The organism is Prochlorococcus marinus XMU1412 (assembly GCF_017696315.1).
Classification (GTDB): Bacteria; Cyanobacteriota; Cyanobacteriia; order PCC-6307; family Cyanobiaceae; genus Prochlorococcus_A; species Prochlorococcus_A marinus_AF.
The window spans coordinates 333,267-448,609 of record NZ_JAAORJ010000002.1 but is presented as its reverse complement, the minus strand read 5'-3'; the positions used below and the strand labels follow the sequence as shown (position 1 = coordinate 448,609).

Below are 115,343 nucleotides of genomic sequence, written 5' to 3'. Positions count from 1 at the left end.
ATGTTAGCTGTTTGGAAAGAATGGAATTTAAATAAAATTTTGCGAAATGCTTATGAAAAAGGAATTGTAATGAGTGGTGTAAGTGCTGGGGCTATTTGTTGGTTTGATAAAGGTATAACTGATTCTTATGCTAAAGAATTAGCCATAATTGATTGCTTAGGCATTGTTAAAGGTATTGCTTGCCCGCATTTCGATGAAGAGAAAGAGAGGGAACCTTACGTTAATGATATTATTAAGAGAGAAATTATTGATTCTTGTATATGTATTGAGGGCAATTGTGCCTTGCATATTAAAAATGATTTTGACTATTCCTCAATTGATTTTGGTAATGGTAGAAACTGTTTTAGAGTCACCAGGGAAAATAATATTGTAAAGAAAGAAATTCTTTGAAAAAAAAATTTTTTCTTGTATATTTTAGATCTCATCATTCTTCGAGATAGAAGTAAATTCAATCCCTTTGTACTTTACAAATGATGCAGTCCATACTTCTTTTGAAAGATTGCCAAGATATTTTAGAAACTGTTGTGTATCTCCATCTCTTATCCATTCAGATTTAATGAATGGAAGCTCTTTCTGCATTCTTTTAGGATGCATATGAACTAGGAGCAAACCCTTTTCTTCAGAAACCCTTTTTAAAGAACCCTCATCACTTCTTTGAAACACTCTCATTAGAAGATTTAAGATCACCTCTTCTCCAAGTTTCTTGAAATTTTCTGATTCCTCTAAATTATCTTTAATTTCTTTACCTCCAAGAGGCATTGCTCTAACTAAGTTTTGCTCTATTAAAGCTATTGCAATTAGATAATCTTGGCTAGCCATATTCTAAAATAATACTTTTTTGATATTCTAACCTCTCGAGTTCATGAAAATCTTTCATGGATGAAATATTTGCGGTAAGAAGAAAGTAAATAATTTATTAATTATTTTCCAATACAATTGAACTATTGTTTTAATTTTAATTAGTAAAATTAAAAATTTTATTTGTTATGAGGTTTTTTTTATTTTTATTTTCCGGGATTTTTGTAGGTCTATATTTATCATGGCCAGGTTTAGTAATACCAGAAAATTGGAAATGTTTTAATCATATTATTGCAAAATCTGCCGAAGATAAAATTTCTTTAAAAGCTGTATTAGAGATTTCCCCTAGTTATTTTCTAAAGGCTAAGAATAAAAAGACGACTTCCAAAATAAGAATCGTAGCTGATGCGTGTTTTCGTTAATATGTTGTGTGATTAAATATGACTATTAAATAATGAATAATAATATAAGATTTGAATTATCATTTAAAAATATTCCTCAGTTAGATAATAAACTTAATTTCTGCAAATTAAATAATATAAAAAATATCAATATTCCATGCAAAGGACTTCTAAAGAAGGATTTATTTAATTCAACTATTAAATATATATCTAAAAACTATAATGAATTTAATGTGACCTATCACTATAGTCTTTATCATCAATATTCAAAAAATAAAGAAAAATCGTATAAGGATTTTTTAGATTTTCTTAAAAATTCTGCCATTAATAGAAATTATGAAATTCTGCTTGTGTCTGGATCAAAGAAGAAAAAAAACTTTGACTCAGTTGATGTATTAGCTTATTTAAAAAAAGAAAAAAATTTAAAAGTTAAATTAGGTATAGCTTACAATCCATACTTGAAAAAATATTATAATGTTTATTCAGAAAGAGAAAGGTTTGAAAGAAAATTTTCGACTGGATTAATAAATTCAATTTGGTTTCAATATGGTACAGATATTAAAGTTCTTCAGAATGAGGTGAATTATCTCAAGAACATAGCAATAGATGAAAAATTAAATCTATTTGGAAGTTTATTTATTCCTTCTAAACAATTTATAGCGCGGTTTAAATTTCGTCCTTGGAAAGAGGTATACATATCAGAAAAGTGTTTATATTCCTTAGATAATTTTTTTGATTTCACAAGCGATTTAGTTAGTTTTTATAAAATTAATAATATTACTCCTGTAATTGAATCTGATTTTTCAACACCTAAGAAACTTAATTCTGTTTATAGTTTTTTAGAAAATGAATGATAATTTCTGTCAATATTAAACCTATGAAAAGTAATTCTAGATATGACTTATTAATAATAGGTGGAGGTATATCTGCCTGTGTTTTTGCTTCTAAGTATCTGAAAAATAATATTGCAAAAAAAGTTGCATTAATTGAAATTGGTCGTGGACTTGGAGGGAGATCAAGTACAAGAATAAGCAAAAGATTTAAAGGGTGGAAACTAAATCATGGTTCTCCAAATTTTAATATATCTAACAGTAAAAATAATCTTCTATTAAAAAGTTATATTGATGAATTATTGGAAAATAAATATATAAAAATTGACGACTCAGACATATTTTTTCTTAATGAGGATTCTAATTTAAAAACCATAAAAAAATCTGAATTTTCTTGCGGGGTTAATTATCTACCTTTAGATTCTATGAGTGAATTATCGAAAAAGATAATTGAGTCAAATAATTTAACAGGGAAAATTGATTTTTTCTTTGAAACTTTAATAGTTGATTTGAAGTTTGTTGATAAGGAATGGGTACTTACATCAAAAAATGGCGATAAATTCAAATCTAAATATCTTATTTGTTCAACTAATTTGTTGTTACATAAAAGATCATTGAAAATATTAAACTCAAATCAAATTCCATTAAGAAAAGCTATTCCTATAAATTATGATAAGAAAATAGATTTACTATTAAAATTTTTAGAAGAACAAAAATTTATTCCTAGGTTAACTTTTTTAATTTATACAAATCAAAATTATAGTTATAAAGATTTTTATTCTAAAAAACAAAGGTATTTTTATTTAAACAAAAATTTAGAAAAAAAATATAGATTTGAAAGAATTATTTTTCAACTGCAAGATAATAATAAGTTAGGAATTGTAGTACATTCAAAAAATATAGAGTTAATTAATTCTTATCTAAATACAAAAGATGAAGAGGTTTTTAAACAAATAATAATTACAAATTTCAATAAACTGTTTAAAGATAATTCTCTAGTAAATAGATTAACATTTGATGAAAAAATATCTATTATGAAATGGAGAGCTTCACAACCTTCTGGAGTTGCCGTTCCATTATCTTTACAATTTAGTAGAAAATATAGAATTGGATTTTGTGGAGATTGGTTTCAAGGAGAGGGATTTGGCAGGATTGAAGGCTCAATTTTAAGTGCTTTAATATTAGAGAAAAAAATAAATGATTTATTTAAATAATTTTTTCATAATTTTATCTATATCAGTTTTTTTTCTAATAATGAATTTATTTGTATTATTTTTTATGCTGTCAGGTTTTAATTTTGCGTAATAAATTTCCCATGATTTTAAGAAATCATTCTCAGCTTGTTTTTTATCCTTCCCCCTTTCCTTTATATCTCTTTGGACAACTCTTTTCATGCACTCATTTTTTTTAGTTTTTATTTCTAAAAAAATATAATCTTTATTATTTAAAGTGTTTGAGAATTCTTTAGCAAATATACCCTCAACAATTAAAAAACTAATATTATTTGTTTCGTTTAAGATATTTTGAATTGTTTTCTTTTCGAAATTATAATAACGATCAATGATTGAATTTCCATTCTTATAGATAAATTCAAAATCTTTTTTTAATAGTTTGTTATTAAAACTAATACTTCTATCAAAAAAACCTTCCACAAATTTTGATAGTAATTTACTAATCAACCCTGTTTTATAGTAATTGTCGGTACTTAACACAATACCATCTTTATTTTTTTTTATTATTTGATTTGATAAAGTTGTTTTCCCACTTCCAGAAGGTCCACTTATAAAAATAAGCTTCATTTTTATAATCTGTTCTTTAATAAGATTTTAACTTTTCTATTATTAAATACCTTGAATTTTTGAAAGCACATTTTTTCTTTTTATTAGTTTTTAGAATAATTTTGAATACCTTGCAAAAGCTCGTAAGCTTGCATAAATATTAAATGTGTGTATTTATGTAATTGTAAATAAATTATTTCTATTCAATTAGCTATTGTCTTGTTATTAATTCATCTAGAATTTGATAGTATTAAATTGATGAGCTAATTTTATTACTTATATATTGCAATGATTTCTAAATTTCTCAGCAAACTAAAATCAATTTTATTCCAAAGTGCAGTATCTCCTGAAACTCCTTTAAAGAAAGAAAAAAAAGCAGCAAAGCCTGTAAAAACAAAAACAAAAACAAAAACAAAAACCAAAGTAGTTAATTCTAAGAAAAATATTGAAACTTTAACTACACTTCCAGGTGTTGGAGCAAAAAGTGCAAAAGCTTTGTATGAGGCTGGATTTAAAACAACAAAAGCAGTTATTGCTGCTGATGAAAAAGATCTTCTTGCTGTATCAGGAGTTGGAATAAATCTTGTTAAGAAGCTTAAAAAGCTTAAGTAGTTAAATTTTTATTTTTAAACCTTCTAAAAAAATTTATAATATCAGAGATATTCAAAAACTTTATGAGAATTAACAGATTATCTTCTTCTTGCTTTTCTTCTCTGTTGTAACTTTCTTTTATATTTTTCAATAGGTGTTTCGTGATGTCTAAGTCTTTTTAAATCTGCAAAGATTCCCGACTTAGATACTTGTCTCTTAAATCTTCTAAGGGCAGACTCAATTCCCTCGTTCTCTCCAACTGTAACTTGTGTCAAAATTTTCTAAATAAATCCTATTCTAGCATCTCAACAGATTTATTTAAACTTAAAACTTCTACTTGAGGGTTAATGGTTTATTTGGCTAATTTTTTGTCCACTCAATAAATCTTTTTTTATCACTTTTTATATCTTGTAATGATTCAAAATAAAATTTTTCCCAATTATCTTTAGGCAGCCCAAGAAATAACATTAGATTTAATGGGTATTGATCGCTATCAGAACAATTTCTAAAGTCATCCCTGAATAAAAAGATTTCCTTTTTTAGAGCAATTGCGATACCCAATTCAATCATTACACCTTCATCAGGTGGATTTCCATTTACAATCGCAAAAATACAATCACATTCTTTTAAATCATGGAAATTACTTCTTGCAACGTCATATGCCCATTGACTTTCTTGTTTTATTAATGTTTTTGCTCTCTCAAAAGGTTCAAATACTTCTACATCTAAATCATTGAAGATTTTAATAAATTCATGTAAGAGAATTTTAGTTTGTTTTGAAAATCCATATGGATTTGCCAAATATAATTTCTTTCTCAACTTAAACCTCTTTTTTTGAGGTACTCTTCACGGTCCCTTTTTGAATTTAAAGTATTTTCCCAGGGGAAAACTATCCATTGGCTTTTTTTAGATATAAATAATGTATTCCACCATGCAGGTTTTATTTTACTAAATAATACAAAAAACATTGCTCCTTCAATATCCTTGAAGGTCGATAAGGTAAGACCTGTTTCATAAACATCATCTACTATTAGTGAATTTTTTATTGGTTCTGAAATTAATTCGAGTTTTAATTTATGGCTTAGTGCTACAGCAAGACATAATCCACCACGAGGAACCCCATATATTCCAGAAAAATCCCTAAATCTACATTTATTAGCTATTTGTTCTACGCTTTTATCAAATTCGCCCCAAGTAAAATAACTTATCATCTTAATTTTCGCTGTTTTCTTTTGTAATAGCATAATTTGAAGCAATTACACTTAAAAGTGCTACTACTTGCTCATTTGGACAATTAGTATTTTGTTTTAAATTTTCACATTCATTAATTATCTTGGCGTATGTATCCTCGACAATCCCATTCATTTGATCGATATTAAAAGAATAAGGTTTATTCATTTTTTAATTATTAGTTATTTTATTTTTACCCAAGTATCCAACGAAGTAAATATTTTGAGTATTAAAAGATAAAATTATTCCCACATGGGGTCATTTAATTTATCAATTCTAAGTGAACAAGGGACATAAGTATGTAAAGTTTCAATTTTTGTAGCCCATTTTTTAGAGTTACCCTTTAAACTTTCACTTTCAATTAGGTTTCTTAGGGAAATCCTTTTTCTAACTTTAAGAAGACCTAGACAAGCTTCCCAGTCTTCTTGATTTTTATAAATATCTAACCAAAAATCAAAAATATTTTCCAAAATTTCTAAAGGGATATCAAATGAAATACCTATTGAAGGACTTCCTATTAAATAATTTTTGTTTCTTAGTTCATTTAATAAATTATTTACGTTTAAATTAATAGCTAAAAGAATATCTTTTGCTGATTCATTACCTATTAATTCCTTCCTATGGCAATCTAAAAGAATTTCATCCTCAAGGATATTTTCATCGCAATTTTTTATTCCCACAATCCAAAAACCTTCTCCATTATTTACTCCGCTAGCAAGAAATAGATATTGGGGTGAATTCTCCAAGATTTCAAATCATTTTTTCCATTTTTAACATTTTTTAGATGATATGAAAATAATTTTGCAGTTCGTTTAACAATATAACTCCTCGTTAAAAAAAAAATGTTAGTATGTAGTTTTTAGAAAATGTTTGATTTAAAAGAGCTAAAAATTATGTTTTTTGATCCTACGGATTTGATCATTAATAATATAAATAAATACCTTTATAGTAATAAAATTGTTAAATTTATTTTTTCTTAGGAAATAATTTTCCTATTTTCTCTTTTTGCAAGTACTCCTTTTTAGTTCTTATTTTTTTATCTTCTAGAGATTCTTTATTAGTACTTACTGCATAAATAATATAAAAAATCATACCAGTAAATATTAATCCTAAAAAAATAATCAATATTCCTATAGGTTCACTGGGGCTAAAAATTTTGAGATCTAAAGCAGTATTTAGGGAAATTATCATCAATTAAGTAATTCCTTAAAATTTATGGAAATCTAATTGATTTCTTCGTATCCAAAAAATGTAGTATTGCCTGAGTTTTTATACCCATTAGCTGCTTCCTGCGGGTTCTGACTATCAATTTTTCTTGCTTTAGCATGAATCATGTTGAATGGGAAAATTATAGCTCCTACGAAAAAATGGAGGATTAAAAAGTCTGAAGGCAGTCCATTTGTCCAGTCAGGAAAAAATAGTAATGTCATCAATGATTCGTACATATAAGTAGTCAAATAAACACCTGACTATTATTGCTTAACTTATCGCAATACTTCTAATTTTTAATAAATTGAAATTTATTTTGATGTTAATAATTATCAGATAAAATTTAAAAGACAATCAGAAAAAACTAATATATTATTTATAAGGATTGATAAATAGCTATTGTTAAAATTCATTTTTGGTTTTCTTTTATTCATATTTTATTTAGTAAAACCTTCAATAGGTTTAGCTTTTAATACGTCAGACCCTAGTGTTAGTTTGCTACAAAATAGGATCTCTAATAATTTCTCCAGGGAATATTGCAAGGCTATTCAAAATGGTTTTTCTAAAGATGAAGCAATGAAGTCTGCTATTGTAAAAACTGAAAACATTATATCTTTTTCTTATAATCCACAGAAAAAATGGATTGAGAAAAGTGACTTGGCTAATCAAATTTCATTACAATTAGTAAATGATTGTGGAGAGTCAATTGGATTGATTGGAAAGGAGGGAGTTGATTATTTTAAATCATATTTTCTTGAAATTTATGAAAAAACCACTCCTGACAAAAATTTTTCTAGATAAATAAGGTTTATGAACAATATTTCAGACAAATTAGTAATGTCAATCATTTTAATTACTATTCTTTTTGTATTTGGATTGATTTTTTCAGTAAAGTCGCCAGAGAGAAAGGTTTTAGATTCCCCAATAATGTGGAAGGATGACTTTTCTAATATTGCTCTTGAAAAGAGTAATAAAATAAACTTAGAAATAAAAAGAATAATTTAAATAAAAATTAATTATTTTCAAGAATAGGAAGATCTTATTCAACCATATTCAAAAATAGTTTTTTATCACAATCAATTTATTGTTCATTTTAGTTTAGATAGTTCAAAAGCACTGAAGCTAGTTTTAATTCGTCATTAAACCATGCGCGTATCGCCATAGCTCTTCGAGGATCATAAAAACTTTGTTTTCTGTACCAACTAAGAACTTCTGAATCTGATTTCTTTCCATTACATGACAAACAACATGGCACGCAATTACTTGTACTACTAATCCCCCCTTTTGACATTGGGTGAAGGTGGTCAAGCGATTCTGATGGTTTGCCGCAATAAATACATTTATACTTAGTAAGTTTATTAAGTGACTCTCTCCAATTTTTATTACTTATCTTGGGACAAAACTGATCAAGGTAAATTGCATCTTGTTTATGCATAATATTCTTGATAATTTTTTTGATAATAACAGTTTTTATTAAACTATGATTGAAAAAGGATAAAATCAGACCAAAAAGTTATTTGCCTCTTATGAAAATAATTATATTTCCTGATTACTAGCAATTTATAGTCAATGCTTTATCTATTAACAGTATTATTAGGAAGTTTTGATCATTCTTTAGTTAAAAGTATTTATATCTTTTTGATATCCTTTTTTTCTAATACGTTCTCAGCAATTTCTGGAGGAGGAGCAGGATTACTACAATTGCCAGCATTGATTTTATCTGGTGTTCCTTATTATCAGGCTTTGGCTAGCCATAAATTAGCAACAGTAGCACTAGGAATAGGAGGTTCTTTAAGAAATTACAAATCTTTAGGTAATGATATAAGTGTTGCTTGGCAAATTTTAATTTTTGGATTGCCAGGGGTGATTTTAGGGTCTTTTATAGTTGAATTTATATCAGAAGAGTTTCTGTACTTAATTTTAGGAATAATTTCTATATTATTGGCTTTTTACTCATTCCTTAAACCAGATTTGGGTTTATCATCAGGTAATAATAAGCTTAATTTATTTCATAAAATTAGATTTTTAATTTTTATTTTCCTTATAGGGATCTTGAATGGTTCTATTTCTTCAGGAACTGGATTGCTTGTAACAATACTTTTAATAAAAACTTTTGAAATGGATTTTCTTCGAGCTATAAGTATGACATTCTTCACTGTTGGGATTTTTTGGAATTTTGTTGGAGCAGTTTTTTTGGCAAGAATAGGATCGCTTCCTTCAAATATATTGATAGTATTAATAATTGGTTCCTTTACAGGAGGATATTTCGGAGCTCATCTGTCAAAATTAAATGGTAATATTCTAATTAAGAAAACTTTCATAACAGTTTGTGTTTTGGTTGGTATCAGCTTATTATTTAAATCCATAAAAAGTTTTTTATAAATTAGTTGAAAATAGCAGTACCATTTTGTTGAAAAGTCTATAGCAGTTTTATTAGTTAAAAAAGTAAATTAACTATAATTTTTATTTATTATCAAAGCAGTTAATGAATAACTCGTTTTATAAAATAATACTTTTAGATAGATCCTATTTTAAAAACAATAAAAAAGGCCTCACATATGTGGGGCCGGGTGATGGGGAACCTTATTTTTAAACCAATTTCTTAAAAAATGCAACCCCCTATCTGTAGCGCAGACCTGATATTGTTCAAACACTACAGATAGTGCTTTAATTTTTTTCTTAAATGTATATTTAAAAATTCTGAAATAATTTTGTTATTTTAAAGGTTATGAGTAAAAATCTTATTTTATGATTTCAAATGTTTTTGGTAATTTTACTTGTTAAAAAAGTCCTGCACAGTATCATTCGTAAGAACTTTGCTAGTAAAAAGCTTTAATGATTGAATTAACTTTATTAACTCTTTTGAATTATGTTGGGGATAATTTCTGTGAGTATAGAAATCTAGGTCATGATAACTATAAATCTTTACTTCTTTCCTACAGTGATGCAAGTAATAAATTTGGTCCATTAGAGGTTAAAAAGGTTATTGAGAAGTCAGAAAATTTTAAAGTTACTGCTGTTGCCATCGCTGCAATTAAGTGCCCACAGCATATTGTTAAGTAATGAAGTTTGAATTAAAAACTGAAAAAGAAAATTATTCAAAATCATTTTCACAATTTTTCGTTATAGTTTTTTTTCTCACTTTAATAATTATCCTTTGTAATGTTGTCCTCAAATTAGGTATCATTTCTAGAAATTATAAAATTGAATACAACTGTAGGCTTTTGTCTGTTGAAAAATCTAAACTTCATTTTAAGAAATTATCTAGGCTTTCTAATCTGAAAAGTAAACAGCAAATTTGGGAATTTTGCAGAGAGGTTATTAAATAATAGTTAGCTAGATGCTGATGAATAGTATTTTAATGCAAATAACCAGAACTTCCTTGAAGTTATAAGAAATACTGTGGCGACAATAACTTCAAGTAATATTTTCCACATTTGAGAAAGTCCTAGAAAAACTTCAGAAGGAATTGTAGTTATAAAAGCTATAGGAATGAAAACACTAAAAAATATTCTTAAAGAAAATGAAAATGAATTTAGAGGAAATCTTCCAATATATAGGAATGATCTTAATACTTCTATTGCATTCCAAGTTTTAACAAACCAAATAGTAGTAGTAGATATAAAAAACCAAAGGCTATATAAAATACAAATCGAGCAGCTTATCGTAACCAAGGATAAGGTTAGAAAACTTATATTTAAATTTATTTGATTTATTCTTATGCAGAAGAACAACAAGAATAATCCAAGCATTATTTCTAAAAATCCAGATGGATTTATTTTTTTTAATGAAATAAAAAATTGACTATCAATAGGTTTTAAAAGTACGAAGTCTAATGTTCCTTCTCTTATATGTTTAACTATTTCTGTAAGATTTGGATTGAACCATGTATTTGTTATTCCATTCAAAATTGTATAAATACCTTGAATTATTAATGCCTGTTCAAATTTCCACCCTCCAATATATCCATTATTTTGAAAGAAAATAGATAATAAAAAAATACTCCCTATTAAACTTAAAATTGCAGTAATTAAATCAACTAATATATTTGTCTTATACTCCAATTCAGAAGCCAAAGAGGTATGTAAGAATTTATTATAAACTTTGAGATATTTTCTTAAATTCATGATCCCATAGCCGTATATTTTTTTGTTCCTTCAGACCAGATTTTCTTAAATAATGGTAAAAGTAAAAAAATCCATAGAATTTGCATACTTAAGCCTCCACTAATATTTGTTTCATTCCCTGATAGTAGGTTCGCAGGAAAATCAATTAGATATGGAAAAGGTGTTAAATAAATCCAAGATTTAACATATGCGGGAAATGAAACTACTGGGGCTAAAAGACCTGAGAGAAATAAAGTTGGAATAAATAACAATCTTTCTATGGATGATGCTTTCTCTGTCCAGAAACATAGACATGCAATTATTGACTGAATTAAAAATTGAATCAAGAAGGAAAAGAAAGTTGATACTATCGATAAAAGTAAAATACCTAAATTTGGAATCCAAATACTTTCTGGATTAAAAATAAAAAAGAAAAATGCAATTATTAGTGCGAAAGGAAATCTTGTTATTTGTTCAGCAATATGTTGTGCAAAATATCTGAAAAATGGATTTAAAGGTTGGATTAAATACGGAGATACTTTCCCCATAAGAGAATCCTCTTCAAAACTAAATACAACCCAAACTACAGAAAACTGTCTTACAAAAAAAGCACATAAGAAATACCTAGATAGCATAACATCACTTATGTTTATGGATTCATTTAGATTATTATTTGTCCAAATGTTTAACATGAAAAAAGGAATAATCCCTGAAATTGCCCATAATGCAATTTCAACTCTATATTCCAACATGTTTGAATATTGGACTTTTAATAAGGTGATTATTTTACGGTTAATCAAATTAGATATCATAATCTTTTTTGATTAATACCTTCCCAATAATTTCATCTATAGGTGGTTCATTTATAAAGAGGTCTTCAATATCAAAATTATTTAGGATAGTCTTTAGTGAAGAGGTAATAGAATTGTTTTCAATTTTTATAGTGATTTCATTCTTGATTTTATTTTTAACAGTAAAACCGGAACTTTCTAATTTAGTTGCATCTTTTTCTGAACGACAAACTATTAATATTTCTTTCACAGGAGATAGTCTTTTTAATAAAAGGTTAAGTTTTCCATCATATGATATCTCCCCTTCGTGCACACATATAACTCTCTTGCATAGCGATGTAATATCTTTCATGTAATGACTAGTAAGGCATATCGTTGCATTAGTTTCCTTATTATATTTTTGAAGGAATTTTCTTAAATTTCTCTGTGCATTAATATCTAATCCAAGTGTAGGCTCGTCTAAAAATAGAATATTTGGTTGATGTATCAAAGCTGCTAGTAATTCTGACTTCATACGCTGACCTAGTGAAAGTTTTCTAACAGGTATGAACAGCTCTTCATCAATTTCAAGCATTTCCGATAGTTTTTTTATTCTCTTTTTAGCTTCGAACTTATCTATGTCATATATTGATGCATTCAAATAGAATGATTCAATTGGCGGAAGATCCCAAATAAGTTGTTGCTTTTGTCCCATTATTAAGGTGATATTCTTTAAGAAATTTTCTTTTCTCCTGAAAGGTAAATGGCCTGAAACCAAAATCGAACCTTCACTTGGATAAATTAATCCACATAGCATTTTTAAAATTGTTGTTTTCCCAGCTCCATTAGCACCTAGAAACCCTACTATTTCTCCTTCTTTAATTTCAAAACTTATATCTTTTATAACTTTTAAACTTTTTGTTTGTCTTCTAAAAAAATGTTTAAGAGTTCCTTTTACTCCAGGTTCTTTGGTAGAGATGTCGAATGACTTAGATAAATTTTTTACATCGATAATATTTTGTACCATTTCAATTATTAAATTTTTATTTTATTTACTCATAAATCTCCTCTATATTAGAAAATTTTTTAACGAATTAAAAAATATCTTTGAACGACATAATTATCCAGATAAAAAAGTTAATTGGATTAAGTAACTCGCTTACCTTATTTTTATTTTCATAATTTAATCCTCTTAATAAATCTAATATAAAATTACTATTCTCTTTTTTATAATTATTTTTTTTAATCACATTACCATTTTCGTCAAGAAGATCAATTTCATCTTCAAAAAACCATTGCTCTTTTCCATTGGATAATTGCAAAATAACTCCAATACCTTTCCCGTCAGTTATTCTGAAATCACTTATCTTAGCGATCGAAGAAACATTAATAGCATCAATAGTTTCTTTGGTAAGTCTATCCTTAGATAGTTCTAGATTAACTTGAACAGAATTCCCTATCTTAACCTTATCTAAAATTGACATTTTTAGGTTATTATACCTAGTCATGAAAGATTTATGTGATTAATTCAGAATTATTGATTTATTTCAATAATTACGATTTTTTGAAAACAGTTTCAAGGATTCTCTTAATTGAAATTGTTAATACTCTCAAAAATACAAAAAACAGACCTAACCATCCTAATATGACAGCTATTGATAACATGCTTGAACCTAAATCACGCTGTAGCAAATTCTGCATATAAATTTCTAAATTAGATAAATTTTACTCTACTTTATTAAATAACTTATTAAATTTTTAAATATTCAAAATTCAGATTTTTTAAAATTCTTTTTTTTATCGGCGTATTTAATAGATATGATTTGTGAGTTAAAATTTAGTTATAAATTAATTTAATATTTTGGACCTATCATTGAATTCATACATTGGTATACTTTTTATCATTACGGGACTAATAGTTAGAGTTGACTTGAAATTTTCTATTCAAAAAGATCTCAAATAATTTTTAATAAGCTCTTTTTAGTTAGGACTTTATAATCTTTATTTTTATAATTGCTGTAACTGCTGCTAATACTAAAAAAGCAGCTGTGAAGCTGCTTCTAAATGGTGGCGGGGGGGAGATTTGAACTTCCGACCTTCGGGTTATGAGCCCGACGAGCTACCAGACTGCTCTACCCCGCGACATATACATAGCATACATCTGAAAGGGTTATTTTTCCTGTTTTTTAGGATTCTTGGAATTTTACTTTACCTTTAACTTCAAGTCGCACTCCTTCAGGAAAATTAAACACCTTTTCTTGGATGTCTTGAATTCTTAAGTCAGAGATCCATTCTAACTGTTTAAGCAAGTGAAGACTAACAGCATGCTTTGCTCTTTTTGAACCGTCTTCTACTTTTAAAGCTAACCCTATCCCTTCATTTACTTTACATAGACACTGTATTCCCTCTGCTCCACCTTTACCTATAACGTTCCCATGAGAAGCTTTAATTATTTCTGTATCAAATTTATTATTATCACTTATCATTGTTGGATTTATTGTCATGGCTCTACTGATTTGTTCTAATTCAGCATTTTCGGAACTGCTTAGAATTGAATATAACCTCGATATTTCTAATAGTTTTAAATAAAGAGTTGGTGCACCACAATCATCACGTTCTGGGTTTATTTCAGATGAGGGGATTTCGAGTAATTCAGAAACAATTCTGAATATTTCTATTTGAAGAGGATGATCTCCCCTTAAGTAAGTATCTAATGGCCAATTCATTTTTTTGCATGTAGCTAAAAAAGCAGCATGTTTACCGGAACAATTATGTTCTAGTGGACTTGTCTTAGATTTTGGACATTTAAGATTATTAATGTCAATGTCATATTCCCATAAAATTTTGAATGCTTCCCTTGAATGAAGTTTTGATCCACTATGTGAGCCGCATGCTAAAGCAATTGATTTTGATTCATTATTTATTTTTGATGCAGCTCCACTACTAACGAAAGGTATTGCTTGAAAAGGTTTTAGTGCTGACCTTATGAAACTTTTATATTCTGGATTTCCTGCGCACATTAAAACCCTCCCTTTTTTATCAGTAATAACAGCATGAATTTTATGGACCGACTCAATATTTGATCCTCTCATTAAGTATGCTTGTAAGGGAGGATTGTTAGAAGTATAAAGGTTTTTGAAATTAGAACTCATTTAGAAATTGTTATATTGAAAAATCAAAATACCAGATAAAGCTAAGAATGAAATAATAGAAAAAATTTGAATTAAATTTTTTAATATAGGCTTTACCTCAATTAAAGCAATAAGTGATTCTTTCTCTTTCAAAACTAATGGCTTTTCCCATACTTGACCGTCATACCAACCGGATTCTTCGTATTCAACTTTTTCAGATATTAATCTATTAAATATATGTTTCCAACCTAAATATAACCTTATTGAAATTAAAAGAGGTATTGATAAGCTGCTAAAAAAGCTTAATAAAATATATCTTAAAGGGAATGTTTTAAAATATACGCTTCCTGAAGAAATGACAAGAAATAAAACAAAAGCTCCTACCCAGAATTTTATCAAAATAAGAATTAGTGACTTTTTTGTTTTTGGCCAAGAAAAAATTTTAGATTTTGATAATTCTATGAATTCATTTGTGGGTTGTTGCTCTCTAGGGACAGGACACTTAGATTCGTTCATAAAATGTTTTATGGAAATATAAGATTATCTCCATTACTCCAAAACGATTCAAGGTCATAATATTTTCTTATTTCGGGTTGAAAAATATTTACTATCAAATCACCATAATCAAGTAAAGCCCATTTTGCTTCGGTAACCCCTTCTTTTCGTATCGGTTCAATTTTTGCCTTCTCTCTAAGTTCTCCCTCCACAGAGTTAGTTATCGATCTGACCTGTACATCAGATAAACCTTCTGCAATCAAAATCCATTCGCTTATATAAGATACTTTATCAATTTTTATAAGTTTTATGTCTTTTGCCTTTTTTTCATCACACGCTTTAGCTGCCATTAAAATCAAACTTTTATTGTCCATAAACATTTTCGCTTGAAACTGATTTTTCTGAGCCTTCTTGTTGAGATAATTCTGATCTTGCTTTCTCTGCACTTTTTCTTAAGGCATCTAATCTATCTTCAAAAAAACTTCTTTTTTTCTTTTTTCGTGTCTTTTCTATTAACTCCTTTAATGCTCCTCCGAGACTTTTATAAGCATTTGGAATGCTGTATCCAAATCTACAAGCAAGATCTATAGCTCTTTCATCTGCATAAATAGCATCTTGAAGTTTTTTTTCAGAATTATTTTTTAAATATAATCTATAGCCTGCAAAACTTGACAAACCAAGAGCAAGTAATAAAAGTAAACCATCTTGTACCCACAACTCTCCAATAGCACCTCCAAGACCTATTGCGAGAGCAGCCATTTCCCATCCATCTCTGGGAATTGTGTCATTTTGAATTTTCCCAACCTCGTGCCAAAATAATAGATTTCTGTGATCAATAGCAAAGTTATCCCATTCATCTAAATCTATTTGAATTTCTACTTCGTCACGACCGATTTCCTCAAGTGTTATTAAAGGTGGGTCTATAGCGGCAGCAGCTTCAACAAATACCCAACTTTCATTCTCTGGAGGCAACAAATTTTTAAGTCGCTGAAGTTCGCTCATAAATTATTAATTTCTTTCAATACTATAGAAACAAATGTTTCTTTTCAAGTAAGTTGATTAACATCTGAAGATTTATAAGTAGCATAAGATAAATGAAGGGTTTAAATTATGCCTCAAAGAGGTGATCTAAAAAAAATTCTTATTCTAGGTTCGGGACCGATTGTTATAGGACAAGCATGCGAATTTGATTACTCTGGCACTCAAGCTTGCAAAGCTTTAAGAAATTCTGGTTATGAAATCGTCTTAATAAATTCAAATCCAGCATCAATAATGACTGATCCTGAGATCGCAAACAAAACATATATTGAGCCATTGACTCCTGAAATTGTTTCTCAGATCATTTTAAGAGAAAAACCCGATGCGATTCTACCTACTATGGGAGGTCAAACCGCTTTGAATCTTGCGGTTAAATTATCAGAATCAAATTTTTTAAAGCAAAATAATATTGAATTAATTGGTGCTGATTTAAAAGCTATTAATAAAGCTGAAGATAGAAAATTATTTAAAGAATCAATGGAGAAAATAAATGTAAATGTTTGTCCTTCTGGTATCGCATCTAATCTGGAGGAAGCTAAAGAGGTAGCCAAAAAAATTAATTCTTATCCTCTTATTATAAGGCCTGCTTTTACATTAGGTGGAGTAGGTGGTGGAATTGCTTTTAACCTTGAAGAATTTTTTGAGTTGTGTAAATCAGGTTTAGAGGAAAGTCCAAGTAATCAAATATTGATTGAAAAATCACTTATTGGATGGAAAGAATTTGAACTTGAGGTAATGAGAGACACTGCTGACAATGTAGTAATAGTTTGCAGCATTGAAAATTTAGACCCAATGGGTGTTCACACTGGAGATTCGATTACTGTAGCACCTGCACAGACTTTAACAGATAAGGAGTATCAGAGATTAAGGGATTTGTCATTGAAAATCATTAAAGAAGTAGGAGTTGAAACAGGAGGAAGTAATATTCAATTTGCAATAAATCCATCTAATGGAGAAGTAATTGTTATAGAAATGAATCCCCGCGTTAGTAGATCCTCTGCTTTAGCAAGTAAAGCAACTGGATTCCCCATAGCTAAGATTGCAGCTTTATTATCGGTGGGCTTTACACTTGATGAGATTATTAATGACATTACAAAAAAAACACCTGCATGTTTTGAGCCATCAATTGATTATGTAGTTACTAAGATCCCAAGATTTGCCTTTGAAAAGTTTAAAGGCTCTTCAAATACTTTAAGCACTGCCATGAAATCTGTGGGTGAGTCAATGGCAATAGGCCGTTCTTTTGAAGAATCATTTCAGAAAGCATTAAGGTCTTTAGAAGTAGGTGTTTTTGGATGGGAATGTGATTCACAAGATGAATTAAAAAATGAGAGTCAAATTGAAAATATTTTAAGAAACCCTACATCTGAAAGAATTCTCCTAATTAAAAAAGCTATGCAGCTTGGTAAAACTAATACTTATATTCAAGAAGTTACAAATATAGATTTATGGTTTATCGAAAAATTACGTAATATCTTTAATTTTGAAAATGATTTTTTGAAAGATAAGGAACTTTATACTCTTGATAGGGATTTGATGTTACATGCTAAACAATTAGGGTTTTCAGATCAACAGATAGCTAAGTTAACTAACTCTGAGTTTTTTGAAGTAAGAAGATATAGAAAAAAACTTGATATAATTCCAATCTATAAAACTGTTGATACTTGTTCAGCAGAATTCTCATCATCAACTCCCTATCATTATTCAACTTACGAAGAATCTTTCATTAATTTTAATTCTCAAATTTTTGATAACGAGATTTCAGAAAATAGTAAATCAGAAAAAATTATGATTTTAGGAGGAGGTCCTAACAGAATTGGTCAGGGAATAGAATTTGATTATTGTTGTTGTCATGCATCATATCAAGCTTCTACAAATGGTTATAAAACAATAATGGTTAATAGTAACCCTGAAACTGTATCAACAGATTATGATACTAGCGATATTTTATATTTTGAGCCTGTAACTTTGGAGGATGTGCTCAACATAATAGAAGCTGAAAATCCTTATGGTTTGATTGTTCAATTTGGAGGTCAAACTCCACTGAAATTATCATTACCTTTATTTGAATGGCTTAAATCTAAGGATGGGGTCAGAACTGGATCAAAAATTCTTGGTACTTCTCCCATATCTATCGATTTAGCAGAAGATAGAGAGGAATTTACAAAAATTCTTGAAGAATTAAGTATCAGACAACCTTTAAACGGTATTGCACGTAATCAAAATGAAGCAGAAATAGTAGCAAAAAATATAGGATTTCCTTTGGTTGTAAGACCTTCTTATGTTTTAGGTGGAAGGGCAATGGAAATTGTTAATGATCAGAATGAATTATCGAGATATATTTCTGAAGCAGTTAAGGTATCACCTGATCATCCAATCCTTCTTGATCAATATTTGAATAATGCAATTGAGATAGATGTTGATGCTTTATGCGATTCAGAGGGGTCGGTTGTAATTGCTGGCCTAATGGAACATGTGGAACCTGCAGGAATTCATTCAGGAGATTCAGCTTGTTGCTTACCGTCCATTTCTCTCTCATCATCCACAATAGAAAATGTAAGGAACTGGACTAAATTAATTGCACAAAGATTAAATGTTGTTGGTTTAATTAATTTGCAATTTGCAGTAATAAATACAAATAATAAAAAAAATAAACTATTTATTCTTGAAGCAAATCCAAGAGCATCCAGGACAGTTCCATTTGTTTCAAAAGCCATAGGTAAACCAGTTGCAAAATTAGCTACTCAGTTAATGCAAGGCTTTACATTAGAAGATCTTAATTTTACAGAAGAATTTTCCCCAAAATATCAGGCAGTAAAAGAAGCCGTTTTACCTTTTAAAAGATTTCCTGGATCTGATACATTACTTGGTCCTGAAATGAGATCTACTGGAGAAGTAATGGGTTTAGCTAAAGATTTTGGAATTGCTTATGCCAAGTCGGAATTGGCAGCAGGTAATGGTGTTCCTTCAGAAGGAGTAGCTTTTCTATCTACAAATGATTTGGATAAAAAAAATCTTGAGGAAGTTGCTAGAGAACTTTTGATTTTAGGATTTAAATTAATCGCAACAAAAGGTACAGCTGCGTATTTGGTGAATTTAGGAATTCAAGTTGGAGAAGTGCTAAAAGTTCATGAAGGAAGACCTAATATTGAGGACCTAATACGTTCGGGACTTGTTCAATTAATAATTAATACTCCAATTGACTCACAGGCTATTCATGATGATGCTTATTTAAGACGTGCTGCTTTAGAATATAATATTCCAACTTTTACAACTATTCGTGGAGCAAAGGCAGCGATTAAGGCGATCAAAGCTCTGCAATATAAAAAGATTAATACTTACTCTCTACAAGAAATCCATAATTATTAAAATTTTATTCTAAGTTTTTCAGTTGTTCTCTTAATTGATTAACTAAAGTGTTTCGACTAATTGAAAGTAATTTGAGAGTATCTTGATGCATCTTAAGTTGTGTCTCTGCTATTTGTAGTACTTTTATAGATTCTTTTATTTCATTAGAAAGTTCATTTATTAAATATTTTTTGCCTTCAAAGGTTAGAACTGGATTTGCAGAATCATTTGTGTTTTCGCTCATGGATTTACTTTTTTAATAAATAAAATAGAGCTATTATTTTTTAATCAATTGTTTTTCACATAATTCTTTATAAATTCCAGGTTTATTTATTAAATCGATATGTTTCCCAACTTCAATAATTTCACCTTTATCGAAAACTACTATTTTATTGGCCTCTTGAGTAGTGGCTAATCTATGAGCAATTACAATAACTGTTCTATCTTTCATAGCTCTATTAAGTCCTTTTTGTACCTCAGATTCTGATTCTGCATCTAATGCACTTGTGGCCTCATCTAAAAGAAGAATTGAGGGGTTCCCAAGTATTGCTCTAGCAATTGCTATCCTCTGGATCTGACCACCTGAGAAATTTGATCCTCTTTCAGTTATCTCAGTTTCATATTTTTCAGGAAGCTTTTGAATGAATTTGTGAGCGTTTGCTTTTCTTGCTGATTCTATTACTTCTTCTTTGGTGAAATTTCTGCCCATTCTTATTACATCAATAATTGTTCCTGAAAACAAAAAAGGCTGTTGTTGTACTAATGCAATGTTTTTTCTAATATCTTTTGTATTTAATATTTTTAGATTTTTATCATCTATAAAAATGTCTCCATTATTTGGAGTTATAAACTTTAATATCAAAGCCAACATTGTACTTTTACCAGCTCCAGAAGCTCCAACAAATGCTGTGACTTCCCCTCTATTAATTTCTAAATTGATATTTTTAAGTACTTGATTATCTTTTTTGTAAGCGAAATTTACTTTCTTGAAACTTATCTTGCCTTCAAAATTGGATATCCTTCGTAAATTTTCTTTATCATCTTCCAAAGGTTCTTGATTTATGTTTTTCAACCTTTTTATTGAGGCTTCTGTCTGTTTATAGTCATTAAAATTTGTACTTATATGGCTTATTGGATCAATAAGCATTAATATTGCTGCAAAAAAACTACTAAATTCTTCGCTTGTTAGTAGGCCTAGATTGATTCTTGCGGCTCCTAAACCTAATATTGCTAATATTCCAAATGCTTCGACAAATCCTACAACTGGATGTTGAAATGCAAGTAGTTTTAATGTTTTATATTTTGCTTTTTTATTTGTACTTAATCTCTTATGAAATCTTTTCTCAATCCAATTTTCTGCAGCAAAAGATCTTATCGTGGACATTCCATTTATAGATTCACCTATTAAACCTGCTAAATTACTTGTTGATTCTTGACTTTTTTCGGATGCTATTAAAACTCTTCTTCCAAAACTGTTAACTGAAAGAATAATCAATGGTGCTAAAACGAATGTAGATACTGTTAGTGACCAGTCTAAATAAAACATATAGATTATTACCGCTAACAACTGTAAAGTGCATGGAATAGTATCTTGAGCTGTTTTATATATAACTTCGCTTACCCTGTCTGCATCTTCTGTAAGTCTATATGTGATGTCCCCGGCTGAAATATTTTCAACAGAATTCATCTTTATTTTTTGAATTCTGCTAAATAAATTTCCTCTCATCACTTCACTAATTTCTAAAGATGGTTTTGCTATGTATACATCCTGTCCAAATTGAGCAGTTTTCTGAACTAAAAATACTAATAAAGACTTAATTATTATGCTAGAAACTTTTGAGAGATCACCTGATCCAATTGCTGGGATTAAGTTTCCAGCGAAATAAGCTAATAAAGGCCAACAAGCTACGTAAACAAGCATGCATATAAAACCCTTGATAAACCTATTTGAATATGGTCTGACTGGTGGTATTAGTCTCAAGATATTATATATTTAATTGTTTATCCTACTTTATCAATATCTTTGGGTATAAAAAACAATGAAATTGGATCAATTCTTAAAATGGAAAAATTTGGTATCCTCTGGTGGCGAAGCAAAAATTTTTATTAAATCCGGTTCTGTTAAGGTTAATGGTGTAATTGAGACTAGGAGAGGTAGGAAGTTAAACAAGGGAGATAAAGTAATATTTCTAAAAAATGAATTAATTTTTGAATAATTAGCTTATTCAACTCACTTTGTATTAATATATTTTTCTTGGAGATAGTATTTTGAGAAAATCTGTAATTGCTGGTAATTGGAAAATGCACATGACTTGTGCTGAAGCTAAATCCTATTTAGAAGAGTTTATTCCTTTAATAAAAAACATAAAAGATGATCGTAAAGTTGTTATTGCTCCACCTTTTACAGCTATTTCAACCTTTTCTGATCATTCTGATTTTGATTATTTAGATATTTCTAGTCAAAATATTCATTGGGAAGAGCAAGGAGCATTTACTGCAGAAATATCTCCAAAAATGCTTCTTGAACATCGTGTCTCATATGCAATCGTTGGACATAGTGAACCAAGGAAATATTTTAGTGAAAGTGATGAACAAATTAATAAAAGAGCAGTTTTTGCTCAATCTAGCGGACTTACTCCAATAGTTTGTGTTGGAGAAACATTAGAACAAAGAGAGAGAGGAGAAGCTGATAGAGTTATTACTAGACAGGTTGAACAAGGATTAGAAAATACCGATCCATCTAATTTAATTGTTGCCTATGAACCAATATGGGCTATTGGCACTGGGAAAACATGTGAGGCAGAAGACGCTAATAAGATATGTTCTTTGATTCGGAAATTAATAGGTTTTAATGATGTAATTATTCAATATGGAGGATCTGTTAAACCTAATAATATTGACGAAATCATGTCAATGAGCGATATTGATGGGGTGTTAGTTGGAGGGGCTTCATTAGATCCGAATAGTTTTGCGAGAATTGCAAATTATCAATAAGAAAAATCCATGGCCAAAAGGCTGGGGCCAAAAAACTTCAATTATGGGAGTTATTAATTTAACTCCTGATTCATTTAGTGATGGTGGGGAATTAAACTCTTCAAAAAAAGTTTTAGATCAAGTAAATCACTTCTTGAGCAATGGTGTTGATGTTATTGATCTTGGTGCTCAAAGTACGAGACCAGGGGCTGAGGAAGTTGGATCTAATATAGAAATAAAAAGATTGATCCCATATCTAAAATTAATAAAATTTGAATTTCCAGATGTTTTAATTTCTATTGATACTTTTAATTCTGAAGTGGCTTACGAAGCTCTTTTAAATGGTGCTAATTGGATAAATGATATTACGGGAGGAAGAAGAGATATAAAAATTTTGGATGTTGTATCAAAATTCAACTGTCCATTCGTCATAACTCATAGTCGTGGTAATAGTAAAAATATGAATCAACTCTCTAATTACCAGAATGTAGTGGGTGATGTTAAGTGCTCGCTTGATAATTTAATCAAGAATGCTTTAGAAAAAAACATATCTGAAAGAAATATAATAGTGGATCCTGGAATTGGTTTTTCAAAGGATATCATTCATAATTTGGAAATCTTGAGAAACTTAGATGTATTTAAAAAATGGAATTTGCCAATTTTGATAGGTGCATCTAGGAAAAGATTTATAGGAGAAATTTTGAATGAGAAAAATCCAAAAGAAAGGGATGTAGGAACACTTGCAATAAGTTGTCTTTGTTCTCAATTTAATATTGACATTGTGAGAGTTCACAACGTGAGACTAAATTATCAAATCCTGAAAGTAGCTGATAGGATTTACAGAAAATAATAAGTTTATTATTCTTTAACTCCTTCTATTTTATCCTCTACCTCTTGGTATAGTTCTTTCAACTGTTCTATATTCTCATCTGAAGTTTCCCAGTATCCCCTACCATTGACTTCTAGCAATGTACCAACAATTCTTCTGAAACTATTGGGATTAAGATCCATTAATCTTTTCCTCATCTCTTCATCATTTATAAATGTTTCATTAGTTTCTTCATATACAAAATTATCTACTTGACCGCTTGTAGCACTCCAACCAAGAGTGTAATTAAGTCTGTTAGAAAGTTCTCTAACTCCTTCGTAGCCAGATTTGAGCATACCTTCGTACCATTTAGGATTTAAAAGTTTTGTTCTTGAGTCTAATCTGATAGTTTCTCCAAGTGTTCTAACTTGAGCATTAGAAGTGGTTGTATCTGCTATGTAGCTACTTGGTTCTTTTCCGTCATCTCTTAATGTCTTTATCAATTTAGTTGGATCAGAATCAAAATAATGACTTACATCTGTTAATGAAATCTCAGAAGAATCAAGGTTTTGAAATGTAACATCTGCTGTTTTCATTACTGACTCAAATACCTCTCTTTTCTGATTCATCTCACCTGGATTATCGGCATTAAAAGCATATGTTTTGCGTGATAAATACATTTCTTGTAATTCATTTTCTTCCTCCCATGTTGAATTTTCTACGGCTAAATTAACATTTGAGCTGTAACTTCCACTTGCATTAGAGAATACTCTAGCTGAAGCATCTCTGATAGAAGTGCCTTCTTTTTCCGCTTGTTCTAGTGAATGTTTCCTTACAAAATTAGATTCCAATGGTTCATCAGCTTCAGCTGCTAATTTGACTGCCTGATCTATTAATGCCATTTGATTGATAAATAGATCTCTAAATACTCCTGAACAGTTAACTACTACATCTATTCTTGGCCTACCTAATTCTTCTAAAGGGATTAATTCTAGTTTGTTAATTCTTCCAACTGAATCTGGTTTAGGTTTTACCCCAACAAACCATAAGATTTGTGCCAGTGATTCTCCATAAGTTTTGATGTTATCAGTACCCCATAAAACACAAGCTATTGTTTCAGGCCAAGTCCCTTGTTCTTCCTTTTGTCTTTCAATTAATTTGTCAACAACAGACTTCGCTGCAGCTACTGCTGCTGTAGTTGGGATTGATTGAGGATCAAGTGCATGAATATTTTTACCACTGGGCAAAACACCTGGATTTCTTATGGGATCTCCACCTGGTCCAGGTAAAACATAATTTCCATCTAGTGCTTTAATGAGGCTATCCATTTCTTTGTCTGCGCAGACCTGCTCCAGACAGAAAAGTAAGTAATCAAATAATTTATTTAATTCCTTCTGATTAATTTCGTTAAATCCATTTAATCTGGAAACTCTTAACCAAGGGGTAGGTAGATTTAGACCAAAAACTTTAAGTAAATCGAAAAGTTTGGAAAGAAGTGATTTTTCTAAATATACTCTGCCATCAACAATTTTTAAAGAGTTGACCATCGCAAAAATCGACTCTCTTGCTGTCTTAATGATTTTTTCATTTAACTCTACAAATTTAAGTTCACCTTTGTTATTACCATCATAAATTTGTTCAATAGTTAGGCCGATGGATTCTGCGAGTAATCCAGGAAGTGATCTTAATCCTTCTTGTTCTCTCTCTAAAGATGCAATATTTACGAGTGTTGCAACAGCTTCTTCTGCTGTTGGAGCTTCTCCAATAGTATGAAGACCGCAAGGTAACAACCTACTTTCAATTTCCATCAACTGTTTATAGACATTACCTACAAATAAATCTCTTTCATCTATTGAGAGTTCTTCTACATCTGTTGAAGGAAGCTCAACATCTTTGTCAAGGTTACATTGTTTAGAGGTCTCAACTATTGCATTAACAATTTGAATACCCCTGCTATTTTCTCTTAATTGTTGATAAGAACCAACAAGTTCACTTAGTTCTTTAAGTCCTTTATAGAGCCCAGCATTTTCCGCTGGAGGAGTCAGATAACTAATAGTTGAAGCATATCCTCTTCTCTTTGCAATTGTTGCTTCAGATGGATTATTAGCAGCATAGTAATACAAATTGGGCAATGATCCAATTAGAGAATCAGGATAGCAGGTATCACTCATGCCCATCTGCTTACCAGGCATAAATTCAAGTGAGCCATGAGTTCCAAAATGAAGAACAGCATCAGCACCCCAAATTTTTTCTACATAGGTGTAATAAGCAGCAAAACCATGATGAGGACTAGCACTTCTTGAATAGAGCAATCTCATAGGATCACCTTCATAACCGAATGTAGGTTGAACTCCTATAAAAACATTTCCAAAATGTTTTCCATAGATAAGAAGGTTTTGTCCGTCACTATTAAGATTCCCAGGAGGTTTGCCCCAATTCTCTTCAAGTCTTTGTGAATATGGTGTGAACTCTTCGTATTCTTTTACTGACATCTTATGAGCAATATTTAACTCTGGAGAGCCATCCATCGCTTCAGGATTGTTAATTACTTTTTCCATTAATTCTTTAGAATTACTTGGAAGTTCATCTATTTGATATCCTTTCGATTTCATTTCAAGCAGTACTCTATATATTGAACCAAAAACATTTAGGTATGCTGCCGTACCAACATTTCCTTTGTCAGGTGGAAAACTAAATACTGTGATGGCTAATTTTTTATCCTTTCTTTGTTTAACTCTTAAAGTTGACCATTTTATCGCTCTTTCAGCTATTACATCAACTCGATCTTGGAGCGTATGTGCCTTACCTGTAGCATCATCACGACCTGAGAGAATAATAGGTTCAATAGCACCATCAAGTTCTGGAATTGCAATTTGAAGTGCTACCTGAACAGGGTGTAAACCTAGATCACTATCTTCCCATTCTTGTGTGGTTTGGAAGACTAATGGAAGTGCAACCATATAGGGTCTGTTTAACCTTTTTAGGGCTTCAATAGCTTTAGGATGATCTTGTCTTGCTGGCCCACCAACTAGTGCAAATCCTGTTAGAGATACAACTCCATCTACTATAGGTTGATCCTTGTTTATGGAATCATAATAAAATTCATTAACTGGTTTTGAAAAATCTAAACCTCCACAGAAGATAGGTAGTACTCTCGCACCTCTGTATTCCAATTCTTGAATAACAGCAACGTAATGAGCATCATCTCCCGTAACAATATGACTCCTTTGAAGCACTAAGCCTATTGTTGGAGTTTTGTCATCTTTAGGGTTTATATCTTTCCTGTTATTTTCCCAATTTTGATATTCTTTAAGACTTTCAAACATGCAAGGAGCAAGAGGATGCCAAATTCCCAAATCTGGGAATGTTTCAGGGTCTTGAATTTTGAATTCTTCTATTTGATCTTTTATGGTTTCTGAAACAGCATACTTTTCAGAAATCATTAACAAGAAGTTTTTTAAGTTTTCAGTTGTACCACCTAACCAGTACTGAAAACTCAGAATAAATGTTCTAGCATCTTGTGCTTTTTCTACTGGTAGATATTTAAGTATTGAAGGTAGTGTATTTAATAACTTCAACATTGAATCTTGGAAACTTGCTCCATCAGATTCTTTTTTCTTTTTTATTAAATCTCCAATAATACTTTTAGATTGACCAAGTTGGGCCATACTAAATGAACCCAACTTATTTAATCTCATTACCTCTGGCATGGAGGGGAAAACAATTGATGCTTTAAGTTTGTCTTTAAATGGAGATACTGCATCAACCACTTTTTGAGCAAGGTCTTCAATGAAAATTAGAGAAGCAATGAATATATCTGCATTAGCTATATCTTCTTTAAAATCTTCAAAATTACTATCATTCCTAAGCTCTTCGATAAGATAGCCGCTAAGATCTATACCTATTGGTCCATTCATCTTATTTATTGACTTTGCAGCTTCCGTTAAGGAATTTTGGTATTGTGGCTCAAGGACAACATAAACTGCTTTTATTACAACTTTGTGTTTGTTATCCTCAACAGGAGATACTCTGCGGTTTGCTGAGCGGACCTGCGTAAACATTGATTTTCTTTAAGTATTTCTACCAGCCTACGAATGAAAAGACGTTATTGTGTGCAATATAAATAGCGTGTAACAACCTTTAAAAAAAAAATTTTTAAAAAAATGATTGAAAATTCAAAAAAAACCATACCAGTACTAGTTTCCGGAGCTTTAGGCAGAATGGGTAGCGAAGTTGTTAATACTGTATTAAATTCTACAGATTGTGAACTTGTTGCAGCAATCGATATAAACGAAAAGAACAATGGCTCAAATATTTCTGAATTATTGAAGGTGAAAAATTGTGATGTTTATGTTTCAAATGATTTTGAAGGAACTTTATGTTCTGTTAGTCAAAATTATAGAAATGAAAAAATCAAACCTGTGCTGGTTGATTTTACTCATCCTAATTCTGTTTATGAAAATACCAGATCAGCTATTGCATATGGTGTATCCCCAGTAGTAGGAACTACAGGTCTAAGCCCTTCGCAAATACAAGATTTGTCTGTTTTTGCTCAGAAAGCATCTGTTGGTTGTGCAATAATTCCTAATTTTTCAGTAGGTATGGTTCTTCTTCAGCAGGCGGCATCGGTAGCTGCAAGGTTTTATGACAATATTGAATTAATAGAGATGCATCATAATCAAAAAGCTGATTCACCTAGTGGGACGTGTATAAAAACTGCAGAAATGATTGAAGAATATCCAAAGCAATTTAATCAGAATTTAGTAAAAGAGTCAGAATCATTGAAAGGTGTACGAGGCGGGCTCAGAGATTCAGGAATTAATATTCATTCTGTACGATTACCAGGATTACTCGCTCATCAGTTGGTAATTATGGGTTCTCCAGGTGAAACTTACACAATTAAGCATGACACTATCGATAGAAAGGCATACATGCCAGGAGTTTTACAGGCTATTAAAAAAATTGGTAATTATGAAACTTTAGTTTATGGACTTGAAAAATTGATTTTTTAAAATGTTAATTCCAATTAATTCAAGTCAAGTTTCAAAACTTATACCTGCGGTTGGTACAGGAAGTCAATTTAAGTACGCGTTGGGGAATCCGAGAAAAATACTTCAAAGAGTAATAGTTTCTTCAATTGGCGGATTTATCTCATTAATTATTAGTTCGACTGGGGATCAAACTAATAATTTCTGGTTATTCCTATGTGTAGGTTTCTTTTTGTATATCATCTGGGGCCCAATTCTTGAATCAAGTAGAAAAAATTTGCAATTAAGAAAATATAAATTTTTTTCTATATTTGATGGCTACATATCAGATATCTATAAAACAGAAAAGATTGAAAGTTCAAGAGAACAATCTAATAGGCAAGGTCGATTAGAAGTTATTGAAAACAAAAGGACTTGGTTAGTTCTTGAATTAGAAGATGAAGATGGTTATTTGGAAAAATTAAGTTTTCCTATGGAAAATAAGCACAGTCAAATTAGGGTCGGTTCGAGTATTAGATGTTTAGTAACATCTAATAACCGAAATTTTGAAAGAGATTTTTATTTAACCGATGCTTGGCTTCCTGAAATTAACTTATGGGTTGGTGAGTACCCCTATTTATTAAGACCAGCATTTGAAGAAATTTGCTATATTTATCTGAATAGATAGTTGATGATTATAATCTGATGAAAAATAAATTCAATTTTAAAATTGTTGGTTCAGGTCCCACAGGATTATTACTTTCAATTGCACTTTCAAAATTTGATTGCAATATTTTTTTAACTGATTTGTTAACAAAAGATAGATTAATTGATAAAGATAAAACTTATGCAATTACTCACTCAACAAGAAAAATCTTATCTAAATTCAGACTTTGGGAAAAATTAGAACCATTTTTATTTGGCTTTGATACCCTTTCAATTTCAGATAGCGTAACTTCTGCTTTTACCAATTTATCAACTTCTGACTTAGATGATGATATAAGATCTGCTGAAAATATTGGCTGGGTAGTAAAACATTCGGATTTAATGAAAGTATTTTTTCAAGAGATTGATAATTATGAAAATATTTTTTTTATGACACCAAAGAGATTGTTACGTAAAAAAATATTATTTGATTATCAATTCTTTTCAACAGGAGCAAACTCACTTGATAAAAAATTCTTAAATTTTGTTGATATAAAAAAATCTTATAGTCAGTCTTGTTTAACTTTTAAGGTTTCTCTTAGAGGTCATTATGAAAAGCGTGCTTATGAAATTTTTAGAAAAGAAGGCCCACTTGCATTATTACCTTTAGAAAAAAACTTATATCAAGTTATTTGGACTTCCAGTACATTAAAGGCAATTGAAAGGTTAAATTCTGACAAGAATTTTTTAATGGATAATTTATCAACAATCTTGCCAGATGAATTTAAGTTGGACCAAATAATTGGCGAATTCAATATTTTTCCTGTTTCATTATCCTTAAATTTACCAGTGTTAAATTTTAAAAGATTAGTTTTTGTAGGAGATGCATTTCATACATTTCATCCTGTTGGTGGTCAAGGCCTAAATACTTGTTGGAGAGATGTTAATACTATTTATGATCTTTTTAATAAAAATACTGATATTACTAAAATGCAATTGATATTATTTAAATTCAAGTATTTTTCAAGCAGGATTTTAGATATTATCTTCACTTTTTTTATAACTGACTCATTGATATTAATTTTTGCTAATAGAAATCTTTTTTTATTTCCAATAAGGAAGTTTTCATTTTTACTTTTAAATAATTTTCTTTTTATAAGAAAATTAGTCCTCAATCAAATGACTAAATCTCTAATTTACTCAAGTATTAATTAGAACTCATGAATAATTATGTAACTAGAGAAATGATAATTTATTTATTTAATGTAGTAGGTTTAGATGAGTCTTCTATTGAACTTGGTATAAAATTATCTATAAAAAATAAAACTCCATTACCAATATTATTATGGAGTTATGGAATGCTAACTATTGAAGAACTGGATAAGTTATATTCATTTTTATTTCAAAAAATGGATTAATAATTCTGTTATAATTAGTGCATATTCTAATAAAGAACAATTACAGTTTTAACTAGAGGAAATCAAGTATCAAGAAAATCTATAGAGAAGCTTGATTTATTATTATTAATACTAGAAACTATTGACTTGAATGGCATACAGTCCTTTTACGCCTTATCAAATAAACTTAATTTAAATAATGTTCTACCAAATAAAGTTACTATTTGGAAATTAAGAAACAATAATCCATTGAGAAAATCTTATGTTGGCAACAATATTAAACTTAACGAATTTGATGCCTTAATTAAAATTACAGTAGAAATGGCTAAATATTTATATCCTTACATCAGAGAGATATTGAAATCTAAAGAAGATCTTGAAGAGAATTCAATTATTTGGAATGATTTTAATAAGAGATTTATTGAGTTAGTTAAAGAGAGATTTAATATGGATAGTATGAGAGTGAAAAAGCTTTTAAATCAAGCTGAGAATGATGAAATTATAATAAAATCATTGCTTACTTTATCATTTTGCATTTCAAATCAAGGTCATCAAAAGTTGGAGAATTATTTATACGATTTTTAATATTATGCAAAATAAATTGTCATTTCATCAATCTTCAGTAACCCTTGAAATAATCGGATTGCCAGATTATTCCAATAATGAAAATAAAGATCAAATATCTATAATTTCTCAATGGAAATTGATCATAATTAATAAACCACTTATTGAAGGTAAAATTGAGCATTTGGGGCCAATTATGAATGCTTTTTATATTTATTCAAATCTTTTAATAAAAAACGAAATACCATTATTTGAGTCTAAATTAATTAATATCAAAGCTGACAATCTTCACATACATAATATTGTTCTCAAGAGCTCTAAACCAAAAGTAAAGCCTTTAATTTTAAAGATTGGTAATTCATTGCTTGCAGATACCATAAATTGTTTTGATCAGTTAAATGAATCTCCAAAAGTAAGAATAAAAAAACCTGATCTATCTAATAACTTTCCTAAAAAAATAAAATATGGTTTAAATAAAAAAGTTAAATTTGTCAATTTCTTTATTCCACCATTTATTGCAATTTGCTCTTTAATTCTATTCTCTTATTCTTTTATTTATTTTCATAATCCTTTTGAAAATATAGAAAAAAAAGAACAAATAAATCTTGAATAAAGAGCAATTAGCATCTTAAATAAAAGCACGATACTATAGGTTAATTTCTTTTCAGAGTTATTCAAATTTATTCTTTGAGCTTTGATTTATGGCAGATTTAAACATACCCAATTTGAATATTAAATCTGATAAATATATTTTTAAAAAAAAATTAAATTTAAGAAGAAAATCTAAAAGAAAGCTATTTATAGAATCTTTCTTTTTGTTTATTTTGAGTGTTTTATTAGTTTATATAAATTATTTAATTCCTAATAAAAATTTGCTCTTACAAAATTTACCATCTACACTTAATAAATCTTTTTATTTATTAATTGATCTCTTTTCATACCTCTATGAAATATTTTTGTTGATTTTTATTTTTGCCTCTTCTTTTATTGCTCTTATTTTAATGATGGGTTCTTTTTATAGGTTGTTTAAAGTTTCAAAGAGAAAGTCAAAACAAATTATTTATAAATAATTTTAAATAGGCTGCATTAGACCACCGCTTCCTGAATCAGAATCATCATCATCATTTTCTGTTTCTTCTCCAAATAATGCAAATATACCAAGTACAATTGATGAAAGTATGATAGTTAAGGGTAAAATCGGTGTTTGGATTCCGACGTCTATATATTCACCCATAAAATAAATAAATTTTTATAAAGCTAACCGAAATCAAACAAATTCGCGGATTTTAAAGAATTATTTAATAATTTATTCTCTTTTCAAAAGTTCTTTATCGAAATTCTTTATTTCTTTTTCAAAAGACAGGAACCATAACATTAGTTGATCAATTTGATTTTGAATTTCAGTTGCACCTAAACCCCTTATAGTAATGATGGATAATTGTTCGCCTTCATTAAAAATAAATTTATTTTGAACACTACTTGCCAATGAATTTTTAAGAATTTTAAAAGTAGAATTTTTTAATTTTGTCTCTATCACGATGTTTGGCTTTTTTAGCTTTATCTTATTAAAACCACATTTTTTAGCTAGTAATTTTAGTCTCATTATCATAATTAAGGACTCAACAGGTTTGGGCAAATTTCCATATCTATTCACCCAGTCCGTAGCTAATTCAGTTAATTCATCATTATTTGAACATTCAGTAGCAGATTTGTAAGCCTCAAGCTTCTCTTCTCTGTTTAATATCCATGTTGCAGGTATGAATGCATTTATAGGCAGATCAATTTGAGTGTCGTTAACCTCGGGTATTTCTTGCCCACTTATTTCTGAAATAGCCTCATGGAGCATTTCTATATATAAATCATATCCAATAGCATTAACCTTTCCACTTTGTTCTTCTCCTAGTAAGCTGCCAACACCTCTTATTTCCATATCTTTCATTGCAAGTTGGTATCCACTTCCTAGTTCTGAAAAGTCTTTTATCGCTTTCAATCTTTGTTTTGCTGCGTCATTGATTTTATTTATATTTGGATAAAATAGCCAAGCATGTGCTTGTACACCGCTTCTACCAACTCTTCCTCTAAGTTGATAAAGTTGTGAAAGGCCAAATTTGTGAGAATCTTCAATAATGATTGTATTAACTTTAGGGATGTCTAATCCACTTTCAATTATCGTTGTGCATATCATTAAATCTACTTCTCCATTATTAAAAGCAATCATTGCATTCTCAAGATCTGTTTCGTTCATTTGTCCATGTGCAACAATAAATTTTAAGCTGGGAAACATATTTTTTAATTTGTTTACAGCTTGATCAATATCAGAAATTCTTGGAAGAACATAAAAAATTTGACCTCCCCTATCAAGTTCTTGATTAATTGCAGTTCTTATAACATCCATATCTATTTCAGATAAATATGTTTTTATTGATCTTCTTGATGGAGGAGGAGTATTTAGTAAACTCATTTGTCTTAGGCCAGATAAGCTCATATAAAGTGTTCTTGGAATTGGAGTTGCCGAGAGAGTTAAAACGTCTATGTTGGTTTTGATTTTTTTAATTTTCTCCTTTTGCTTTACTCCAAATCTTTGTTCTTCATCAATAACAAGTAATCCTAGGTTTTTGGTTTCTATCTCTTTTCCTAATATTTGGTGTGTTGCTACAACTAAGTCAATTTTATTATTTTTCAAACCTGCATAGATTTCTTTTCTTTCACTAACGGTTTTGAATCTATTGAGTAATGATACTTTTATTGGGTAAGGTGAAAATCTATTGTTTATTGTTCTCCAATGTTGCTGTGCAAGGATCGTTGTGGGTGCTAGTAATATTACCTGTTTGCCTGATGTAATAGCCTTAAAAATAGCCCTAACAGCGACTTCTGTTTTGCCAAATCCTACATCTCCACAAACTAGCCTGTCCATTGGCTTATCGCTTTCCATATCAGATTTTATTTCTTCTACAGCAGTAATCTGATCAGGTGTTGGTTGATAAGGGAATGATTCCTCTAATTCATCTTGCCAAGGACCATCTTCTGGGTAAATGTACCCCTTTAATTTTTCTCTCTTTGCATAAAGTTTTAAAATATCTACAGCAACTTTTTTGATTTGTTTCTTATTTTTATCTTTTATTCTTTCCCATTCTGTCCCTCCTAATTTATTTATTTTTGGCTTTATTTTTCCGCTTGATCTATATCTGTTAACACTACCAAGTTGATCAGCTGAAACACTTATCTTCCCATCCTGATACTGAATGACTAAATAATCTCTTGCATCTCCAGTTATATTTATTTTTTCTATTTTCAAAAATTTTCCTATTCCATGATTTTTATGAACTATAAAATCACCAGGACTAATCTTATTTACATTTATATTTGAATTGACACTTCTTTTTTTTCTTCTTATGAATACATTATTAAAAAGAGATTGTTGTGAAAATAATTCTTTATCTGTTATGAGGACAACTTTCCATATCGGGAGATAAAAACCCTCGATTTCATAATTGTTCTTATTTTTTAAAATCATAGGAGTTGAACTATTAATTGACTTAAATGCTTCATCAATATCATTAGGATTTTTTAAAAAGTTTGTATTACATTCGTGCTCAAAAAGTAAAGTCCTAGTTCTCAATGGCTGTGCTGATAATATCCATACTTTTTCATTATTTTTTATATTTTTATTTATATCATTAGATAATTTTCCTATATTTTTAGAGTATGAATTTAATCTTTTATCGTTTAACAAAAACTTATTATCATTATTGACTTTAGATTCAAATTCATAAAATTTTATTAAATTAAACTTTTCTAGTGAATTTAATATTGCATCAAACTTTAAATGCAAATTAGGTTTAGCCTCTAAATTAATGTCATTATTTTTAAGGTTCTCATTTAATTCATACGCACAACTATCAAAATTACTTTCTGAATCTAGATACCAATTATTTGCAAATTTTTTACAATCTTCTAATTCATCAATTACAAGAATTGTTTCACTATTTATAAAATCTATTATATTTGAGGGTTCTTTTTCAATTATTCCTAAATAACGATCAAGATTATTATTATTATTTATATCTTCTGAATTAAAAATACTGTTCTTAGATAAATTATTTAACTTATCTTTTATTAGCAAATCAAATCCAGCCTGTATTATTTCAATATTATTGATACTTTCTAATGTTTTCTGTGTATGGGGATCATATTCTCTTATTTTCTCAATTACATTATCAAAAAATTCTAATCTTATAGGAAACTCATTATTTACAGGATAAATATCTATTATTTCTCCTCTCCTACTCCAGAAACCTTCTGTTGAAGTTGCATTATCCTTCGTATAACCCAATAAAGTAAGTTTATTTGCTAATTCTTGAATCTCGATTTGAATCCCTTTTTGCAATTCTAACTTGTTTTCAATTAATAAGTTTTTATTAATTAGATGAGGTTGTAGTGATCTCTCTGTTGATATAACAATATTTAGTTCTTTTTTCTCTTCATTTAATAATTTAGATAAAACAGTAAGCTGAGTAAATTCAATCTCTTTGGATTTATTAATTGATGCATATGGTAGATGTTCCGTTGGTGGATAATATAAAACTGCTTTATCATTTATACTTTCAAAATAACCAATCCATTTGTAGGCAATTTCTTCATTAGGACAAATTAATAATATATTTTTTTTCTCTTTTTTTGCGATGCCATCTAAGATTATTGATTTTGCATATCTACTTGAACCAACAATATTTAATTCATTATTTTTTGATATTCTTTTTATTAATTCAGAAGTAATTTGTGAGTTAGAAATATAATCAACTAAGGTATTTAAACTCATTTATAGTTATCAATCTTGATTACAAATATCGGATACATTATATTAGATTTTATAATGATTGTGAATAATATTTGATGGATTCAGTCGCAATAAATTCTTTTATACCCACACTAGATCAAGTAGACAGTTGGTACGAAATCTTTACACTTTTACCAATATTAATTGCTCTAGAATTATTATTATCTGCAGATAATGCTGTCGCACTAGCTTCTCTTACTAAATCCCTCGACAGTTCAGAATTAAGGTCAAGAGCCTTAAATATTGGTATAACAATATCTTTATTATTTAGAATTATTCTCATCATATTATCTAATGTTCTTTTAAAGTTTATTCTTATTAGAGTTTTTGCTGGTTTTTATTTAATATACTTATTTTTCTCTAATGTTTTTTTAAATTCAGATATAGAAAACGATGAAAATGGGACAGATAATAATAGAAATAATTTTAGGTTCTTAAGGGTCGTAGCGCTTCTGTCAATTACTGATTTTGCTTTTTCCATAGACAGTATCACTACTGCAGTAGCTATCAGCGATCAATACATATTAATAATATTTGGAGCAGTGATTGGCGTATTAGCCTTAAGATTTACATCGGGGATTTTTCTAAAACTTCTGGATATATTTTCTAGATTAGAAACAGCCGGTTACGTAGCAATTTTAATTGTTGGGATTAAACTTTTACTAAATACGTTAATTAAAGAATCAATTCTTCCAGACTATTATTTTTATTTTTTGATTCTTTTTGCCTTCACTTGGGGATTCTCTAAAAAAGAATCTAAAAATTAATATTAGAGATATTCACCTACCGATGGCTTTAACTGTTGTATCAATTGCTTTTTGCTAGAAATATTTTTGCCTTCAAGTTTTGCTTCTAACAAAATAATCGGATCAGTTTTAGTTGAAATTATTATTCCTTCATTTTCTATTACAGCAAGAATAATACCTGGTCTTGAACAATTGTTAGTGAAAATGTTTTTATTATTTTTAATTTCATCACTACTCAAAACTTTGATTTTAAGTATTTTTAGGTTCTTACCTCTAAAAGTTGTATTTGCTCGTGGATATAATCCTTTTATTTTTTGAGAAATTTTAATTGCCTCATTACCCCAATCAACTCTAAAGTCTGATTTTTCAATCATTCTTGCATAAGTAATTTCTCTTCCAAGAGTATTTTGTGTTGTTAAATGAGAATTAGTATTTTTATAAATATTATCTTCGAGTAGTGATGTGGCATTTAAAAATAATTTTGCAGATAAAATACTAAGTTTTTCCGATAGTGTATTTAAATTATCGTCATTATCAATTTTAATTTTTTCTTCTAATAATAAGTCGCCAGTATCTAGTCCCTCATTCATTTTCATAATTCCTACACCAGTAAATTCATCGCCTTTTATTAGGGACCATTGGATTGGGGCTGCACCTCGCCATCTTGGAAGTAATGAAGCATGAGCGTTCCAACATCCAAATTTTGGGATTTCCAATATCTCTTTGGGTAATATTTTCCCGTAAGCTATAACAATAAATAAATCACAAGAAAGTGATTTTAGTTCATTTATAAAATGTATATTATCTCTGATTTTTGCTGGAGTATAAATTTTTATAGATTCTTTCTCGGCAAAGCTTTTAACTGGTGAGGATATTAATTTATTTCCCCTAGATCTTTTCTTATCTGGTTGGCTAACTACTCCAATTACTTCGTGCTTAGATTTAATAAAAATATCAAGGCTCGCAATTGAATATTCAGGTGTTCCCCAGAATATAATTCTCACGCGTCACCAGTTATTGATAATTTATCTACCCATATATGTGGAGAAATTCCACTTGTTGTTACTTCTTGGATTGATTCAATATTTACTATATGTTTCAAAAGATATTTGATATCCCCTGCTACAGTTGCAGATTCTATTGAGATTTTTTTACCGTTTTTATAGAGCCATCCATCAAATGGAAGAGAGAATGAACCTTGACTTGCTCTAACACCTGCATGGATTGCATTTAATTCTTCAATATAAACAAATTCTCCTTCATAAGTAGAGTGATCTAATGATGTTTTTAGATCTGAGTTTTCCTCTGATTTCTCAACTACTATCCAATCTGGAGATACTGAGACTTTTGATCCTAGTCCAGCGTGGCCTGTAGGGGTTGTTTTAAATATTCGTGCAGTTGATTCAGAATGTATAAAATTTTCTAGTCTCCCTTTGTTAATTAAACATAGTCTTTTGGTAGGAGTTCCCTCTCCATCAAATGGTGATGAAGAAATATTCTTATCGTGAAGACCATCATCATAAATATTAAGTGCTTCTGTAGATAGTTTCTCTCCAATAGAATTTTTATTAGATAAGCTGACTCCATCTAAAATGCTTCTAGCATTAAACATTGAACTAAAGGCATTAATGATAGTTAAAAAAGATTCTGGGGAAAAACATATTGAATATTTGTCAGTTTTAATAGGTGAATAATTTAGATGAGAAATTGTTTTATTAGAAGCGTCTTTAATACAGGACTCTATATCTATATCTTCGACTCCATATCCAAGTTTTACAGATCCTGAGCTACGAGGTTTTTTATTTTTCTCTTCTGCTCTTGCATATAAATAAAGTGCAGCTTGACTTTTGGTATAACTCCGAAAGGCACCATCACTATTTGCATAAACTCTCTCATAAAAACTCTCTGATAGACCATTATATGGAACAGATTTTATGGATGCATGACTTTTTAATAGTTTTACTTCTGCTTCTCTTAAAAGCGTTAGTAATTTCTTTATTCCAACAGGATTTCTTTTTTTTGAGTCCTTAAATCTAATAGGTTCCTTGGCTAGTGGTGAGAATTCTGTTCTTTCATTCTTGTTGCCAAAATCAGATGCAATATTTGCTTGATTTAGAGCTTTTTTAATACCAGATTCACTAATATCACTAGTTGTTGTAATACCAACTAAATTAGATTCGTTCCAAACTCTTATAGTTAAAATTTGCTTTTGTGATGCCTTAAGTTGTTTAGCCTCTCCTTTATCTACTTGCACAGAATAATCATTAGAAAAGCTTGCACCATAATCCCATTTTTTAAGTTTTAGAGAATCTGCAGCTTCAGAGATTTGAGTTGTTATTTCTTTTGAATTCATATCCTATCTTCCGCCAACAGTGATTGAATCAACCTTAATATGAGGTTGGCCAACAGTTACGTTAACACTCCCACTGATGGATCCACAGAATCCAGGAGCTAATTCGAGGTCATTCCCGCACATTGATATTTTTGGCATAACTTCTTTAGCCTCGCCAATCAAAGTTGCTCCTTTTACTGGATTAGTTAATTTTCCATTTTTAATAAGATATCCTTCTTCTACCGCAAAATTAAATTGTCCAGTAGCACCTACACTGCCACCACCCATTGATTTGCAGTAAAGTCCATCACTAATACTATTGATTAAATCCTCTTTCGAGTGCTCACCTTTAGCTATATATGTATTTCTCATTCGTGAAGCTGCAGCAAAAGAATAATTTTGTCTTCTTCCACTTCCTGTTCTTTTATGGCCAGTTCTTAATTCACCTGCCCTGTCGGATATGAATTTTTTTAAAATTCCATCTTTTATAAGAACTGATTTTTCGGGTTCCATACCTTCATCATCTACTGATAATGAACCAAAGGATCCTTCTGAAATTCCTTCATCTATAGCTGTTACAGATTCATGTGCAATTTTTTCATTCAATTTATTTTCAAATGGTGTTGTTCCTCTCTCTATTTGAGTAGTTTCAAGTAAATGACCGCAGGCTTCGTGGAATATAACGCCACCAAATTTATTAGCTAATACAACAGGCATTTGTCCCGCATCAACATAATCTGCATATAACATCTTCATTGAGCTTTCAAACACCTCATTAGCTGCATTTTCATGATCCCATAATCTGAATTCATTAGGTAATCCTGATGATCCAAATCTTCTACTTCCACTAGATCTATATTGGGCATCACTAGCAATTACGTTGAGTCCAACTGTTTGATGCAACCTAATATCTGAGACATAGGTTCCGTCGCTGGAGGCTATAATTACTTCTTGCAGATTTCTTGAGTAACTACCTTTTCTAGTTATTATTTTATTATTTTTTTTTAGAGACTTTGTGCTGACTAATAGTTTTTCACTTATCTCATGAATCGATGGAACTTCATTTATCCATTTTTTCTTGTTTAAACTATAGTCCCTATGTTTATTTAAACCATTAAATACTTCTTTTTTTTTGTTATCTACTATATCTAACATCTCAATAGCCTGAGTTACCGATCTCATCAAGCCATGCTTTGTTAAATCATTTGTACTTACAAATCCATCCTTTTTTTCTTTGAAGATTCTAATACCAGCACCCTTTCCAAATGAAGGACTTACACTTGTAATAAAATCTTCTTCCGCTAACACACTTGAGTTGTCAGTATTCTCTATAAATATTTCTACAAAATCAGCACCAAGTCCAATGCCGTAGAAAATAATTTCTTCTAATAAATCTTTATTGCAACTACCAAAAACGATTTCATTTGATTTGATTTGTGACGAAAGCATATGAGTCTATAAATCTTCTCTGTATTAAAGATTATCTAATCGAAGGTTGGAAATCTTTACTATCAAGAGGTTTTAATAAGTATAGTCTTAATAACTGGTAACCGTTTGATAAATATTTAGGTAATTTTTTAAAAGTTTTAGATACTTTATTTCCATCACTGTTTGCAATATCGGAAAGAACCTTATTATTCTCTACTATTTTATCTAATCTTCCATAAAAAGATTTATCATAAACGTCCATTACTACAGGGAAAACTCTAGCTGCAGTTTCATTTGTTTTATTAATAACAAACTGGTCGTAATCTCTGGCATCTAAACCTAAAGAACTGTAGAAATCTTTTTTAATTCCCAAATCCCTTGCATACATAGTTGCAAATACAGCTAATAGAAAGAACCTAGACCATAACTTGGATGTTAATGGAAGATTATTCAAAAAATATCTAAACCTATGGAAGTAGTCAAATAATGGGTGTGTAAAAGTAGAGCCGCCAATTGTAATTTTTTGGCTTAAAGATTTAACAGTACGTGGCTGTGCTTTCATTAATGCGTCAAAGAAATCCCCATGTCTATTCTCATCTTGACACCAATTTTCAAAGTAATTAAATAGTGGGAAAATTTTGCTATCAGGGTTCTTTTCGAGATGCCTATAAATTGCTATGTATCTCCAATAACCTATTTTTTCGGATAAATAAGTAGCGTAAAAAATACTTCTTGGAGGGAAATAAGTGTAGTCTTTATTGGCTGTTAAAAAACCTAAGTCTAACTGAAGTCCAAAGTCACTCATTGATTTATTTAAAAAACCTGCATGTCTTGCTTCATCTCTGGCCATATGAGCAAAACATTCAGCAAGTAGAGGGTTTTTGACTTTAATTCTCTTACTAAGTTCCTTATAAAGTAAAAAACCTGAAAATTCTGATGTACAACTTCCCTCGAGAAAATCAACAAAAAGCTCTCTTGTCTCAGGATCTAATTTTTCTGCAGCACCTTCAAATTCACTATTTCTTACAAAATGATGTCTATTGTAATCTTTTCTAAATTCTTCACATATAGCTTCCAATTCCTCCTCGTTTATTGATAAATCCATATTTTCCATAGCCTCAAAATCTGTGGTATAGAATCTTGGGGACAAAATTGTTTCTTTAGCTGGTATCTTTCCATTATTAATATCTTTTTTATTTTTTGATTCAACAGTTGATTGAGCCATTTTTTATTCGGTTTATTAATACTATTATTTACTATTTTTTGTATTTTCGAGGGAAAAGTTAACTTGGTGTTATTGTTTTTCTAATTAACTCCTATTAACTTTTGCCCATTCAATCTTTGAAGTACTCTTGAAATTATTAATTTTAGGGTAATTCTTTTTTCGTCAATCAGAAAGGATTCAATAATACTTGGTTGTTGATTAGGTTTTGATAAAGAAATACTTTTTAATGAACTAATGTCATCCTTCTCAAAGGATAACCAAAAGTTACATGTATCTTTAATTTCACAATTTATTACCCAACATTTATCTCCAGCAATAGGTCTATTTGTATTAGTGAGGTTAATATTGTTTATTTCTAATCCTCTTTGATTAATTTCTTCAGTAAGTGAAGGAATTAAGTGAATGTTAATAAACTCTTGGAAAGGCTTTTTCTCTACTGGGAGTTCTTTTTTTGGTTTTGTTATAGGTTTTTCGGGAGTATTAATTTCATTTTTTATAACAACTTTAGTAGCAGGATCACCATTATTTATATCCATATTGATAACTTTTTCTGATTTAGGTCCTTTAATTTCCTCAGAGTTTGATTTAGTAGTGTTGTCAGATATTTCTTTATTTACTTCATTATTTTTGGCTAAATTTTCTTCCATAAAAAAAACTATTTACTCCATTATAAATTAAAAAAACATTTTTAATTAATTTATTTTTCTACCAATCATTATCAGCATTATCCCAGTCATCTTTAATATCTTGATTTGAATAACTTCGATCTTTATTTAAATTATTATCATCCATATTTTTGACTACTCTATAATTAACAGAAATTGTTGGTTGAGTTTCTCTGATGTCTCTTTGTGGCGGCATATCAACATTTGATTCCATATCTTCCTCATTATTATCAAATACGAAATCATCTTCCACATTTTCGAATGTTTTTTTTCTGAAACTAGTATTATTAATTGTTTTATTCAATAAAGTGCTTACAAATAAACCAGAAAAAAATGAAATACTTATTAACTTACCTATACTCACTTCTTGGAGAGTCCATTTAAAGTATCTAAATGAAGTTTTCTGATTATTATTTGTATATAAAAAAATTTGAAAAATTATTATTAAAAAAAGAGTTAATAATAAATATTTTTTCTTAAACATAATTTTAAAAATATATCTTAAATTTTTTTTGTTAATATTTCCATAATATATTTTGTGAGAATTGATTTATGTTAATTCTAAATCAATTTGATATTTTAGAATATCGACTTTTATGATTTTTACTTCTATTGCATCTCCAACTTTATATGATTTTTTAGATTTTCTTCCAATCAATAGATTTTGCCTTGATCTATATTCATACCAATCATTATTAAGAGTGCTGACGTGTACTAAACCCTCTACATTTAGTTCTGATATCTCAACAAAGAAACCATATGTTTGCACTGATAAAATAAACCCACTATAAATATTACCTAGTAATTTTTCTGCTTTTCTTACTTTTTTTATACTTATCATATTAGATTTATATTGGTTAACTTTGTACTTGAATTCGTTAAGTTTATCTATTACAAACTTATTAAATAATGTTTCTAGATTCTTTGAAATTGATGAATTAAATATTTCCCAATTTACTAAGTCTAATGAATTACTTTCCGATATATTGATTGGATTAATATTATTTTTCTTTGATTTCTTACCATTTACTATCATATTAAAAATACAGTACTGGTTAATAAGATTAGTAATGTCAAATCCAGGAATTGTCCATGGAGAAATAAATAATTTTTCTGATTCATCATTATCAAGATCTTTAGATATCAACCTTATTTCATTGTCCTTGAATTCATTAATTAGAAGTTTATGTAAGATTCTTTTTTTATTATCATCGTCACATAATTTAATTACTTGACTAAATGTCAAATTGCCATCTTCATTAAGCTCTATATCATTATCAATAAATTCTGAATATTTGATTATTTCATTTGCATTAACATAATCTATTGCGTTTGAGAGATGTCCGGCGCTTTTTAAGCTATATTGATTTGAATGTTTGAACCATATTAAATTAGCTTCATATAGTATTGGTGAAAGGTAAGTTTGGCAATCTTCTTTGTTTAATGATTCAAAATATCCTTTTGAATATTCAGCTGGATTGTGAATAAAAAATTCTTCAAGTGACTCAATTTTATTAAGTGGTGCAGGAAATTCAACCTTACCCTCCAAAAGATGTTTTTGTCTGAATGAGCATGAAATTTCAAGAATTTTATCTAAATCGTCGATATATTCCTTTATAGGTTTTAATACACGTGAGGTGATTCTTGATTTACTTTTTCTAGATAGGAGCGCCTCAGTATGATCACTTCCGACGATAAGAGTGCATTTTACTAAAGTAAGATGGAATGACCAATCAATTATTTCATTATCACTATTTAAATGCATGCAGAGGCTTATCGCTTCATTCTTTTCACCAAATTTAAATTCAGAATCATTTCTTATGGTTTCACTAAGGTAGTTTTGCCAATCATTTAATAAGGGTAATGATTCAAAGCCTTTGAATAATATTTCTAGAGATTTTTTACTATTTAGATCTACTCTTTCTGCAAGATTATTTGTATGTATCCATAATTTAGTATTTTTATTTTTTCCCTGCTCTATTTGAATCATTGGGAGCATTGGAGAATTATTAGAATTCCAACTTTTGAATAAATAAGAGTTTTTATCTGTAAGGTCTATCCTCTCCCTTTGTTCAATTTTTTTTGATTCAATATGATTTAAATCGTATGATTTAACGATATTGCTTTTAGATAAAACAAAGTCTGTATCATATTCTTCATTATTGTTTAGTTTTAGTTCTTGTATCACATGACCTAGTCCTTCTTCTTGACCTATGGGGAATCTATCAATCTCTACTTTTACTATATTCTTATTGTCTGGATTGAAAGTGTATTTTTCATTCTCTTTTGGAAGTCTTATTTTAGAAAGGATCCTATCGTCTATTGGGATTGCATATACATCATTGTTTATTATTTCTACTTTAGAAAGAAGGATTTGATTTGATCTTTCAAGAATACAATCAACTATGCCTTCAGGTGATCTTCTTCTATATCCCTCTTTTATTATCCTTACTAAAACTTTATCTCCATTCCATGCATAGTTAAGTAGATTTTCTTTAATATAGATATCTTCTTTATCTTTTCCTCTTACAGCAAAGCAATAGCCTTTGCTACTACATCTTATTTTGGCGACAAGATGAACATCATCTTTTATGCAAGTATATTCATCATTTTCATTTTTATTAATTATTTCAAGTTTTTCTAGAGCTGTTAAAGCAATATCTAATTTATCTTTATCAGATTTCTTTGTTATTTTTAATAATCTGCATAATTTTTTATATTCTAACCCTTCTGACTGATTAAGATTATCAATTATTGAAGATGATGTGAACATGATCTAAATGAAATTATAAATTAATTTAGGGGTATACACTTCATTATTACACCTTATTATCCAAGCTTAAAACTAATTATTTTCTTTCTCTTCTTTTTCTTCTTTTTCGATGGTTAAAGAGTTGATAAAAAGCCTTAGACCAATGATGAAAAATGTAATGGACGCTATTGACTTAAGAACTACTTCGGGTAAAAAACTTGATATGGAACCACCTGTTAAAGCTCCTAGTAAACTTGCAAAAACAAGTGCTGAAGAGGATCCTAGAAAAACTGCTAATGGTTTATTTGAAGTGCCGCTTATAGTTAAAGTAGCTAGTTGAGTTTTGTCACCTAATTCAGCTATGAAAACGGTTAGAAATGTTGATAGTAATAAACTTAAAACCATTTATAAATAATTTCTGAATGTTTCATAAGCCAAAAATATACTTATCAATATCATTAAAGTACCAGTAGATAAAGCAAATTTGCTAGGAGATATTTTTTTTGATACCCACTTACCAATAAGAACTCCTACTATGCTAGAGCTTATTAATGCAAGAGAACTTCCAATAAAAACTACTATTGGCCTGCCCGATTCAGCAGAAAGCATTAATGTGGCTATCTGAGTTTTATCGCCAAGTTCAGCAATAAAAATTGTTGTAAATGTCGTTATAAATATTGAAAAAAAACTTTTTTCTAGATTGTTTTCTTTTTTTTCTAATTTACTATTCATTTTTCTGAAATAGCAATTCTATAAGTTTTCATTTCTTTACTTTTGTATCCATAATTTGATGAAATATGTTGTTTACAGCAATCTATTAAAAATTTATCACCAGATTTCAAATATCCTTTAAATGAAGTTGAAAATTCACTTACCCTGCAAAAATGTGGTCTGGTTTCATAAATTAAGCATTTTTTATTTTCTCTGTCCAAATTTTTACACCAACCGTCTTCAGCCGTCATCGAATTTATCAAAGCTATATCTTCGTTGTTAAGTTTGTTAGCCAAATCGCTTCTTTCATTCAAGTCGAATTTACAACAAGCTCCACAATTTTCTATACATGTCCATGATTTCATAATTTAATTCAATCTTGTAACGTATCAGTACAGTTTCGTCATTTATTTGTAAAAATAGTATCACAAAACATATACATTAATCATGGCAACACTTATTCCTTTGGCTGTAGTTGCGTTAGCAGGACCAGCAATAATTGCTCTAGTATTTTACCGTAAATAAAAGAAATTCTTTTTGGTGACCTATCTTGAGGGTGTTTATTGGGATTTAGATGGTACTATCGCAAATACTGAATTAGAGGCCCATTTACCTGCCTTTAATAATGCTTTTATTGACCTTGGTATTGATTGGAATTGGGATACTAATACATATATAAAACTTCTGAAGATAAATGGAGGCAAAAATAGGATTGCTTATTACGCTAAATCTAATAATGATAATTTTTCAGAAGATTTAATTCTCAAAATTCATGAAACAAAGCAGTTTCATTATTTAGAAATTATAAAAAAAAATAGCGTTAGTTTAAAAACTGGTGTTTTTAGATTAATAAATGAATTACATAGAAAAAAAGTAAGACAATTTATTGTTACTTCAAGTTCAAGAATTCAAGTCAATCTACTTGTTGATTATCTTTTTAATGGCTTCAACCCTTTTGAGTTCATTATTTCAAGCGAAGATGTTGAATTAAAGAAACCAAATCCATTACCATATTTAAAGGCAATCCAATTAAGTGGTATAAACAAAAACAATTCTATTGTTTTTGAAGACTCCAATCCAGGATTGAAATCTTCCTTGGCAGCTAACTTGCCAACAATTTTTGTTCCTTCAAATATCCCAATTGTTCTTGAGGAAAATATTAAATTAGATTGTATTTTAGACAGTCTTGGTGATCAGAATAATGTGGCAAATGTAATTAAAGGCCCTAAACTTAAAAAATCATATGTTGACCATAACTTTCTAAGTGATTTTTTAGTGTCTTTTAGTGATGCAAAAAACTAATTTTTCAAAAATTACCTACCAGTTAAATAATTTATTTTTTGGTTTTCTAAGTGATACTTGGAGAACAAAATCTATTGGTCTGATTTCTGTTTTGACAGGTTATTTTTTGTTCGCAAATTTTATTACAAAATTTATATCTGAAGGTAAAAATGAGTTGATAATGGTGCCAATAATTATTATTTTTATTGAAATCATTATAAGAATTAAACCTGCCGCAAGTTCAAAATTTTATTATCTATGGACCGTAGTTGATAAATTAAGAATTGGTGCAATTTATGCCATTATACTTGAAGCATTTAAATTAGGATCTTAAAAGCTACTCTTCTTCTTCTTCTTCAATAGGATAAACAAATCCTTGAGCTTTCCCAGTTAAAACTGATTTACCTAGAGATATAGCTTTTTGAGCTGCTGTCGCTGCTTTTCCTTTCCAAACAGCGTGCCTTTGGTTCCTTTTGCTCTTTGATTTTTTCTTCTTTGGTACAGCCATTCTGTTTCTTTATTTCCATATAATAATATAACCTTTAACTGGTTATCTCCAAAACTTTTGAGTATATTTTGTTTATATACGTCAATTTTTTAAATAAGCATATATGCTTTATTAATAACTTATAAAGATTAGTGTTTAGATCAAAATTCTCATATTCAGATTCTAAATCAAGTTATTCGGATCTTCTAGAAGATATAGAGACAGGGAAAATAGAATCAATATTTTTCTATCCAAGGCAGAGAGAAATTGATGTTCTGTATAAAAATGGCGATAAATTTAAAATACCTATCCTTTACAACGATCAATTAATCCTTGAAAAGGCAACTGAAAATAAGGTAGATCTAACTATTAACAATAGTAGAAAAGAAGCCTCAGCTGCTAATTCATTTGCTTCAATAAGTCTTTTCCTGATTTTCATATTAGCTATAGTCTTAATCTTGAGGAGTACATCAAAATTGGCTTCAAGAGCTTTTGGTTTTACCAAAAATCAAGCTAAATTTGTAACTATTGATGATGTAGATACCAGATTCGATGATGTAGCTGGCGTCCCTGAAGCCGCTGAGGAATTAAAAGAAGTAATAACATTTTTGAAAGAACCAAAGAAATTTGAAAATCTTGGAGCAAAAGTTCCTAAGGGAGTTCTTCTAATAGGCCCGCCTGGAACAGGTAAAACATTATTAGCTAAAGCAATTGCTGGTGAATCAGGAGTGCCTTTTCTCTCAATATCTGCATCAGAGTTTGTAGAACTTTTTGTTGGTGTTGGAGCAAGCAGAGTTCGTGATCTGTTCTCTAAAGCTAAGGAAAAATCTCCTTGTATAATTTTCATCGATGAAATTGATTCCATTGGTAGGCAAAGAGGGTCTGGGATCGGAGGTGGAAATGATGAAAGAGAACAAACCCTTAATCAGCTTCTAACTGAATTAGATGGCTTTGCTGATAATTCTGGGATTATTGTTTTGGCAGCAACAAATAGACCAGATATCTTGGATGCAGCATTATTAAGACCAGGTAGATTTGATAGGAAAATTGAAGTAATGCTTCCAGATTTAGATGGAAGAAAAAAAATTCTTTCAGTTCACTCACTTTCCAAACCACTTTCAAACGAAGTTGACTTAGGATATTGGGCTTCTAGAACAGTTGGATTTTCGGGAGCAGATCTTGCAAACTTGATGAACGAGAGTGCTATTCACTGTGCAAGAGATGAATCTAAATTAATCAGTGATCTTCATATAGAAAATGCTCTTGATAAAATTACCATTGGCCTGAGAAGCTCATTAATAACTTCTCCTAATATGAAAAAAATTATTGCTTATAACGAAGTAGGTAGAGCAATTGTATCTGCTGTGAGAAATGGAATTGAATCAGTTGAAAAAATTACGATTTTACCTAGATCTGGATCTATAGGAGGATATACAAAAATATGCCCTGACGAAGATGTAATTTCTAGTGGATTGATTTCAAAAAAATTATTATTTTCAAAAATTGAAATTGCTCTAGCTGGAAGAGCAGCAGAAACGATAGTTTTTGGTGAAGGTGAAATTACACAATGTTCGATAAATGATATCGCTTATGCGACAAATATCGTAAGGGAAATGGTTACAAAATATGGATTTTCAATTATTGGTCCAATTTCAATGGATTCTGATAATAATGAAATGTATTTAGGAGATGGATTATTTAGAAGAAAGCCTCTCATAGCAGAAAATACCAGTTCTAAAATAGATAACGAAATCATAAACATTTCTAAAATTTCTTTAAATAATTCAATAAAAATATTGAAAAAAAATAGAGTCTTACTAGATAAACTAGTTGATATACTTTTAAATCAAGAAACTATAGATAAAAAAGTTTTTAAATTAACAACTTCTAAATTGTTGAAAGTTTGATTTAATTGCTTTAAATTAAAAAAAATATTTTCTTGATAATTAAAAACAATACAACTAAGTTATTAGTTACACTTTCATTTCTACTTATTCTTCCATTTGTTCAAAAACAATGGTTAAATTTGTATTCACTCAATATTAATGATATTTCCTTTTATTCAATCCTCTACTATTTAAGCGGTGCAATATGTCCATCTTTGGTCTATATAAATTCTATAAAAAACTATACATATTATAATTTTACTAAGGATAAAATCCATAGTATAAAAATAATTAAAGGAAAAAGATTATTATTCTTAGTAGCAATAAATTTAATATTTCTCTCTTACTTAATAGCTGATTATATATATATAAATTTTGATCTTATATTTAATTTATTTCTTGAAGGAATTAATGTACCAAAACCGGATATTCCACAGTTAAGTTTTTTCATATTTTTAATTTCTATCCTATTAATTTTTAAGAAATCTAGGTTTCTTTTAAAAAAAATAATATTGGTAAATTTTATTTTGAATTCTCTCTATATTTGGCATCTTCAAATTAATAATATTAGTGTAGATGATAAGTTTTATATATATAGATATTTTGGCTTAAATGACTTAAATTTAATTAATCTTTTTATCCTAGTTGCCATAGAATTTTCTTTTTATACCTGGTCCTTCCTATCATATAAAACTAATTTGAGTGATTGGATCGTGCCCAAACCTCAAAAAGGGGATTTTATCCCCTTTTTGAATATATTTATTTTTTATTTTTTTATAATTATTTACTACTCAATACTTACTTAAATGTTCCTAATTCTTCTATAGCGCAGAAAAATATTCCTTACTACCTTTGGGGTCCTCTAACATTGTTTTCTCCCCGGGGGTCCAGTTTGCTGGACATACTTCATCAGGGTTTGCCGCAACGTATTGATAACCTTGAAGAATTCTTAGCGTTTCATCTACATTTCTTCCTACAGGAGCCTTGTTAACAGTCGTATGCATAACTACTCCTTCGGGATTGATAAGAAATAAACCTCTATCAGCCTCCCCATCATCATTTAGAACATTGTACGCCTGGCAAATTTCTCTTTTTAAGTCAGAAACTAAGGGATAGTTAATATCACCTATACCACCTTCGTTTCTTGGGGTTTGTATCCAAGCCAAATGACAGTGTTTGCTATCAACTGATACCCCAAGTATTTCCGTATTAAGTGCTGAGAAATCTTGGTATCTATCACTAAATGCAGTGATTTCAGTTGGACATACAAATGTAAAATCTAGTGGGTAAAAGAATAGAACAACCCATTTACCTCTTAGACCTGAAAGTGTAATCTCCTTAAACTCTTGATCATATACTGCTGTAGCACTAAAGTCTGGTGCTTCTTGGCCAACTCTTAAGCTCATGAAAAAATTTGTCCTTGTTTAAATTATGTATGGTCTGAATGACCGTAATAGGTATTATAATTTTATTAATAATGAATTAGCAAGTTTTTTTTTAATTCAATGAAATGGCACTATTCCTTTACTAGGAAATTTACAATTTTGAATCACAATAAACTTTTAAAAAATCTCAAAAAGGAGTTAATTAAATATCCCATTAACAGGCTTGACAATAAAAATTCGAATTAAAATAAATTTTATTTTATTTAAGATTCCTTTAAATTCAACTCTCTATAATTAAAAATATTCTTTTTAATATTTTTTATTATGGCTAAATATATTGAAAGATTAAAGGAAAAAGTTAAAATAAAAAAATTTGATTCTAATCAGCCAGTTGGGGCTTGGGTTTTCGTTGTAATTTTGAATATAGTTGGATTTGCGGGTTATTTTTACTTAAAGGTAAATCATATTCAACTAGGCAGTTAAAAACTTACCTTATTTCCTTTTTAATTGAGCGACAAAAATTTTTTAATCTTTCATTGCTTGTTAAGTCTGGTAAAGTCCAAATTGATTCTGTCTTTGGTAATGGATCTTTGCTCCATTCTTTGAATTCTTCCATTATCGAAGCATTATTTAGTTTTGATGTATACTTTTTTCGTTTATTTAAATATTTTCTTATTACTGTAAGATTTGCCTCAATATATTCCCTCATAATAAATACTTAGTCTTATATTAATTTATCATCTAGCAAGTTCTACTTTAAAGAAAAGATTAACTAGACATTTTGAACTGCTTGAAAAAGTCCAAACGAATAACCTCCTATTAGGATCCAGCCAAGTACACTTGATATTATTGTAGATCTTCTATTATGTCTCCTTAAAGCGGATTCAATCATTTCATTAACTTCATCTCTATTAAGGTATTCTTTCTTGGAGTTTTTTTGCATTTTTTTTTCTTTTTACAATAAACGAATTTATAAAAAAGTGAGCTAAAGATTTTTACTTATCATTAAAAGTAAAATTTTAAATTATAAGATAAGGTATACGAATTGAAGGATCATCTTTTTCTTATACAAACAATGAATATTAATGATAAATCTGTTTTAGAAATGCTTAATAAACTTATTATTATTAATAGGCTAAATAAAAGTCAAATTCTTCAAATGGTGAATTTAGTTTCAATATCAAATGATATCAATGATTTAAAGGATAACTTGAAATGGGAAAGTTCTAAACCATTTCATCAAAATATTTGAAGTACATAAACTTATTGTTTGATAATTATTAATTCTTGAAATTTACATAAGAGATACTTAATAGTCAATTGAATTAATTAAGAGTTTTATAAATAATTTATATAAGCTATTCAAATGAATTTTTGATAGTAATTTTTATTATAAGAAACTTGCTCTTGATTACTATAATTAAGTGTTGTTTTCTTATCCTTGCTAAATGATTTAATTAATATTGTAGAAGTGATTATTATTATTAGTATTATTAGTAAATCTCCAACAGTAATCCCTCTCTCCTTTAGATTCATGATAAAACATATATTTTGTCTAAATATAGCCTTTATTATTTAATAAACTAATATTTTTTACAAACGTGCTAAAAATACATATGAAGGAAATATAAAAAGAATATAAAAATATTGAGACTATAACCTTTTAAGTCATATAAAAAAAATAGATGAATTCATTATATGGAAGTCCAAAAAAAAATTAGTAGCTCTAACACTCCTTATTTTTTCTCTAAAGAGATGATTATCACAAAAAAATCACTTAACGAAAATCAACTCAAATTTACATATCAAAAACAGTTAATCTCAGATCTAGATGATAAGCATAAGGAATGGTCAAAATCGATAAAAAGTAAATTTTAAAAGCTTTCGTTAATTATATTTAAAAGTTTATTTCTTTTAAGTGTATTTTTTTCTTCCCAATTAAGTGTTACTTCATCATTAATGATAGGTTTTGCTTCATAAGCTAGATACCAAAGAATAAATCCTACAGGAAATAATAAAATATGCATAGCAAAATTAGTTGACTTAAATCAAATATAGTGCAACACTTATAATATGCAAGTGTGACACTAATTTTTTTTTAATTATGCCCTCTCCGAGGAAAAGAATTGGTTTTTTACCAAGTGAAGAAGTGCATAAAATTATTGAAAAATTGTGCAATGATAATGAGTATAGTCAGTCAAAAGTCACAGGTTTATTGGTTGAAGAAGCGTTGAGGTCTCGTGGTGTCTTAAAAGAATCTTATGGTCAAAATCATAATGATAAAAGTGATTTTATAAACTTTTCTTTTGGTCACGAAACATTTTCTGAAAATAATAAATCTCCACTTAATGTGGACGAATATGCAGTTAATAAAAAAGTTTTATCTGATGATATTAAAATGATGCATGAATTTATTGAGTTTAAGTTTTTTAAGAAAGTTATGATGCGAAATAATAACATTATTGAATAAATAGTGTCACACTATTAATGTTTATATGAGAATGCTTTTCAATGGAATTTAGGAATTAAGCAAAGATAAATATTTTTGAATATTTCTAATCAACTTCTTAAAGAGGGATCTAAAATAAATTTAATCTTTAAAAATTCAGCGGACTAAATCCTCGTGGAGATATGAACCTTAGTCCGCTTTAAAAAAATAGCAATAAAAAAATATAAATACAATAAGTTTGTAAATTTACTTTTGATTTAAAATTGGAATATAAAAACTCTAAATATAAATGGCAGTAAGTGAATTAAATGAAGATACCCAGGATCAAATATGTGATCTTCTTGAAAATCTTCAGCAAATAGAGAAACTTAAAAATAAAGATATACGAATTTTGCTTGATAAGATAGTCAGAAAATATGGAGGAAAAGTAGTAAATAAATGAAACGCCTATTAATCTCACTATTAGTTTTGCTTCCTTTACCAAGTGTTTTAAATAGCTCCCACTTAGATAATCAGAGAGAACTTATAGTTACCTCAGAAAGCACTAGGGAATCAATCGAGTTGGCAAAATACCTTAAAGATAATGGTGTAGTTAAATATTCAGCATATTGGTGTCCTAATTGCCTTAATCAAAGTGAATTATTTGGTAAGCAAGCTTATAGAGAACTTAATGTAGTTGAATGTGCAAGAGATGGCATAAACAGTCAAACTCAATTATGCATTGATAAAAAAATTAAAGGGTTTCCCACATGGGAAATAAATGGAAAACTAATTTTAGGTGTACTTTCACTAAAAGAATTATCAAAGTTGACTGGATTTAAGAATTAAGGAAAATGTAAGATGATTAATGGTTAGATATTAAAGGTTATTTATTGTGTACCTTTCATAAATCCTCCAGCTGGATAGTTAATTACTTTTTTTGATATTAATCCAATACTTAATGCAACTATTCCAATACCAAATAAAGCTCTTGATCTTTTGCTTTAGATGAGATACTTATTTGTGTAATTATAAGTACTAAACAGTAGGGATTATTAAATTATAAAGTTGATTTTTTTTTAAAGAATTAACAAGTAATCCTAAATCTATAATTTTTTAAAATAAGTTTTAGATATTAGATATCTTGAAAAATCCTTAATCAATAAATGCATATATAACTTTTTTTTCACTATTTTTAGTTTGTATTTGACAGTCTTTTTATAATTAAAATGAGACTTTTATATTTTTATGAAAAATAAAAATTTTAATGTGACTCAAGGAATGGCTTTGTTACTTTTGAAACCATTAAATTTACCCGCTAACTATGTCCTAAATCTCATAATTTATATAACTAATCCTAGTAACAATATTGGATACTAATAGTCTTCCCAAACTGGTTTGGTTCTCCTCCAACCTTGAGCGATTAACTTTCTCCATTCATCTCTAGCTTTATCAACTTTAAGTTCCTCTCTGGTTGTCATAAGAGGGGGTTCTTTTCCTAAAACACCAAGAATTCTTCCAGAGTCAATAAACATATATTCAAAAAATTTATCTTTATTTTGATTATTCTTTGAAAATCTTTTAACCCTTGAACGATTTGAATTTATAAGCCAAAAAATTTCTGTCAATCTTACTTATTTTATGTTTTCTCAATTGGAGCCATTGTTAATCCTTTGCTTAATAGTTGCTCATGATATAGCTCTGCCTGTTCAAGATCACCTCTCCACACCTCTGCAGATCCTGTCTTGTCAACTTTGATGGTTAGATCCCATGCCCTTTGTTCACTCATGCTTGGGATTATTGTTAGAAGACAATTTGCGACATGCTGAAAAGTATTAAAATTGTCATCAAGAACTATAACTCTTGCTACTGGATATTTTGCTTTAGATTTTTTTGGATCTAAGACTGTGCCGAGTGAATTAAACATTATTGTTTTCAATAGTTAAATTAAAACTTCACCTATGTTCTTCAATTGAAAAGTATTGAAAATGTCTCGAGCGTGACTTGAACACGCGACCTGCGGGCTATGAATCCGCCGCTCTAACCAGCTGAGCTACCGAGACATGGGAATATTGTAAGACATTGGTTGTACTTAATTACCATTTTTAAAATTTATTTGTTTGTGCGCCTCATATATAGCAATTCCGCATGCTACAGAAAGGTTTAGACTTCTAACGCCTTTTTGATCATTGTTACTAGTCTGTATATTCGGCATAAATATTGATATTAAAAAGTCGCTTTTATCAATTATGGAATCGGGTAATCCTGAATCTTCTCTACCAAATAGCAAAATATCATCTTGCTTAAATTTAAAATCCTTCAAATATAATCCATTCTTTTTACTAAAAGAAATTATTCTTTTTGTTGATTTTGACGCTAAAAATTTTTCAAAATTCTCATACTGATTAACAGTAACTAGAGGCCAATAGTCTAATCCTGCTCTTTTTAAATATTTGTCTTCTATTTTAAAACCCAAGGGCTCAATAAGATTTAAAGGTATATTAAATGCAGCACATGATCTGGCTATATTACCAGTATTTTGTGGGATTCTAGGTTCAAAAAGAGCGACTTCCAATTTTAAGTAGGTATTTCAATACTTATTTCATCTATTTTGATTGCTCTGCCGTTTATAGCCAGCCAATTATCTTTTGATATTTTGGTTATTCTCTTTTGAAGTTCGCCAATTCTTTCAATATATGTATTACCAATTTTATATTCAGAGACCAAACTCCAACCTACTTGTTCTCCAACAATAATTGTTATGCTTTTTCTTATAGTTAAGAGACTTATAAGTGAATTCATTTTTGTTGACCATTCATTTTGTTCCTTGCCTATATTTTTCATAACGAATCCGCCAATAGAATCTATTAATAATGGACCTTCTTCTTTCCTTAATGTATTTAATAGATCTGTCGTTTCTATTAATTTCCAATCTTTTGGCCTTCTTTTTCGATGTGAATTAATTTTATATTGCCATTCTTTATCATCCAAATTGTTTTCAGATAAGGCGACATATGATAATTTATTTACATCCTTAGCAAGATGCTCCGCGAATTCACTTTTGCCACTCTTTGTCCCCCCTGTAATAAAAACTATATAAGATGAATATTCACTAATACTTAAATCCTTAGCATTCATAAATTCTCTATTATTTAGAGAAATACCACCATGTTGCTAAAGGAATAATTGTGGCAGCAATTAACAAACCTATAACTATATAAGTAGCAGTCGAACTCTCAGTATCTTTTGATCTCATAGTGTTAAAATTTGGATCCACTACAGGGTTGTCAATAGATGAGGGCTGACTTTTTTCGTAATTTATAACAGTCTTCTGTTGAGTAATACCAAAATATTTATTTAAACTATTAATTTCATTTGCGTAGGTAGCCGAAGGGACAAGAATAAAAATAAAGCCAGTAAAGATAAGAGAAAGTATATATTTATTGATGTTTAGGTTCATTTTGAGAGGTTTTGGTTAATTATATATTAAAAACCATATGTTTGAGTAATTTTAAATGTACTAAACAATATAATATTTGCATAATTTAATTAGAAATAACATATTTAAAATATGGGATTCAATGGGAAATCATTAATATCAGTCGGTGTAATACTTTTTATTTTTCAGATAGCAAATTTCATTTCAATAGAAACAATCACTCCTGAGCTTGAAAGAGCACAAGTGTTAGCTGCAATAGCTTCGTTATTTATTATTTTGATAGGTTTTTTATTTAAACAATTCCAACCCATAGCTGGTGAGAAAGCTGTTTTAAAAGGAGAAAATAAGTTTCTCTTCGATAGAAACATGCCGGATGAAGTTATTGATGAACTTGCATGGGGTTCTGAAGCAATATTAACTTCTACAGCAGCAGCAGCAATATTAATCCACAATGATGGCGTCAATATATTAAGGAGGGGTATCACTTCAAGTAATAATTTTAAACCTGGGGAAACTTGTCTGAGATCTATTAAAGATATGAAATTAATATCATTGGCAAACACTAAATTTTATCCTGGAAGAGATGAATTTTATAATTTTTGTGCTGAAATTCCATCTATTTTAGTTGTACCTATAAATAATAAGGCTTTCATATTGATTGGAGGCTGGAGTGCTAAGTGTTTTACCAAGTCTGATGAAAAATGGATTAATAACTGGTCCAAAAAAATTAATAATATTTTCTCAAAAAATAAAATTTAAAAATATATTATTGATTTAACTCTTTTATCTTTTGCTTTAAAGCTTACTGATTCATTATTTAAATTATAGAAAGCATTTTCTGAGTTTATTTCATATGTATTCTCGTTATTTTCATCTTTAATTATATATTTTACTGGATTGAAAAATTCAATTATGTTATCTGAACCCAATATGGCTTTTCCTGAATTTAAGATGATATTTTGATTTTCAAATCTTATATTACCCTCTAGTAGATAGTTAGTATTTTCTATATTCCAAATAAAATTATCAGCATTTAAAATATCCTCATTCTTTTTTAAAGTTTTTAATTTAACATTCCCTTTCATTTTCAAGAGTTTATTGTTGTCTGATAATGTAGATTCTTCTGAACTAATAATATATTTAGTTTCTTTCCCATTAAGAATGTTAATAATAGGTTTTTTTAATTCGAATTTTAATTCAATATTGTCATAACTTGAATTTGGACTGGTAATAGAATATATTTTATCTCCACTTTTAGAGAAAATAGTCATATCTAAACTGTCTATTTTTTGTATAACTTTATTTTCATCAATTACATTTGGGGTGCAACCAAGCATAAATAATGGAAGGAAAATTATTAATCTATAATTTTTGCTCATACTCAAGTTTATTTATAATTGGATTGGGTTTAGGAAGACTTGAGTTGTTAACTAATAATCCCCAAATTAATTGTTTTTTCCAAGGAGTCTCCTCCGTGTATATAGAACCAAGTTGTTCATTAATTTTTATAGATAAATCGGGCAATAAAGGTAGTAATAATAATCCTATTATTCGTGTACTTTCTAAAACGTTATAAATAATTTCTTTAACTAGAGGTAGATTATCTTTCTCTTTTATTAGCAGCCATGGCTGATTATCATTCAAATACAAATTTGTATTAATTGCTAGGCTAAGTATTTCATTAGCTGCTAAATCTAATTTGTAGTTATCAAAGTTATAAATATAGTTCTCAACTGCAATTTTGGCAAAATTCTCTAATTTATTTTCACTTAAAATTTTTTCATTATTTGGCACTTTATTATCAAACCATTTTCTAGACATAGATGATGTTCTATTTAATAAATTACCAATTGTATTAGCTAAGTCATTATTGATGATGTCAACAAATCTTTTATCTTGAAAATCTCCATCATTTCCTAGTGATATGTCTTTAATGAGGTACCACCTTACAGGATCATTTCCATATTTTGTAAGCAATAAATCAGGGTCGAGTACATTTCCTAAGCTTTTACCCATTTTTTGTCCCTCTCTTGTAAGAAATCCGTGGCCAAAAACTTTTTTTGGAACTTTCATTTTGGCAGAAATGAGCATTGCAGGCCAATATACAGCATGGAATCTCAGAATATCCTTACCAATTAAATGAACATCAGCTGGCCATCCTCTATTAATTGATTTTTCCAATGAATGTTCTGTCTCATCAGAACTAATGGCACTTACATATCCAAGTAAAGCATCAAACCACACATAAAAGGTATGGTTATCGTAACCAGGGACTGGAATTCCCCATGTAACATTTGTTCTTGAAATTGAAAAATCCTTTAAACCTCTAGAAACAAAATTTATAATTTCATTCTTTCTTTCTATTGGCTCTATAAAAGAAGGTTCGTTGATTATTTTCTCGATTTCTTTTTGATATTTTGAAAGCCTAAAAAAGAGATTCTCTTCATTTTTCCATTCTAGATTTTTTTGATGTATTGGACATTTGTATGTTGATGAGTTTTCTGGATTATCTTTAAATTCTTCACAACCGACACAATACCAACCTTTTTGAACTCCCATATAGATATCATCTGATGCTTTTACTCTTTCATAAAATTCATTAACAACAAATTCATGATTTTTTGAGCTTGTTCTTATAAATTTGTCAAACGATATATTCCAATCATTCCAATTATTATTAAAGACTTCTGAGATTTCATCACAATGTGATTTTGGTTCAATTCCCTTTTCAAGAGCTGTTCTTTGTATTTTCAAACCATGTTCATCAACACCCGTGATAAACATAACATCTTCACCTGAAAGCCTTTTATACCTAGCTATTGAGTCACAAATTATTGTTGTATATACACTTCCTAAATGAGGTTTATCATTAACATAGTATAAAGGTGTAGTAATGACAAAAGTCATAAGGTTTTTTTATTTATACTAACAGATATTTTTTAAACTAATAACAACTCATTATGTTTATTATCTTACTAATAAATAAATTCTAAAAGATTATTATCATTTATAATATATTTAACTTTATATATTTTATTACTATATATTTCTATTGATACAAAAAGAGTAATAAGTATTTCTAGTGAATAATCTGGAAAATAAACCAAAGCAATATTTTTTTTATGATTAATCCACTTAACAAATATTATTTTATAAAAAGGTTTTTTTTCATTCTTAAAAAATAATTTTAAATACTTAAATCTATCATTTTTAAATATATTATTATTCTCTAATTGTCTATTTTTTGAATAATCAAGAATTTTAGAGACTGAATCTTTACTTAGAACTTCGTAATTATTAATTTTGTTATAGACTTGCCTTTGTATAATCAAATCAAGATATCTTCTTAATGGTGATGTACATTGTACATACATTTTAAGGCCTAATGATTCATGGATTCCTGGCTTAGTAGTGATGTAACTTCTTCCCATATATTGTTTTAGTATTATATATTTAATATCACTATCATTATATTTATTAAGTATTTCAGATGGATCGCAGTTTATTTTTTGAATCCTAAATGCAGCCGCTAAATCATATTTATCCATAAATAAACTTGTTACATAACCCATTAGTATCATTGATTCTGCAACTATAATCTGCGATATTGTTTTCTCTAATTTAGTTAGTATAATCTTATCCTCATATAATTTAATTTTATTATTAGGACTTTCAAAAATAATTGCTCCTTGTTTCTTTCTATATGTAATACTTTTTTCTAATAATTTTTTAATCTCAATTAATTCTATTTCTTCTTTGGGTTCTATTTCTAATATTTCATTTGCATCTTCATATGTTAATTGATATTTTGGTTTTATTATTGCTTCAGTTATTTCATATTTATTTATTGATCCATCGTCATTGAATTCTATTGCTGCACTAATAGTTTCTGAAACTTTATTTTGAGCTAGATTTGCCTTCTCAAGAATATCTTTAGGAAGCATTGGGACATATTGATCAATTAAATATAAACTGCTATTTCTCTTTCTTGCATTTAAATCAACATTAGAATCATGCAAAAAGAGTTTGCATGGATTACTAATATGTATCCATAAATTTTTTTTATTTCCTTCTTTTATTTCTAATGAAATAGCGTCATCAACCTCATGTGGATCATCAGAGTCAATAATATATGTTTTTAAATTTGTTAAATCTTTCAAATATTTGAAATATTAATTATAGTGCCAACTATATTCAATATGAAATTATCCTTCAGGATTTACGAAGGGTAAAAGAGCTACAATTCTGGCTCTCTTAACAGCTAATGTGAGATCTCTTTGTTGCTTAGAGGTTAAACCTGTCATTCTTCTTGGTAGGATTTTTCCCCTCTCAGTTATGAATTTTTTTAGTAGCTCTACATCCTTATAGTCAATAGGATCCCCTGGTTTGATAGGTGATAATTGTTTTTTAAAAATTGAATTAGGCATGATTTGATTTGATTACTTAATTTCTTTGTGAATTGTCATTCTGTTTAAATGAGGATTAAACTTTTTTAGTTCTAATCTTTCGGTTGTATTTCTACGATTTTTTTCAGTAGTATATCTTGAGACACCATTTGATCTCTTAGGATCTGTGCTTGTTCTAGCTTCAGTACATTCCAGGGTCACTACAACTCTTGTCCCTTTTTTGGCCATTTTAATTAATACTTTATTGTATAATTTTCTATTGTACATCTTCAACAAACTTTTTTGAAGATATACTTATTTCTTTTATCATCATTGATTAAAAAATATATATGAAAGTTTCTCAAAATTGGTTGAAAAATTTAGTAGAAATTACTTCTACTCCTGAAGATCTCTCTGAGAAATTATCTATTGGTGGATTTGAGGTTGAATCATTAGAAGATTGTTCAAAAAATGTAAATGGTGTTGTTTTAGGTAAGGTATTATCTGTTTTAAAACACGAAGGATCTGACAAACTTTCAATTTGCCAAGTCGATATTGGTAATTCAAAGAATTTACAAATTATCTGTGGTGCGCGCAATATTAAACCAAATATTTATGTTTATGTTGCTACTGTTGGCGCGAAATTAAATGCAGTTGATTTAACTATTAAAAGAAGTGAAATTAGAGGTGTAATTAGTGAAGGAATGATATGTTCACTGCAGGAACTGGGTTTAGAAGACTCTAGCGAAGGGATAGAGATAATTGATGATGATTTGGCTCTAAATCATGAATTGGGTACTCCAGCGTCTGACTTGCTTCAATTAAATGATTTTATATATGATTTAGCTATTACAGCTAATAGACCTGATGGAATGTCTGTTATTGGTATAGCCCGTGAAATTTCTGCCCTTTTAGAATCCACCTTAAATTTTCCAGAATTAAACCATAAATACAGCATTGATTTACTTAAGGGAATTAAACTTTGTCCACAGGCTATAGAATCTAATTGCATTTATACAATAAGCTGCATTGATGGAGTAAATGGAGAGAAATTATCGCCAAATTGGCTTAAAGACCGTATAGAAAAATCAGGTATAAAATCTATTAATCTTCTAGTTGATTTGACAAATTATATTCTTTTAGAACAAGGTCAACCTTTGCATGCGTTTGATAAAGATAAACTGTCAAACTTAATTGGTAAGGAAGTTTGTCCAGAAGATTTCTCTGTAAGAAAAGGCAAGAATAATGAAAGCCTTATTTGCTTAGATGGTAAAGAATATGACTTAAATGACCATATCACAGTTATTACTTGTTGCGATAAACCGGTAGCTATTGCAGGGGTTATTGGCGGTTTAGAGACTTCTGTAGGTAATACTACCTCATCTATTTACCTTGAAGGCGCTGTTTTTAATCCAGTTTCTATAAGAAAATCTTCCAAGGCGGTTGGCATAAGAACAGAATCTAGCAGCAGGTATGAAAAAGGGATTTCATCAAAAAATACAATAATTGCAGTAACAAGGGCAATTAATCTTTTAGAAAAATATTTTTCTATTAATTCACCAATCATCAATACTTCAAATTTAATAAGTAATGAGGATATATTTATTAAACTACGGAGAAATCGAATACATAAAATTCTTGGTCCATTAGTAATTAACGATCAATATGAAAAAAGAAATTTATCTGATAATGAAATAGTTGATAAATTAACACTCATAGGTTGTACTTTAAAGAATAAAGAATATGGCTGGGATGTAGCAGTAATTCCTAATAGATCACATGATTTAATAAGAGAAATAGATTTAATTGAAGAAATAGCTAGATTAATAGGGTATGACAGATTCGACTTAAAACTTCCTAATCCAATTAAACCTGGAAAATTGTCATCAGAACAGTTGGCATTGAGAAAAGTAAAAAATGGTTTTATAGAAAATGGTTTTAACGAGGTACTAAGCTACTCTCTTGTTCCTGAAGATGATGAAAAACTTATAAAGATTTCTAATCCTTTGTTATTAGAAACAAGCTGTCTTAGAGATAATATCTGGAAAGAACATTTGGAGATAGTGAACCGTAATATAAAAGCTGGACAATCAAGTTGTTATATATTTGAAATTGGAAATGTTTTTCAAAATAAAACTGAGTTCATTCAAGAAGAAGTTTTGAATGGTGCGATTTATGGAAATAAAAAATTTGGGAAATGGGTAAATTCGGGTAAGGATAACGATCTTAATTATTTCCAGGCCAGAGGAAAGTTAAAAGAGGCTTTATCTTGCTTGAACATAAAGATTGATGATAAACCTACTGATTCAATTGATTTTCTTCATCCAGGAAGAACAGCGAAATTAGTTATTGAAGGGAAAGATGCAGGTTATTTTGGTGAAATACATCCCAAACTAATATTAGAAAAGAAGTCATTAAAAAAAGTTTATTTATTTAATATAAATGTTTCTAACCTCTTAGGAGCTAGTACAAGAAAAAATAAATGGATTCCAATATATAAGCAATACGCAACTGTTCCGAAAATGGAAAGGGATATTAATTTTGTTTTCAGTAAGAAATTTTTAATTAGCGAAATAACATCACAAATAAGAAAAACAGGAAAAAATCTCTTAGAGGATGTAAATTTACTGGATGTTTTTGAAGATTCTAAATTTGGAGATGATCATATAAGTTATACATTTAGATTATCTTATAGAGATAAAGATAAAACATTACTTGATTCAGACATTACATCAATACATTCAAATATCATTTCTAATGTTGAAAAATGCTTTAACACAAAACTGAGAAATTAATCGTATTATTATTCTCATATGAGACCATAAACTAGTCTATATATGATTCTTATATTAGATAGATAATAATCCTATAAAAGTAATTAATGTTGTATGATAAAGTTCATGATTAATCTGATATCTCTACTTCTATCTTCAGTGCTGTGGGTACAGGTCCCTCAGTGGTCAGATGATTGGTCAAAATGTGCTGTTGATATACCAGATGCATCATGTCATTGGTATGTAACTGCACCAGATAATACTTTTGGCGAAGGCTTTGATTGGGCGAGCGCCCCTTGGTTTGATGCTAATGGATTAAGTGATGTACCTAGTATTGATAAACAAACTGCCACTGAAAAGCTTCAATCTAAGTAGTACTGTCTTTAAGGCAGTACGGAGGCTCATAAAAAGCCCTTATAGCAATGCTTTCTAGCCCTTATTAATTTCTTGGACATTTAAAGGACATAATTTATTGATTTATTATTCAATTTTTAATTTTTCCCAGGCATTAAGCAGTTTGGGCATGATTCATTCAAATCGATTAATTTATTTATCTTACTTATCTATTTTGAGACTATACAATAGACTTATAATAAGTCTTATTTAAGAATTGCTATACAAAGAAATTTTTATTTTTTAAAAGCAAATTTTGTCTTGATTTCATTAATACATATTTTTTGCTTACATAAATTTGAATAAAAATAATTGATTAAAATTGGAAATTATTTGCTTCACAGCTATCTTATATGAGACTATTAATTAGACTTGTAATTAGTCTTATATGGGAATTACTATACTAGTCTCTATATAGATTTTTTAGCAATTGATACGCTTCATTTAATTTTCTCATTTGATCTGTTGATCCTCCAGCATCTGGATGTGTCTCTAAGGCTATTGATTTATAGGCCTCCCTAATTTTACGGAATGTATGAGCTGATCCTGCTGATGTTGATAAATTCAATAATTTAAGTGCTCCATGTACTGTCATTGTTGAGTCCAAAGTTTCAAATGAATTTGATCTATTATTTCGCTTAAATCTACTTACAAACCTTCTCATAAGTGTTGGTATTCTATTTATCAGATCTGATGTTGCAAAAGGGTCTTCTAAAACGCCAATCATTAATAAAACAATTTCAAGTGATGGATTTTTCTTTATCCAAAATGGGCATAATTCTGACATTAATTTATTGGCTGCACTCCAAGTAAAGGGTAGATTTTCAGTCCCATCAAGATTTGGCCATATATCCCTTTCAAACCAATCCATTGAAGCTTCTACTACATGGTCATTAGGAACTGATCCATATAGTGTTTTCCAATGACTAATTAACTCAATTCGACATTTTATTAATTCAGTTTCTTTGATTGTATTAATTTGAATATCATTAATATTCTCCTTTAATTTTTCACTATTAATACTTCTTCTTAGATTCTTTACTTTTTTTTCAACGAAATTGGGAAGGCTTATATTTGAGTTGGCTGTTTCTTTATATTGATTGTTATTTGTAGATCTTTTATTTAAAGATATCTCATTAACTTCATTTTTTACGTCTGATTTAATTAATACCAATGCAGTATCTTCATCAATATTTAAATTTTCATTAGTATTCTTATCGTTAAAGTCTATTTCTTGCTGTTGGTTTTTAGGTAGTAAATCATCTTCTTGAAGAAGTTCTTTAAGTATCTTTTCTATTACAGGTCCTCTTGCTCTAAATCCCCACTCTTTTCGTAATTGATCAAACCTGGAAATTAGTTCCTCAGGTAAATCAATTGAAATTCTTTTTGTATTTGAATTTTCAGGACTATTCAATAATATTTTCTTGAAGAGTATGGAATTTATTTAATTTTATTCAAAAAATATTGAAAGTCCATAAGGAATATTGTTTTTAAATTAAAACCAATTTATTTTTTCTGTCACAAGTCAATTAAGTATCTTTTTATAATAAAAATAAAAAATGTTTAATTGTTATTCCAAGTCATCTAAAGAAAAAAAGAGTTTTTATCAACACAAGAAATTAGAAATGCTCAACTATATTAAGGATTCACTTGAACGTAAAATTGCATCAGTAACAGCATCTATAGAAGTTCTAGAAAGCCAAATAAGCAGGGATAAGGAAGTTGAGGTAACTAATTAGTATTCAAACAAAACTTTCTAGAAGTTTTTCAGGGCCAAATTTCTTTAAATAATTAATATTTGAATTTTCAGTTACTAGTAGATATCCTGCAAATCCTAAACCGTTAATACTGAAACCATGAATATGATCATTTTTTCTTTTTATAATAGCGATCCATTTATTAGTTATTAAAATATTGTAGGGACATATCGGTTTCTTATCACTAATAGGATCCCCAAGTCCCAATTTCTTGCATAATTCTAAGTAAAACTCAAAAAGACATGATGGATTTTCTAAAAAATCAAATTTGGATACAATAATATTTTTTTTAAGCTTACTATCTAGATCTTGATATGAGTTCATCTCTAAAAACCACTTTTCTCTAGGGCATGATATCTCACCTTTAGATCTACGCAGAAGTTGAAAATGCCTGTGAGGTTGACTTGCTCCCGCAATTGGAGAACTATTGAAAAACCATAATCCACTAGTATCATTATTAACTTGTTGGATCGCTCTCCAATCTTTAATATCTAACCATCCATTTTGAGGTTTCCATTTATTTGTAATAAGTAAAATATGACCTTTTTGTACAGGGTACTTATTTAATATTAGTTGATGATTATCACCAATTTTATCAATTTCTAGTATCTTTTCCCAAGGACAAAACGGATTTTGCTTAGGACCATAAATTTTTTTTTTAATAAATTTTGAAGTATCGAGTTTCCTAATTATGAAGTCGTCTTTTTCATATAAATCACTAGTAATAATATCAGTTTTGAGAGGACATAATGATTCATCATCAATTGATAATTGAGTTTGTTCTAGTGCTTTTTTCCAATATATTTCTAAACTCATTTAAAAAAATTTATCATTATCATTTTAAAAAAAAATATAAACTTGTAATTACTTTTTATTAAATTGATATTCTTTCAATTTTTCCAGAGGTACTGATTCTAAGACTACAATATTAGTTGATTCTAATATGACTTTTGGTGCAAGACCGTCTAATAATGCTTGCTTCCACCTATCAAGACAAATACACCAATGATCACCATCCTTTAGTCCTGGGAAGGAATAAATAGGCATGGGGGTTATTAAATCATTACCTTGTGATTTACTATATTTCAGGAAATTATCATCCATTACACAACATATGGAATGATTCCCTCCATCATTTTTGTCATAGTTGCAAAATCCATCCCTGAACCACCCTGTCATAGGTTCGCAACTACAAATCTCAATTTCTTCTCCAAGGACATTTAACTGATTTTGATTATTTATGGTCATAGTTTTTTTAATAATAATAAAACACCAACATTTCTTTAAAAAAGGTTGACGAGTATGGGGGGTAAGGAGGTAATAATTCTAATAAGGTTTTTTTCATTATGGATTGGGACTTTACTGAAAACATTGCATTTAAAGCTCTTTATGAAGCTTTTAAAGATAGTGATGAAACTTCCGCATTAGAATTTTTATCTAGTGATGGTGCTTCATATTATCTTGAGTTAACACAGGATGCCGCGGGTGAGGGACTTGATCTGGGTGATAATGAAACGATGGAAGAACTACAGGAAGAAATTATTGAATATTTAGAAAATAACTAAAAATTTAGCTTAAGCGCTGAAATATTTAGCTTTTGAGTGTAGTGAAATGATAGCTGTAGTACTTTGTTCTGGATGAAGTTGTTCAGATTCATCCATAGTCAAGTTTATTCTTTTGGCATCCAACAATGATAATTGTATGTTTGAATCAGATACTTTTGGACATGCAGGATAACCAAAAGAATATCTAGCTCCTCTATATTTTTGAGCTAGTATTTCTCTATTTTTGTCTGGTTCTTCAGACCTAAAACCACATTCAATACGAATTAATGCATGGACATACTCAGCTAGAGCTTCTGCTAATTGCACTGTAAGTCCATGGAATAACAAATAATCGCTATATTTATCTTCTTTAAATAATTTTTGAGAATATTCGCTAGCAATATCGCCCATGGTTACTGCCTGCATAGGAAATATATCTATCGGTTTATCATTTTTCAAATCACAATAAAAATCAGCTATGCATAAATTATTCCCAGATTTTTGTCGTGGAAAATTAAATTGGGAAATTTTATTTAATGATTTCTCATCAAATAAGAAAATACTATTATCTTTTCTACCGCATCTGAAATATCCATAAACTGCTTTGGGTGAAATAAGTTTTTTTTCTACAATTGTCTCTAACCATCTATCTAGCAATGGTTTAGCATATGAATCCAAATAGTTATTGTATTCATCTACGCTTTGGTTTTTTCCTTTTTTTATTTGCCATTGTCCGCTAAATAGAGCTTTTGTATCTAAATAAAAAATTAACTTATTTAAATCTATATCAATCTCGTTCAAGACTTTCGTTCCCAAGAAAGGAGCTTGAATTGGTTCTTCTTCATTTATAAATTTAGATCTTATAAAATTTTCTTTTAAATTTAATTTAGAAGTCTCTATATCTATAGATATTGATTTTTTAACAGCTTGAGAGTTGGACTTTGATGAGGCTAAATTAATATCTATTCCCTCATTGTTGATGAATCCCTCTGTATTTGACCAATTACCCTTTTTTTTATTGTCCATATATTCATTCATGAATTTAAGATCAGTGAACGCATCTTTTCCGTATAAAATTTTCCCTTTATATATTTTGCTGCAGTCCTCATTTACAAATTTTGGGGTTAAGGCTGCACCTCCTAATATTACTGGTACACTAATATCTTCATTGTTAAAAGCTTCTAAATTATCTTTCATAAAAGCAGTTGATTTAACAAGTAATCCGCTCATAGCGATGCAATCTGCATTATGCTTTTTTTGTGCATCTATAATTGCTGAAACATCTTGCTTTATTCCAAGATTTATTACGTCATAACCATTATTTGTAAGTATTATGTCAACCAAATTTTTTCCTATATCATGAACATCGCCTTTGACTGTTGCAATTAAGAGTTTTCCATTTGATATGTTTTCTTCCACAGTTTCCATATGTGGTTCTAAAATTGAAACGGCAAATTTCATTGTTTCGGCGGATTGGAGTACAAATGGCAATTGCATTTGACCTGAGCCAAATAAATCACCTACAACTTTCATCCCATCTAGTAGAAAGGTATTAATTATTTCTAGAGGTTTATATTTTTTTAAAGCTTTATTTAGTTGATCCTCTAAACCTATTTTTTCTCCATCAATAATATGATTTTTTAGGCTTTCTTCCAGAGTTAGGTTTTTATTTTCTGAAGATGCTTTTTTGAAATCTTGAATAGATAAATCTTGAAAAGCTTTTGTTAATTCTACTAATGGATCATAAATACAAATATCATCTTCAAATTTTCTTTTGTCGTATATCAAATCTAAGCAAAGCTTTTTGGTTTCTCCAGAAATTTTTGATAATGGCAAAATTTTATTTGGTGCGATGATAGCAGAATCCAATCCTGCTTTAATGCATTCATCTAAAAATATTGAATTTAGATTAATTCTGGATAATGGTGAAAGACCAAAACTAATGTTTGATATCCCAAGTATGATGTGAGTCTCAGGAAAATTTTCACGAATTTTTGATATAGCAGTAATTGTTTCTTTAGCATTTAATCTATCTTCTTCTATCCCAGTAGATATTGGAAGAGCTAATGGATCAAAAAAGAGCTCATAATCAGACAAACCGCATTCCCTGGTTCTATTAATTGCTCGTTTAGCAATGTCATATTTTTTATCTGCATTCCTTGCCATTCCATCTTCATCAATAGTTCCTACAACAAGACCTGAACCATACCCCAAGGCTAAATTTAGAACTTGATCAAACCTTTCATTACCGTCTTCGTAATTGGTTGAATTTATAATACATTTACCACCAGCTGACTTTAATCCACTTTCCATTTTGTCAGCATCTGTAGAGTCAATCATTAATGGCAAATTTATATTGGTAACAAGTCTTGATGTTATTTCTTTCATATCTTTCACTCCGTCTCTCCCTACATAATCAACATTCACATCAAGAACGTGTGCATTTTCTTTTTGTTGTTGCTTGGCAATTGATACTAGTCCATCCCAATCATCGTTATTTAACAACTCCCTTACCTTTTTAGATCCACTAGCATTTAATCTTTCGCCTACAATCAAAATAGAATTGTCTTGTTTGTAAGGTACAGAATTATATATTGATGATGCAGAAGGAATATAGCCACTTAAATTGTTCTTACCATTTTTATTTGGCATTTCGTTATCAATAATTTCATCGATTATTGAAGAAAGATATTTAATATGTTCGGGTGTTGTCCCACAACATCCACCTATTAATTGAACATTAAAGTCATATATAAAATTCATTAACTGCATCTTTAATTCTATTGGCTTTAATCTGTAGTGAGCAACACCGCCAATATTTTCAGGAAGTCCTGCGTTGGGAATACAGCTTATAGCGAAGGGAGAATTTTCAGACAAATATTTAATATGTTCTTTCATTTGTTCTGGACCAGTAGCACAATTTAGTCCAAGGATATCTATATTAAACGGCTCTAATATTGTTAATGCAGAGGCAATGTCAGATCCAACAAGCATAGTACCTGTTGTTTCCATTGTTATAGATACCATTATAGGTATATCTATATTTTTACTATCAAGTACTTCTTTAGAAGCTAATAAGGCAGATTTTATTTGCAATACATCTTGACAAGTTTCAATTAAAAGTAGATCAACTCCTCCATCCGTAAGACCATATATCTGTTCTTTATATGATTCCTTTAATTCATCAAAATTTATATGTCCTAATGTGGGTAATTTAGTGGTTGGTCCAATTGAACCAGCAACAAACCTTGGCTTATCAACTGATGCATATTTTGTAGCAGCTTTTTTTGCTATTAGAGCAGCATTTTTATTTATCTCATATGCCTTATTCTTAATATCATATTCATCAAGAACTATTGATGAGGCACCAAAAGTATTAGTTTCTATAACATGACAACCTGCTTCTAAGAATGAATTATGGACCTTTTCAACTATCTTTGGTGAGGATAAAACAAGGTTTTCATTACAACCCTCTAATTCTTTTCCTCCAAAGTCGTCTGCTGTAAGATTTAAGTTCTGAAATGATGTTCCAGTACCTCCGTCAAAAATTATTAATGGCTTTTCATCTCTATTTAGAAAGGTTCTGAAAGATTCCATTTTTAGGTGAAAATTATTTTATAGAAATTCTTGTTACCCAATTATCATAATCTTGAGTACGACCTTCTGTTATTTCTATAAGCTTACTTTTTAATTTATTCATTATTGGTCTTTCACCATTTAATTCACTTGATTCAATTTTTTTAACTGGTGTAATTTTTGCTGCTGTACCAGTTAGAAAAACTTCATCTGCTATTAATAATTCTGTTTTATCAACAGGCCTTTCAATTACATTTATTCCAAATGATTTTGCTAATTCAATTACACTAGCTCTAGTAATACCCTCAAGGATATCTTGATCAACACCAGGAGTGATTAAGTCTCCATTCCTTACAATAAATAAATTCATACCACTAGCTTCGCTTACCTTACCACTTGAATTTAATAGCAGGGCTTCATCAAAACCCGATAAACTAGCTTCTGTTTTAGCTAATGAACTAGTAATATAAGCTCCACTTATTTTTCCTCTCAATGGGAGAGATCTATCTTCTTGTCTAGTCCAACTACTCATTCTACATGAAACCCCATCTGGGGATAGATAATCTCCTAGTTCAATACAATACATAAAGAAATCTGTTTCAATATTGTGTAACCTTGGAGCTATACCTAAATCGCTTGTATATACGAATGGTCTAATATAAATAGGTTTTTGTGGCTTATTTCTTTTTATAACTTCCTCTAAGGCTTTAAAAATATATTCTTCAGATATATCAGTTAAGAGTAATTTTGCACTTTGAGATAATCTTTTTATGTGTTTATCAGTTCTAAATAAAAGGAATTCTTCTTTATTTGTAGGGTTAGGTATCGCTCGCATTCCTCCAAATGCAGCAGTACCGTAATGTAGTGCATGAGTAGCTATTGATATTTTTGCTTCTTTAAATGGAATACATTTACCTTCGAACCAGGCGTATGGAAGAAATTCATGCATATTCAATTTATTTAATTAAGGTAAACTTGTTTTATCCTACTTACGTATTCTAAACCTTATTTATATATAAAAATGCACAGGATATTAAATGTAGCAGGAAATGAAAAGAATAATGATGATTTAATTGAGCAACCAGCGGCAGATTTTATTTTTATAACAAGTGTAAAAGCTGATTTAAATCTCATATCAAACTTATTGTTAGAAAAAGAATTTGCTTCATTAAAAAATAATATAAGAGCTTTAGAAATTTCTAATTTAAATTCCTCAGCTCAAATAGATAATTATTTATTAAAAACAATTAATTATGCAAAAGTTGTCATACTACGAATTTTTGGCGATAAAGGTACATGGAACTATGGAATTGAACAACTTTTAAATTGGCAAGCAGTCAATAAAAAAAGGAAGTTATTAATCCTATCAGGTACCGTTGATCAGGAAGTGTCCTTAAGTGAAATAAGTAGTATAGATAAAAATATTGCATTAAATATTTCTAGATTACTAAGATCGGGAGGAATGGAGAATTATAGAAAATTTCTTAATTGTTTAAATTATCTAAAGGTAAATGAAACATTAATTCCTGATGAGTTTTTGAATATTAGTTTTTATCCAGATCCTTATTTATATGATTGGAAAATTGAAAAAGGAGAAAAGATTGGAATAATATCCTATAAATCACTTTTTTTGGCTAATGAAATTGAAGTAAACGAAAAACTTAACTTGCAGTTACGAAGATGCGGACTATCGCCTAAAACGTTATTTATTTCAACACTAAAAGATCATATTATTCAAAAGAAATTAATAGAAATTTTTAAAAAGGAAGATATTAGATTAATAATTACCACAACTTCATTTTCTTCATCTCAAATCAAAAATAACGAATTAATTGAAAATTCTACAAATATTTTTACTTCTCTTAAAATTCCAATTTTACAGCTTCTCTCTTCAAATAGATCAAGAAAAAATTGGTTAAATTCATCCATTGGAATGAATTCATCTGATTTATTGATGCAAATAATTATTCCTGAATTTGATGGAAGGATTACTACCTGTCCTTCAGCATTTAAAGAAATAATTTCTAAAAAAAATACACTCTACAGTGAAATAACCAGTTACAAAGCTGATCAAGTAGGTATTAAATGGATTTCAAAATTCGCAACAAATTATGTGAAACTTCAACAACTTAATAATTTTGAAAAAAAAATTTGTTTAATAATAAGTAATTATCCAGTAAAGAATGGAAGAATCGGTAATGGTGTTGGTCTTAATACACCATCTTCGATAATAAATATTCTTAACTGGTTAAAAGAAGAAGGTTATGATCTTGGATCTTGTAATTATCCTCAAGATTCTTCGGAATTAATGTCAATACTTATAAAAACTAGAACTAATGATATTGAATCTCAAAATAATAAACCATTAGATTACTTACCACTTAGTGAATATTTAAAATATTGGAATTATTTAGAACTTGAACCAAAAAATATTATTGTTAACCGTTGGGGTAAACCATCAGAAGCGATCGATCTTGATAATGAAGGCTTCTCAATAAATGGTATTAGATTTGGAAAAATAACATTATTGATTCAACCTCAACGAGGTTATGACTCTCTCACTGATAGAGATATTCATTCTCCCGATCTTCCACCTCCCCATAGATATTTAGCACAATATTTTTGGATTGAAAAAGTTTTTAACGCAAATGCTATTTGCCATATTGGTAAACATGGGACTGTTGAATGGTTACCTGGCAAATCTATAGGTCTCAGTAATAAATGTTTTCCAAATATTATTTGTCCAGCAATACCAAACATATATCCTTTTATCGTAAATGATCCTGGGGAAGGATCCCAAGCTAAAAGAAGAACTGCTGCAACAATTATTGATCATTTAACCCCTCCTTTGGATAGGTCAGAATTATATGGAAAATATTCAATATTAGAAAATTATTTAGACGAATATTTTGAAGCAAAATTATTAAATTCTAATCGGATTGAAATTATAGAAAAATCCATTTTTGAATTAATTAAAAAAGATTTTAACGAAATCACTTTAAATAATAAAAATAATCAAATTGAAGAGATTGATTCTTTTCTTTGCAAAATTAAAGAATCTCAAATTAGGACAGGTTTGCATATTTTTGGTAATAGGCAGAATGACATTAATGAAATAAATTTATTCTTGTGTGTCGCTAGAGTGCCAAATGCCAATAGAATTGGGATTGTTCAATATATAGCAAAACATTTAAAACTAGATTTGGATCCTTGGACAAATATATATGATCAAAAGTTAAGTGAAAAGGATAAAAAAATATTATTGATTTTTTCCAACAAAAACATTTTAAACTTTAGAATGGCTATTGATTTTTTGGAACAACAAGCAAAGTATTTAATATATTTGTTTTTTTACAAAATGAATACCAATATAAAAAATCTTGAGAAATATAAAAATCAGAAAATAATAGACTATTTCTTTAATGAAAAAAAACATAATAAGTATTTTTTATTATTAAAAAAAGAGATTCTATATCCAATCATTAATTCTTCATATAATGAGAAATTATCATTTATTAATTCGTTAAATGGACAATATGTAAAAAGTGGTCCATCTGGAGCCCCTACGAGAGGTAAAACTGAAGCTTTACCCACTGGTAAAAATTTCTTTTCAGTTGATTCGAGAGGACTGCCAACTGAATCAGCATGGAGTGTTGGTTGTCAATCCGCCTCACAAATACTTGATTTATACAAACAAGATAATGGAGAAGATTTAAAAAATATAGCAATATCTGTATGGGCAACATCCACAATGAGAAATGGTGGTGAAGACATTTGTCAAATACTATATTTATTAGGAGTACAGCCTATTTGGGATGGGCCCTCAAGAAGAGTAGTAGATCTAGAAATCATTCCTTTATCTGTTCTCGAAAGACCAAGGGTTGATGTTACTTTAAGGATTTCAGGAATGTTTAGAGATGCATTTCCACAGTTAGTTAAATTAACTTCTAAAGCAATAAATCTTGTTTCTAATCTTAATGAGGATGATAAATTTAACCCTCTTGCTGGGGCATCAAGGGATGGTGATTCAATTAATCGTATATTTGGTTCAGCCCCAGGTTCATATGGAGCTGGACTACAAGAACTAATTTCTAATTCTAATTGGGAAAATATTGATGATTTTGGAGAATCTTATCTTAATTGGAGTAAGTGGATTTACAGTGATAATCTTGAACCTATAGAGGATAAAAAATCATTAGAAAATGCTCTTAAAAATGTTCAGTTAGTAGTTCATAACCAAGATAATAAGGAACATGATATTTTAGATTCTGATGATTATTATCAGTTTCAGGGTGGCTTATCTTCAGCAGTAAAAAAATTGAGCGGTAAATTTCCTGAAATGTATCATGGTGATTTATCAAAATTTGGATTATCCAAAATTTCAAAATTACAAGATGAAATTAATAAAGTTGTTATATCAAGAATACTTAACCCTAAATGGATAAATGGAATGAAGGATAATGGTTATAAAGGAGCGTTTGAATTTTCAGCTACACTAGATTACTTATATGCTTTTGATGCTTCTACTGAAGTAGTCTCAGATTGGTGTTATGAGGAAGTTTATAAATCATGGTTATGTGATCTGGATCTTAGGAATTTCTTTCTAGAGAACAATCCATGGGCTTTAAGAGATATTGCACAAAGATTTCTTGAAATTGTAAATAGAAAAATGTGGAATAATTGTTCATCAGATGTCATTGAAAATTTAAAGAACATAATTATTAATACTGATTCAATAATTGAAAAAAATGAATTCTAAATTATCTACCTAATAGCGAAAGTCCATGACTATCTGTTCCGCATGTTTTTAGCATTGAATATTTATCTGCTAATTTATCTATCTCTGAACATACAAATAAACTAGGATTCCATTCTTCATTAAGTTCATAATCGTACCAAACCTCTATTCCATCAATACCTTGTATTTTGGCCTCTGGAATTAATTTATAAAAGGGAATCCTATATCTCGCTGGATGTGCAAGAAATGATAAACCACCAGCTAAATTTATTGCTTTTATAACTGATTTAATATTTAAATCATTACCTATTGGAGACTCTCCAAGGATGTAGGGATTTAGGTATTTACTTTTTATATCTATTCCCAATCCAATTACATGTACTAAACATCCTAAAATCAAACAATTAATTTCTATTCCCGAAATTAATGTAAAGGAATCTTTAGGATAATTTTTGAGTATATTATTTTTTTTTATATATTCATGAGCTTTAATTGTATGATGATCGGTTATTGATAAAAATTTCAAGTTATTTTTATAAGCTTGATCTAAAAGTTCATATGGTTCTAAACTTCCATCACTAAATTTTGTATGACAGTGAAAATTAATATTATTAGGACAACTATTTTTATTAATATTGGAAGTTAATTTTACTAAGTCTTCCCTATTCATTACTTAATGAATTCTCATTTTTCTTTCTAATCTTTGCATATAATTGAATAGAAGCCAACATGAAAATAATTAGTCCAACTACGCTCCATGTAGCAATACTAGTTGGAAAATTATTTTTAAAAATAACTAAAAGTACAATTATAAATAATAATAAAGTAGGCAATTCATTTAATAATCTAAGGTTTTTTGCTGAAATGGTTGAAGTACCATTTTGTAATGAATACATTATTTTATAACAATAAGAATGATAAATTACTAATCCCAAAACAAAAGAAATTTTAATTTGCAACCACTTCTCACTTAACCAACTTGGTTGCATAATAACCATGCAAATAGCCATACTTAAAGCTAATATCATCCCGGGTGTTGTGATTATATTCGCCAGCCTTTTTTCCATCAAGGTGTATTGTTTATTAAAGGCAATTTTTAATTCATCATCCATATTTTTAGATTCTTCATGATATATAAAAAGTCTTACTAAATAAAAAAGTCCCGCAAACCAAACGATTACACCAATAATGTGAAGTGATTTAAACCAGAGATATGCTTCAGCTGCCAAATTACTAGATTAATTTAAAAATATATGTTTTTAATATAGTTATATTTAACAATATCAAGAAATCTATTTTTCAAAATTTAATTAATATTTATAACTCGTTAAAATATTCATATATATCATTAACTGAATTTTTTCCAAGTCCTTTAACTTTTGATAAATCCTCCTTACTAGCTATTCTTATCGCGTCTATTGATTTGAAATGCTCCAGCAATTCTCTTATTCTTGATGGTCCTAATCCACTGATTTGGGACAATTGAGATCTATTCATTCTTTTAGATCTTTTATCTCTATGAAAAGATAATGCAAATCTATGTGCTTCATCTCTTACCCTTCTTAATAGAAGAACTCCTTTTTGATTTTCATCAGTATCAAGAGACTTAGTAAATCCTGGAATAAATATTTCTTCATTTTTTTTTGCCAATGAACATATAGTTACTTCTTCCTCAAGATTTAATTCTTTTAATGCTTTAATAGCTGCATTTAACTGTCCTTTTCCTCCATCAATCATTATTAAATCAGGCCAATCTGATAGAAGTTCATTGTCTAATTTACTATTCGTTTTATCATTTAATATTGAAAAATCCCCTCCGCTTTCTTTAAATCTTGACCATTTTTTAAACCTTCTTTGTATTACTTCATATATCGAAGCAAAATCATCACTATGTCCTATAAAAACGTTTGGATCTTTAATTTTATATTTCCTATAATGCTGTTTAGAAGGAACCCCATCAATAAAAACGACTTGTGATGCTACAGGGTCACTACCTTGAATATGACTTATATCATAGCCTTCAATTCTTTTAGGTTGTTCGCTTAATTCAAGTATTTGGGCAAGATCCTCAATTGATGATTCATTATCTTGTATCCCATTTAATATTCTATCTAATTCCAATTTCGCATTTTTTAAAACCATTTCTACAGTTTCATGTTTTTTATTTCTTTTTGGGATTAGGATTTTTACTTTCTTTTTTCTTAGCTCCGTTAACCAATCCTCTATGGTTGCTTGTTTTGGAAGGTTATATTGAATAAGAATTTCTGATGGTATTTCTACAGGTTCAACATTCATATAATGCTCTTCTAATATCTTTTGTAAAATAAGATTTTCATCTTCATTATTTAATTTTTGACTATAGCCAATTCTCCCAATGAGCTTACCTGATCTCATTTGGAAAATTTGTATACTAGCTACATTTTTTTCTGAAACTATTCCAAAGATATCTCTATTAATTGAAGAATCTGGTATTGATATTTTTTGTGATTCAGTTAATAATTTTAAACCTGAAATTTGGTCTCTTATTTTTGCTGCATTCTCATAATCTAAATCATTTGAAAATTGCAGCATTTTTTTTTGTAAAAATATTTCTAAGTCATCATTTCTTCCCTGAAATATCATAGATACTTGTTTCATTATTTTTTTATAATCGTCAGATGATATAACTTCTTGGCAAACACCTGGACATCTTCCTATTGAATAATTCAAACAAGTTCTATCTTTATAGACTGGCCTTGGTCTTTGTCTAAGTGGAAATATTTTTTTTATCGTAAATAATGTTCTCCTTAATAATCCGACATCAACATAAGGTCCATAATATCTATCTAAATTATTTCTATTTCTTCTTCTTCTTGTAATAAATATTCGAGGATATTTTTCACTCCAAGTTATACAAAGATATGGATATTTCTTATCATCCTTTAAAAGAATATTAAAATATGGTTTGTTTGTTTTAATTAAATTTGACTCTAAATTTAATGCTTCATATTCGCTATCTGTCACTATTATTTCTATTTCAGTTATTTGACGAACCATCAAACTTAATCGGGGAGTTAAATCTGAATAATTATTGAAATAACTACTTACTCTACTGCGTAGTTTTTTAGATTTACCGATATAAAGTAAGTTATTATCAATATCTTTAAAAAGATAACAACCAGATGACTTTGGAATTTCGGATAATCTTGATTTTAATAACTCCTTATTATTAATTAATTTATATTCAATTTTAAAATTATATTTGTTATTTATTTTTTCGATAGAGGAATTACTCATTTATAGTAGTTAACCTCCATAATTCCAGCCAGTTGAAGATAAATTTAGTGAGTCAACATCATTATTCAGATAAGCAGATTGCACCTCTCCTACAAAAACGGTATGGTCTCCATGCATAACACTTCCAACAACATTACATTCAACACCACCAACACTATCAACTAAAATAGGCAATCCAAGCTCACCTAAATTAAATTCAACAGATTCAAATCTACCTCCTAATGCTTTTTGAGGTTTAAAGAAGACAGCCGCTAGATCCTTTTGATCACTTTTGAGCACATTTAATGAGAACTTATTGGTTGACTTTATTATTTCATGACTAGAACCCTCTGCTCTAACTGCCATTACAACTAATGGTGGGGTGAAAGAACCTTGAGTCACCCAACTTGCAGTAAATCCATTCACTTCATTTTTATCCTCGTCTCTAACGCCACAAATAAATAATCCGTGAGGTATTTTTCTTAATAAGATTTTTTTTGCTTCTAGATTTAATGTCATAATTGATTTAACTAATAATATTATTTTAACTAAATTTCTTATTCGATCATAATAAATTCATGAAAATTCTTTATCCAGGTACATTTGATCCCTTAACAAATGGGCATCTTGATTTAATAGAAAGGGCTGAAAAAATATTTGGCAATCTAGTAGTTGCTGTTTTAGAAAATACCTCTAAAACACCAACATTTAATCTTGAAAGAAGAATAATACAAATAAAAAATTCTCTTTCTCATTTACCTAATATTGAAGTTATTTCTTATTCTGGTCTAACTGTTGATTGTGCAAATGATCTAAAAGCTAATCTTATTCTTAGAGGCTTAAGAGCAATGAGTGATTTTGAGTATGAACTACAGATTGCTCATACAAATAAATCACTTAATAATGATATTGAAACTATATTTTTATCGACAAATACAAATTATAGTTTTCTTAGTAGTTCTTTAGTAAAAGAAGTTGCAAAATTTGGCGGTGAAATTAATCACATGGTACCCCCCTCTGTTGAGAAGGATTTAATAGATTATTTTAAATAATATTTTTTTAACAGGATTTCAAGTAATAAATATCACGTAATAATTTAAAAGCTTTTTCGTTATCAATTTTATTAGAATTTTGGATAATGCTTATAATTATTGGCTGGTCATTTTTATATAAAAAGCCAGATAATGCAAAGACATTTGAAAGAGTCCCTGTTTTGCCAAAAAACTTTCCAGACAATTCACTATTTACAAATCTTTTAGCTAAAGTTCCTCTCACTCCCGTAATTGAGAGTGTAGATTGATAAGCTTTAAAATCATTAAAATATCTCATTTTATCTAAAAACAATACAACTAACTTTGTTGTAACTTTATTTTTTCTAGACAATCCACTAGCATCTGCAAAGTATGCATTAGTTGATGTGAGACCTTTATTTTCAAGCCATCTTTTCAATTTTATATAGTTATTATCGTTCCATGTATTTGAGGCATTTTTAAAAAGAGATTCAGCCGTAAAATTATGGCTTTCAGAATTTGTTAGAGTTAATAATGAAAGAATTGGAGTTGAATATACTTTATTTATCTCTTTAATATTTTTTAAATAAAAAGTTTTTTCTGAATCAAAAAAATCTATATTTATTTTAGAATTTGGAAATTTGTTTTTTAAATAATTTTTAATAAAATTTTTTAATGCATAAATATCATCATATTTATTGTGATTACTTTCTATTGCAAGAGATGTAATTGGAGATCCATATTCGTAAAGTTTATCAGTATTTGTCCAACCATTAGGCCAATATAATTTTGAATCAATTTCTACAATATTAAAATTAATAATTTTATTTTCTTTAACATTTGAAATTAGTTCGATTATATTTTCATAATTAAGATCTGGATCACCTTGACCGTGTAAATAATAAGTGTTTTTATTTTTAAATAAGGAAGTTTTTAAATTATTATTTAATTTATATTTACTTAAAACATAAGCTGATGAGAATAATTTTTGATTAGATGCCGGCAACCTTGGCACATCCTCATTGTAGGAACTTATCATTTCCCCTTTATTATTAATAATTGATACACTAAAAGAATCATCAAGCGTTTGATTCAATAAAGCATCATAAGTAGGACATATTTTGTTTTTAGTAATTATTCCCGGAAAATTAAAATAAATACTATTTAAAATAGTTATTTTCTGATTTGTTAGTAAATATCTTATTAAGAAAGGAGATGTTACTAATACAAGAACAATTAAGAAAAATGAATAAATTTTTTTTATCACATTCAATCTATAAATTCACAAAAATAGATTCATTGTCGGGTTTAATTTCAAATTCTTTTTTAAAGAAATATTTTTTATTTTCTTCTTTGAAAAGCAACCAGTTATTTGGATAAATATGCATAAGAGCAGCTTTATTTAAAGGCTGCAGAAAATAAATATTTTTCCATGTTTTGACAAAGTTTTTACGTCGCTCTCTAATAACACTTCCTATACCAATATTGGCATCTTCAAATTTTGGATTTAATGAATAATGCATACCTTGATAATTATCAGACATTGGTTCAAATGAATCGAAATCATATGGTTGAGGTAGTATCGAAATCATTGCACTATCAATATTATTTATATTATTTGATTCATTAAACGATTTAAAAGTAAAGATTTTTTCTTTGATATCTGGATAGTCTCTTTGAGCCAAAGCCACAGCACCTTGATCAGCAAATGTTATGAATACATTATTATTTTTAGACAATATCTTGTAGATAGTTATTCCAATTCTGTTAAACTTCAACCCTTCAAAATTAAATTCTATAGTAAATCTTTTATTTGAATCTAATAAACTTGGAATAATTGCATCCTCCATATTCTTAAGAGATTCATTTAAATCTTTAGGTAGTCTGTAATTGGTTTCCATTAAAATTTGTCAATACATATTTGAATAAGTTCTAAAAATTTATCTATTTCTGACTTATTGTTTATTGAACCTAAAGTAACACGAATATTTGAATATAGTTCATCATCTTTTAAACCAATATTTTTAAGTGTAGAACTAGGTTTGCCAGATGAGCTTGAACAAGCACTTCCACTACTTATGGCTATTTTATTTTCTGACATGAAATTAACAATCTTATAAGCCTTTATAGGCTCAAATAGTTTGTTTAATAGTAGAAAGGAAATATGACTGGGAAGTCTTTGGTTAATACTACCCGTAATCTTTATATGATTATTATCTTTAATTTTTTGAAAAAAATAATTTTTTAGTTTATTAATATTATTAGAAGGAAATTCAGTTTTGTAATCATATAATTTTATTTTTCCTTCAATATTCTTTAATGATTCATACATTCCAGCGATTAATGGCAAAGCTTGTGTACCTTGTCTAATTGAAAATTCCTGAGTAAGTGATATGTCATTATTTTTTAAAATTTGTCTAGACTTTTTTTTTGTTAAAAGAATACCTATCCCTTTTGGACCTCCAAATTTATGAGCGGATAAACTTAAAAAATCACATTTAAGATCTTTCCAACTGAATATTCCATTACTTAATATTTGAGTTCCATCTAAATGAAACATTATATTTAATTCTTCACATTTGGAACCAATAAATTGGACAGGTTGTATCGTCCCAATTTCACTTTGTCCCCAAATAATTGATACAAGCTTAGTATCAATGTTTAAAAATTTTTCGATATTAGAAATATTTAAAATTCCATCTTTATTTACCGTCCATTCGTAAATATCCCAATTTTGTTTTCTTAGTTTATTAGCACAAATAGTTGTTGCTTGATGTTCAACATTTGAAATAACAACCCTACCATTTTTAAATTTCTCATAAATATTATTAAATACAATATTTGTCGATTCCGAAGAACCAGATGTAAAAATTATATCCTCTGGATCTGCTTCAAATATATAAGCAATTTTAGATCTAATTTTTTCAAGATATGTAGAGCATTTTATCCCTAGCTCATATGTAGATGAAGGGTTATGCCAATAATTCCTATAAGTTGAATTAATTATATTTAAAACATTCTCAGATAACGGAGTTGTGGATGCATTATCTAAATAAATAAAATTATTTTCCATTAATTTACTAACATTGATCCTGAGAAAACCTTTTTAGCATTACCGGTCATCATTACTTCACAATCGTCTTTTGACCAGTCAATTTTAAGATTACCTCCTGGTAAGGTTACTATGGTTTGTGAATTACAAAGGCCTAATTTATAAGCTGCCACATGGATAGCACAGGCACCTGTTCCACAAGCTAAGGTTGGTCCTGCACCCCTTTCCCATACTTTTACTTTGATATTATCTCTATTTAAAATTTGACAAAAATGCACATTAGTTTTTTCAGGAAATAATTCATTTTTTTCAAATATAGGACCAAGTCTGGAAAGTACAATTGACTCTATGTCTTTTACAAAGAATATTAAATGAGGATTTCCCATTCCTACGGCATAACCCATATTATTAAAATCTTTTTCAATAAATTCGTGTGAAGGAATTGAATTTATTTTTTTTTCAATTGTTGTTGGAATATTTTGACATTCTAAAATTGGAACTCCCATTTTTACTGTAATTTCATCATTTATATATTTTGCAATTTTTAAACCTGCTTTAGTCTCAATTTTATATTCTAAATTTTTATTATTCATTGAATCATTTACGTGGAGATACTCAACTAAACACCTAATTCCGTTTCCACACATTTGTGCTTCAGAACCATCAGAATTAAAAATTATCATTTTTGCATAATTATCATCATTAGGTTCTTCTATAAAAATCACACCATCTGCTCCAACACCAAATTGCCTGTTGCAAATTTTTTTTATATCAAATATTTTATTTGTCTTGTAATTTTTATAGAATTCATTTCCTCTAGAATCTATTATTACGAAATCATTGCCGTTACCTTGATATTTTTCAAAAGTTATATTTTTCATTTGTAATTCATATATCTTAAATTTTAATTATAAATTATTCCTTTTAACAATCTATTTCTATTTTATATAATGGATATTAAAATAATAATTTAACAAATAAAAATTAAGTGATTTCTTCCGATAAACAATATGAGGCTGATACCAATTTATATAATCCATCTGAAATAGAAAAAAAATGGCAGTCAATATGGACAGAAAACAAGTTATACAAAACCGATGAATTAACTGAGAATAGCCATAAATTTTATGCCTTATCAATGTTTCCCTACCCTTCAGGTAATCTTCATATGGGACATGTTAGGAATTATGTTATTACAGACTTAATAGCTCGATTCCAAAGGTTTAAGGGGAAATCTGTCTTACATCCAATGGGTTGGGACGCTTTTGGTTTGCCTGCTGAAAATGCTGCGATTGAAAGAGGAATTAGTCCAAGTGTCTGGACTAAAAAAAATATTTCCCATATGAAGTCACAATTAAAGCTTTTGGGACTATCAGTTGATTGGGATAGGGAATTTGCAACATGTGATGAAAATTATTATATTTGGACTCAATATCTATTTTTAGAGTTATACAAGGCAGGTCTTGTATATCAAAAGGAATCAGAAGTTAATTGGGATCCTATAGATAATACAGTCCTAGCGAATGAACAAGTTGATTCAGAGGGTAAATCTTGGAGATCTGGGGCAGTAGTTGAAAAAAAATTATTAAAGCAATGGTTTTTAAGAATTACTAATTATGCCGATGAGTTATTGCAGGATTTAGAAAAATTAGATAACTGGCCAGAAAGAGTAAAAATAATGCAAGATAATTGGATTGGAAAGTCAATTGGTGCAAATATTAATTTCCATATCAATACCAATCCAGAAAAGAAAATAACTGTATTTACAACAAGGCCAGATACTTTATTTGGAGTTACTTATTTAGCAATTTCTGTCAATCATTCATTAATTAAAAAAATTACTGATCAAGAAACCATACAAGATATAGAAAATCTTAAACAATATTTGAAAAATAATAAAAATAATGAACTTGAAAAAATTGGAATAAAAACCAGCTTAATAGCAATAAATCCAGTTAATTCTGAACCTATACCTATTTGGGTGGCTAGTTATGTTCTTGATGAATACGGTACAGGCGCTGTTATGGGTGTACCTGCTCATGATTTAAGAGATTTTGAGTTTGCTAAGAAAAACAATATAGATATTAAACAGGTAATAGTAAAGGATAAAAGTGAACAAAGTAAGGCGCTTGATAATGCTTATGTAGAAAATGGATATCTAATTAATTCAAATCAATACAATGGTATAGAAAATACTATTGCTAAATTAAAAATTGCAGAGGAGGGAGTAAATAATGGATGGGCCGAAAATAAGATTCAATATCGTTTAAGAGATTGGTTAATATCTAGACAAAGATATTGGGGATGTCCAATTCCCATCGTTAATTGCAAAAAATGTGGGTCTGTTCCTTTACACCAATCGGAATTACCTGTTGCATTACCAAAAGATATAAATATCTCTGCTAACAAGATTAATGCTTTAGGTGATAATAATAATTGGATAAATACAACATGTCCAAAATGTGGAATAGCGGCAAAAAAAGAAACTGACACAATGGACACTTTTATGTGTTCATCATGGTATTTTTTAAGATATCCATCTGCAAAATGTTCAAATAAGCCATTTGAAAAGATTGAAATTAATAAGTGGTTACCTGTAGATCAATATGTTGGAGGAGTAGAGCATGCGATATTGCATTTGTTATATGCAAGATTTTTCACTAAAGCTTTGCGGGATAATGAACTATTTGAAATTGATGAACCATTTAAAAAACTATTAACGCAAGGAATGGTTCAGGCCGCAGCCTATAAAAACAATAAAACGGGTAAATATGTTTCTCCTTCTGATATTACTGACTTATCAAATCCTAAAGATCCAATTGACAATACCAAACTCGAAGTTCTTTTCGAGAAGATGTCAAAGTCAAAATATAATGGAATAGACCCTGAATCAGTAATTAAAAAATATGGAGCAGATACAGCAAGAATGTTTATATTATTTAAAGCACCGCCAGAAAAAGATTTGGAATGGGGAGATACAGATGTTGAAGGACAATTTAGATTTTTAAGTAGGATTTGGAAGCTTTATATAAGTTGTGCAAAAGATATAAATAGTAAATCTAATTCCTATCCAGATAAAGAAAAAAGTTTAATAAAGTCAATGAATATCGCTATAAAAGAAATTTCAAATGACATATTAAATAACCAATTTAATACTGCGATTTCAGAACTAATGAAGTTTTATAATTCATTATCAAATTCCATTAATGACGTAAACAATAATTTAAAAATTGATGCTTTAAAAACGTTTTGTATTTTGTTGGCTCCATTTGCACCTCATATTGCAGAAGAAATATGGCATCTTATAGGATTTAAAAAATCTGTCCATTTAGAACACTGGCCTTCATTTAATGCCGAGGCACTAAAGGAAGACTCATATGAATTAGTAATACAAGTGAATGGAAAAGTTAGAGACAAAGTAAATATTAATAATGATATGAGTGAAGATCAAATTAAAGAATTAACTCTTAAAAGACCTAACATATTAAAATGGACTAAAGATAAGGAAATAAGAAAAATAATTATTGTTAAAGGAAAAATTATGAATATTGTTATTTAAGAATTTATTTTTTGAATAACTAATGAATTTGGATTTGACCAGTCGCCCTTAACTAAATAATTATCATTACCGAAACACATTTCACGGAGTATGAAAAATATAGGTTCACTCACTGAATTATCAAAAAATGATGTTATGTCATTTATAGAATATTCTCCACCTTCATCTAATAAATTACTTACTTTTTGTTGATACTCAATAACATTTGCGGCTGCTTTCTTTCCAGCTTCAACTCCAGGTTGATCATATGCATTTATATTTACCAATTCAGCGTAGAAGGATACAGCCCTCTCAAATAAGGCGATTAAGGAACCTAGTGAAAAACAATTTAACTTTTCTAGCGTAATAGTGATACTTTGTCTGTTTTCACTAGAGAGTGCTGATCTGGTTCCTTGCAAAAAACCAGAAAGATATTCTTTAGGATTCTCTTTTTCATCAAAAATATTAGTAGATGGAGAATCTAATAATTCAATAAAAATACAAAAGAAATTATCAATACCATCTCTCAGTTGCTGAACATAAGCATGTTGATCTGTAGATCCTTTATTACCAAAAACGGAAATACCTTGATTAACTACTTCACCATTCCTATTAAATTTCTTTCCTAATGATTCCATTACTAATTGCTGGAGATATTTACTAAATACCTGTAACCTATCTCTATAAGGTAATACGACCATATCTCTCTTTCCAATACCATCCCCAGTTAAATACCATGCGGATGATAATAGTGCTGCTGGATTATTTTTAAAATTACTTATACGTGTGGCTTCATCCATTAATGATGCACCTCTAATAAATTCAGATATATTTTCATTAATAAGAGCTAATGGAAGTAATCCCACAGAGCTTGTAATACTAGTTCTTCCTCCAACCCAATCTTGCAAATTAAATATTTTTAACCAATTTTCAGAAGTAGCTTTTTTAAATAACTTACTATCTTTCATAGTTATAGCTATAGCATTAGAATTCCATTCAAGAGAATTGTTTTCGCAGTGACTTTTAATAATTTCCATAGCAATTCTAGGTTCAGGCGTACCACCTGATTTGCTTACTACTACAAATAATGTTGTTGGTAATTTTTCAGATAACTCTTCTAACTTTTCTCTAATTAAAAAAGGATCAACATTATCTATATAAGAAAAATTTAAACCTCTAGAACACTTCTGCAGTGACTCTGTAATAAGTAATGGTCCTAATCCACTTCCACCTATTCCTATCCAAAGAACATCAGTATACTTCTGATTATTCTTATTCTTAATATCTCCATTTAATATATGTTTTCCAAATTCAGAGATTTCATTAATATCTGCTCTAATTTCCTCTCCTATTTTTGAAGAGGGTGAAATTGATGGATTTCTAAGCCAATAATGTCCAACTTGTCTATTTTCATCAATATTTGAGATTGCACCATTTTCTAATTCTTTTATTGCTGAAAAAACATCTATAAATTTATCTTCTAAATTTTTTATCTCTTTACTAGTGAAATTAATTTTACTTATGTCTAACCAAATATTTAATTTTTTATCAAACCAAAGATAATTACAAAATTTATCCCAAGAGTTTAAATCTCCATTCATTTTATATATTTGTTTCTTTTATAATTCAATTATATCTATACGAATAGTACATAGATTTGAATCATTTAAATTTGTTTAAATTATTATCTTCAAATAAATATGTTTTTGAATATAAACAATTAAAGTTGAGGGTTTTTTTTATTTCATATGAAATTATCATTGGATAAAATAAAAAACTTTGGATAGATCCTTTAATTACATAATTTCGCCAGAGATATCTGAATTTAGAAGATTTTCCCCAAAATTAAAAATAGGTGTACTTGCTTCTGGTAAAGGAACAAACTTTCAGGAATTAATTAATCTCTCAGAAAAAGGAGAATTAGATATAGATATAAAAGTTCTAATAACTAATAAAGATGATGCAGGTTGTATAAAGAGAGCTGAAAGTAAAAAAATACCTTACAAAATTATAAGAGGCAAAGACTTTCTGCAAAAAGAAGCTTTTGAATTAGAAATTGTAAATACTTTAATTAATTACGATGTTGAACTTGTGGTTATGGCAGGCTGGATGAAAATTGTTACTCCATTTTTTATTAATAAATTTAAGAATAAGATAATAAATATTCACCCTTCATTACTTCCAGCATACAAAGGTGGTTCTGCGATAAAGGACTCAATATTAAATGGTTCAAAAATAACTGGTTGTTCAGTACATTTTGTAGAAGAGGAGGTAGATAGTGGATCATTGATAATGCAAGCTGCATTGTCAATTAGAGATGATGATAATATTGAATCACTTTCCAAAAGGATACAAATGCTTGAGCATAAAATTTTACCTCACTCAATCTCTCAAGCTGGGTTTTTGATAAGAAGTAATTTTATGGAAAATTATTAGTTAAATCAAGACCTTCATCCATTGAAAATCCACTCATAATATTTAAATTTTGAATTGCTTGCCCAGTCTGACCTTTTAACAAATTATCAATTGCAGATAAAATAATAATCCTCCCATTTCGAATATCAACTTTAACCGAAAGGAAAATTTGGTTTGTATTTTTAACCCATTTTGTTGATGGGTATGTATCTACAGGTAACACTTTAATATTTTTGAAATTTCTGTAAAAATTATCCAAAAGAATTCTGCAATCATCGGAAGTTAATCCTGGATCTCTTAATCTCCCATATATAGTCGAATGCATACCTCTAGAAATTGGAACCAAATGAGGTGTAAAAAGAAGTTCAATTTTATTTCCAGAAATTATAGATGCTACTTGCTCGATCTCTGAGGTATGTCTATGGTTTATCAATCCATATGCTGATAAGCCTTCACCACATTCTGATAAGAGTAGCTTTTGGTTTGGTTCTCGACCTCCTCCAGAGGTTCCGCTTTTAGAATCAATCACTATTCCTTCATTTTCAATAATTCCTTGCGATAGATAAGGAACTAATGGAATAAGAGCAGATGTGGGATAGCATCCAGGACAGGCAATTAATCTTCCTTTTGAAATAGCTTCCTTATTTATTTCAGGAAGACCGTAAACTGCCTCTTTACATAAATCATCATCATTCCTTTTATAAATAGCAGATTCTTTGGAATAAACATTTTTCCATTCATCTAAAGACTTATATCTGTAATCAGCAGATAAATCAATAACTTTAAGTCCTCGATCTAATAATTTCCTTGTCAATGTTGAGGATAAGCCATTTGGTAAGCAAAGCAAAGCAACGTCTGCATTTTTTGAAATATTATCTACGGAAATTTCTTCTATGTAAGGATCATTATCTAGATAAATAAAAGGAAAATTATCATTCCACTTAGATCCAGATGTTTTATTACCTCCTAAAAATGAAATTTTGTATTTTTTAATTTTCTTTAAGAGATTTACCGCTTGAATACCGCCGTAACCAGTAGCACCTACTATTGCAACATTCATTTCTTTGAATTGGCAGACTTTGAGATAGGATTATAAAGTGTTGAATTTAAGGTAACTAAAACACTATTTTTCTATATTGATAGGAATAATGAAAGAAACAAGTCCCAAATCAAATAATGGAACAATTTTGGATATAAATGAATCTTTTAAAATTGAATTTGATCCTATCAGCGATGCGTTGGCAGCTATAAGAAATGGTGAATGCATAATTGTTGTAGATGATGAAAGAAGAGAAAATGAAGGAGATTTAATATGTGCGGCTCAGTTTGCAACTCCACAGCAAATTAATTTTATGGCTACTGAGGGACGTGGTCTTATATGCCTAGCAATGCAAGGTGAAAAACTTGATTCATTAGATTTACCATTAATGGTAGATAGAAATACAGATGAAAATCAAACAGCTTTTACAGTATCAATTGATGCTGGACCTGAACATAATGTTACTACAGGAATTTCCGCTGAAGACAGGGCAAAGACAATACAAGTTGCTATAAACCCAAATACAAAACCTGATGATTTAAGGAGGCCAGGACATATTTTTCCATTAAGAGCAAAAAAAGGTGGAGTATTAAAAAGAGCAGGTCATACCGAAGCGGCAGTAGATATTGCAGCAATGTCAGGTCTTTATCCCGCTGGAGTGATTTGTGAAATACAAAATCCTGACGGTTCTATGTCAAGACTCCCTCAACTAAAAGAGTATGCAAAACAATGGGGAATGAAATTAATATCCATAGCTGATCTAATAAGTTATCGGTTTCAAACTGAGAGATTTGTATTTAGAAAATCTGATGCTGTTCTTCCAAGTATTTTTGGTAATTTCAAAGCTTATGGATATGTTAATGATCTAGATGGTTCAGAGCACGTTGCATTAGTTAAACAAAAATCATCGAAATTAAGTGAACCTGTACTAGTAAGAATGCATTCAGAGTGCTTAACTGGTGACGCTTTTGGATCATTACGTTGTGATTGTAGACCCCAGTTAGAGGCTGCTTTATCAAGAATAGAAAAGGAGGAAGAAGGAGTTGTTGTTTACTTGAGACAAGAAGGCAGAGGTATTGGTCTAATAAATAAATTAAAAGCTTACAGTTTACAAGATGGTGGATTAGACACTGTAGAAGCTAATGAAAAATTAGGTTTTCCAGCTGATCTCAGAAATTATGGAGTTGGAGCACAAATTTTAACTGATTTAGGTATAAAAAAATTAAAATTACTAACCAACAATCCCAGAAAGATTGCTGGATTAGGTGGTTATGGAATAGAAGTTATTGAGAGAGTTCCTTTAGTTATTTGTCCAAACGATAATAATGCAGAATATTTGAGTGTTAAAAAAACAAAGTTAGGCCACATGATTGATGATGATAATTCTAATTCCAGTAATATTGATCCATTTATATCAATTTTTCTTGACGGAAAATATAAATCTATTGATTTAGTTCCAATAAAAAATAAAGTTATTAAATTCTGCAGTGAACAAAACATAAATATTAAACTTGAAAGTAGTCCAAGATTATTGGCGTTTTGGAACCGACCCAAATTAGTATGGAGAATTTTACATGATCAGAATAGAACAAATTCCAACATTAATGATGAGGAAATAAAGAATATAGAATTATTTATTCAGTTTTTATCCAAATATGAAAATAGTACAAAGATTGGAATTATTGTATCTAGAAATATTGAACAAGCATTACATCCAAAAAGTAGCATCAAACTAATCAATACTAAATTTACTATTAATAACGAAATCTTATATTCATCTACCAGAAAATTTAATCTAGATAAAGAGACATTCAGTATTGTTTTTGAAGGCTAAATTACTATTTTAAAGTTGCTTTTAGAATTTTTGAACCATTAGTAAGCTTTAGAACTACATCCATATCGTCAGTCTTACCGAATACAGTATGAACTCCATCGAGATGAGGCTGTGGTTCATAAACTATAAAAAACTGACTACCACCTGTATCCTTTCCTGCATGAGCCATAGAAAGTGAGCCTTTTAGATGTTTATTGGAATTAATTTCACATTTAATATTATATCCAGGACCTCCAGTTCCAGGCATACCAGATGCTCCGTCACGAGTATTAGGACATCCACCCTGAGCCATAAATCCAGGGATAACTCTGTGAAATGCTAGACCATCATAAAAACCATCACTTATTAAACTGGTGAAGTTTTTAACTGTATTAGGCGCGTCGTCAGAGAAAAATTCAATATTAATGTTTCCAACTTCTGTCTCAAATAATGCAGTTGTCATTTTTTATTTTGTTTAATATTTATTCTGATATTTTAATAGCTAAAGCAACTTTTCAAGGTTTTCCTTAATGGTATTTATATCAATGTTATCTTTATTACTTTTTTTTTCTTCCGCCCAATTTTCAACTTCTAGGTTTTTCTGGGGTGGTGAAATTAATAACCTATCTTCTGCAGTTTTAGGTACGAAATTTTTTTCTACTAATTTGCATTCATAATCTAATTTATTGCAGAAATCTTTTATTTCCTCTATGTTGATCATTTCAACTGTTGGCAAAGGAAAATCTTGAGCTTCTAGTAGACCACAATATCTTGTTGCATCATCCTTATCTTCAAACATAAGAACAATTGTCCTTCCCTTAAGTTCGATCGAATGAATTCCTTCCTTATCTGTTCCCGAATTATATAAAAGAACGAATATGTTCATAAGCATTGATTTCCTGCTTATATAATATTTGATTAAGAATCAGAAAGTGATAATTCTTGTAATCTTGTATATAAAGCAATTTCTTCATCATTAATATCAGCAGGTATGACTACCAAAATTTCAACATATTGATCACCTACATTATCTTCGAAAGTTAAACCCCTTCCTTTCAAACGTAACATTCTACCAGTAGACGATTTTGGTGGCACTTGAAGTGTGACATTTCCATCAAGAGTAGGAACCTCTACTGCACAACCAAGAAGAGCATCATGAGGAAATAATTCCAATTTATAAAGAACTCTTAAACCATCAATTCTTAGGCCACTTTCGGTTTGAACTTTTAACTGTAGATAATGATCTTTTCCTCCTCTTGCAATATTTTCAAGTCTTAATCGCCATCCATCCCCAGCGAAAGGAGGTGTATCAACTTCTACTACGGTTTCATCTTCAAGCTCGATTAAAATTGAAGATCCATTTAAGGCCTCATCGGGAGTTAATTCAATAACTGTTTCAATATCTTGATGGAGTTTAACTGGAGGCGGCTCTTCTGGAGAGGTTGTAGGATATTTATAATGATTAAATTCATCAATATTTTTATTTGTCGATTCATCCTCAAATGGTTCATTATCATATTCCTCGTAATTCTTTGGTGAGTATTCGTATCCAAATAATGAATCAAGATAATCTTGAAAATCAGGAAAACCTGTCTTGAAATTATTATTTTCGTAATCATCCTGGAAATTTTCATCTGAACTATTTTTTCTTATATTAGGATCACGTAAATATTCGTATGCTTCGTTAATTAATTTAAATCTTTCTTCTGCATTAAGATCATTTTTATTTAAATCTGGATGCCATTTCCTTGCCTCTCTTCGAAAGGCCTTTTTAAGTTCTTTATCATCAAAATCAGGGGATAAACCCAAAATCGACAAATAGTCTTTTTTAGAGGAAGTAGTCATTGTCCCATGGATCATCGTCCCTAGAATTACCATACCTCGAATTTCTATAATTTCTATTCATTTGATTATCCCAAGGATCATCATCCCAATAATCATCAGAAAAGAGTTCATCTTTTAAAGATCCAAATGTATTTTTAATGCCCTGTAAGGGATTATTATCAGTTTTCTTTTCTGCCGCAAATTTTCTGTTTAAGCCGAATAATGCTTCTTGTAGAGCACTTACTGAAATTTCTAATTCTTGAGGATCATCGTCATCTATATACTCTTCAACATCTTGAATGGCTAATTCAACAGCTCGTTGTTGCCTTTCGGCCCCATAGGGACCAAATTCTAATGAGGCATCCCTAAGTCTTCTCTCAGCTTGTGCAATAAGAGTTAAAGCACTATTTTTTCTGTCAATTACAGATCTTGTCTTCCTATCTTCATTAGCTTTTGCTTTGGCTTCTTCAATTATCGAATTTATTTCTTGTTCATTTAAATTAGAACCTCCAGAGATTGTAACTGTTTGCTTTCTTCCAGTTGTTCTATCAGTTGCACTTACTTCTAAAAGACCATTAGCATCAATATCAAATGCTACTTGAACTTGAGGTATTCCTCTTGGAGCTGGAGGTATTCCGGATAGTCTGAATTTACCAAGTGATTTATTTTCAGAGGCTAAAGGCCTTTCTCCCTGCCGTACTTGAACAACAACAGATGATTGATTAGCTTCGGACGTACTAAAAACATCAGATTGTCTAACTGGTATTGGAGTATTACGAGGAATAAGTACCTTCATAAGACCACCAATAGTTTCTAAACCTAAAGATAAGGGAGTAACGTCATTTAGGAGTAAATCTTGTAAATCTCCACTAATAATTCCAGATTGTATTGCAGCTCCAACTGCTACGACTTCATCAGGATTAACAGATTGACAAGGATCATTTGGAACAAGAGTCTTTACTAATTGTTGAACCATTGGAATTCTCGTGCTGCCACCTACAAGAACTACCTCATCAATATCATCTGCGTTCCATCCAGAATCATCTAAGGCTATTTGCACAGGTTCTAATAATCTATCAAGTAAATCCTCTGATAATGATTCAAATATTTTTCTATCTAAGGTTTCTTCAATATGTAAGGGTCCATCCTTACTTGTTGTGATAAATGGTAAAGATATTTTTGTTTTTTGTAATCCTGACAATTCACATTTAGCTTTTTCAGCAGCCTCAGTTAATCTCTGTAAAGCCTGTCTATCCCTTCTTAGATCAATATCATGTTTAGCTAGAAATTTTTCTGCAAGCCAATCCACTATTTTTGAATCAAAATTGTTCCCTCCTAGCTGTGTATCTCCACAAGTGGCTTTAACATCAAATACACCATTAGAAATTTTCAATAATGAAACATCAAATGTTCCTCCTCCTAAATCAAAAACCAAAACATTATTAGAAGAACTTTTTTCAAAACCATAAGCTAGAGCAGCAGCAGTTGGTTCATTTAGAATTCTATCTACTTTTATACCCGCTAATATTGCAGAATCCTTTGTAGCTTGCCTTTGAGATTCATTAAAGTAAGCAGGGACAGTAATAACTGCAGAATCAACAGTATCTCCAAGATATGTTTCAGCATCATTAATTAATTTTCTAATCAAGGAGCTCACTAATTCTTCTGGTGCATACTCTCTTTCTGTATTTGGACTAAGAACCCTAACGCTTCCATTGGTGTTAGCCTTTACGTTATAAGGGACAGAAATACTATTCTCATCTAATTCATCCCAGTCACTACCAATAAATCTTTTTAGGTTATAAAAGGTATTTTTAGGATTTAGAACAAGTTGCCTTCTCGCTTGGTCTCCTATTACTATTTCCTTGTCTTTAGTAAATCCAATTATTGAAGGTGTAGTTCTAGATCCCTCAGAATTTGCTATAACAATTGGACGACCAGCTTCTATAACTCCGACAACAGAGTTAGTAGTACCTAAATCAATTCCAACTATTTGCCCCATGATTTTAGATCGCTAAATTAAAGCAAAATTTACTAATAATTTAATTAATTTTTATCTTAGATATTTACATATAATAGTAAAAATCAAATATTTTCAACTTTATTTAAATAAATAAGATTATTTCCAAATTCTTAAAAAGATAACTATCTATTTTAAAAGATATTTTAATGACAAAGGTGTTGATGTAGTTAACCAAAATAAACTATTATAAAACGGAGAGAGAGGGATTCGAACCCTCGATAAAGTTGCCTCTATACAGCATTTCCAGTGCTGCGCCTTCAACCACTCGGCCACCTCTCCCAAGATAACCATTTTAACCCTTGATCATCCCATTTTTGAGGAAAGTTATTTGAATAAGACTTTCACAGTCACGATTAAAAATAAGGAAACCGGAAAGGTCTACCAAGAGCAGGTTAGTAGTCATGAGTATATACTTAAGGAATTTGAAAAGAAAGGTTTCAAACTTGCTTTTTCATGTAGAAATGGTTGCTGTACAAGTTGTGCAGTTAAAATATTATCTGGTAGTTTGAAACAACCTGAAGCCATGGGTGTATCTCAAGCCTTAAAAGATAAAGGTTATGCACTGCTTTGTGTTGCCAAAGCAACTTCAGATCTTGAGGTAGAGACTACATATGAAGATGAAGTTTACGATTTACAATTTGGACAATATTTTGGGAGGGGAAATACAAGAGTTGCACCACCCTGGGAATTTGAGGAAGATTAATTATAATGTTTGAATTACGTGAAATAGAGGAAATTGCAAATCAAGTAAACTTATCCAGTTTGTATGAAATAGCGAAGAAATCCGCTCTAATTGGTAACGAAATTTTAAAAATTAATTACAATAAAATTCAGAAAATATCATCAAAAGGTAGGAAAGGTGATCTAGTAACCAATGTAGATTTGGAAGTTGAAAATAAAATAAAAGAATATTTATTAGAAGAGACCCCAAATATATCTATAAATGCAGAGGAATCGGGTAAATTAAATAAATCCTCGGATTTAACCTGGTGTATAGACCCATTAGACGGTACAACAAATTATTCTCATGGATACCCTTTTTTTGGAACTTCTATTGGTCTTGTATATAAAAACAAGCCGATTATAGGAGCTATATCAGTACCTTATTTAAATGAACTATATTCAGCTTGTATAGGTTTAGGATCATTTTGCAATGATTGTGAAATTAAAGTATCGAGTCCTTTAAATCTCTCTGATAGTCTACTTGTAACTGGTTTCTCTTATGACAGATTTGAGACAGAGGATAATAATTATGCTGAATTTTGTTATTTAACTCATAAAACTAGAGGTGTCAGAAGAGGCGGAGCAGCAGCAGTTGACCTAGCATTTGTTGCTTCAGGTAAGGTCGATGGATATTGGGAAAGAGGATTGGAGGTATGGGACCTAGCGGCCGGTGCTATTATTGTAAAAGAGGCTGGTGGAATTATTTCAGATTATCCATCAGGCAAATTTAATTTAAGTTCCGGTAGAATTTTAGCTTGTTCTCCTAGCCTTGAAAATGAATTAAAAAATATACTAGATAAAGTTGCTCCATTTAAAAAAAATCTCTATACCTAAAATTCGTTAAATATTCAAATGACAGAAATAAAGGAAATTAAATTAGTCGATGTTAAAAATAATTCTAATATCATCAATAATTTAAATAGTATATATAAACTATGGGGATATGAAGAGGTTTCACCATCATTTATAAATACTTTAGAGACGATAAAAGGGCGTGGAATTATTGAGGAAAATCAGCTTGTTGGAATAGTAAGTAATAATTCATTATGTCTTAGGCCAGAAATGACAACATCTATTGTTAAATTGTCATCTACCAGATTAATAAATAAAAAAAGACCTATAAGATTATTCACAAATGGAATGGTCTTTGATAAAAAACAAAATAATAAAAATTCTTTTAACTTACAAGAAAAACTACAGAGTGGAATTGAATTAATTGGTTATGATACAAAATACCCAGAAATTGAAGTTATTAATATTTTGTTTGATGCAATTGATAATATTAATTTGAAGGATGGTTGTAATTTATTTCTTCTAGTAAGCACCACAAAAATAATGGATTTAATTTTAAATAAATATAGGAATAATAATTTTGAAGAAATTAAGAAAAGTCTCGTTAATTTTGATCAAGATAATTTATCTAAATTAGGAATTGATGAAGATGATAAAAATATTCTTAAAGATCTCTTATTTACAAGAGGAGAACCAATTGCAATATTAAAAAAATTAAAAAATACATATGGTACTAGTAAAACGTTAAATGACTTAAATTTTTTATTTGAAACATTATCAAAAATTTCAAGTAAATATGGCATTAAGTTACAACTTGATCCCACATTTCAACCGCACCTGAATTTATATGAAGGAATAGTTTTTCAACTTATAGGAGATGATGGAAATAATAAAAGCGTTATTGCAAAAGGTGGAAGATATGATGAATTAGTAAGATTCTTTAGTCCTAATGAGAAAATCTTAAATGGGATTGGATTTACAATTTCAATAGACATTTTAAGAAATTTACTTAGGGAAGAAAAGACATTTAAGAAAAAGATTTTATTAATGTTTAAAGATTCCTATTTGTTAGAAAAAAGTATGAATAAACAAAAAGAACTTCAGAAAAGAGGAATTATTACCGTATTACATTTGAATCCATGTAATGACTTAGCTAAAGCTAATCAAATAATGAAGGAAAACAATTGTAGTGAGATTTTGTGGGTTAAATAAAACCTTTTAGAATTATATTTAGATTTTTAAATTCATATATTGTTCGGTCAATACTCCTAATTAAACTTGATTAACTAGTTTTTAGGAAATAGGATTTAATATGTTTGATTTTTTTTTAAATGGAAAAAGGCGAAATTCGTATTAATACCGAAAATATTTTCCCAATAATAAAGAAGGCTGTTTATTCTGACCATGAAATCTTTCTAAGAGAACTTGTCAGTAATGGTGTTGACGCAATAAGTAAACGAAGAATGGCATCTATGGCAGGCGACTGCGAAAATACTGAAGAAGCTCAAGTAAATATATCTATTGATCGTGAAAAAAATACTCTAACGATTTCAGATAATGGAATTGGAATGAACGATGAAGAAATTAAGAAGTATATAAACCAAGTAGCATTCTCTAGCGCAGAAGAATTTCTCACAAAATACAAAAAAGATAATGATGAATTCATAGGCCATTTTGGACTTGGTTTTTATTCAAGTTTCATGGTGGCAGATAGAGTTGATATATTAACCAAATCAGCAATTGGAGAATCAAAAGCTTTCAAATGGTCATGTGATGGATCGCCAAATTTCACATTAGAAGAATCAGAAAGAGAGACTATTGGTACAGATGTAATACTTCACCTACTTGAAGAAGAAAAAGAGTTTATCGAGCCTGAAAGGATTAAATCACTAATAAAAAAATATTGTGACTTTATGCCAATAGATGTGTTACTCGAAGGTGAGACAATTAATAAGAAAAATCCTCCTTGGAGAAAACAACCTAGTGAATTAAAAGATGAAGACTATATTGATTTATATAAATACCTTTATCCTTTCCAGGGAGATCCACTTTTATGGATTCATCTAAATACAGATTATCCGTATGACATACAAGGGATCTTGTATTTTCCAAAGTTATCAGGTAGAGCTGATTGGGAAAAGGGAGAAATAAAACTATTTTGCAATCAAGTTTTCGTAAGCGATTCAATCAAAGAGATAGTACCAAAATATCTTTTACCTCTAAGAGGAGTTATTGATTCAACAGATATACCTTTGAATGTTAGTAGAAGTGCATTACAAACAGATAGAAAAGTAAGGTCTATATCATCATTTATCTCAAAAAAAATCGCTAATAAACTAAAGGATTTGATAAAAAATACTCCAGAATTTTATGCAGAAATTTGGGATTCCATATCTGCTTTTATTAAAATTGGTGCTATTGAAGATGAAAAATTTGCTGATTTAGTCGATAACAGTATAATTTTCGAAACAATTATAAATTCAGAGAAAGACGTAACTAAAGATATTGAAAATAAAACCCTTATCAAGTCTAATGATAAGTATTTCACAACTCTGGCAAATTACAAAGAACGAAATAACATAATTGATTCTAAAAAAATAATTTACTGTTCAGATTTGATTGCTCAGTCAAGCGCATTAAATATCTGCTTATCTGACAACAAAGAAGTTATTAAATCAGATCCCTTAATTGATGCACAATTTCTTCCTTGGATAGAAAGTAAAAACGAAGATTATCAGTTTCAAAGAGTTGATTCAGAAATAAATGAACTTGATGATAAAGAATCTAAAGAAATTGTAGATAAGGATGGCAAATCAAATACAGAAAATCTTAGAGATACTATTGTTAAAGCACTTAACAACGAAAAAGTAACAGTTAAAGTTCAGTCACTTTCAAGTAAAGGTGCACCACCAGCGATGATCTTGCTTCCAGAGCAAATGAGAAGAATTAATGATATGGGTGCTTACATGGAGCAAAAGATGCCTGGCTTACCTGAATATCATGTGCTTTTAATTAACAAGGAACATCCTCTTATTGTTGGTCTTAATAAAATTACAGGCAATAATATAATTATTGATAAAAAAGACCCCATAGAAAATCCATTGGTATCTAAAATTGCAAATCATGTTTACGATATGGCTAAACTATCAGTTGGAGGATTAGATCAAGAACAGATTAATAATTTACAAAATAACAACGCCGATTTAATTTCAGAATTGCTTAATTCAACAAATTGAGTCGTGTGTTAAAATTTTTACAGATATAATTCAAAAAAATATGTCAAGAGTTTGCGAACTGACTGGAGCCAAAGCTAATAATGGGATGGCTGTAAGTCACTCACATATTCGTACAAAAAAATTGCAACAAGTTAATCTCCAAAAAAGGAGACTTTGGTGGGAAGAAGGAAAAAAATGGGTAAATATAAAAATTAGTACCAAAGCACTAAAATCTATACAAAAAGTGGGATTAGATAAATTTGCTAAATCAAATGGAGTTGATTTAAAAAAATTCTAAATTTGATGAGAAATTTAGTAGTAAGTATATTAATATCATTTACTATCTTAATTAATTGTAATTCAACAATAGCTTTCGATTTTGCTCCAGAAGTAGGAGATATTGCTCCAAACTTTCAATTAGAAGGTTTTAATAAAAACATAAAATCAAAAAAAATATGGGAATTAAATGATTTTCAAGGTAAGTGGCTTGTTATGTATTTTTATCCAAAGGACTTTACAGCAGGTTGCACTCTTGAAGCTAAAGGTTTTTCTGAATTAAAAAAGGATTTTTCAAAATATAATGCCGAAATTGTTGGGATTAGTGCTGATAATCAAGATTCTCATGAAAGTTTCTGCGGCGAAAAATCCATAAACTACACTTTATTATCTGATCCTGAAGGAATTATTAGCGATAAATATGGTTCCTGGATTCCTCCATTTTCAGATAGAAATACTTTTTTGATTTCTCCAGAAGGGGAAATTTCTTATAGATGGATAAGTGTTTTACCTATAAATCATGCCAAGGAAGTACTTAATGTACTAAAGAAAAAAATATAAATTTTGCACGAACTTTCATTTGGAACTTGGTTAATTCATATCTCTTCAGTAATTGAATGGATATTTACCATCTTTGTCATATACAAAATTTCCACATATAAAAAATATAATTTATTTTTTTGGTTAAGCTTAGCTATGGTCCCAAACTTAATAGGAGCTATGTGTGCGATTACCTGGCATATCTATGATAATCAAGATGCATTGTATGGATTAGTAACTCTTCAAGGGATATTTACATTTATAGGAAATTCAACATTAGCTCTAGCATCATTCACTATTTTTAAAAAGAAAGAGACTTATGAATGATTTATTTATAAAATCTATAGAAAAATTAGCTTCAATTGATAACACATTATTGTTCGCAGTATCAATAATTCCATATGCAATATTTTTGTTTTACTTATATAAAATCAAATCTGTTAATATTTTTGTAAAAACAGGCTTTTCCTTAACTGTTTTATTCGTATTCATAACTATATTGGTATCTATCTTCACACTAAATTACTATGATACAAGCCTTGTTGAGGTTGACTTCCTGCATGGCTTTGCAGAATCATTCCTAACTCTAAGTGATTTTGTTATTTTGCTTGGATTTATAAAGTTGTTAAATAGCTTAGAAGTAAACAACTCTTAAGACCTTTTACAATTTTGTGTTTTTTAGGTAAAAGTATTAGAGAATATATGAAAATAACGATTTTTTATGATTACTACATTATTTGCAGCTGCAGATCCAGCAACTTTTTCTTGGTCTCCAAAGTGTGCCGTCGTAATGATTGCATGTAATGTTTTTGCTTATGCAATTGCTAGAGCAACAATAAGAAAACCTAATGAAGGTTTTGAAATACCTAATTCAAAATTCTATGGAGGTTTAAGTCACGCATCAGTTGTAGGTGCTAATTGCCTAGGTCATATTTTCGGAATTGGAGCAATCTTAGGATTAGCCTCACGTGGTGTTTTATAAATATTTATTTATTTAATTTTTAATTAACTAACTTAAATTTCTTAACAATTTTATCTGCCATCTGATCAGGCATAAGACCTAGTTTTTCTTTACTCTGATCAGGTGAAGCATGATCAACTAAAACATCAGGTATACCTATTCTATATACAGGGATGTTTATTTCATTATCGTTAAATAATTCAACTATTGCGGAACCAAATCCACCTATTAAGGTTCCTTCTTCCATGGTTACAACTTTTTGAATCCTACTTGCTAAAGGCATAATTAGATTTTTATCGAGAGGTTTAACAAATCTTGCATTAACAATGCATGCATTAATGTTGATATTTTTTAAGATCTTTGCTGTTTCAATTGCTGAGGCTACCATTGAGCCATAAGCAATAATTAAAATATCTTCTCCCTCTTCAAGTATTTCAGCTTCGCCTATATTCAAAGGTTCCCAACCCTCATCCATTACAGCCACTCCTAATCCAGATCCTCTGGGTATTCTTAGAGCTGTAGGACCATTATGGTTTATTGAAGTTATTAACATTCTCTGTAATTCAGACTCATCCTTTGGAGCCATTAAGACAAAATTAGGTATAGATCTCATATAACTGATATCGTACTGACCTTGGTGAGTAGGACCGTCAGCTCCAACTATCCCAGCTCTATCAAGTACGAATGATACAGGTAGATTTTGTATCCCGACATCATGAATTAATTGATCAAATGCACGTTGAAGAAAAGTACTATAAATAGCTACAACAGGTTTAAGACCATCACAAGACATTCCTGCCGCAAGAGTAACTGCATGTTGTTCTGCTATTCCTACATCGATATATTGATCAGGGATATTTTTTTGCAATAAATCTAAACCAGTACCTGTAGCCATTGCAGCCGTAATACCAACGACTTTGCTATCTTGCTCACATATTTTTAATAAGGTTTGACCAAATATTTTACTATAACTAATAGGTTTAGGTTTCTTTGATGGAATTGATTTCCCAGTTGTAAGATCAAATGCAGACTGTGCATGATATCCAACCTGATCGGCTTCTGCATATGGGTAACCCTTCCCTTTTGTTGTGACAACATGAACAATTACAGGTCTTTTAAGTTTATGGGCAGCGTTAAAGGTTTTAACTAAGTTACTAATATCATGACCATCAATTGGACCCATATATGTAAATCCAAGTTCTTCAAAAACAGCTCCAACCTTAGGCACAGATAGTCGTCTAACGCTTCCTTTAATATTTTTGAGTTCTTCTGGGATATCCTTACCAATTAAGGGAATATTTTTTACACTTTCCTGAACACTATCGGACAAAAATTGCAGTGGTGGACTTACTCTTACCTTATTTAAGTAAGATGAAAGGGCTCCAACCGGAGGTGAAATAGACATGTCATTATCGTTCAATACTACAACTAAAGGGGTATTTGGTAAGTGACCTGCATGATTTATAGCTTCTAATGCCATTCCCCCAGTTAGGGCTCCATCTCCAATAACAGCGACACATTTATAATTTTCACCTTTTCTATCTCTTGCTATTGCCATTCCTAAAGCAGCAGAAATAGAAGTACTTGCATGTCCAGCTCCAAAATGATCAAATTTACTTTCACTCCTTTTTAGATATCCAGCGACACCATTTTGTTGCCTTAGAGAATCAAATTGACTGAAACGTCCTGTAATTAATTTATGAGGGTAACCTTGATGTCCTACATCCCAAACAACTTTGTCAAAATCAAGATCAAGAGTTTGATATAAAGCCAATGTCAACTCAACTACACCTAATCCAGGACCAAGATGTCCTCCACTAGTAGATACTACTTGAAGATGTCTTTCTCTAATTTGACAAGCAATTTCCTCTAATTGTGAAACTGTTAAGCCATGAAGTTGATTTGGATGACTTAACTCACTTAAAAGCATTTAACAAAAATTGGTATCTATATAATCTAAAACGCCGAGGTGCAAAATGAGTATTTTTTTTGAAATAGATCATGTAATGTTTTATTAGATTAATAATTAATGCTAAAAATATATATATGAATGATTATTTTGAAAAAATACTTCAAGCTGAAGTCTATGAAGTTGCAAAAAAAACACCACTAGAGAAAGCTCATAATTTAAGTAATAAACTTAATAATGAAGTTTTTCTAAAAAGAGAAGATCTTCAGGATGTATTTTCATTCAAAATAAGAGGTGCATATAACAAAATGAGTAAGCTCACTAATTCACAGCTTGCTCAGGGAGTAATTACCTCTAGTGCTGGTAATCATGCTCAAGGGGTTGCACTTAGTGCCCTTAAGTTAAATTGCCAAGCAACGATATTAATGCCCATTACAACACCTCTAGTAAAAGTTAATGCAGTAAAAAATTTAAAAGCAAAAGTTATATTATATGGCGATAACTATGATGAAGCTTACAAAGAGGCAATAAGGATTAGCCAAGAAAGAAATTTATGCTTTATTCATCCCTTTGATGATCCAGAAGTAATAGCAGGACAAGGAACTATAGCTATAGAACTTGAACAGCAGCTTAAGGAAAAACCTTATGCAATTTATATTGCTGTAGGTGGTGGGGGGTTGATATCAGGTATATCCTTATACGTTAAAAAAGTATGGCCTGAAGTAAAAATAATTGGTGTAGAACCAGAAGATGCTGACGCTATGACGAAATCTTTGGAAGAAGAAAAAATTGTGGAACTATCTTCTGTAGGTCAATTTGCAGATGGAGTGGCGGTTAAAAAAATTGGTAAAAATACTTTTGATATTGGTAGAAAATATATAGATAAGATGATTAAGGTTAATACTGATGAAATCTGTGCTGCTATAAAAGATGTTTTTGAGGATACTAGATCAATACTAGAGCCCGCAGGTGCCTTATCAATAGCGGGAATGAAAAAAGATATTTTAAATTCGAATCATTCAAATAGAAAAATGGTTGCGATTGCATGTGGTGCAAATATGAATTTCGAGAGGCTTAGATTTGTAGCAGAAAGAGCAGAACTTGGAGAGTGTAAAGAAGTAATGATGGCTGTTGAAATTCCTGAACGTGCTGGTAGTCTAATTGATTTTTGTAAGTTACTTGATAATAGAAATTTAACTGAATTTAGCTATAGGATGTCAAATTCTAAGAATGCACAGATCTTTGTAGGGGTTCAAGTCTATGGTTTAAATGATAAAAAAAATCTATTAAATATATTTAAAAATTCTGAGTACTCATTTATTGACATAAGTGATGATGAATTATCTAAAAATCATCTCAGACATATGGTAGGTGGAAGATTACCAAGGGATTTTAAAGAGATGGAATATAAAAACTTTATTGAACTTTTATACAGATTTGAGTTTCCTGAAAGGCCAGGCGCATTAATAAACTTCTTAAATAATATGAAATCTAATTGGTCTATAAGCGTATTTCACTACAGGAATTATGGTGCTGATGTAGGAAAAATTGTTATTGGAGTTTTAATCCATAAAAATGAGATTTTAGAGTGGAATAAATTTGTTAGAATTTTAGGCTATAAATTCTGGGATGAAACTCAAAACGATACATATAGATTATTCCTTGGTGCATCAGATTAAATTTAAGGTATCTTAGGAAAGATTTCGGTAATTAAAATCAATCAATCTGATCTAAATACCACGCCAATATCTGATATAGATTTAGTTACTAAAGTTGAAGCTGTCTTATATTTGAAAGGCAGACCAATAACAAAAAAGGATCTTTCAGAAATTACTAATTCTGATATAAACTCAATAAATAATGCAATTAAAGATCTAAAAAATAAATACTCTAATCCCAACTCAGCTATTGAATTAAATACAGTTAATAACAGTTTTTCTCTCGAACTAAAATCTAGTCTTAATGAATTCGTTGATGATTTACTTCCTTCTGATTTGAAAACATCGGAATTAAGGACATTGGCAACCATTGCGATCAAAAAAAAGATCCTGCAATCGGATCTTATACTTCTTCGAGGTTCAGGAGCTTATGATCATATTAAAGAATTATTAGAAAAGAAATTTATCGTCAAACGGAAGCAAAAAGATGGTAGATCATATTGGTTATCATTATCAGAAAAGTTTTTTCAAACTTTTGCTGTAAGTAATGAATATCTTTCAAATATAGGAAGCAGTAATAATAAGCAGCAATAAAAAGTAAATGTTAGGATATATTAAATTACGAAAAGATAATGTTATCTGAGATTTTTGCGGTTCTGGGGCAAACTTTATCAATTTATTCTTTCATATTGATAATAAGAATTTTACTCACATGGTTTCCAGGTATTGATTGGAGTAATGGTGTTTTATCTGCATTAACTTCTATCACAGATCCTTATTTAAACATTTTTAGAGGTATTATCCCCCCAATAGGTGGATTTGATATTTCTTCTTTATTAGCTTTTTTACTTTTAAATGTTATACAAAATTTAATTACAAATCTCCAGTACGCCAGCTTAGGTTATAGCTGAATTTATCTATCATCCCCAGAACCTTTTATCTTCCCTTTAGCAGCTCTTAATTTTAATTTTTCAAGGTTTTGTATTGCAACATCCTCTAAGTTGAAATTCAATTCTGTACAAAGATTTGAAACATACCACAAAACATCTCCTAACTCTTTTTTAATACCTAATTTTGATTCGTTATCAAATATTCCATTTTTATCTCTTATAACCTTTTTCACTTTTTCTGCCACCTCTCCAGCCTCTCCAACTAAACCAAGAGTTGGATAAATATTATTTGAGCCTAAATCTGGATATTGTGCTGTTTCTCTAGCTTTTTTCTGATAAGTTTTAAAATCCATGACTTAAATAACTAACTTTGGGTATGGTAAATTTATTTATATCTAGCAATATTATCTATATATGTCGAATATTGATTTAAAAAGAAGAACAAAAATAGTAGCAACTATTGGCCCTGCGACTCAATCTGAAGAGATAATTACAAATTTAATTAAAGCTGGAGTAACAACATTCAGATTAAATTTCTCACATGGAGATCATAAGGATCATGCTGAGAGAATAAAAACCATAAGGGAAGTATCAAAAAAGTTAGATATAGATATTGGAATATTACAAGATCTTCAAGGACCTAAAATACGATTAGGGCGTTTTAAAGATGGGCCAGTGAAAGTTAAAAAAGGCGATAAATTTACACTGACATCAAATGAAGTCGAATGTACAAATACTATTGCAAATGTAACCTACGACAAACTTTCTCAAGAAGTTAGCAAGGGGAAAAGAATTCTTTTAGATGATGGAAAAATAGAAATGATTGTAGATAAAGTTGATATAAAAGCTAATAATTTGGAGTGCATGGTAACTGTAGGAGGGGTTCTTTCAAACAATAAAGGTGTTAATTTTCCAGATGTTCAATTATCAGTAAAAGCATTAACAGAAAAAGATAAAGAGGATTTAAAATTCGGTCTATCTGAAGGGGTTGATTGGATTGCCCTAAGTTTCGTAAGAAATCCATCCGATATAAACGAGATAAAGGATTTAATAAATAAAAATGGGCATTCAACTCCCGTGGTCGCAAAAATAGAAAAATTTGAAGCGATTGATCAAATTGATACAGTATTACCTTTATGTGATGGGGTTATGGTTGCGAGGGGTGATTTAGGAGTAGAAATGCCTGCTGAAGAAGTTCCTCTTTTACAAAAGGAATTAATAAGAAAAGCTAATACTTTAGGTATTCCAATAATTACAGCGACTCAAATGCTTGACTCTATGGCTTCGAATCCAAGACCAACAAGGGCCGAAGTTAGTGATGTTGCAAATGCAATTCTGGATGGGACAGATGCTGTAATGCTTTCAAATGAAACTGCAGTTGGCGATTATCCTGTAGAGGCAGTAGAAACGATGGCGACTATAGCAAGAAGAATTGAAAGGGATTATCCACTCAAAGCTATTGAGAGCCACTTACCTAGTACCATCCCAAATGCTATTAGTGCAGCAGTAAGTAATATAGCTAGACAACTTGATGCAGGAGCTATAATCCCTTTAACAAAATCAGGCTCTACCGCTAGAAATGTAAGTAAATTCAGACCTCCAACACCTATCTTGGCAACTACTACAGAGAGGAGCGTAGCGAGAAGATTACAACTTGTTTGGGGAGTTACTCCCATAGTAGTTAAAAATGATGAAAGAACTGCAAAAACTTTTAGTTTGGCTATGCAAATTGCTCAGGAAATGGGGATACTAAATCAAGGAGATTTAGTAGTTCAAACTGCAGGCACATTAACTGGAATAAGTGGTTCTACAGATTTAATAAAAGTCGGTTTAGTAAGAAAAATTGTATCAAGGGGAATTTCAATAGGGGAAATCGGTGTTACCGGTAAAGCAAGAATAATAAAAAATAATCTAGACATGTCATTAATTTGTCCAGGAGAAATATTATTTGTTCCGGAAGAATTAATGAAAAATATTCCACTTAGTAAAAATATTGCGGGGATTGTTACGAACCAAAATGTAAATGATGTTTATGCTTTGTTTAACAAAAATAATAAAAAGATTTCTACAATTTGTAATTTAGAAAATATGGATGATCATCAAATTAGCAATGGCGACCTTATTACACTGCAGCTAAATGAAGGTGTTATATACATGGGTCAAATTGAAGATGATGATGCATTAGATAAATATAAATATGTCTAGGAATATCTCAATAAAAGAAGCCTTAGGCATGGCCACAAAAACCTTAGTTTCGAACAAATTGAGAAGTTCGTTAACAATGCTTGGGATTATTATAGGAAATGCATCAGTTATTACTCTCGTTGGACTTGGAAGAGGTGCTCAAACATTAGCAAAAAACCAATTAAGTAATTTAGGTGCAAATGTTTTATTCATTGTTCCTGGAAATAATGACACAAGAAGAAGAGGTATTTCATTTCCTAAAAACCTAGTTTTAGAAGATGCAATAGCAATAAGCAATCAAGTCCCCACAGTTAAAAAAGTTGCTCCTCAAATCTCTGCTAACGAGATAGTACAATCAAATTCTAAAAGCCTTAATATATCTATTGCTGGTGTTACTCCTGAATTTCTTGAAGTAAGAAGCTTTGAAGTAGATAAGGGAAGATTTTTATCTAAAAGTGATGTTAATAGTGCAAGAAGTTATGTTGTAATAGGTCCTGATCTTAAAGACGAATTTTTCAAAGATAAAAATTCTTCACTTGGAGAAAAAATCAGAATTAAAGATCATACTTATGAAATTATCGGAATATTAAAACCAAAAGGTGCTGTATTTGGAAGTAATCAAGACAAAAATGCTTATATACCATTAACCACTATGGTAAATAGAATTACTGGGAAGGACCCTACTTATGGTGTAAGTTTAAGCTTTATTAGTGTGGAAGCGATAAATAAAAATACAACTAGTGCCGCAAAATTCCAAATTACAAACTTATTAAGGCAAAGACATAAAATAATAAGAGATGATGACTTTGCAGTTAGATCGCAAGAAGATGCATTGAATATAGTTACCAACATAACAAGTGGGTTAACTTTTTTATTGGCGGGTATTGGGGCAGTATCTTTAGTTGTTGGAGGAATAGGAATCATGAATATTATGCTAGTTTCCGTTAGTGAAAGGACTGAAGAGATTGGTCTTAGAAAAGCAATAGGAGCTAAACAGTCAGATATATTAATTCAATTTTTAATTGAGGCATTGATTTTATCTACAATTGGAGGATTAATAGGAACAACAACAGGATTATCAGGTGTTTTTATTTTGTCTTTGATAACTCCCCTTCCTGCATCTGTAGGATTATCAACAACTTTATCCACCATGATCATTTCAGGATCAATTGGTTTAATCTTTGGAGTTTTACCTGCAAAAAGAGCTTCTAAACTAGATCCCATTGTTGCCTTGAGAAGTTTATAAATAAAATTTATAATAATGCTCAATTTTTATAAATTAATTGAGATACTGGTGAGTCTTCAATCACTAGTAATATCATCAATGCTACCTGTTTATATTCCACTACCATTTGTCGATGAATCTAATAATAGTTTTGAGATGCCTATCACATGGCAAATTCCAACTACAATTTTACTAACACTTATATTTCATAAAAAAGTAGTTTTCAGGGCATTTTCTATATATATAATTTTAGGGTTATTTATAGCCCCAGTCTTTCATCAAGGAGGCTCAATAGGATATTTACTCACTCCAAATTTTGGTTATTTATTAGGTTTATATCCATTAATCAAAATAATTGATAATTTAAATACAACAAATAAAATAAATGTTGGTAACTTTTTAAAAAAGGGATTTATAGCAATATGTGCTATGCATATGACTGGAATATTTTACCATCTTTTACAAGTTATATTTTACAGTCAATTTAATATATTTTTATATAATTTAGGGAAATACTCTGTAGGTAAAATTGGATATCATTTTTTAACGCTTATTCCATTATTACTACTTATTAAACCTATCAAAAGTTTAAAACATAGCAAATAATGATTACTAAGATACAAACAAAGTTATATTATTTATCCTTAAGTATTTTTATTATTTTAATAGATCAATATACAAAATATTTAATTTTTTATAATTATAAAAAATTTTTAAATAAAGATTTTCTTTTATTTAGATTAGACTTTGTTAAAAATTACGGAGCAGCATTTAACATATTTAGTGGTAATAGAATATTTTTATCTTTAATAAGTATTATTTTTTCAATATTACTTATTTATTTAATATTAAGGAAAAATACTTTAAACAAAATTGACATTACCTCTTATAGCTTTATTCTAGGAGGAACTATTGGTAATGGAATAGATAGAATTTTAAAAGGTTTTGTAATTGATTTTATAAATTTAAATTTTATAAATTTTCCGGTATTTAATATTGCTGATATATCTATTAATCTTGGGTTTATATTTTTACTGTATAGAATTTTTAAAAACAAACAATAATATGAATTACTTGAAATTGAAATATATAAAATATATTATTTTTATTTTATTTCTATATATTTTATTTTCGATATTAATACGAACAGTAAATATTTATACAATTTTATTTTTAATAATAATTATGTATATCTTTTACAACATTGATAAAAAACTTTTTAAAAAAATAGTTTATAAAGTTATTTACAAAAATAAAAAAAATACACTTACATTCAAAAATACATATGGTGCTGCCAAGATAAGTTTGGAAGGGGTCGAGAAAATTAATAAAAAAATTAATGATAAAGTAAAAGTTGAATTGTTAAATTACCAAAAAAATAAACTAGAGGCCCAATTAAAAACAGGAGATTATAACGTTACTCTTTTTGGAGCAGGTTCCTCAGGAAAAACATCTATAGCAAGATCTTTATTGAAAAATATTGTAGGACAAACTTCAGCAAAAATAGGTACAACAAAGCAAATTAATAGCTATAAAATTCGCATCCCAATCTTAAAAAGAAACATTAATATTGTGGATACTCCTGGTTTATTCGAACCATCTAAATTAGGAGAACAAAGAGAAAAAGAAACAATCATACAAGCATCAAATTCTGATTTAGTTCTTTTTGTCTTGGATCAAGACATAAATAAATACGAAAACTATTTAATTAAAGAATTATTGAAAATAGGAAAAAAAATAATAGTAGTTCTAAATAAATGTGATTTGAGGTCTAGAGATGAAAATAACCTCATCAAAGAAAATATAATTTCTATAACTTCCGCTAGAAAAAATAGAATTTCAGTTGTGCAAACAATTGCAGTACCTCAACAATCTACCTATACAAAATCAGATACTTTAAATTTAGTCCCAGAGGTAGGAAGTTTATTTAGAGAAATAATTGCAACGCTCGATAATAATGGTGAAGAATTATTGGCGGATAATATTCTTTTTCGCTCAAATAAGTTAGGTATTAAAAGTAAAAATTTCGTTCAAGAACAAAGATATTTAATGTCAAATAAAGTGATTAATAAATATATGTGGATAACAGGAGGAGTAATACTAGTTAATCCACTACCAGCCGTTGATTTCCTAACTACTACCTCCGTAAACCTACAAATGATAATGGAATTATCAAAAATATATGAAATAAAGCTTACAAAAAAAGATGCAAAAGATTTGGCTACATCTCTGCTAAGCGCATTGGCCAAACAAGGAATATTAAAAGGGGGTCTCGCCATTATTTCTCCTGCTTTAGCTACAAGCTTGACTAAAATAATATTATCTAAATCTATACAATCAGTTACCGCAGGCTGGTTAATAAGAATAGTAGGACTGAGTTTGATTGAATATTTTAAAAATGGCCAAGATTGGGGGGATGGAGGAATTCAAGAAGTAGTAGATAAGATTTATAGAATAAGTAAGAGAGAGGATATTTTAAACAACTTCTTAAAAGAAGCTATTTCAAAAATTGAAATGAAAAAGTATTTTCAATCAAATAAAAGTTTGCCTCCATTTACTATGTAAAATTGGATAATTGATCATTTAGATAAGTCCTGAAATCAAAGATAGTTATTAATAGTAAGTAAGCAATACAAATAGCTATAGATATAACCCCTGTTACTATTGCAATAATTTTTTGTCTACCCATATTCATTAGTTAAGCATCTAAAAGTCTCAAAAGTTCTACAATATGAGATTCTTTTGTATTGTAATTTCCCATGACAACCCTTAAAAAATATTTACCTTTAAATTTTGGTCTAGAAAGCATAAAATTATTGTTAATTAGTTCATTAACTTTAGTTTGAGTCCATTCATCAGAGTCTTTTGGCTCAAGTTTATTTGGTAAGAATGATACAATATGCAGAGGACCTGAATATATATCAAATTTATTTTTACTAATATTTTTTATAAAAAAATCTTTTCTTTTAATTGATGATTTTAATATATTTTCTATTCCATTCAGACCTAAAAAACGTAACCCAAGCCACAGTTTGATAACCTCTGCAGGTCTAGAACCTTGTATGCCAATTTCTCCTCTATTTATGATGTCTTCTTTAGATGATAGGTAAGGAAGTCCAGTAGAAAATGTATTTTCTAAAGTACTCATTTCTGAAACCAATAACAAAGATGATGTCTTAGTAATACCAATTATTTTTTGAGGATTTATTGTTATGGAATTAGCCTTATTAATATTATTTAAACCTTCTATTGGAATAGAAGTTATGGCAAAAATGCCTCCAATGGAGCCATCGATATGAAGCCATATATTTCTTTCTTTGCATATTTCACTTATATCTTTAATAGGATCAATTGCTCCTCTTACTGTTGTCCCTAAAGTGGCAACAATAGCGAATATTTTTTTATTATCAATAAAACATTTATCTATAGTTTTTCTAAGATTTTGTATATCAATACTCCCATTATTATCAGTTTTAATCCTAATAAGATTTGCTTCATCAAGACCCATTATTCTTATACATTTAATGAAAGAGGAATGAGCATCTTCACTAACAAGTAATACAGAATTGGGATCTGAACCTAATCCAGAATTATGTCTAGCTGCTATAAGTGCATTCAAATTACTTAAAGTACCTCCGCTAGCTGCTATGCCTCCTGAAGAATCATTAAACCCTATTTTCCTTGCAAACCATTTGCATAATGATTCCTCAAGCAAAGTAATACTTGGAGACAACTCGTAAGCAAGAAGATTATTATTTAAACCAGCAGCAATTAAATCGCCTAAAATAGAAAAAATCAAAGGTGGGGGATCCAGATGAGCTAAAGAGCCTGGATGAACTGGATTAAAAGAATTATTTAGAAGGGATTGAATATCAGAAAACAAATCTTCTGTAGAATTACCATCCTCATCAGGCATTAAGCACTTGAAATTCTCATCAAATGGTAATGGACCATATTTATCGGCTTTAGAGAACCAGTCACAAAGAATTTGAGTTGTTTTATTTAGGAGAGTAATTAAGTTATCGTTAGTCCCTAAATACGAAGGGAAGTATATATCTTTTTTATTAATTAAATCTTCAGTCATCAGATAAGATATCTATTAATAAGTTTATTCTTAATATTGGTAAATGAGGTATATTTTTGAAAATGTAAATAGTAATTATGATGAAAATAAAGGAATAAATATTTTAAAATACTCAAGATGGATGAACTCTATTTTAAGAAGATCAGAAGAAATTGGAAAAGTTGAGTTACCAATCTGTTCAATAATTTTAGATGAGAGAGGAAGATGTATTGGAAGAGGTGTTAACAGGAGAAATATAAATAATGATCCATTAGGTCATGCTGAAATTATGGCACTAAGGCAGGCATCTCTAATAAAAAATGACTGGAGATTTAATGAATGTATTATCTTAACAAATTTAGAACCATGTACTATGTGTGCATCAGCACTTATTCAAGCAAGGATGGGTAAAGTTATTTTTGGTGCCTACGATAAGAAAAGAGGTGGATTGGGCGGCTCAATTGACTTGTCAAAGCATAAAAGCTCTCATCATAAAATGGAAATCGTCGGAGGTATTTTAGAAGACGAATGCAGTAAAATTTTACAATTATGGTTTAAAAAGTTGAGGACTCAAAAATAGCATATTTTTTTAACTCAGTATCAAATAAGTTTAATAATCTGTCTACATTCTCCTCACTTGAGTTAAAGCCCATTAATCCTATGCGCCATACCTTACCAGACAATTCTCCAAGTCCATTTCCTATTTCTATTCCAAAGTTTCTTAAAAGATGATTTCTAAAACCATCTCCATCAACTGCAGGTGGAATCTTAACTGTTGTAAGAGTTGGCAATCGATAATCCTCTGATACATGTAATTCCATTCCTAGACTTTCTAAACCTTTCCAAAGTTTCTTTGCATTAGTATTATGCCTATTCCAAGCATTCTCTAAACCTTCATTTGCAATTAATCTTAAACCTTCTCGAATAGCAAAATTCATATTTACAGGTGCAGTATGATGGTATACGCGATCAGAACCCCAATATTTATTTAAAAGAGATAAATCTAAATACCAGTTAGGAACTTTTGTTTTTCTTGAACTTAGTTTATCTTCAGCTCTCTTATTCATTGTAAAAGGACTTAGTCCAGGCG

Annotated in this window: 127 protein-coding genes, 3 tRNA genes and 1 pseudogene (1 of these 131 only partly in view); 57 read left to right on the top strand and 74 right to left on the bottom strand. The window is 29.4% G+C overall.

From position 1 onward, the window contains the following. Positions 1 to 390 carry the 3' portion of a peptidase E gene (locus tag HA152_RS05365; RefSeq protein ID WP_209134366.1) on the top strand. It extends 291 nt beyond the left edge of the window, so only the last 390 of its 681 coding nucleotides appear in the window; its start codon lies off the left edge, out of view; its stop codon occupies positions 388 to 390. Between the two features lie 24 nt (positions 391 to 414). Here HA152_RS05365 and HA152_RS05360 read toward each other — a convergent pair whose 3' ends face one another. Beyond that, positions 415 to 819, bottom strand: coding sequence for a hypothetical protein (locus tag HA152_RS05360; RefSeq protein ID WP_209134364.1), 405 nt, complete (start codon positions 817 to 819; stop codon positions 415 to 417). Between the two features lie 167 nt (positions 820 to 986). Between HA152_RS05360 and HA152_RS05355 the strand changes: the two genes are divergently transcribed. From HA152_RS05355 to HA152_RS05345, 3 genes are read left to right on the top strand one after another with little or no spacing between them, the layout of a single operon-like run. Beyond that, positions 987 to 1,220: a hypothetical protein gene (locus HA152_RS05355; RefSeq protein ID WP_209134362.1), complete on the top strand. Its 234-nt coding sequence runs from the start codon at positions 987 to 989 to the stop codon at positions 1,218 to 1,220. A gap of 32 nt (positions 1,221 to 1,252) precedes the next feature. Next, the gene (locus HA152_RS05350) at positions 1,253 to 2,053 is read left to right on the top strand and encodes a hypothetical protein (RefSeq protein ID WP_209134360.1); all 801 of its coding nucleotides are present in this window, start codon (positions 1,253 to 1,255) and stop codon (positions 2,051 to 2,053) included. A gap of 23 nt (positions 2,054 to 2,076) precedes the next feature. Beyond that, a complete protein-coding gene (locus tag HA152_RS05345; RefSeq protein ID WP_209134357.1) occupies positions 2,077 to 3,243 on the top strand; it encodes an NAD(P)-binding protein in 1,167 nt (388 codons plus the stop codon). On the opposite strand, the gene HA152_RS05340 is transcribed toward HA152_RS05345, so the two are convergent. After that, positions 3,232 to 3,828: a uridine kinase family protein gene (locus HA152_RS05340; RefSeq protein WP_209134356.1), complete on the bottom strand. Its 597-nt coding sequence runs from the start codon at positions 3,826 to 3,828 to the stop codon at positions 3,232 to 3,234. The two genes, HA152_RS05345 and HA152_RS05340, sit on opposite strands and share 12 nt — an antisense overlap. A gap of 267 nt (positions 3,829 to 4,095) precedes the next feature. Here HA152_RS05340 and HA152_RS05335 point away from each other — a divergent pair, with 267 nt between their 5' ends. After that, complete coding sequence (locus tag HA152_RS05335) at positions 4,096 to 4,419, top strand: helix-hairpin-helix domain-containing protein (RefSeq protein WP_209134353.1); 324 nt, start codon at positions 4,096 to 4,098, stop codon at positions 4,417 to 4,419. A gap of 77 nt (positions 4,420 to 4,496) precedes the next feature. Here HA152_RS05335 and rpsU read toward each other — a convergent pair whose 3' ends face one another. The 7 genes from rpsU to HA152_RS05300 form a co-directional block, all read right to left on the bottom strand. Beyond that, positions 4,497 to 4,673, bottom strand: a complete 177-nt coding sequence (rpsU, locus tag HA152_RS05330; protein ID WP_002806486.1) for a 30S ribosomal protein S21 — start codon at positions 4,671 to 4,673, stop codon at positions 4,497 to 4,499. An 85-nt stretch (positions 4,674 to 4,758) separates the two neighbouring features. Next, a complete protein-coding gene (locus tag HA152_RS05325; protein WP_209134351.1) occupies positions 4,759 to 5,217 on the bottom strand; it encodes a nucleoside 2-deoxyribosyltransferase in 459 nt (152 codons plus the stop codon). Next, complete coding sequence (locus HA152_RS05320; protein ID WP_209134349.1) at positions 5,214 to 5,609, bottom strand: phosphoribosyltransferase; 396 nt, start codon at positions 5,607 to 5,609, stop codon at positions 5,214 to 5,216. The genes HA152_RS05325 and HA152_RS05320 overlap by 4 nt, the downstream gene beginning before the upstream one ends. 1 nt (position 5,610) lies before the next feature. Further along, positions 5,611 to 5,796, bottom strand: coding sequence for a hypothetical protein (locus HA152_RS05315; RefSeq protein WP_209134347.1), 186 nt, complete (start codon positions 5,794 to 5,796; stop codon positions 5,611 to 5,613). Positions 5,797 to 5,870: 74 nt separating this feature from the next. Next, entirely contained in the window at positions 5,871 to 6,374 is a 504-nt protein-coding gene (locus tag HA152_RS05310; protein ID WP_209134345.1) for a josephin, read from the bottom strand. Between the two features lie 220 nt (positions 6,375 to 6,594). Further along, positions 6,595 to 6,819, bottom strand: a complete 225-nt coding sequence (locus tag HA152_RS05305; RefSeq protein WP_209134343.1) for a hypothetical protein — start codon at positions 6,817 to 6,819, stop codon at positions 6,595 to 6,597. Between the two features lie 32 nt (positions 6,820 to 6,851). Further along, a complete protein-coding gene (locus tag HA152_RS05300; protein ID WP_245211209.1) occupies positions 6,852 to 7,058 on the bottom strand; it encodes a hypothetical protein in 207 nt (68 codons plus the stop codon). 178 nt (positions 7,059 to 7,236) lie between these two features. Here HA152_RS05300 and HA152_RS05295 point away from each other — a divergent pair, with 178 nt between their 5' ends. Then, the gene (locus tag HA152_RS05295) at positions 7,237 to 7,638 is read left to right on the top strand and encodes a hypothetical protein (RefSeq protein ID WP_209134339.1); all 402 of its coding nucleotides are present in this window, start codon (positions 7,237 to 7,239) and stop codon (positions 7,636 to 7,638) included. 9 nt (positions 7,639 to 7,647) lie between these two features. Then, positions 7,648 to 7,842: a hypothetical protein gene (locus HA152_RS05290; RefSeq protein ID WP_209134337.1), complete on the top strand. Its 195-nt coding sequence runs from the start codon at positions 7,648 to 7,650 to the stop codon at positions 7,840 to 7,842. Positions 7,843 to 7,930: 88 nt separating this feature from the next. Here HA152_RS05290 and HA152_RS05285 read toward each other — a convergent pair whose 3' ends face one another. After that, positions 7,931 to 8,272 (bottom strand): HNH endonuclease, encoded by a 342-nt coding sequence (locus tag HA152_RS05285; protein WP_209134335.1) that lies wholly within the window; start codon positions 8,270 to 8,272, stop codon positions 7,931 to 7,933. 134 nt (positions 8,273 to 8,406) lie between these two features. Here HA152_RS05285 and HA152_RS05280 point away from each other — a divergent pair, with 134 nt between their 5' ends. Together HA152_RS05280 and HA152_RS05275 are read left to right on the top strand one after the other, a co-directional pair. Continuing rightward, a complete protein-coding gene (locus HA152_RS05280) occupies positions 8,407 to 9,219 on the top strand; it encodes a sulfite exporter TauE/SafE family protein (protein ID WP_209134333.1) in 813 nt (270 codons plus the stop codon). Between the two features lie 453 nt (positions 9,220 to 9,672). Further along, complete coding sequence (locus HA152_RS05275) at positions 9,673 to 9,900, top strand: hypothetical protein (RefSeq protein WP_011863020.1); 228 nt, start codon at positions 9,673 to 9,675, stop codon at positions 9,898 to 9,900. A gap of 269 nt (positions 9,901 to 10,169) precedes the next feature. Here HA152_RS05275 and HA152_RS05270 read toward each other — a convergent pair whose 3' ends face one another. The 9 genes from HA152_RS05270 to HA152_RS05230 all read right to left on the bottom strand — a co-directional run bounded on the left by HA152_RS05270 (position 10,170) and on the right by HA152_RS05230 (position 16,341). Continuing rightward, positions 10,170 to 10,964, bottom strand: a complete 795-nt coding sequence (locus HA152_RS05270) for an ABC transporter permease (RefSeq protein ID WP_209134330.1) — start codon at positions 10,962 to 10,964, stop codon at positions 10,170 to 10,172. Next, positions 10,961 to 11,755, bottom strand: a complete 795-nt coding sequence (locus HA152_RS05265; RefSeq protein ID WP_209134321.1) for an ABC transporter permease — start codon at positions 11,753 to 11,755, stop codon at positions 10,961 to 10,963. The genes HA152_RS05270 and HA152_RS05265 overlap by 4 nt, the downstream gene beginning before the upstream one ends. Further along, the gene (locus tag HA152_RS05260; protein ID WP_209134296.1) at positions 11,745 to 12,740 is read right to left on the bottom strand and encodes an ABC transporter ATP-binding protein; all 996 of its coding nucleotides are present in this window, start codon (positions 12,738 to 12,740) and stop codon (positions 11,745 to 11,747) included. Before HA152_RS05260 ends, HA152_RS05265 begins: the two co-directional genes overlap by 11 nt. A gap of 67 nt (positions 12,741 to 12,807) precedes the next feature. Further along, entirely contained in the window at positions 12,808 to 13,197 is a 390-nt protein-coding gene (petP, locus tag HA152_RS05255; RefSeq protein WP_209134294.1) for a cytochrome b6-f complex subunit PetP, read from the bottom strand. Positions 13,198 to 13,778: 581 nt separating this feature from the next. Further along, positions 13,779 to 13,855: transfer RNA gene (locus HA152_RS05250), tRNA-Met, on the bottom strand. A 44-nt stretch (positions 13,856 to 13,899) separates the two neighbouring features. Next, entirely contained in the window at positions 13,900 to 14,865 is a 966-nt protein-coding gene (locus HA152_RS05245; protein ID WP_209134291.1) for an asparaginase, read from the bottom strand. Further along, complete coding sequence (locus HA152_RS05240; RefSeq protein WP_209134287.1) at positions 14,866 to 15,360, bottom strand: CGLD27 family protein; 495 nt, start codon at positions 15,358 to 15,360, stop codon at positions 14,866 to 14,868. It abuts the gene before it with no gap. Between the two features lie 8 nt (positions 15,361 to 15,368). Then, positions 15,369 to 15,713: a ribosome silencing factor gene (rsfS, locus tag HA152_RS05235; RefSeq protein WP_209134285.1), complete on the bottom strand. Its 345-nt coding sequence runs from the start codon at positions 15,711 to 15,713 to the stop codon at positions 15,369 to 15,371. Then, positions 15,703 to 16,341: a DUF3318 domain-containing protein gene (locus HA152_RS05230; RefSeq protein ID WP_209134283.1), complete on the bottom strand. Its 639-nt coding sequence runs from the start codon at positions 16,339 to 16,341 to the stop codon at positions 15,703 to 15,705. The genes rsfS and HA152_RS05230 overlap by 11 nt, the downstream gene beginning before the upstream one ends. Before the next feature lie 108 nt (positions 16,342 to 16,449). Between HA152_RS05230 and carB the strand changes: the two genes are divergently transcribed. Then, positions 16,450 to 19,746 (top strand): carbamoyl-phosphate synthase large subunit, encoded by a 3,297-nt coding sequence (gene carB / locus HA152_RS05225; protein ID WP_209134281.1) that lies wholly within the window; start codon positions 16,450 to 16,452, stop codon positions 19,744 to 19,746. 4 nt (positions 19,747 to 19,750) lie between these two features. Here the strand turns inward: carB and HA152_RS05220 are convergent, their stop codons facing one another. Continuing rightward, positions 19,751 to 19,969, bottom strand: a complete 219-nt coding sequence (locus HA152_RS05220) for a DUF6447 family protein (protein ID WP_209134273.1) — start codon at positions 19,967 to 19,969, stop codon at positions 19,751 to 19,753. Positions 19,970 to 20,002: 33 nt separating this feature from the next. Beyond that, a complete protein-coding gene (locus tag HA152_RS05215; protein ID WP_245211227.1) occupies positions 20,003 to 21,646 on the bottom strand; it encodes an ABC transporter ATP-binding protein in 1,644 nt (547 codons plus the stop codon). Between the two features lie 118 nt (positions 21,647 to 21,764). Here HA152_RS05215 and HA152_RS05210 point away from each other — a divergent pair, with 118 nt between their 5' ends. Genes HA152_RS05210 through folP form a run of 3 tightly spaced genes read left to right on the top strand, consistent with a single transcriptional unit; the run spans position 21,765 to position 23,548 of the window. After that, positions 21,765 to 21,941 carry an RNA-binding S4 domain-containing protein gene (locus HA152_RS05210; RefSeq protein ID WP_002807913.1) on the top strand — a complete coding sequence of 59 codons (177 nt, stop codon included), beginning with the start codon at positions 21,765 to 21,767 and terminating at the stop codon, positions 21,939 to 21,941. A gap of 52 nt (positions 21,942 to 21,993) precedes the next feature. Then, the gene (gene tpiA / locus HA152_RS05205) at positions 21,994 to 22,719 is read left to right on the top strand and encodes a triose-phosphate isomerase (RefSeq protein WP_209134269.1); all 726 of its coding nucleotides are present in this window, start codon (positions 21,994 to 21,996) and stop codon (positions 22,717 to 22,719) included. Next, a complete protein-coding gene (gene folP / locus HA152_RS05200; protein ID WP_209134267.1) occupies positions 22,703 to 23,548 on the top strand; it encodes a dihydropteroate synthase in 846 nt (281 codons plus the stop codon). Before tpiA ends, folP begins: the two co-directional genes overlap by 17 nt. Positions 23,549 to 23,556: 8 nt before the next feature. On the opposite strand, the gene HA152_RS05195 is transcribed toward folP, so the two are convergent. Next, entirely contained in the window at positions 23,557 to 27,567 is a 4,011-nt protein-coding gene (locus tag HA152_RS05195; protein ID WP_209134265.1) for a magnesium chelatase subunit H, read from the bottom strand. A 102-nt stretch (positions 27,568 to 27,669) separates the two neighbouring features. On the opposite strand from HA152_RS05195, the gene dapB reads away from it, so the two are divergent. From dapB to HA152_RS05165, 6 genes are read left to right on the top strand one after another with little or no spacing between them, the layout of a single operon-like run. Then, positions 27,670 to 28,518, top strand: a complete 849-nt coding sequence (gene dapB / locus HA152_RS05190) for a 4-hydroxy-tetrahydrodipicolinate reductase (protein ID WP_209134263.1) — start codon at positions 27,670 to 27,672, stop codon at positions 28,516 to 28,518. Between the two features lies 1 nt (position 28,519). Beyond that, positions 28,520 to 29,161, top strand: coding sequence for a hypothetical protein (locus HA152_RS05185; protein ID WP_209134261.1), 642 nt, complete (start codon positions 28,520 to 28,522; stop codon positions 29,159 to 29,161). 17 nt (positions 29,162 to 29,178) lie between these two features. Then, the gene (locus HA152_RS05180) at positions 29,179 to 30,333 is read left to right on the top strand and encodes an FAD-dependent monooxygenase (protein ID WP_209134259.1); all 1,155 of its coding nucleotides are present in this window, start codon (positions 29,179 to 29,181) and stop codon (positions 30,331 to 30,333) included. A 5-nt stretch (positions 30,334 to 30,338) separates the two neighbouring features. Then, complete coding sequence (locus HA152_RS05175; protein WP_209134257.1) at positions 30,339 to 30,536, top strand: DUF2949 domain-containing protein; 198 nt, start codon at positions 30,339 to 30,341, stop codon at positions 30,534 to 30,536. A 39-nt stretch (positions 30,537 to 30,575) separates the two neighbouring features. Then, a complete protein-coding gene (locus HA152_RS05170; protein WP_308789023.1) occupies positions 30,576 to 31,100 on the top strand; it encodes a DUF3038 domain-containing protein in 525 nt (174 codons plus the stop codon). 4 nt (positions 31,101 to 31,104) lie between these two features. Further along, positions 31,105 to 31,692, top strand: a complete 588-nt coding sequence (locus HA152_RS05165; RefSeq protein WP_209134255.1) for a DUF4335 domain-containing protein — start codon at positions 31,105 to 31,107, stop codon at positions 31,690 to 31,692. A 459-nt stretch (positions 31,693 to 32,151) separates the two neighbouring features. Here HA152_RS05165 and HA152_RS05160 read toward each other — a convergent pair whose 3' ends face one another. Then, on the bottom strand, positions 32,152 to 32,313 hold the full coding sequence (locus HA152_RS05160; protein WP_209134253.1) for a hypothetical protein: 162 nt from the start codon (positions 32,311 to 32,313) through the stop codon (positions 32,152 to 32,154). Between the two features lie 72 nt (positions 32,314 to 32,385). Continuing rightward, complete coding sequence (gene mfd / locus HA152_RS05155; RefSeq protein ID WP_209134251.1) at positions 32,386 to 35,898, bottom strand: transcription-repair coupling factor; 3,513 nt, start codon at positions 35,896 to 35,898, stop codon at positions 32,386 to 32,388. Between the two features lie 74 nt (positions 35,899 to 35,972). On the opposite strand from mfd, the gene HA152_RS05150 reads away from it, so the two are divergent. Then, entirely contained in the window at positions 35,973 to 36,683 is a 711-nt protein-coding gene (locus HA152_RS05150) for a TerC family protein (RefSeq protein ID WP_209134249.1), read from the top strand. 2 nt (positions 36,684 to 36,685) lie between these two features. Here the strand turns inward: HA152_RS05150 and fmt are convergent, their stop codons facing one another. The 10 genes from fmt to HA152_RS05100 all read right to left on the bottom strand — a co-directional run bounded on the left by fmt (position 36,686) and on the right by HA152_RS05100 (position 46,140). After that, a complete protein-coding gene (gene fmt, locus HA152_RS05145; protein ID WP_209134247.1) occupies positions 36,686 to 37,666 on the bottom strand; it encodes a methionyl-tRNA formyltransferase in 981 nt (326 codons plus the stop codon). Next, positions 37,663 to 39,015 (bottom strand): TldD/PmbA family protein, encoded by a 1,353-nt coding sequence (locus HA152_RS05140; RefSeq protein ID WP_209134245.1) that lies wholly within the window; start codon positions 39,013 to 39,015, stop codon positions 37,663 to 37,665. The genes fmt and HA152_RS05140 overlap by 4 nt, the downstream gene beginning before the upstream one ends. Before the next feature lie 3 nt (positions 39,016 to 39,018). Next, on the bottom strand, positions 39,019 to 40,443 hold the full coding sequence (locus HA152_RS05135; RefSeq protein ID WP_209134243.1) for a TldD/PmbA family protein: 1,425 nt from the start codon (positions 40,441 to 40,443) through the stop codon (positions 39,019 to 39,021). A gap of 31 nt (positions 40,444 to 40,474) precedes the next feature. Further along, positions 40,475 to 41,647: a magnesium-protoporphyrin IX monomethyl ester (oxidative) cyclase gene (gene acsF, locus HA152_RS05130; protein ID WP_025890830.1), complete on the bottom strand. Its 1,173-nt coding sequence runs from the start codon at positions 41,645 to 41,647 to the stop codon at positions 40,475 to 40,477. Positions 41,648 to 41,727: 80 nt separating this feature from the next. Then, entirely contained in the window at positions 41,728 to 42,294 is a 567-nt protein-coding gene (locus HA152_RS05125; protein ID WP_209134241.1) for a DUF2996 domain-containing protein, read from the bottom strand. A gap of 58 nt (positions 42,295 to 42,352) precedes the next feature. Continuing rightward, complete coding sequence (locus HA152_RS05120) at positions 42,353 to 42,796, bottom strand: hypothetical protein (RefSeq protein WP_209134238.1); 444 nt, start codon at positions 42,794 to 42,796, stop codon at positions 42,353 to 42,355. 66 nt (positions 42,797 to 42,862) lie between these two features. Then, positions 42,863 to 45,085: an RNB domain-containing ribonuclease gene (locus HA152_RS05115; RefSeq protein ID WP_209134236.1), complete on the bottom strand. Its 2,223-nt coding sequence runs from the start codon at positions 45,083 to 45,085 to the stop codon at positions 42,863 to 42,865. A gap of 72 nt (positions 45,086 to 45,157) precedes the next feature. Beyond that, positions 45,158 to 45,469, bottom strand: coding sequence for a TMEM165/GDT1 family protein (locus HA152_RS05110; protein ID WP_209134228.1), 312 nt, complete (start codon positions 45,467 to 45,469; stop codon positions 45,158 to 45,160). Then, entirely contained in the window at positions 45,470 to 45,796 is a 327-nt protein-coding gene (locus tag HA152_RS05105; RefSeq protein WP_209134226.1) for a TMEM165/GDT1 family protein, read from the bottom strand. Continuing rightward, the gene (locus HA152_RS05100) at positions 45,793 to 46,140 is read right to left on the bottom strand and encodes a YkgJ family cysteine cluster protein (protein ID WP_209134224.1); all 348 of its coding nucleotides are present in this window, start codon (positions 46,138 to 46,140) and stop codon (positions 45,793 to 45,795) included. Before HA152_RS05100 ends, HA152_RS05105 begins: the two co-directional genes overlap by 4 nt. Positions 46,141 to 46,315: 175 nt before the next feature. On the opposite strand from HA152_RS05100, the gene HA152_RS05090 reads away from it, so the two are divergent. Together HA152_RS05090 and HA152_RS05085 are read left to right on the top strand one after the other, a co-directional pair. Then, positions 46,316 to 47,077, top strand: coding sequence for an HAD-IA family hydrolase (locus HA152_RS05090; protein ID WP_209134222.1), 762 nt, complete (start codon positions 46,316 to 46,318; stop codon positions 47,075 to 47,077). Continuing rightward, complete coding sequence (locus HA152_RS05085; RefSeq protein ID WP_209134221.1) at positions 47,064 to 47,390, top strand: DUF565 domain-containing protein; 327 nt, start codon at positions 47,064 to 47,066, stop codon at positions 47,388 to 47,390. Before HA152_RS05090 ends, HA152_RS05085 begins: the two co-directional genes overlap by 14 nt. Before the next feature lie 3 nt (positions 47,391 to 47,393). On the opposite strand, the gene rpmF is transcribed toward HA152_RS05085, so the two are convergent. Further along, on the bottom strand, positions 47,394 to 47,564 hold the full coding sequence (gene rpmF, locus HA152_RS05080) for a 50S ribosomal protein L32 (protein ID WP_209134219.1): 171 nt from the start codon (positions 47,562 to 47,564) through the stop codon (positions 47,394 to 47,396). Positions 47,565 to 47,695: 131 nt separating this feature from the next. Between rpmF and ftsH the strand changes: the two genes are divergently transcribed. Then, positions 47,696 to 49,450, top strand: a complete 1,755-nt coding sequence (ftsH, locus tag HA152_RS05075) for an ATP-dependent zinc metalloprotease FtsH (protein ID WP_209134216.1) — start codon at positions 47,696 to 47,698, stop codon at positions 49,448 to 49,450. Positions 49,451 to 50,250: 800 nt separating this feature from the next. On the opposite strand, the gene HA152_RS05070 is transcribed toward ftsH, so the two are convergent. After that, complete coding sequence (locus tag HA152_RS05070; RefSeq protein ID WP_025881525.1) at positions 50,251 to 50,835, bottom strand: peroxiredoxin; 585 nt, start codon at positions 50,833 to 50,835, stop codon at positions 50,251 to 50,253. 303 nt (positions 50,836 to 51,138) lie between these two features. On the opposite strand from HA152_RS05070, the gene HA152_RS05065 reads away from it, so the two are divergent. After that, positions 51,139 to 51,297 (top strand): hypothetical protein, encoded by a 159-nt coding sequence (locus tag HA152_RS05065; RefSeq protein WP_209134214.1) that lies wholly within the window; start codon positions 51,139 to 51,141, stop codon positions 51,295 to 51,297. 4 nt (positions 51,298 to 51,301) lie between these two features. Here HA152_RS05065 and HA152_RS05060 read toward each other — a convergent pair whose 3' ends face one another. Both HA152_RS05060 and HA152_RS05055 read right to left on the bottom strand, forming a co-directional pair. Next, complete coding sequence (locus HA152_RS05060) at positions 51,302 to 51,523, bottom strand: hypothetical protein (RefSeq protein WP_209134212.1); 222 nt, start codon at positions 51,521 to 51,523, stop codon at positions 51,302 to 51,304. A gap of 63 nt (positions 51,524 to 51,586) precedes the next feature. Continuing rightward, complete coding sequence (locus HA152_RS05055) at positions 51,587 to 51,757, bottom strand: hypothetical protein (RefSeq protein WP_209134210.1); 171 nt, start codon at positions 51,755 to 51,757, stop codon at positions 51,587 to 51,589. Between the two features lie 132 nt (positions 51,758 to 51,889). Between HA152_RS05055 and HA152_RS05050 the strand changes: the two genes are divergently transcribed. Beyond that, the gene (locus tag HA152_RS05050; protein WP_209134208.1) at positions 51,890 to 52,066 is read left to right on the top strand and encodes a hypothetical protein; all 177 of its coding nucleotides are present in this window, start codon (positions 51,890 to 51,892) and stop codon (positions 52,064 to 52,066) included. A gap of 446 nt (positions 52,067 to 52,512) precedes the next feature. Continuing rightward, complete coding sequence (locus HA152_RS05045; protein WP_209134206.1) at positions 52,513 to 52,692, top strand: hypothetical protein; 180 nt, start codon at positions 52,513 to 52,515, stop codon at positions 52,690 to 52,692. On the opposite strand, the gene HA152_RS05040 is transcribed toward HA152_RS05045, so the two are convergent. Next, complete coding sequence (locus HA152_RS05040) at positions 52,689 to 52,841, bottom strand: hypothetical protein (protein ID WP_209134204.1); 153 nt, start codon at positions 52,839 to 52,841, stop codon at positions 52,689 to 52,691. The genes HA152_RS05045 and HA152_RS05040 overlap by 4 nt on opposite strands. Positions 52,842 to 52,918: 77 nt before the next feature. On the opposite strand from HA152_RS05040, the gene HA152_RS05035 reads away from it, so the two are divergent. The 3 genes from HA152_RS05035 to HA152_RS05025 all read left to right on the top strand — a co-directional run bounded on the left by HA152_RS05035 (position 52,919) and on the right by HA152_RS05025 (position 54,091). Then, positions 52,919 to 53,284: a hypothetical protein gene (locus tag HA152_RS05035; protein ID WP_209134202.1), complete on the top strand. Its 366-nt coding sequence runs from the start codon at positions 52,919 to 52,921 to the stop codon at positions 53,282 to 53,284. Positions 53,285 to 53,552: 268 nt separating this feature from the next. Next, the gene (locus HA152_RS05030; protein ID WP_179850853.1) at positions 53,553 to 53,705 is read left to right on the top strand and encodes a hypothetical protein; all 153 of its coding nucleotides are present in this window, start codon (positions 53,553 to 53,555) and stop codon (positions 53,703 to 53,705) included. Beyond that, a complete protein-coding gene (locus HA152_RS05025) occupies positions 53,702 to 54,091 on the top strand; it encodes a hypothetical protein (protein ID WP_209134200.1) in 390 nt (129 codons plus the stop codon). Before HA152_RS05030 ends, HA152_RS05025 begins: the two co-directional genes overlap by 4 nt. A gap of 527 nt (positions 54,092 to 54,618) precedes the next feature. Here the strand turns inward: HA152_RS05025 and HA152_RS05020 are convergent. From HA152_RS05020 to HA152_RS04995, 6 genes are all read right to left on the bottom strand, one after another. Continuing rightward, positions 54,619 to 54,870, bottom strand: a complete 252-nt coding sequence (locus HA152_RS05020) for a DUF1651 domain-containing protein (RefSeq protein ID WP_209134198.1) — start codon at positions 54,868 to 54,870, stop codon at positions 54,619 to 54,621. An 11-nt stretch (positions 54,871 to 54,881) separates the two neighbouring features. Then, complete coding sequence (clpS, locus tag HA152_RS05015; protein ID WP_209134196.1) at positions 54,882 to 55,169, bottom strand: ATP-dependent Clp protease adapter ClpS; 288 nt, start codon at positions 55,167 to 55,169, stop codon at positions 54,882 to 54,884. Between the two features lie 62 nt (positions 55,170 to 55,231). Continuing rightward, positions 55,232 to 55,305, bottom strand: a tRNA-Met gene (locus tag HA152_RS05010). Between the two features lie 29 nt (positions 55,306 to 55,334). Further along, a complete protein-coding gene (locus HA152_RS05005; protein ID WP_209134194.1) occupies positions 55,335 to 55,817 on the bottom strand; it encodes a tRNA (cytidine(34)-2'-O)-methyltransferase in 483 nt (160 codons plus the stop codon). Between the two features lie 2 nt (positions 55,818 to 55,819). Then, positions 55,820 to 56,380 carry a bifunctional adenosylcobinamide kinase/adenosylcobinamide-phosphate guanylyltransferase gene (locus HA152_RS05000; protein ID WP_209134192.1) on the bottom strand — a complete coding sequence of 187 codons (561 nt, stop codon included), beginning with the start codon at positions 56,378 to 56,380 and terminating at the stop codon, positions 55,820 to 55,822. A 10-nt stretch (positions 56,381 to 56,390) separates the two neighbouring features. After that, complete coding sequence (locus HA152_RS04995) at positions 56,391 to 56,702, bottom strand: fusion glycoprotein F0 (protein WP_209134190.1); 312 nt, start codon at positions 56,700 to 56,702, stop codon at positions 56,391 to 56,393. 111 nt (positions 56,703 to 56,813) lie between these two features. On the opposite strand from HA152_RS04995, the gene HA152_RS04990 reads away from it, so the two are divergent. After that, positions 56,814 to 57,440 (top strand): cofactor assembly of complex C subunit B, encoded by a 627-nt coding sequence (locus HA152_RS04990; RefSeq protein WP_209134188.1) that lies wholly within the window; start codon positions 56,814 to 56,816, stop codon positions 57,438 to 57,440. On the opposite strand, the gene lptC is transcribed toward HA152_RS04990, so the two are convergent. The 5 genes from lptC to rpmG all read right to left on the bottom strand — a co-directional run bounded on the left by lptC (position 57,437) and on the right by rpmG (position 61,315). Continuing rightward, positions 57,437 to 58,060, bottom strand: a complete 624-nt coding sequence (lptC, locus tag HA152_RS04985; protein WP_245211206.1) for an LPS export ABC transporter periplasmic protein LptC — start codon at positions 58,058 to 58,060, stop codon at positions 57,437 to 57,439. The genes HA152_RS04990 and lptC overlap by 4 nt on opposite strands. Beyond that, positions 58,044 to 59,588 carry a methionine--tRNA ligase gene (metG, locus tag HA152_RS04980; protein ID WP_209134186.1) on the bottom strand — a complete coding sequence of 515 codons (1,545 nt, stop codon included), beginning with the start codon at positions 59,586 to 59,588 and terminating at the stop codon, positions 58,044 to 58,046. Before metG ends, lptC begins: the two co-directional genes overlap by 17 nt. 68 nt (positions 59,589 to 59,656) lie before the next feature. Beyond that, positions 59,657 to 60,841 (bottom strand): ribonuclease catalytic domain-containing protein, encoded by a 1,185-nt coding sequence (locus HA152_RS04975; RefSeq protein ID WP_209134183.1) that lies wholly within the window; start codon positions 60,839 to 60,841, stop codon positions 59,657 to 59,659. Positions 60,842 to 60,886: 45 nt separating this feature from the next. Then, the gene (gene rpsR / locus HA152_RS04970; protein WP_002806014.1) at positions 60,887 to 61,108 is read right to left on the bottom strand and encodes a 30S ribosomal protein S18; all 222 of its coding nucleotides are present in this window, start codon (positions 61,106 to 61,108) and stop codon (positions 60,887 to 60,889) included. A 12-nt stretch (positions 61,109 to 61,120) separates the two neighbouring features. Continuing rightward, positions 61,121 to 61,315, bottom strand: a complete 195-nt coding sequence (rpmG, locus tag HA152_RS04965) for a 50S ribosomal protein L33 (protein WP_002805540.1) — start codon at positions 61,313 to 61,315, stop codon at positions 61,121 to 61,123. A gap of 101 nt (positions 61,316 to 61,416) precedes the next feature. On the opposite strand from rpmG, the gene pheT reads away from it, so the two are divergent. Both pheT and HA152_RS04955 read left to right on the top strand, forming a co-directional pair. After that, a complete protein-coding gene (gene pheT / locus HA152_RS04960; RefSeq protein ID WP_209134181.1) occupies positions 61,417 to 63,861 on the top strand; it encodes a phenylalanine--tRNA ligase subunit beta in 2,445 nt (814 codons plus the stop codon). Positions 63,862 to 63,966: 105 nt separating this feature from the next. Continuing rightward, positions 63,967 to 64,215 (top strand): hypothetical protein, encoded by a 249-nt coding sequence (locus tag HA152_RS04955; RefSeq protein WP_209134179.1) that lies wholly within the window; start codon positions 63,967 to 63,969, stop codon positions 64,213 to 64,215. A gap of 421 nt (positions 64,216 to 64,636) precedes the next feature. Here the strand turns inward: HA152_RS04955 and HA152_RS04950 are convergent, their stop codons facing one another. Continuing rightward, positions 64,637 to 65,647: a molecular chaperone DnaJ gene (locus tag HA152_RS04950; protein WP_209134177.1), complete on the bottom strand. Its 1,011-nt coding sequence runs from the start codon at positions 65,645 to 65,647 to the stop codon at positions 64,637 to 64,639. Positions 65,648 to 65,792: 145 nt separating this feature from the next. Here HA152_RS04950 and HA152_RS04945 point away from each other — a divergent pair, with 145 nt between their 5' ends. Continuing rightward, complete coding sequence (locus HA152_RS04945; protein ID WP_209106380.1) at positions 65,793 to 65,972, top strand: hypothetical protein; 180 nt, start codon at positions 65,793 to 65,795, stop codon at positions 65,970 to 65,972. Between the two features lie 3 nt (positions 65,973 to 65,975). Here the strand turns inward: HA152_RS04945 and HA152_RS04940 are convergent, their stop codons facing one another. Together HA152_RS04940 and HA152_RS04935 are read right to left on the bottom strand one after the other, a co-directional pair. Further along, positions 65,976 to 66,806: a DUF4922 domain-containing protein gene (locus HA152_RS04940; protein WP_209134175.1), complete on the bottom strand. Its 831-nt coding sequence runs from the start codon at positions 66,804 to 66,806 to the stop codon at positions 65,976 to 65,978. A gap of 48 nt (positions 66,807 to 66,854) precedes the next feature. After that, complete coding sequence (locus tag HA152_RS04935; RefSeq protein ID WP_209134173.1) at positions 66,855 to 67,238, bottom strand: DUF2237 family protein; 384 nt, start codon at positions 67,236 to 67,238, stop codon at positions 66,855 to 66,857. A gap of 98 nt (positions 67,239 to 67,336) precedes the next feature. On the opposite strand from HA152_RS04935, the gene HA152_RS04930 reads away from it, so the two are divergent. Further along, entirely contained in the window at positions 67,337 to 67,555 is a 219-nt protein-coding gene (locus tag HA152_RS04930; RefSeq protein ID WP_025888346.1) for a hypothetical protein, read from the top strand. A 9-nt stretch (positions 67,556 to 67,564) separates the two neighbouring features. Here HA152_RS04930 and metH read toward each other — a convergent pair whose 3' ends face one another. After that, positions 67,565 to 71,131 carry a methionine synthase gene (metH, locus tag HA152_RS04925; RefSeq protein ID WP_209134171.1) on the bottom strand — a complete coding sequence of 1,189 codons (3,567 nt, stop codon included), beginning with the start codon at positions 71,129 to 71,131 and terminating at the stop codon, positions 67,565 to 67,567. Positions 71,132 to 71,144: 13 nt separating this feature from the next. After that, positions 71,145 to 72,059 (bottom strand): branched-chain amino acid transaminase, encoded by a 915-nt coding sequence (locus HA152_RS04920; RefSeq protein WP_209134169.1) that lies wholly within the window; start codon positions 72,057 to 72,059, stop codon positions 71,145 to 71,147. Between the two features lie 72 nt (positions 72,060 to 72,131). Here HA152_RS04920 and cobN point away from each other — a divergent pair, with 72 nt between their 5' ends. Further along, positions 72,132 to 75,869: a cobaltochelatase subunit CobN gene (gene cobN, locus HA152_RS04915; protein ID WP_209134167.1), complete on the top strand. Its 3,738-nt coding sequence runs from the start codon at positions 72,132 to 72,134 to the stop codon at positions 75,867 to 75,869. A gap of 1 nt (position 75,870) precedes the next feature. Here the strand turns inward: cobN and HA152_RS04910 are convergent, their stop codons facing one another. The 4 genes from HA152_RS04910 to HA152_RS04895 form a co-directional block, all read right to left on the bottom strand. Next, positions 75,871 to 76,518 (bottom strand): PHP domain-containing protein, encoded by a 648-nt coding sequence (locus tag HA152_RS04910; RefSeq protein WP_209134165.1) that lies wholly within the window; start codon positions 76,516 to 76,518, stop codon positions 75,871 to 75,873. Next, positions 76,511 to 77,077 carry a protoporphyrinogen oxidase HemJ gene (hemJ, locus tag HA152_RS04905; RefSeq protein WP_209134163.1) on the bottom strand — a complete coding sequence of 189 codons (567 nt, stop codon included), beginning with the start codon at positions 77,075 to 77,077 and terminating at the stop codon, positions 76,511 to 76,513. Before hemJ ends, HA152_RS04910 begins: the two co-directional genes overlap by 8 nt. A gap of 88 nt (positions 77,078 to 77,165) precedes the next feature. Continuing rightward, positions 77,166 to 79,124 (bottom strand): excinuclease ABC subunit UvrC, encoded by a 1,959-nt coding sequence (uvrC, locus tag HA152_RS04900; protein ID WP_075537881.1) that lies wholly within the window; start codon positions 79,122 to 79,124, stop codon positions 77,166 to 77,168. Between the two features lie 9 nt (positions 79,125 to 79,133). Beyond that, positions 79,134 to 79,622 carry a flavin reductase family protein gene (locus tag HA152_RS04895; RefSeq protein ID WP_011818417.1) on the bottom strand — a complete coding sequence of 163 codons (489 nt, stop codon included), beginning with the start codon at positions 79,620 to 79,622 and terminating at the stop codon, positions 79,134 to 79,136. 59 nt (positions 79,623 to 79,681) lie between these two features. Between HA152_RS04895 and coaD the strand changes: the two genes are divergently transcribed. Next, on the top strand, positions 79,682 to 80,155 hold the full coding sequence (coaD, locus tag HA152_RS04890; RefSeq protein WP_209134161.1) for a pantetheine-phosphate adenylyltransferase: 474 nt from the start codon (positions 79,682 to 79,684) through the stop codon (positions 80,153 to 80,155). Between the two features lie 7 nt (positions 80,156 to 80,162). Here coaD and HA152_RS04885 read toward each other — a convergent pair whose 3' ends face one another. Genes HA152_RS04885 through dapF form a run of 4 tightly spaced genes read right to left on the bottom strand, consistent with a single transcriptional unit; the run spans position 80,163 to position 84,046 of the window. Next, positions 80,163 to 81,380 carry a D-alanyl-D-alanine carboxypeptidase gene (locus tag HA152_RS04885; RefSeq protein WP_209134159.1) on the bottom strand — a complete coding sequence of 406 codons (1,218 nt, stop codon included), beginning with the start codon at positions 81,378 to 81,380 and terminating at the stop codon, positions 80,163 to 80,165. A gap of 7 nt (positions 81,381 to 81,387) precedes the next feature. Continuing rightward, positions 81,388 to 82,014: a DUF1995 family protein gene (locus tag HA152_RS04880; RefSeq protein WP_209134157.1), complete on the bottom strand. Its 627-nt coding sequence runs from the start codon at positions 82,012 to 82,014 to the stop codon at positions 81,388 to 81,390. Continuing rightward, entirely contained in the window at positions 82,014 to 83,186 is a 1,173-nt protein-coding gene (locus HA152_RS04875; RefSeq protein WP_209134155.1) for a cysteine desulfurase family protein, read from the bottom strand. The genes HA152_RS04880 and HA152_RS04875 overlap by 1 nt, the downstream gene beginning before the upstream one ends. Next, positions 83,186 to 84,046, bottom strand: coding sequence for a diaminopimelate epimerase (dapF, locus tag HA152_RS04870; RefSeq protein WP_209134145.1), 861 nt, complete (start codon positions 84,044 to 84,046; stop codon positions 83,186 to 83,188). Before dapF ends, HA152_RS04875 begins: the two co-directional genes overlap by 1 nt. 107 nt (positions 84,047 to 84,153) lie before the next feature. Here dapF and leuS point away from each other — a divergent pair, with 107 nt between their 5' ends. Beyond that, complete coding sequence (gene leuS / locus HA152_RS04865; protein WP_209134143.1) at positions 84,154 to 86,724, top strand: leucine--tRNA ligase; 2,571 nt, start codon at positions 84,154 to 84,156, stop codon at positions 86,722 to 86,724. Here leuS and HA152_RS04860 read toward each other — a convergent pair. Further along, complete coding sequence (locus tag HA152_RS04860) at positions 86,721 to 88,304, bottom strand: glucose-6-phosphate isomerase (RefSeq protein ID WP_209134135.1); 1,584 nt, start codon at positions 88,302 to 88,304, stop codon at positions 86,721 to 86,723. The two genes, leuS and HA152_RS04860, sit on opposite strands and share 4 nt — an antisense overlap. A gap of 178 nt (positions 88,305 to 88,482) precedes the next feature. On the opposite strand from HA152_RS04860, the gene purN reads away from it, so the two are divergent. Next, positions 88,483 to 89,139, top strand: a complete 657-nt coding sequence (purN, locus tag HA152_RS04855) for a phosphoribosylglycinamide formyltransferase (RefSeq protein WP_209134133.1) — start codon at positions 88,483 to 88,485, stop codon at positions 89,137 to 89,139. Here purN and argC read toward each other — a convergent pair. After that, positions 89,123 to 90,178, bottom strand: a complete 1,056-nt coding sequence (argC, locus tag HA152_RS04850) for an N-acetyl-gamma-glutamyl-phosphate reductase (RefSeq protein ID WP_209134131.1) — start codon at positions 90,176 to 90,178, stop codon at positions 89,123 to 89,125. The genes purN and argC overlap by 17 nt on opposite strands. A gap of 88 nt (positions 90,179 to 90,266) precedes the next feature. On the opposite strand from argC, the gene ribBA reads away from it, so the two are divergent. After that, complete coding sequence (gene ribBA, locus HA152_RS04845) at positions 90,267 to 91,991, top strand: bifunctional 3,4-dihydroxy-2-butanone-4-phosphate synthase/GTP cyclohydrolase II (protein ID WP_245211204.1); 1,725 nt, start codon at positions 90,267 to 90,269, stop codon at positions 91,989 to 91,991. A gap of 4 nt (positions 91,992 to 91,995) precedes the next feature. Here ribBA and HA152_RS04840 read toward each other — a convergent pair whose 3' ends face one another. The 5 genes from HA152_RS04840 to HA152_RS04820 form a co-directional block, all read right to left on the bottom strand. Then, positions 91,996 to 92,433 (bottom strand): peptidylprolyl isomerase, encoded by a 438-nt coding sequence (locus HA152_RS04840; protein ID WP_079330948.1) that lies wholly within the window; start codon positions 92,431 to 92,433, stop codon positions 91,996 to 91,998. Positions 92,434 to 92,472: 39 nt separating this feature from the next. Continuing rightward, positions 92,473 to 92,856 (bottom strand): DUF3110 domain-containing protein, encoded by a 384-nt coding sequence (locus HA152_RS04835; protein ID WP_209134129.1) that lies wholly within the window; start codon positions 92,854 to 92,856, stop codon positions 92,473 to 92,475. Between the two features lie 32 nt (positions 92,857 to 92,888). Further along, positions 92,889 to 93,848, bottom strand: a complete 960-nt coding sequence (locus HA152_RS04830; RefSeq protein ID WP_209134120.1) for a DnaJ C-terminal domain-containing protein — start codon at positions 93,846 to 93,848, stop codon at positions 92,889 to 92,891. Beyond that, positions 93,799 to 95,796: a molecular chaperone DnaK gene (dnaK, locus tag HA152_RS04825; RefSeq protein WP_209134118.1), complete on the bottom strand. Its 1,998-nt coding sequence runs from the start codon at positions 95,794 to 95,796 to the stop codon at positions 93,799 to 93,801. Before dnaK ends, HA152_RS04830 begins: the two co-directional genes overlap by 50 nt. Positions 95,797 to 96,009: 213 nt before the next feature. After that, a tRNA-Ser gene (locus HA152_RS04820) sits at positions 96,010 to 96,096 on the bottom strand. Between the two features lie 49 nt (positions 96,097 to 96,145). Here HA152_RS04820 and HA152_RS04815 point away from each other — a divergent pair. The 9 genes from HA152_RS04815 to psaK all read left to right on the top strand — a co-directional run bounded on the left by HA152_RS04815 (position 96,146) and on the right by psaK (position 102,345). Beyond that, entirely contained in the window at positions 96,146 to 96,520 is a 375-nt protein-coding gene (locus HA152_RS04815; RefSeq protein ID WP_209134116.1) for a 2Fe-2S iron-sulfur cluster-binding protein, read from the top strand. 5 nt (positions 96,521 to 96,525) lie between these two features. Then, entirely contained in the window at positions 96,526 to 97,374 is an 849-nt protein-coding gene (locus tag HA152_RS04810) for an inositol monophosphatase family protein (RefSeq protein WP_209134114.1), read from the top strand. A gap of 18 nt (positions 97,375 to 97,392) precedes the next feature. After that, a complete protein-coding gene (locus tag HA152_RS04805; RefSeq protein ID WP_209134112.1) occupies positions 97,393 to 98,544 on the top strand; it encodes an ATP phosphoribosyltransferase regulatory subunit in 1,152 nt (383 codons plus the stop codon). A gap of 119 nt (positions 98,545 to 98,663) precedes the next feature. Beyond that, on the top strand, positions 98,664 to 100,568 hold the full coding sequence (htpG, locus tag HA152_RS04800; RefSeq protein WP_209134110.1) for a molecular chaperone HtpG: 1,905 nt from the start codon (positions 98,664 to 98,666) through the stop codon (positions 100,566 to 100,568). 40 nt (positions 100,569 to 100,608) lie between these two features. Continuing rightward, on the top strand, positions 100,609 to 100,845 hold the full coding sequence (gene rpmB, locus HA152_RS04795) for a 50S ribosomal protein L28 (protein ID WP_025881448.1): 237 nt from the start codon (positions 100,609 to 100,611) through the stop codon (positions 100,843 to 100,845). Between the two features lie 5 nt (positions 100,846 to 100,850). Beyond that, positions 100,851 to 101,384: a peroxiredoxin gene (locus tag HA152_RS04790; RefSeq protein ID WP_209134108.1), complete on the top strand. Its 534-nt coding sequence runs from the start codon at positions 100,851 to 100,853 to the stop codon at positions 101,382 to 101,384. A gap of 3 nt (positions 101,385 to 101,387) precedes the next feature. Further along, positions 101,388 to 101,690 carry a DUF2499 domain-containing protein gene (locus HA152_RS04785; RefSeq protein WP_209134106.1) on the top strand — a complete coding sequence of 101 codons (303 nt, stop codon included), beginning with the start codon at positions 101,388 to 101,390 and terminating at the stop codon, positions 101,688 to 101,690. Then, positions 101,683 to 102,018: a DUF3593 domain-containing protein gene (locus tag HA152_RS04780; RefSeq protein WP_209134104.1), complete on the top strand. Its 336-nt coding sequence runs from the start codon at positions 101,683 to 101,685 to the stop codon at positions 102,016 to 102,018. The genes HA152_RS04785 and HA152_RS04780 overlap by 8 nt, the downstream gene beginning before the upstream one ends. Before the next feature lie 66 nt (positions 102,019 to 102,084). Further along, on the top strand, positions 102,085 to 102,345 hold the full coding sequence (gene psaK, locus HA152_RS04775) for a photosystem I reaction center subunit PsaK (RefSeq protein ID WP_011862924.1): 261 nt from the start codon (positions 102,085 to 102,087) through the stop codon (positions 102,343 to 102,345). Positions 102,346 to 102,364: 19 nt separating this feature from the next. Here psaK and dxs read toward each other — a convergent pair whose 3' ends face one another. Beyond that, positions 102,365 to 104,254 (bottom strand): 1-deoxy-D-xylulose-5-phosphate synthase, encoded by a 1,890-nt coding sequence (gene dxs / locus HA152_RS04770; RefSeq protein ID WP_209134102.1) that lies wholly within the window; start codon positions 104,252 to 104,254, stop codon positions 102,365 to 102,367. Positions 104,255 to 104,370: 116 nt separating this feature from the next. Here dxs and ilvA point away from each other — a divergent pair, with 116 nt between their 5' ends. The 3 genes from ilvA to HA152_RS04755 all read left to right on the top strand — a co-directional run bounded on the left by ilvA (position 104,371) and on the right by HA152_RS04755 (position 106,802). Next, positions 104,371 to 105,912 carry a threonine ammonia-lyase, biosynthetic gene (gene ilvA / locus HA152_RS04765; protein ID WP_209134100.1) on the top strand — a complete coding sequence of 514 codons (1,542 nt, stop codon included), beginning with the start codon at positions 104,371 to 104,373 and terminating at the stop codon, positions 105,910 to 105,912. A gap of 66 nt (positions 105,913 to 105,978) precedes the next feature. Next, positions 105,979 to 106,485 carry an SMC-Scp complex subunit ScpB gene (gene scpB, locus HA152_RS04760; RefSeq protein WP_209134670.1) on the top strand — a complete coding sequence of 169 codons (507 nt, stop codon included), beginning with the start codon at positions 105,979 to 105,981 and terminating at the stop codon, positions 106,483 to 106,485. 38 nt (positions 106,486 to 106,523) lie between these two features. After that, positions 106,524 to 106,802: a YggT family protein gene (locus tag HA152_RS04755; protein ID WP_002807500.1), complete on the top strand. Its 279-nt coding sequence runs from the start codon at positions 106,524 to 106,526 to the stop codon at positions 106,800 to 106,802. 2 nt (positions 106,803 to 106,804) lie between these two features. Here HA152_RS04755 and HA152_RS04750 read toward each other — a convergent pair whose 3' ends face one another. Beyond that, entirely contained in the window at positions 106,805 to 107,134 is a 330-nt protein-coding gene (locus tag HA152_RS04750; protein ID WP_209134098.1) for a nucleoside triphosphate pyrophosphohydrolase family protein, read from the bottom strand. Positions 107,135 to 107,195: 61 nt separating this feature from the next. On the opposite strand from HA152_RS04750, the gene pyk reads away from it, so the two are divergent. Genes pyk through HA152_RS04725 form a run of 5 tightly spaced genes read left to right on the top strand, consistent with a single transcriptional unit; the run spans position 107,196 to position 112,755 of the window. After that, complete coding sequence (gene pyk / locus HA152_RS04745; protein WP_209134096.1) at positions 107,196 to 108,986, top strand: pyruvate kinase; 1,791 nt, start codon at positions 107,196 to 107,198, stop codon at positions 108,984 to 108,986. Next, the gene (locus HA152_RS04740; protein WP_209134094.1) at positions 108,979 to 110,211 is read left to right on the top strand and encodes an ABC transporter permease; all 1,233 of its coding nucleotides are present in this window, start codon (positions 108,979 to 108,981) and stop codon (positions 110,209 to 110,211) included. Before pyk ends, HA152_RS04740 begins: the two co-directional genes overlap by 8 nt. 15 nt (positions 110,212 to 110,226) lie before the next feature. Next, on the top strand, positions 110,227 to 110,796 hold the full coding sequence (locus HA152_RS04735) for a biotin transporter BioY (protein ID WP_209134091.1): 570 nt from the start codon (positions 110,227 to 110,229) through the stop codon (positions 110,794 to 110,796). Then, positions 110,796 to 111,254, top strand: a complete 459-nt coding sequence (gene lspA / locus HA152_RS04730) for a signal peptidase II (RefSeq protein WP_209134089.1) — start codon at positions 110,796 to 110,798, stop codon at positions 111,252 to 111,254. Before HA152_RS04735 ends, lspA begins: the two co-directional genes overlap by 1 nt. Position 111,255: 1 nt before the next feature. After that, positions 111,256 to 112,755: a GTP-binding protein gene (locus HA152_RS04725; RefSeq protein WP_209134087.1), complete on the top strand. Its 1,500-nt coding sequence runs from the start codon at positions 111,256 to 111,258 to the stop codon at positions 112,753 to 112,755. A 133-nt stretch (positions 112,756 to 112,888) separates the two neighbouring features. Here HA152_RS04725 and HA152_RS04720 read toward each other — a convergent pair whose 3' ends face one another. Next, a complete protein-coding gene (locus HA152_RS04720) occupies positions 112,889 to 114,274 on the bottom strand; it encodes a pyridoxal phosphate-dependent decarboxylase family protein (protein ID WP_209134085.1) in 1,386 nt (461 codons plus the stop codon). Positions 114,275 to 114,317: 43 nt separating this feature from the next. Here HA152_RS04720 and HA152_RS04715 point away from each other — a divergent pair, with 43 nt between their 5' ends. Continuing rightward, a complete protein-coding gene (locus tag HA152_RS04715; RefSeq protein ID WP_209134083.1) occupies positions 114,318 to 114,833 on the top strand; it encodes a nucleoside deaminase in 516 nt (171 codons plus the stop codon). Here the strand turns inward: HA152_RS04715 and HA152_RS04710 are convergent. Beyond that, positions 114,808 to 115,343, bottom strand: a pseudogene (locus tag HA152_RS04710) (aminotransferase class V-fold PLP-dependent enzyme); the annotation flags it as partial. The gene HA152_RS04715 and the pseudogene HA152_RS04710 sit on opposite strands and share 26 nt — an antisense overlap.

Excerpts from the sequence above, each read along its gene's own strand:
- HA152_RS05360 (WP_209134364.1), bottom strand. The coding sequence starts at position 819 with ATGGCTAGCCAAGATTATCTAATTGCAATAGCTTTAATAGAGCAAAAC.
- HA152_RS05355 (WP_209134362.1), top strand. The coding sequence starts at position 987 with ATGAGGTTTTTTTTATTTTTATTTTCCGGGATTTTTGTAGGTCTATAT.
- HA152_RS05350 (WP_209134360.1), top strand. The coding sequence starts at position 1,253 with ATGAATAATAATATAAGATTTGAATTATCATTTAAAAATATTCCTCAG.
- HA152_RS05345 (WP_209134357.1), top strand. The coding sequence starts at position 2,077 with ATGAAAAGTAATTCTAGATATGACTTATTAATAATAGGTGGAGGTATA.
- HA152_RS05340 (WP_209134356.1), bottom strand. The coding sequence starts at position 3,828 with ATGAAGCTTATTTTTATAAGTGGACCTTCTGGAAGTGGGAAAACAACT.
- HA152_RS05335 (WP_209134353.1), top strand. The coding sequence starts at position 4,096 with ATGATTTCTAAATTTCTCAGCAAACTAAAATCAATTTTATTCCAAAGT.
- HA152_RS05320 (WP_209134349.1), bottom strand. The coding sequence starts at position 5,609 with ATGATAAGTTATTTTACTTGGGGCGAATTTGATAAAAGCGTAGAACAA.
- HA152_RS05315 (WP_209134347.1), bottom strand. The coding sequence starts at position 5,796 with ATGAATAAACCTTATTCTTTTAATATCGATCAAATGAATGGGATTGTC.
- HA152_RS05305 (WP_209134343.1), bottom strand. The coding sequence starts at position 6,819 with ATGATAATTTCCCTAAATACTGCTTTAGATCTCAAAATTTTTAGCCCC.
- HA152_RS05300 (WP_245211209.1), bottom strand. The coding sequence starts at position 7,058 with ATGACATTACTATTTTTTCCTGACTGGACAAATGGACTGCCTTCAGAC.
- HA152_RS05290 (WP_209134337.1), top strand. The coding sequence starts at position 7,648 with ATGAACAATATTTCAGACAAATTAGTAATGTCAATCATTTTAATTACT.
- HA152_RS05285 (WP_209134335.1), bottom strand. The coding sequence starts at position 8,272 with ATGCATAAACAAGATGCAATTTACCTTGATCAGTTTTGTCCCAAGATA.
- HA152_RS05280 (WP_209134333.1), top strand. The coding sequence starts at position 8,407 with ATGCTTTATCTATTAACAGTATTATTAGGAAGTTTTGATCATTCTTTA.
- HA152_RS05275 (WP_011863020.1), top strand. The coding sequence starts at position 9,673 with ATGATTGAATTAACTTTATTAACTCTTTTGAATTATGTTGGGGATAAT.
- HA152_RS05270 (WP_209134330.1), bottom strand. The coding sequence starts at position 10,964 with ATGAATTTAAGAAAATATCTCAAAGTTTATAATAAATTCTTACATACC.
- HA152_RS05265 (WP_209134321.1), bottom strand. The coding sequence starts at position 11,755 with ATGATATCTAATTTGATTAACCGTAAAATAATCACCTTATTAAAAGTC.
- HA152_RS05260 (WP_209134296.1), bottom strand. The coding sequence starts at position 12,740 with ATGGTACAAAATATTATCGATGTAAAAAATTTATCTAAGTCATTCGAC.
- petP (WP_209134294.1), bottom strand. The coding sequence starts at position 13,197 with ATGTCAATTTTAGATAAGGTTAAGATAGGGAATTCTGTTCAAGTTAAT.
- HA152_RS05245 (WP_209134291.1), bottom strand. The coding sequence starts at position 14,865 with ATGAGTTCTAATTTCAAAAACCTTTATACTTCTAACAATCCTCCCTTA.
- HA152_RS05240 (WP_209134287.1), bottom strand. The coding sequence starts at position 15,360 with ATGAACGAATCTAAGTGTCCTGTCCCTAGAGAGCAACAACCCACAAAT.
- rsfS (WP_209134285.1), bottom strand. The coding sequence starts at position 15,713 with ATGGACAATAAAAGTTTGATTTTAATGGCAGCTAAAGCGTGTGATGAA.
- HA152_RS05230 (WP_209134283.1), bottom strand. The coding sequence starts at position 16,341 with ATGAGCGAACTTCAGCGACTTAAAAATTTGTTGCCTCCAGAGAATGAA.
- carB (WP_209134281.1), top strand. The coding sequence starts at position 16,450 with ATGCCTCAAAGAGGTGATCTAAAAAAAATTCTTATTCTAGGTTCGGGA.
- HA152_RS05220 (WP_209134273.1), bottom strand. The coding sequence starts at position 19,969 with ATGAGCGAAAACACAAATGATTCTGCAAATCCAGTTCTAACCTTTGAA.
- HA152_RS05215 (WP_245211227.1), bottom strand. The coding sequence starts at position 21,646 with ATGCTTGTTTACGTAGCTTGTTGGCCTTTATTAGCTTATTTCGCTGGA.
- HA152_RS05210 (WP_002807913.1), top strand. The coding sequence starts at position 21,765 with ATGAAATTGGATCAATTCTTAAAATGGAAAAATTTGGTATCCTCTGGT.
- HA152_RS05195 (WP_209134265.1), bottom strand. The coding sequence starts at position 27,567 with ATGTTTACGCAGGTCCGCTCAGCAAACCGCAGAGTATCTCCTGTTGAG.
- dapB (WP_209134263.1), top strand. The coding sequence starts at position 27,670 with ATGATTGAAAATTCAAAAAAAACCATACCAGTACTAGTTTCCGGAGCT.
- HA152_RS05185 (WP_209134261.1), top strand. The coding sequence starts at position 28,520 with ATGTTAATTCCAATTAATTCAAGTCAAGTTTCAAAACTTATACCTGCG.
- HA152_RS05180 (WP_209134259.1), top strand. The coding sequence starts at position 29,179 with ATGAAAAATAAATTCAATTTTAAAATTGTTGGTTCAGGTCCCACAGGA.
- HA152_RS05175 (WP_209134257.1), top strand. The coding sequence starts at position 30,339 with ATGAATAATTATGTAACTAGAGAAATGATAATTTATTTATTTAATGTA.
- HA152_RS05165 (WP_209134255.1), top strand. The coding sequence starts at position 31,105 with ATGCAAAATAAATTGTCATTTCATCAATCTTCAGTAACCCTTGAAATA.
- HA152_RS05160 (WP_209134253.1), bottom strand. The coding sequence starts at position 32,313 with ATGGGTGAATATATAGACGTCGGAATCCAAACACCGATTTTACCCTTA.
- mfd (WP_209134251.1), bottom strand. The coding sequence starts at position 35,898 with ATGAGTTTAAATACCTTAGTTGATTATATTTCTAACTCACAAATTACT.
- HA152_RS05150 (WP_209134249.1), top strand. The coding sequence starts at position 35,973 with ATGGATTCAGTCGCAATAAATTCTTTTATACCCACACTAGATCAAGTA.
- HA152_RS05140 (WP_209134245.1), bottom strand. The coding sequence starts at position 39,015 with ATGAATTCAAAAGAAATAACAACTCAAATCTCTGAAGCTGCAGATTCT.
- HA152_RS05135 (WP_209134243.1), bottom strand. The coding sequence starts at position 40,443 with ATGCTTTCGTCACAAATCAAATCAAATGAAATCGTTTTTGGTAGTTGC.
- acsF (WP_025890830.1), bottom strand. The coding sequence starts at position 41,647 with ATGGCTCAATCAACTGTTGAATCAAAAAATAAAAAAGATATTAATAAT.
- HA152_RS05125 (WP_209134241.1), bottom strand. The coding sequence starts at position 42,294 with ATGGAAGAAAATTTAGCCAAAAATAATGAAGTAAATAAAGAAATATCT.
- HA152_RS05120 (WP_209134238.1), bottom strand. The coding sequence starts at position 42,796 with ATGTTTAAGAAAAAATATTTATTATTAACTCTTTTTTTAATAATAATT.
- HA152_RS05115 (WP_209134236.1), bottom strand. The coding sequence starts at position 45,085 with ATGTTCACATCATCTTCAATAATTGATAATCTTAATCAGTCAGAAGGG.
- HA152_RS05110 (WP_209134228.1), bottom strand. The coding sequence starts at position 45,469 with ATGGTTTTAAGTTTATTACTATCAACATTTCTAACCGTTTTCATAGCT.
- HA152_RS05105 (WP_209134226.1), bottom strand. The coding sequence starts at position 45,796 with ATGAATAGTAAATTAGAAAAAAAAGAAAACAATCTAGAAAAAAGTTTT.
- HA152_RS05100 (WP_209134224.1), bottom strand. The coding sequence starts at position 46,140 with ATGAAATCATGGACATGTATAGAAAATTGTGGAGCTTGTTGTAAATTC.
- HA152_RS05085 (WP_209134221.1), top strand. The coding sequence starts at position 47,064 with ATGCAAAAAACTAATTTTTCAAAAATTACCTACCAGTTAAATAATTTA.
- rpmF (WP_209134219.1), bottom strand. The coding sequence starts at position 47,564 with ATGGCTGTACCAAAGAAGAAAAAATCAAAGAGCAAAAGGAACCAAAGG.
- HA152_RS05070 (WP_025881525.1), bottom strand. The coding sequence starts at position 50,835 with ATGAGCTTAAGAGTTGGCCAAGAAGCACCAGACTTTAGTGCTACAGCA.
- HA152_RS05065 (WP_209134214.1), top strand. The coding sequence starts at position 51,139 with ATGGCTAAATATATTGAAAGATTAAAGGAAAAAGTTAAAATAAAAAAA.
- HA152_RS05060 (WP_209134212.1), bottom strand. The coding sequence starts at position 51,523 with ATGAGGGAATATATTGAGGCAAATCTTACAGTAATAAGAAAATATTTA.
- HA152_RS05055 (WP_209134210.1), bottom strand. The coding sequence starts at position 51,757 with ATGCAAAAAAACTCCAAGAAAGAATACCTTAATAGAGATGAAGTTAAT.
- HA152_RS05050 (WP_209134208.1), top strand. The coding sequence starts at position 51,890 with ATGAATATTAATGATAAATCTGTTTTAGAAATGCTTAATAAACTTATT.
- HA152_RS05045 (WP_209134206.1), top strand. The coding sequence starts at position 52,513 with ATGGAAGTCCAAAAAAAAATTAGTAGCTCTAACACTCCTTATTTTTTC.
- HA152_RS05040 (WP_209134204.1), bottom strand. The coding sequence starts at position 52,841 with ATGCATATTTTATTATTTCCTGTAGGATTTATTCTTTGGTATCTAGCT.
- HA152_RS05035 (WP_209134202.1), top strand. The coding sequence starts at position 52,919 with ATGCCCTCTCCGAGGAAAAGAATTGGTTTTTTACCAAGTGAAGAAGTG.
- HA152_RS05030 (WP_179850853.1), top strand. The coding sequence starts at position 53,553 with ATGGCAGTAAGTGAATTAAATGAAGATACCCAGGATCAAATATGTGAT.
- HA152_RS05025 (WP_209134200.1), top strand. The coding sequence starts at position 53,702 with ATGAAACGCCTATTAATCTCACTATTAGTTTTGCTTCCTTTACCAAGT.
- clpS (WP_209134196.1), bottom strand. The coding sequence starts at position 55,169 with ATGTTTAATTCACTCGGCACAGTCTTAGATCCAAAAAAATCTAAAGCA.
- HA152_RS05000 (WP_209134192.1), bottom strand. The coding sequence starts at position 56,380 with ATGAATGCTAAGGATTTAAGTATTAGTGAATATTCATCTTATATAGTT.
- HA152_RS04995 (WP_209134190.1), bottom strand. The coding sequence starts at position 56,702 with ATGAACCTAAACATCAATAAATATATACTTTCTCTTATCTTTACTGGC.
- HA152_RS04990 (WP_209134188.1), top strand. The coding sequence starts at position 56,814 with ATGGGATTCAATGGGAAATCATTAATATCAGTCGGTGTAATACTTTTT.
- lptC (WP_245211206.1), bottom strand. The coding sequence starts at position 58,060 with ATGAGCAAAAATTATAGATTAATAATTTTCCTTCCATTATTTATGCTT.
- metG (WP_209134186.1), bottom strand. The coding sequence starts at position 59,588 with ATGACTTTTGTCATTACTACACCTTTATACTATGTTAATGATAAACCT.
- rpsR (WP_002806014.1), bottom strand. The coding sequence starts at position 61,108 with ATGCCTAATTCAATTTTTAAAAAACAATTATCACCTATCAAACCAGGG.
- rpmG (WP_002805540.1), bottom strand. The coding sequence starts at position 61,315 with ATGGCCAAAAAAGGGACAAGAGTTGTAGTGACCCTGGAATGTACTGAA.
- pheT (WP_209134181.1), top strand. The coding sequence starts at position 61,417 with ATGAAAGTTTCTCAAAATTGGTTGAAAAATTTAGTAGAAATTACTTCT.
- HA152_RS04955 (WP_209134179.1), top strand. The coding sequence starts at position 63,967 with ATGATTAATCTGATATCTCTACTTCTATCTTCAGTGCTGTGGGTACAG.
- HA152_RS04945 (WP_209106380.1), top strand. The coding sequence starts at position 65,793 with ATGTTTAATTGTTATTCCAAGTCATCTAAAGAAAAAAAGAGTTTTTAT.
- HA152_RS04940 (WP_209134175.1), bottom strand. The coding sequence starts at position 66,806 with ATGAGTTTAGAAATATATTGGAAAAAAGCACTAGAACAAACTCAATTA.
- HA152_RS04935 (WP_209134173.1), bottom strand. The coding sequence starts at position 67,238 with ATGACCATAAATAATCAAAATCAGTTAAATGTCCTTGGAGAAGAAATT.
- HA152_RS04930 (WP_025888346.1), top strand. The coding sequence starts at position 67,337 with ATGGATTGGGACTTTACTGAAAACATTGCATTTAAAGCTCTTTATGAA.
- metH (WP_209134171.1), bottom strand. The coding sequence starts at position 71,131 with ATGGAATCTTTCAGAACCTTTCTAAATAGAGATGAAAAGCCATTAATA.
- HA152_RS04920 (WP_209134169.1), bottom strand. The coding sequence starts at position 72,059 with ATGCATGAATTTCTTCCATACGCCTGGTTCGAAGGTAAATGTATTCCA.
- cobN (WP_209134167.1), top strand. The coding sequence starts at position 72,132 with ATGCACAGGATATTAAATGTAGCAGGAAATGAAAAGAATAATGATGAT.
- HA152_RS04910 (WP_209134165.1), bottom strand. The coding sequence starts at position 76,518 with ATGAATAGGGAAGACTTAGTAAAATTAACTTCCAATATTAATAAAAAT.
- uvrC (WP_075537881.1), bottom strand. The coding sequence starts at position 79,124 with ATGAGTAATTCCTCTATCGAAAAAATAAATAACAAATATAATTTTAAA.
- HA152_RS04895 (WP_011818417.1), bottom strand. The coding sequence starts at position 79,622 with ATGACATTAAATCTAGAAGCAAAAAAAATCTTATTAAGAAAAATACCT.
- coaD (WP_209134161.1), top strand. The coding sequence starts at position 79,682 with ATGAAAATTCTTTATCCAGGTACATTTGATCCCTTAACAAATGGGCAT.
- HA152_RS04880 (WP_209134157.1), bottom strand. The coding sequence starts at position 82,014 with ATGGAAACCAATTACAGACTACCTAAAGATTTAAATGAATCTCTTAAG.
- HA152_RS04875 (WP_209134155.1), bottom strand. The coding sequence starts at position 83,186 with ATGGAAAATAATTTTATTTATTTAGATAATGCATCCACAACTCCGTTA.
- dapF (WP_209134145.1), bottom strand. The coding sequence starts at position 84,046 with ATGAAAAATATAACTTTTGAAAAATATCAAGGTAACGGCAATGATTTC.
- HA152_RS04860 (WP_209134135.1), bottom strand. The coding sequence starts at position 88,304 with ATGAATGGAGATTTAAACTCTTGGGATAAATTTTGTAATTATCTTTGG.
- argC (WP_209134131.1), bottom strand. The coding sequence starts at position 90,178 with ATGAATGTTGCAATAGTAGGTGCTACTGGTTACGGCGGTATTCAAGCG.
- ribBA (WP_245211204.1), top strand. The coding sequence starts at position 90,267 with ATGAAAGAAACAAGTCCCAAATCAAATAATGGAACAATTTTGGATATA.
- HA152_RS04840 (WP_079330948.1), bottom strand. The coding sequence starts at position 92,433 with ATGACAACTGCATTATTTGAGACAGAAGTTGGAAACATTAATATTGAA.
- HA152_RS04835 (WP_209134129.1), bottom strand. The coding sequence starts at position 92,856 with ATGAACATATTCGTTCTTTTATATAATTCGGGAACAGATAAGGAAGGA.
- HA152_RS04830 (WP_209134120.1), bottom strand. The coding sequence starts at position 93,848 with ATGGTAATTCTAGGGACGATGATCCATGGGACAATGACTACTTCCTCT.
- dnaK (WP_209134118.1), bottom strand. The coding sequence starts at position 95,796 with ATGGGGCAAATAGTTGGAATTGATTTAGGTACTACTAACTCTGTTGTC.
- HA152_RS04810 (WP_209134114.1), top strand. The coding sequence starts at position 96,526 with ATGTTTGAATTACGTGAAATAGAGGAAATTGCAAATCAAGTAAACTTA.
- HA152_RS04805 (WP_209134112.1), top strand. The coding sequence starts at position 97,393 with ATGACAGAAATAAAGGAAATTAAATTAGTCGATGTTAAAAATAATTCT.
- htpG (WP_209134110.1), top strand. The coding sequence starts at position 98,664 with ATGGAAAAAGGCGAAATTCGTATTAATACCGAAAATATTTTCCCAATA.
- rpmB (WP_025881448.1), top strand. The coding sequence starts at position 100,609 with ATGTCAAGAGTTTGCGAACTGACTGGAGCCAAAGCTAATAATGGGATG.
- HA152_RS04790 (WP_209134108.1), top strand. The coding sequence starts at position 100,851 with ATGAGAAATTTAGTAGTAAGTATATTAATATCATTTACTATCTTAATT.
- HA152_RS04780 (WP_209134104.1), top strand. The coding sequence starts at position 101,683 with ATGAATGATTTATTTATAAAATCTATAGAAAAATTAGCTTCAATTGAT.
- psaK (WP_011862924.1), top strand. The coding sequence starts at position 102,085 with ATGATTACTACATTATTTGCAGCTGCAGATCCAGCAACTTTTTCTTGG.
- dxs (WP_209134102.1), bottom strand. The coding sequence starts at position 104,254 with ATGCTTTTAAGTGAGTTAAGTCATCCAAATCAACTTCATGGCTTAACA.
- ilvA (WP_209134100.1), top strand. The coding sequence starts at position 104,371 with ATGAATGATTATTTTGAAAAAATACTTCAAGCTGAAGTCTATGAAGTT.
- HA152_RS04755 (WP_002807500.1), top strand. The coding sequence starts at position 106,524 with ATGTTATCTGAGATTTTTGCGGTTCTGGGGCAAACTTTATCAATTTAT.
- HA152_RS04750 (WP_209134098.1), bottom strand. The coding sequence starts at position 107,134 with ATGGATTTTAAAACTTATCAGAAAAAAGCTAGAGAAACAGCACAATAT.
- pyk (WP_209134096.1), top strand. The coding sequence starts at position 107,196 with ATGTCGAATATTGATTTAAAAAGAAGAACAAAAATAGTAGCAACTATT.
- HA152_RS04740 (WP_209134094.1), top strand. The coding sequence starts at position 108,979 with ATGTCTAGGAATATCTCAATAAAAGAAGCCTTAGGCATGGCCACAAAA.
- HA152_RS04735 (WP_209134091.1), top strand. The coding sequence starts at position 110,227 with ATGCTCAATTTTTATAAATTAATTGAGATACTGGTGAGTCTTCAATCA.
- lspA (WP_209134089.1), top strand. The coding sequence starts at position 110,796 with ATGATTACTAAGATACAAACAAAGTTATATTATTTATCCTTAAGTATT.
- HA152_RS04725 (WP_209134087.1), top strand. The coding sequence starts at position 111,256 with ATGAATTACTTGAAATTGAAATATATAAAATATATTATTTTTATTTTA.
- HA152_RS04720 (WP_209134085.1), bottom strand. The coding sequence starts at position 114,274 with ATGACTGAAGATTTAATTAATAAAAAAGATATATACTTCCCTTCGTAT.
- HA152_RS04715 (WP_209134083.1), top strand. The coding sequence starts at position 114,318 with ATGAGGTATATTTTTGAAAATGTAAATAGTAATTATGATGAAAATAAA.